Here is a 115,343-nt window from a genome sequence, read left to right as displayed (position 1 = left end):
ATCCACTCACCTTGCGGCAGGCTCATGGCTCGCGCTGGGTTGCTTCAACAATGGAGCCGTGGCGACCGGGGGAACCTCCATTTCGCTCGATGCGGTTGGTGTTGCCGCTGCGGTTCCCGAACCGGCGCAGGCCGTTGCCCTGTTCGGCGTCGGTGCGCTGGCGGCGGCGGGGATCGTGCTGCGCCGCATCCGCCGGATATGACTGGAGCAACGAAACACATTCCGGATCAACCTCCTCCGTATCCCCCCCCCAATACACACACCGTATTCTTTTCGCCTTTCGGATTCTGTCATGATTACTCCACTACATTCCATCCGGTGTCGTTCCCGTGCATTCACGCTGATCGAATTGCTGACGGTCATCGCCATCATCGGCATACTGGCGGCGATCATCATCCCCACCGTTGGCCGCGTGCGCCAAAGCGCGCGGGCGGCGCGCTCCACCTCCAACCTCAAACAAATCGCGCAGGCCGCGCTCTCCTACGTAAACGACAACAAACAACACTTCCCCTATCGTTCCAACAACTCCGGCAGTGGCGCCATCTGGTCGGACGCGCTCAACCTCCACATGGGCTGGCCGCTTTCGACGGAAGACAGCGCCTCCGGCCCCCACCAAGGTTCCAACAAAAAGTTTTTCACGCAGACGGAGATATTCCTGGACCCGCTCCTGTCTGAAGGCTGGCACCATCGCTTCGGTGACTACGGGTGCAACAGTCTGGTGCTCGTGACCGCGGCAGGCGGCTCCGAAGACGTGAACAAGGAAAACAACATCGAAAAACTGACCGGGCCGCGTCCCTCGATCACCGACATCGAAGCCCCCTCGCGCCGCATCATCGTGATGGCCTCCGAAGTCGGCACCTTCGCAGGCAGCGGCGGACGCCCGCCCTTCCCCGGAAGCTGGCGGGTAAATGCCAAGGCGATCATCGCCAACGGATTTTCCGCCATCGAAACCGTCCCCACCATTAAAGAACAACGCCCTGCGGAACGAATGCCCGGCAAATACCTGTCCGCCTTCGCCGACGGCCACGTGCAATGGCTCACCCGTGAAGACTTCGATTCAAGGGAAAAACTCGAATTGCTCTTCGGCACCCTGTGACCCCCGCCTTTTTTTCTTCCCCCCCCCGGAGCGCTGCACAACACACCAGCGCCCATTGCCATGACCATCATCAGAACCATCACCGCTCTGATCGCCCTGCTGCTTGCCAGCCGCCCCGACCTCACACATGCCTCGACAACGGCGGCAACAACCACAACGGCGGCAACGGACAGCGCCCTCCCCGCGTTTCCCAAGCCGACGCCGGAAACCTGGTGCGCCGAAACAAAACTCCTCCAGCCCGACGGCTCCGTTTTCCGCGCCGCCCGCGAAGACTGGACCGCCGCCCGCCGCCTCGCCACCGGCCCCGACGCCGACCCCGCATGGGCCGCGTGGCTCAAAAAACAACGCGCCGCCGCCGATGACTGGATGGCCCGCCATCGCGACCGCGTGGAGTGGGCCGGGGGTCGCGAACACGCTTTCGTCAGCCCACGCGACGGCTCCTTTCTCACCTGGACCGCCGCCATCCCCGGTGAAGAAACCGATCACCTCTCCAGCCCCTCCGATCCGCACGTTGCCATCACCCCGATAATCTTTGGCGCCTGGGTTGCCAAATTCCGGCAAACCCACATCCGCACCATGCGCGACGCCGCCCGTTTGTATCGGATTACCGGTGACACACGTTATGCCGACTGGGCCGCCGGGCAGCTCGACTTCTACGCCGCCAACCTTCACCGCTGGCCGACCGTCAACCTTTCCCGGGAACCAGCCGGACCCCGCCTCGCCTACGAAAGCCTCGGCGATGCCGTTCTACTTTCCGATTTCGTCGAGACCGCCCGGCTCCTCTTCGACATCACGCCGCCCGCCCGCCGCCAGGCATGGTTCGACGGCCTCTTCAAACCCGAAGTCGAACTCCTCGATAAAACCTGGCACAACCGGATCCAGAACCACGCCGTCTGGCACCGCGCCTCCGCCGCGCAAGTCGCCCTCCTCTACAACGACGACGCCATGTGGCGGCGCGAGATGGACGGCCCCTACGGCCTGCGCGCCCAACTCCAGCGCGGCGTCACCAGCGACTACTTCTGGCTCGAACAATCCATCGGCTACAACAACTACGTCATCATCGCCATCCAGCCCCTGCTCACCTTTGCCGGACTACTCGGCAAAGCGGACCTCCTGCGCGACGAAGCCGCCATCATCCAAAACCTGGCCATTGCCCCGCTCACCATTCGATTCCCCGACGGCACCTTTCCCAATCCCGCCGATTCCGGCGCACCCGCCCGCATCGCCAAAGTCATCGCAAAAACCCTCGCCGGCCTCTACCGCATCCTCCCCACTCGTTCCGGTCTCGCCGCCGCCACCCTCCCCGACAACCGCACATGGGACACGCTCCTCGACCCGCCTGCCGCTGTCCGTGGCGAATACGCCGGCCGCCTCCCTCCCGCCTCTTCCGCCATTCCCGCCCCGCTGGTCGTCTCGCGTTCGCTGGAGTCCACCCGTTTCGCCCTCCTCAAGGACGGACCCTGGCAGGTGTTTTTCCATTACGGACAGATCGACTCCCCGCATATGCAAGACGAGGCGCTCAACTGGTCAGCCTCCTTCGAAGGTGTCGATGTGACGCACGATCCCGGCACCGTCGGATACGGATCGAAACTTACCGGCGACTACTACCGGCGAGGCCTCAACCACAACGTACCCCTCATCAACGGCGAAGGACAAAAACCCTGGCATCCGGGAAAACTGCTCGCCTTCGATCCCGCGCCCGGACGCGCTGCTGTATCCGCCATTCAACCACAGTACCGTCCCGATGCCGCCGCCCGCCGCACCCTGCGCATCGAGGGCAACCGCCTGGTTGACGAGGCCACCATCACCCTCGCCAGCAAGGTTGATCCCGCCCGGCTCGGTCTCGCGCTCCACCTTCAAGGCACACCGCAACTCCCCGGAAATTTCGCGCCCGTTTCCAGCAAAAACTTCGCGTCCGGACGTCCCGCCGCCTTCGGTTACTGGCGCGACGTTCGCACCGCCACGTTTGAAAACGAAATGACATTCGACGTGACGCTGGCCAAAAACAAAACACTCCGTGTGCGATTCGCGCTCGCCGGCGGCGGACGTTTCACCGTTTACCAAGGTTCCTCTCCCGATTATCCGCCCGCCCGCCGCGCCGGCTTTTACATCGAAAAAGAACAACCCGCCAAAACCGCCACATTTGTGACCACCCTCTCGCCCGAATCGCCCGAAAACTGATCTCTCATCCGCTCTCCTCCTGTCCCTCCCCCTTCACGTTTTCCGTCCTCCCTGTTTTTTCCGTGTCAACGAACACCGCCAACCGCCACTCCATCAACTTCGCCTACCGCTTTGCTGCGCGCGAACCCGCCTTCGACGCCTATCCGTGGAAATCACGCAACGGCGGCGGGCTCCCGTGGGAAGGTTTCGAAAAAGCCGCCTGGCTCCACCACACCACCGGCACGCCGCTCACCTGGATGGTGGACACCGTCGCGCTCCAGCAGGCCGGACGCCGCCTGCGCCAGTTTGCCGATGTGTTTGGCGACGACGTTGTCCTCTGGCTCGATGTCTTCGCGCGACAGCCCTTTTACGAACAACTCGGCATCACCCAGCGCACCTTCGGCCTGCGCAACTACACCCGCGACGAACTCGTCACCCTCATCCGCGGCAGCCGCGACCTCGCCGCCGATGTGCTCGGCCGCGACGTGCGCATCGGCGCCGGGTTCTGGTGGAATGCCGATGTCCTGCACGCCGCCCGCGCCGCCGGCCTCGACGCGCTCTGGGGCCTGTGCTGGGACCAGAAAGGCATCGACGGCGCCACCCATCGCGGCTCGCCGTGGTTCCCCTACTACGCCTCGCCCGACGATTTCAAGGCGCCCGTCCGCTCGCGCGAAGACGGCCTGCTCCTGCTCCCCTGGTATCGGGCCGACCTCGGCAACGCATTTCTCTACGACGACCACCCGCCCTTCACCACACACACCGGCGAACTCACCCGCTGGAACAGCACCTGGCCCGCAAACTACGTGCGCGCCCTGCTCGGCCAGGGAGCCGACGAGGCGAAGAGGAGCCCCTTTGCCTTCACGGAATTTTTCACCGGTTGCGAATGCCTCGATACCTCGGGCATTTTCCACGACGAGGAGATGTGCCCCTCCTCCGAGATCTGGGCCAACCAGAAAGCGTGTATCCTCGGCGGCATGGCGGCGGAGTTCGGAAACGTCGTCCAGCTCCACGCGTTCACCGACTGGCATCTTGCCAACCGTCCGGAAACCACGCGCCACGAACTTCACTGGCGCGACCCGTTCGGCAAGCTGCCGGACCTCCGGTTCGCCGCCGGTACGGATGCGCTGACGGTGACTTGTCCCGGTCCCCGATCCGGCGACGCCGGTGCTCGCAACGATGTCCTGGTGGCGCGGCAATCTTACGCAAGCGGTTGCCTGGGCGAAGCCAGCCCCGGTTTTCTTGACCGGGCCTCCGCCCGCAACGCGCTCGCTCCGGATGCCTGTTTGCCGGCGGTATTGGCCAGGCGGCTGGCGATGAAGATGGGCCGCGAGGAGAACCTGCTCGTTGCCGGCGTCGCCTGCGAATGCTGACGCCTTGCCGGGACGGGCAGCCGCCGGTCCGGCGACATGTGCCAGGAACTTTCCTTGGAATTTGCCATTTCGGAACAACCTCCTACCTGTCGTCGTTTTTCAATGAGCACCGAAAACACTTCACGACCTCTGGTGGGTATTATCATGGGCAGCCAGTCCGACTGGCCTGTGCTGGAGAACGCGGCGAAAACCCTCACCGCCTTCGGAATCGCATGGGAAGCCCGCGTGATCAGCGCCCACCGCACCCCGCATGTCGCTTTCGATTACGCCACCACCGCCGAATCGCGCGGGCTCCGGTGCATCATCGCCGGCGCCGGCATGGCGGCCCATCTGGCGGGCGTCATGGCCGGTCTCACCGAACTTCCCGTGCTGGGCGTGCCGATGGAGTCGCCGCAGCTGAAGGGTCTCGACTCGCTGCTCTCCACCGTCCAGATGCCCGGCGGGGTGCCTGTGGCGACCTTTGCCATCGGCAAGGCTGGCGCCGTCAACGCCGCCATCTTTGCTGCGTCCATGCTCGCGCTCGGCGATGCGAAGGTGAAAAAGGCGCTGGGCGAGTTCCGCGCCGAACAGACGCGGAAGGTTTCCGAAATAAAGCTCGATACCGGCCTGTAATCGGGACGGGCGGGCTCTAGGGGGGGGTAACCCGAAGTGATGTCAACCGGCCGGGGGGGGCAGCCGTCATGGCTTGCCCCTTTCCGGTATTCGGGATTCGACTTCCGGTTTCGTCCGGCCGCTTCCCGGCAGCCGGGCCGCCACCTCCAACACCTGCTCATGAACCAGAAAATTCGCCTCCTCCTCGCCGCCGCCATCACCGGCTGCTGCCTTGCCGCTTCCGCCTCTGCCCTCGCCGCGGCTCCGGCGGCCCGCGCAGGGCATGTCTTCATCATCAGCTTCGACCAGGGATCCCCCGCCGGTATCGGGAAAGCCGATATGCCGGTCTTCAAAAAAATGGCCGCCGAAGGCGCGCATACCTGGGAAGCGTACACCATCGTCCCCAGCATCACGCTGCCCTCGCATACGTCCATGCTCACCGGTGTCGGCATCCAGAAACACCAGATCCAGTGGAACGACGTCTGGGCTCCCGGCAAACCCCAGCTCACGGTGCCGACCATCTTCAACCTCGCCAAAGCCGCCGATCCCTCGCTCGTCACCGCCGCGTATGTTTCCAAACAAAAATTCCGTCTTTTCGAATTTCGCGGTGACATCGACCGTTTCGTCCTTCCGGAAAACACCAGCTCCCTCGGCGTCGCCGCCGCCTTTGCCGGGGACGTGGCCAGACTGAAGCCCGGCCTCTGTTTCATCCACTTTGGCGAACCGGATGCCATGGGCCACAAATACGGCATCTGGTCGCCCGAAAAAATGAAGGCCTTTGCCGACAGCGACGCCGCGCTCGGGATCATCCGCGATGCCATCGACGCGGCCGGCCTCGGCGACAGCAGCACGATCATCCTCACCGCCGACCACGGCTGCCACGACACCGTCAACAAGGAAGGCAAAACCGTCGGCACGCACGGCTCGGCCGATCCCGACGACGTGATCATTCCGTGGATTGCCTGGGGCAAGCGCGTGAAACCCGGCTTTACCATCACCGCTCCCGTCGTGCAGTACGACACTGCCGCGACGGCGCTCTGGCTGCTCGGCATCGACGTCCCCGGCAGCTTCTGGGGCCGCCCCGTCACCAGCGCCTTCGAGTGATATTTGACCACAGATTGCACGGATTTCCGGAGATTACACGGACGGAAAGTTCCCTGTTTTTGGGCATCCCTGCCTTGATCCGGTTTTTTATCAGTGGGATCCGTGGTTAAAAAAGAACCCGGTTTTGGCTCCGGCAACACCGGCATTCCGTGGTCAAGGTCTGGACGAGCCGGGTTTGGACACTGCCAATCCGGGTTCTCCGGGGTGAATCGGCTGCCTGCCTACCCCTTCGCCACCCACCGCAGCGCCGCCCAGGCCGCCACCCCGCACGCCGCTTGCGTTGCGCACATCGGCAGGGCGCTGTTGGCCGCGAACATGCCCGCCAGCGCGCCGGCCAGCCCGCCCATGCCGAACTGCATCGTCCCCATCAGCGACGCCGCGCTTCCCGCTGCGCGGGCAAACGGTGCGAGCGCCAGGGCCGACGCATTCGGCCCGATCAGCCCGCCCGAGGCCAGCGTCACGAACAGCAACCCCGCCAGCAACGGAAACCCGCCCAGGCCGGTGAGCGCCTGCGCCGCCAGCAACGCGCCCGCGCCTGCCACCACCGCCAGCACGCCTCCCAGAATCTGCCGCGACGTGAACCGCCGCAACAGCCACCGGTTCAGTTGCGACCCTGCGATCATTCCGCCGGCGTTGATGCCGAAAAACACCGAGAACATCTGCGGCGACACCCCGTTCAGCTCGATGAACACATGCGCCGCGCACGTGATGTAGGTGAACATCGCCCCCGCGCTGAAGGCCATCACCAGCGCGTACCCGAGAAACCGCCGGTCCGCCAGCAGCCTTCCGTATCCGGCCACCGCGCCCGCCACGCTCAGCCGGTTTCGCCGTTCCGCCGGCAACGACTCCGGCAGCCAGCGCCACACCGCGACCCAGACCAGCGCGCCTGCCGCCACCAGGACCGAAAAAATCCCTCGCCAGCCCGTGAAGAGCAGCATTTGTCCGCCCAGCACCGGAGCGAGGATCGGCGCCGCGCCCATCACGAGCATGAGCAGCGAAAACATATCCGCCGCCTCGTGGACCTCGAACCGGTCGCGCACGACCGTCCGCGACAGCCCCATGCCCGCCGATCCGCCCAGTGCCATCAGCAACCGCCATCCGATCAGCGCCTCGACCGACCGCGCCAGCGCGCACCCGAGTGCCGCCACCACAAACAACCCCATCCCGAACAGCAACGGCCCGCGCCGTCCGATGCGGTCCGAAAGCGGACCGTAGACCAGTTGCCCGAGCGACACGCCGATGAGAAAAACCGACAACGTCAGCTGCACCGCTCCTTCCTCCGCCTTCAGGTCGCGGGCGATGGCGGGCAATGCCGGCAGGTACATGTCGATCGCCAGCGGACCGAATGCCGCCAGTGCGCCCAGAATGAGAATCAGCCGCCAGCGCCGCTGGCCAACGCCGGCAGGCGGCGGGATTTCCCGAAGAGAAGCATCGGAACGGGCATCGGCGGATGATTCTGACATATCCGTTCACCGTGAACCTTTCGCCCCGCCGAGGACAACCCTGCCGTTGCCCCGATCTGCCTTGCGGGTGCAACTCGGGCGGATGTCAGGGCAAAGGATTTCTCAAACCCAGGGCAGACAAACCGTAACCGCGAATGAACGCGTACCGAGCGAAGCGACAGCCTGCCATGGACGCGAATGAAGACAGAAATAGCGGAGCCATTGGTTTTATTCGCGTCTGGAGCGGTTCAAATAAAGCGCCGTTTTTTAACCACGGATTTCACGGATGATTTTGGATTCCACGGATGGTCAAGAAATAATCAAGATGCCATATACCAATGTATTATCTGTGTAATCCGATTTTTTATCCGTGATATCCGTGGTTCTGTTTTTAACTCGCGATCGCACGGCTGCCGTTGCCAGCTGCAAGTTTCTGTCCAAAAATACCGGCCGTATGAAACGACTCAGCTCCTTGGTACTCTGCGGTTCGTTGCTCCTCCCGGGCGTCGCCGCCTTTGCCGATACCGCTACCACGTCCGCGAATGCGATCGACGCCGTGAAGGCCGAGAGCGCGTCGCTTCTCGAACAGATCACGAAGTCCCTGACCGGGCTCGCCTCGCAAGCCGGGACGACCACCGGCGCTGCCGCTACGACCGGCGACTCGTTTGTCACCCAGCTCCAGTCGCTCGCCACCAGCATCCAGTCGGGTGACGACGCCGAGGCCTCCGGCACCCTGCAAAAGCTCATGGCCGCCAAACCCACGGATGGCCAGCTCGCCGTGCTCAACGATGTCCGCGACAACTTCGCCCTGCTCGCGCTCGGTCGTAATTTCGATACCGCGAACACCGCCACGCAGAGCGCCGTGGGCTCTGCCATCACTGCGATCAAGACCGGCAACACGACCGACATCGTGACGAGCCTGCAAGGCCTCTACGGCAATGCCCGGTTGACCGACACGCAGAAGGAACTCGTCACCGGGCTGGTGGGAAGCTGGAACCCCAAACTCGCCGACGTCGCGACCCAGGCCGGCAAGCTCCGCGACACCGCCAAACTGTTCGGCTTCTGAGCCGGCCCACGTGGCAACCGGTCCGGTTGCCTGGCAATCCGGGCTGCCATCGGCAGGTGGGCGTGCTGCCCCGCGGTTTGACTGGTCCTGGTCTGCCACCCGCGCCCTGCATCTGGACGCCCGGCAGGTATTCTGGCCTCCGGGCAGGGTATTTGCATTTGAAGACACACCCATCCTGCCAAGTTTGTGGTGGCATGCTTCCAGTCCCCCGATTCGCACCCGCCTTTTCGCGATTTTCTTCCCGCGCCTTCACGTTGATCGAGCTGCTCACCGTCATCGCCATCATCGGTATTCTCGCGGCGATCATCATTCCTGTCACCGGTCGCGTCCGCGACTCCGCCCGCACCGCGCAGTGTGTCTCCAATATTCGCCAGATCACCCAGGGATGCCTCCTCTATGCGGAGGATAACAAGGGCATGCTCCCGCCCACGCTCGGCACCCCCAAATCCGATGGCAGCACGTCAACCTCCGCATGGTGGTGGGAAATCTATCCGGCCTACATTACCGGCAGCGGCGTCTTCCGCTGCCCCGCCGATAACACCACCCAATCCTCCAGTTACAAGGCCACCTTTACCCGCAACGGAAAAACCTTGGCCAACGGAACGGTCTCCTACGGCTCTCCGGGCGAGAACGCCTTCAAGCCTCTTGGCAAGTCGCTCACCCGCCTTTCTGTGCCCTCGCGCACCGTCATGTTCATCGACTACATGTTCAATGACCGGAGACTCTCCGAGACATGGAACGCCGACAAGCCTCACTGGATCACCGACAATCTCGCCGTCAGGAGCCCCGCCAACAACGAGCATCCGGCCTTCCCTCACGCCGGGAACTCGAAGGCCAACATGGCCTTTGTTGACGGACACGTCGTGGCGATGACCCAGCCCGAGTTGAACGCCGCCCGCCTCGCCAGCCGCATCTTCATGGGCTCCGTCGCGCCGCCCTGATTGCCGCGACCACCGCCGTTGCCATTGTCCTCCGCTGTCTCTCGACATCCCCTGTGCATTTCCTGTCCACGCACGATCCTTGCGCGGATACCCTCGTTCCTTCATGTTCAAACAACTCCTTCTGTCCCTTCTCGTTACTTGCCCGCTCGCAGCCGCGACCCATCCTGACGCCCGTCCTCTGCTCAACGACCGGATGGGGGTCGCCACCCATTTTTGCCACAAAACCGGATGGATGCGCATCTGGGAAGCCGAGAAGCATATCCCGATGATCGCCGGGCTCGGCGTCGGCTGGATTCGCGACGAAATCACTTGGCGCGACACCGAACCTGAACGCGGCCAGTATCGCGTTTCGGAAAACACCCGCAAGTGGATCGACCTCGCCAATGCGCATGGCCTCAAGATCATCGCCATCCTCGCCGACCGGAACTCCCTCTACGAAGACGAATTCGATCCCGACGCCTATGCCCGCGCCGCCGCTTGGCTGGCAAAGGAGCTGGATGGAAAAATCCACGCCATCGAAATCCTCAACGAACCCTTCGGTTCCTCGCACTTCACCGGAGGCAAGCCCTGGAACGAATGGACGGGGCTCGACCCCGAGGGCAGGCCCGTCCCTTGGCTTGCCCGCTATGTGAAAATCCTCAACACGACCGCCGACGCCATCAAGGCCGCCAACCCGCGCATGACCGTCATCGGCCTGGGTAACGTTACGCCGCAAAATTATCGCCAGATTGCCATGGGCATCTCGCGTAACGTGGATGGCATTACCGATCACCCCTACAGTTTCCGTTCCCCGCCGGAAATCATCCCTCACCGCGACACGCCGGCCTACCGCAGGCAAGTCGGCTTCCCCGTGGCCGACGGCGGCGGCACCTTTGCCTCTTTCGTCAGCATGTACCGCGATCACCTGAAAAAGCACAACGGCCCCGGGCAAATCTGGCTCACCGAATCTGGCTGGAGCACTTTCCGGGAAGGCGACAGGAAGCGCACCTACATGTATTCCGGTTTTAGCGAGGCCGCTCAGGCGCGCTACGCGCAGCGCCGCTTCATGGAAGCCATCGCCCTCGATGTCACGGTCAACATCTGGTACGATTTCCTCGACGACTCCGGCCATGGCGGCGGCGAGTTCAACGCCGAGCGTTACTTTGGCCTCGTCCGCGAAGACGGCTCGCTCAAACCGGCCTGGCACGCCGTGCAAAATGTGACCCGCGCCACCATCGGATTTATCCCCGGCAGCAACGTTCGCGCCAAGGTGTTTCCCTTTTCCGACCGCACCGAGAGCCGTCCCCGCACGTGGGATGGTGAACCTCTTCCCGCGCTCGGTCGCATCATGAATTACGCCTTTACCGATCCCGAAGGACGCGCGGTGTTTGCGTTCTGGTCGGCGGAGCGTCCCAGTGACCTTAATGTTCGCAGCGCTGACATTGAGATACCCGTCGATCCTGAAAAATTCGTGGTCGAGGCGACCGATCTCATGACCGGCGAAGCCTTCCGGCCAAATGTCAAAACCAAGGGCGGCTACATCATGCTCGAACAGTTTCCGGTGCCCGACTACCCGGTTCTGGTCCGCCTTTTGCCCGTCACCGGAAAGTAAGTACGTATTCATTTTTAGATTTCATAATGAAACTGTTCACCGTCCCGCTCCTTCTGTCCGGTTTTGTGTTTGTCGGAACGATATCGTCCACCTTCGCGGCGGAAGAAGCTCCATCGGCTCGCGAAACGCCTGCGTGGTTTTCCTCTGCACACTGGAAGCCCGCTTCGGCCAAAGGTGTCGAAACAACGGTCGAGCCCGTGCGCATCGACGAACGCCGCGCACTTCGTATCCGTTACCATTTCAAGGAAACCGGCGGGTACTACGCCGCAGGCTACCTGCATGCCGGGATAACATCACCCGCCGCCGAGTTGCGTTTTTCCGTGCGCACCGACACGCCGGGCAAGGTCCTGGTGCGCCTTTTTGATTCGGACGGGGAAGTGATCCAGTATGCCTTCCCCGTCAATACAGCCGGAGAGTGGACGGATTTGCGCATCGAACTCGCCCGCGGCACCACTTCGTTTCCTAATAAAAAGGGGGCCATCCTGAACAAAAAACCTGATTTTCCAATCAACGGTATCGCCTTCGGGATTGAGGTTTCCCGCGGAACCATGGCTACCGGGAGCCTTCTCCTCTCGGACGTGGAGATAGTCCGTTAACGGCGCCATCCGCCTTTATTGACAGCCTCCGGCTTGCAGACTGGCCGCGTGTTCTGACTGAATGCGCATCATGCCCCTTGCGCGCTACGCATCACGTTCACACTCCCCTGTCCCCAAAATGAACACCCGGCATGTGCTGGCATGGCTCCAGTGGTCCACACACAAACTCGAATACGGCATCCGGGCCTATGCACGTGAAGCGGACTGGATACTGTCATTCATGCACAACACGCGTGACTTCACAGTCGGCTCCACGCAAATGGACGGTTTGCTTATCATGCCCGGGCAGGAACAGATCGACTACCGGGCACTTTATCCCAACGCCTGCATCGTCAATCTTCACGGCAAGCCGGGCCGCGCACTCGACGCGGCTTTCGACGCGGCTGTCAGCATCGACCATGAGCAGGTTTCCCGCCTCGCCGCCGAGTATTTGCTCAGTCTTGGATTCCGAAAGTTTCTTGGCTTCGGAGGCAAACCCAGGGAGCCCGTCACCACGCGCTTGCGCGGTTTCCGGAAGCACGTTGTGTCACGCGGTGCTGACTTTCGGAAATTCTACCTGAACACTTGGGCGGAACAGATCGTGTTTGATCCGCGCAATGTCAAAGACCGCATATCACTGGCCATCCGGAACACGGGACTTCCGCTGGCGGTGTTCGCGCCGGAAGACATTTACGCGGACATTTTCATTCAAGCCGCGCTTGATCTCGGCTACCGCATTCCCGACGACATCGCCGTGCTCGGAGTGAACAACAGCCGGGAGATTTGCGAGAGCTGCCGCGTCTCCATCTCCAGCATCGACGTGAATCTCTCCCGCCTGGGTTATGAAGGCGCGCGCCTTCTCGACGGACTCATGCGGGGCGACTACGAAACCCACCCGCTCGTCCTCATCCCTCCGCTCACGATCGAAAAACGCCGTTCGACGGATGACAATGCGGTCATCGACCGTGCCGTGTCATCCATTCGCCAATACATCCGCGAGCATTTCGCCGAGCGCATTTCGTTGCAGACGGTGCTGCAAGATTTGCGAGTTTCGCGCTCCACGGCCTTTGCCCATTTCACACGTGCGGTTGGCCATCCGATCGGCAAGGAGATCATGCTGGTGCGTATGGAGCATGCCCGGCACCTCCTCCTTCACTCCGACTACAAAATCGACGCGGTCGCCTGGATGAGCGGCTACGAAGACTCGTCCGCGTTTGGCCGGCTTTTCAAGAAACTTTACCACCTGACGCCCTCGGCTTTCCGGAAAAACGGCGGCAAGACGGACGACCACACCGGCAACCTCCCGGACACGGAAACGCCCTGAGCCTTCGCCCTCAGCCGAGGAAAGGCGAGGTGGCCGGGGTCACTTACCGGGATCGGATGCGACGCCACACCGCCAACCCGAGGAGCAAGCCCCCGGCGATGGCCGCCCAGGTTCCCGGCTCTGGCACTTGGGTCGGAGCCACATCGGCCCATTCCGTGCCGATACGGATATTATCGAAAGTCGTGCTGGCGATCCCGCTTCTCGATCCGTTGTCGTAGCGTTGCAGGGTGATCCGGGATACCGTCGCAGCGGTTGCCGTCCATGACACCTCGTGGATGAAACCGGATGTCCCGTCTTCCGGATTCAACCAAAGTGCCAGCGTCGCCTGGCCAGTACTCTCGCTGAAGGTATAATGCCCGACGATGGTATAGGTCATGCCGGTGCTCTGGATCGCCTGGCTGGCGGTGAGATTATAGTTTTGCCCGGCGATACTGGCCTGAATGCCATATCCCCACGTATTGAAGGCGACACCCGTGGAGAAGGTTCCGCCGCCGACGGAAATAATGACGACATCCCGAAAACTCCCGGTCACGCCGGTCAGTGTATCCACACCGAGCTCACAGGAAAAATAGAAACCGGTTTCACTGACCGGCGAAACATTCCGGATAGCCCAGGTGTCATTGTTGCCACTGATTTTTGCGGCGTTGTTTTCCACCGTCCATGCGCCGGTGCCATTGGAGCCACCCCACCAGTTTTGTGAAAAACCGCTGCCACCGCTTTTGCCGTAAAGACTACCAGCGGGATAGGTGAACGTTTCTTCGACCAGCAGGGCCGCGAAAGACGGGGCCGCGCAGGCGGCCATGCAGATGAACAGGGCGTATTTTTTGACGGGATTCATGCCGGCCAGCGTGCCGTTCACACCTGGTCGCAACAAAGCGATTTGCCCTGCCTGCGGTCCAATCTGCCTGCTGGCAGTCCGTCTGCATGAACCCGCCTGGGCGGATGATGCCGGTACATGCGTGATGCCCGGCGAGCTGGCTACTCGCGCTCGCGCGATGGCTCCGGTTCGTGGTCGAGCAAGGCCGCCTCGGCTTCCGCCTTGGCCAGCTCGCGCCGTCGCCGCCAGCGGCCCACTCCCTTGCCGATCGCTCCGCTGATGCCGAGGTAAAGCCCCAGCGCGATCAGGAGTCCGACGCCGGCATAGGCCAGACCTTCGGCCGTCGTCGGCACCGCCGGCTTGTACACGCGCCACGTCCCCTCGGCGATCTGCCAGTCGAGGTACCGCACGAATACAAACGGCCGTTCCCACAGCGACGCATCGCGCAGCGTCTGCTCGGCGATTGTCAAGACCTCCACCCGTTCGCGGGTTTCGACGATCACCTGCCCGAGCCCCGCCAGCGCCGGATCGGCGTGCGCGCCCGTCCGTTCCACGAGCTGATCGAGAGTGATGCCTGCGCTTTTGGCCGTGTCGACGAACTGCTGGAGGTGCCGGCGCGCCTCGTCGAGATGTCCGCCCAGCCGTTGCAGGTACTGCTGCATGAACTCCGGCCCTTGCGACAACCCCACCGCTCCGGCCACGCAGACGACACGATCCAGCATGCTCGCAACGAAGCGGCCAACCGGACGAAGAGGAGTGAGCAAAAGGCTGCCGGGACTCATTCCCTGCACGCTGCCCGCCTCGCGTTCTCCCGGCAATCGCGATCTGGTATTTTGGATTCTGGATGGGTGCATCTCAAAAAGTGGACAGAGCCCGGAGTGGCGCGGGCGTCTCGCCCGCCGACGGCGAAGCCGCCTGATCGGCGTGGCACGGGCATCCTTGCCCGTGGACGGCGCTCCGCGCCGCAAACGTTCCTCTCGCCTGCCCGGCAATCATGGGCAAGGATGCCCATGCCACGCCAAACTCACGGGCAAGGATGCCCGTGCCACGCCGCTTTTCCGGGCTCGAAACGGCATCGCGCTCCCGTTTCCCTGCCTGCATGTGCGCACGCCGTTCCTCCTTTGCCAAAATCACCCGTCGCCCGGGCCTTCCGGGCCGGTCGCGTTTTCGCAAGCTGAAGCTCGCCCTCTGGTTCCAGGCCATCCTCGCGGTGACCCTCGGCGTGTGGTTCGTTGTCCAGCCGCCCGCGCGCAAGGACGAGATCATCCGGCTCGCGCGCAACAAATTCGACAGCCAGAAGCAGATCGATCTGGTGCAGTTCGCCGGCGACCTCTGGCGGTTGTACTACGACGACAGCCTCGTGGCCGCCACCGCGCCCGGCGATCGCACTTTCGTTTACGGCGGCATCCCGCGCACGCCCGGCCTCGACCTCAGGATCCGCGTCCTCACCAACTCCTCCTATCTCGTTGGCTACGCCGACGCTCTCGGCAACCCCGTCTGGGCGGCCTACCGGATCTTCGACCTGCGCACGCGGCCGGATTCGCCCGAGCGGCCCGACCGGTTCGTCATCGACGCCCGCACGGCCGCCCGCGTTTCGCCCGGCGACTACACCGGCAGCGGCTACGACCGCGGCCACCTCGCTCCCAATCACGCCATCGCCACCCGCTACGGGCGCGACGCCCAGCTCGAGACGTTCCTGATGAGCAACATCATCCCGCAGCGCCACGCGCTCAACGCCGGTCTCTGGAAGCAGCTCGAGGCGAAAATCACCGACAACTATCCCGGCCGTTTCGGTGAAATCTGGGTGCTGGCCGGCCCCGTTTTCGGCCAACGGCCCGCCACCCTGCGCGGCGGCGTGGCGATCCCCGAGGCGTGTTACATGATTATCGTGGACGAGAGCGACGGACGCGTCCGTGCCCAGGCTTTTCTTTTTCCGCAGGATGCCGAAGGTTCGCTCGACCGTTACCTGACCACGATCGACGATATCGAGCAGCGCACCGGGCTCGATTTCCTGCACGAACTCCCGGACGAAGCCGAAAACCTCCTCGAATCCCGCCGGGCCTCCTCTGTCTGGTGACGGGCTGTGCGGTCTTCATTCGTCACCGGACGCGCCGGCGTCCGTGGCGACGGACGGGTCCGCATGCTTTGCAGGAGAGGCAGGCGTCTCCCTCTGGAAGGCGAACCCGCTCATGAACTGCACGATCTCCGGAACCGGCACCCTGAAGATGCCCTCGCGAACGGCATAACCGTTTTCCAGTCCGGTTTCTCCCGCGGGCTCAAAGGTCTGCCCGTGCGGATCGCGGACGGTCACGAGATCGGTCGCCGCATCGTAGCCGAGCACGGCGTACGCGTGCTTGCGGGCGAGGCCGGGAACCTTGCGGGTCGTGGCCGAGGTGCCCGCCGTCATGAGGCGCCTGTCCGCGGTGCCGCTCCGGAGCAACGACCGGAGTTCCCCGAGCCGGGCGGCCTGGGTGGCGCTGTCGGCCAGCGGTTCTCGCCAGGGAGCACAGGAGAAGCGCCGGATGGCGTTGCCGGTCAGCACACTGATCATGGTTCCGGCGGAGCCCCCGCGTGTCACGGTGGCCAGCGGCGTGGACGGGGTCGCGCCGGCCTTTCCCGCGGCGCGGAATTGCCCGACCGCTTTTTCGTAGAGGGCGATCCACACGCCGTTGCCGCCCGTGGACGAGGTGAGGGCGAGTTCGCCATCGGTCAGCGGAGCGATCGTCACCGGCGTGGCTCCGCCGCCGAGGAGGACGGTGATGGAGCCGTCCTCCTCCGCCCTGAAAAGCCGGACAACGGCCTGCGGATCGCGATTCACGAGCGCGGTCAGCGGAGCGAGCGAAAAACAGGAGCCGAGGCGACCCTGCCGGCAGCCTGCGAGCCTTGGCTGGCCGTCGATGAACAGATCGCGTGGCGTGGAAGTGATTTTTTCAAGAGCGTCCGCGTAACAGGTTTCGAGCGTCGCGGACCGGGCGCTGCCACTATCTTCCTGCCAGGCAGGTGAATCGTCGACGCGGGCCACGGTGGCGAGGGCGCGGATGCTCTCCCGGGTAAAGGAAGTGACGGGTTTCCGCCGGTTGCCGGCGACGCGGCGGAGGGCCACGGCGGCGGCGGCCTGCCCGGCGGTCACCTCGGGCGAAGCGATGGCGAGATCGATCTCCCGCAAGACGAGCGTGCCGTCATGGTCGGCGTCCCACCGGTCAAACCCCTGAAGCGCATCGCGCAGGAACGGCGTGGTGGCGTCCGCGGAGGTGCTGCCGGCGCCGGAAAGAGGCGGTCCTCCGGAAAAGGCGGCCAGCAGGAGGAGGCTCGCGAGCACCTGCCGGCAGGAATGGCGATGACGTGGACACATATCCCTGCCGACAGGCAGGACACGTGCCGGAACAGGTGGCGGGGATTGCGTAATCCTACGCCCGCCGTGCCCGTCCCGCTGCGCCGGGTGCCGGAAGAGTCCGGTCCTTTGCCCGGACCTAAAAATTGAACAGAAGGCAACGAAGATAACGAAGAACAACCAAGGGTGATTACCGTTCATTATTTTTTAACTTTATTAACGGATGTGACGCGGAGCGTCGTGGCGCGGGCGTCTCGCCCGCATCTGCTGGAGGTGCCTCTCAGCCTTGTTTCAGGGCGGCGCTCCGCGCCGTCTGCGGGCGAGACGCCCGCGCCACTTCCCCTCCGTCGCGTAACACCAGTTATTAAACAATGTATTCTGTCTGAAAAATCTTCTTTGTTTCATCTTCGTTCCCTTCGTTTCCTTCTGTTCAAAAATGAATTTCCGGAACCTCCCAGACGGTGTTTGGCAGGGGAGGGGGGGCCGGGCAGGATGGATGCATGGTGTCTGCCGCTATCGCCTCTTCCGCCGCCGATCCGGTGCGGCTGTCGCTGCATGAATGGTCCTGCCTGCGTCCGGAGCTGGTGTGGGCTTACGAAGGCGCGCCGCGCGAGCAGTCGCGGCATGCGACGTTTGACCATCGCGAGGGCAACTTCGCGTGGCTGATCCGGAAGGGCGAGGTGACCTTGCGGCTGGGCGAGCGGACGTGGCGGGCGCGGGCCGGGCAATGGCTGCTGCTGCCTCCTGCGATCACGAGGCAGGATTTTTCCGACGACGCCCGGCTGCTGTCGGTGCGGTTTCTCTGCCAGTGGCCGGATGGCGGCAATGTGTTCGCGCGCGCCGCCGGCGGCCGGGCGGCCGACGATGCCGCGGTGCTGGAGGCGTGCGACCACCCGCAACTGGGGCGGGCGGGCGGGCGGCTGGCGCGACTGGTGCGGCGGCATTTCGGGACGCCCCACAACCTCCATGTGTATCAGCAGGCAGACTACGCGCTTTTCCTGCAATTCCAGAGAGCGTTTCTGGAGTGGCTGGAGGCATGGTTCTGCGTGCGGCTGGCGACAGGCGCCGTGCCGGCCCGGACCGGCGGCGGCGGGAAGGCGGGCGACGAACGCGCCTTGCGCGCGGCCCGCCTGCTCAATGACACGCCGCTGGATGAGGGTTTCCCCGGGGCCGCGCTGCTCGCGGCGATGGGCCTGGGGGCGGTGCAGGCCAACCGGGTTTTCCGCCGGACCTTCGGCGTGACGCCGCGCCGGCAATGGGAGCGCCGGCGTTTCGAATCGGCCAAACTCTGGCTGGAGACGTCGGCGATGCCGCTGAAGGAAATGGGGGCGCGTCTCGGTTTCCGGTCCGGTGCACACTTCGTGGTCTGGTTCCGGGCGCGGGCGCGCACGACGCCGGGTCGCTGGCGGGCGCGGCGGCGGATTTGAGGTGCAAGCGACGAGCGGCCGGCCACGCCCTTCTGTTGTTCGTTTTTATACCAGCGTCCCGAATGTTTTTGATTTTACACAAAGGCCGCAAGGAGCGCAAAGGATTGCCAGTTAACTTCTTCGCGTCCTTTGCGGCCTTTGTGTAAAAATCCGAAGGCTTTGGTAGTGCAGAATACCCGGTTACGAGTGGCTACGCCTGGACCAAACCCTTTCACTGAAGACAAGAAGATCACGAAGATATCCCGGTTCCTTCCGCTCGGTCCTGCATCCGGGACCTTTGTTTTTCTGGAAAATGTCACGCTTGCGCAATCACCTGCCAGCTTCCAGGGACATCTTCGTTATCTTCTGTCCAATCTTCCGGGAAAAATGCCTTTTGTGAAAAAATCTTCCGCGAGAAAGACGATTCCCGATCATAACAACGCGGAGTCTTCACGGGCGTTGCCGTTGTCCGGGGAACTGGAAGCGATTCGCGCCCGGCTCGCGGCAGCCGGCGACAGCGGGCCGGACGGGACGCCGGAGGCGGTCACGCTCGCCGACGTGATCGCCACGCTGCGCGGGCGCGCCTATACGCTGCTGCTGATCCTGCTGGCGTTGCCGTTCATCACGCCGATCCCGTTGCCGGGGCTTTCGACGCCGTTCGGCGCGGCCATCGCCATCATCGCGTTCCGGCTCATGCTCGGGCAACGGCCATGGCTGCCGGAGTGGTTGCAAAAGAAGCGGCTGCCGCCCGGTTTTTTCGGGCGGGTGTTTTCGGTGACGGAAAAGGTGGTGCGATTTCTGGAAAAATTTCTGCGTCCGCGCCCGGGCCTGCTCACGGAGCAGGAATGGCTGCGGCGGGCGCATGCGTTGCTGATCTTCGTGAGCGCGCTGGTGTTGCTGTTGCCGTTGCCGGTGCCGTTTTCCAATTCGTTTCCGGCGTGGACGATCCTGCTCGCGGCCGGCGGATTGCTGGAGCGCGACAGCCGGGCTATCGCCTGCGCCTACGCGGTGGCGGCGGCGGGCGTGGTGTTTTTTGTGTTCCTCGGCGGCGCGGTGCAGGAGGGGTTTGAGGCGCTGCGCGCGTGGTGGGTGAACCGCTGAGCCGGCGGGTCATACCAACATCCCGAAACTTCCGGATTTTTACACAAAGGGCGCGAAGGGCACAAAGAATTGCCGAATCTCGTCTTCGCGTCCTTTGCGATCTTTGTGTAAAGCCAAAAACATCCGGGTCACCGGTGTCAGGACTCGGCCTTCAGGTTTTCAGCGTTTTCCTCCGCCGCCACCGGGTTTTTGATCGAGGTGATGATGGCGGTGGTCAGCGACACGGCGATGACGGCGAGCGAAATCCAGACGGGGATGTGAACGTAGCCGGAGATGAGCATCTTCACGCCGACGAAGGCCAGGATGAAGGCCAGCGCGTAGTGCAGGTGGTGGAACATTTTCATCACGCCGGAGAGCGCGAAGTAGAGCGCGCGCAGGCCGAGAATCGCGAAAATATTGGACGTATAGACGAGGAACGGGTCGCGCGTGACAGCGAGGATGGCCGGGATCGAGTCGAGCGCGAACACGACGTCGGTCGTCTCCACGAGCACGAGCACGAGAAACAGCGGCGTGCACCAGAGCGCCCCCTTGGCGTCGCGCCAGAAAAAGTGCTGCCCCTTCAGCTCGGGTGTGATGCGCCAGCATCTGTTGGCGAGGCGAAACACGAGTCCTTTGGACGGATCGGGATCCTCGTTTTTGCCGAAGGCCATCTTGAAGCCCGTGTACACGAGGAACGCGCCGAGGACATAGATGATCCACTGGAAGCGGTTGATGAGCGTGATCCCTGCGGTGATGAACGCCGCGCGCATGACCAGCGCGCCGAGAATGCCCCAGAACAGCACGCGGTGCTGCATGATCGTGGGAATGCGAAAATAGCCAAAGAGCAGCAGGAACACGAAGAGGTTGTCCACGCTGAGCGCCTTTTCCAGCAGGTAGCCGGTGAGAAATTCGAGCGCGGCGGTGTGGCCGTGCCACCACCAGATCAGGGCGTTGAACACCATCGCGAGGCCGATCCAGACGGCGCTCCAGCCGAGCGCCTCCTTGAGCGAGACTTCGTGCGCCTTGCGGTGGAACACGCCGAGATCCAGCGCGAGCATGAGGAGCACGAAAAGGTTGAATCCTATCCAGAAACTGATCGGCGTATGGGCCATGGTCGAAACGCGAGAGCAAGCAGGCGCATCCACCCTTGCGCAAGCAGAGGGAGATTACAAACGGGATGGCCGTTTCCATATCGCCATGCCGCCCGGGGTTTTTGTCGCGGTGGCGGCGCGGGGATTTGTTTACCTGCGCGGCCGGTAAACCGTCTGCTCGAGGTGCTGGCCGGAGAGGGCGCGGAATTCCGCGATGTTTTTCACCGCGCCGAGCGCCACGAGCTGGTTGGCGAGGTTGCCGACCGCCGTGCCTTCGAGGCTGAACGAGACCACCGGCACGCCCGCGGCATCGGCCGTGGCCTGGCAGAGGAGGCGGTTGCGCGAGCCGCCGCCGACGATGAGGATGCGCCCGAAACGCCGGCCGGTGAGCCGCTCGAACACGCGGATCGCGTCGGCATGGCCGCGGCCGAGCGAATCGCAGATGAGGCGCATGTAGCCGGTGATGGTCTTCGGGGGCGCGGCTTTTTTGCGACGTAGTTGTCCGTCAATGACCGCCTTCATCGAGGCGGGGTTGGCGAGCGCCGGGTCGGCGACGTCGATCAGGACTTTCGAGGCCGGGAGTTTTGCGGCGCCGGCGATGAGCTTGTCCCACGCTTCGGGCGTCTTCGGGCGGGCGGCAGGGCCGAGATCGTGCATGGTGCGTTCAAGGAGCCACATGCCGATGACATTGGTCAGCGGGCGGTAGCGGCCGTCGCCGATGCGTTCGTTGCAGATGCGGTTTTTCATGGCCTCGGCGCCGAGCACGGGCGTGTCGCTCTCGAAGCCGACGAGCGACCACGTGCCGGAGCTGAGGAACAGGTCGGTACCGTCGGGCGAGGCCGGCATGGCGTCGTAGGCGCAGGCGGTGTCATGACCGGGCACCACGACGACCTGCGTGCCGCTTTTGGCGAGAGGTTCCAGCCCGGGGGCATGGGTGGCGCGGACCTTGCCGAGCCGCGTGCCCGCGAGGACGGGTTTCGAAAACCAGCTGGCGGGGATGCGGAAATAGTCGAGCGCGGCGCGCGACCAGTCACACGAATGCACGTCGAGGAGCTGCGTGGTGCTGGCGATGGTGAGCTCGTTGGCCATGCGGCCGGAGAGCAGGTAGTTGAAATAGTCGGGCAGGAAGAGGCAGCGCGTGGCGAGGTCGGTGATGGCGGGGCAACTGGCAACGGTCTCCCCGAGCTGGAGCGAGGCGTTGTAAAACACGTTGGCGATGCCGGTGGCCTCGTAGATGCGGGCGAGCGCGGCGCGCGTGTTGGCGAGACGCTTGAGGCCGGCCTGGGTGCGGTTGTCGCGGTAGGCGTGCGCGGGGAAGACGAGGCGGCCGGCGTCGTTGAGCAGCACGTGATCCACACCCCACGTGTCCACGCCGACGGAGGCGAGCCGGGCGCCGCGCGGCAGGGCTTCGACAGCCTTCGCGAGACCGGTGCGGATTTCGGCCCAGAGGCCGGCGACGTCCCAGTAATCGTGTTCGCCGAGCGAGCGGAAGGTGTTGGGGAAACGGTGCACCTCCCGGAGCGCGAGGCGGCCTTTGGCCCAGGTGCCGAGGATCACACGCCCGCTGGTGGCGCCGAGATCGATGGCGGCGGCATGGACCGTCGCGCCGGTTTTTGCCGCCGCAGCGACCGCGGTGGCGACGGAGCGCGAACGGCCGGCGGCACGCCGACCGGAACCGGAGCGCGGGCGGGACGGAGAAGAGGAGGCGATTTTCTTGGCCATGGCAGGATAGGATATCGGGAGCGTGTGGATAAGGAGGACGGGGCGGAAACAGAGGGAAAGGAAAGAGGAAACCTTGTCCAGGTCGCCTTTCGAAATCTACCAAAAACTACCAGAAACTTCCAGAATCTGCCACAAACAGGTTTGCCATCACCGTTGCGGCCCGGGATGGTTCTTGCCTGCGCGCTCCGGCGCGCGCCGACTGACCATATCGACCCTTTACTGATTCGACCCGACCCATCCGACGTCCATCTCCCTTTCTGCCTGCTCCCTCAATGAGCTCCCACCACCACCGCTCCCCGCGCCCCAACGGCAAACGCCTCCAGCTCATGGCCACGTGCCTGTGCGACGCCATTTACGACGACGTTGCCATCGCCACCGTCGAGGTGCTGGAGCACCTCGGCTGCGACATCTCGTTTCCCGAGGCCCAGACCTGTTGCGGCCAGCCCGCTTTCAACGGCGGCGACTGGCCGGCCTCGCGCAAGGTCGTCCGGCATACGGTAAAAACATTTGCCGACGATGCCGGCGGACCGGACGCCGCGGCCGACGTCCCCGTGGTGGTTCCTTCCGGTTCGTGCGCTGCGATGATGTTTCACGGTGCGCTGCTGGAATTCGAGAACGAGCCCGACCTTCCCGACGTCGCCGCGCTCGGCCGCCGCACCTGGGAGCTGACCGACTATATCGTCAACGGCCTCGGCGTGAAAACGTGGCCGGGCAAGTTCGAGGGCAAGGTCGCGTTTCACCGTTCCTGTCACTCGCGCGGCACGCCGACGCCGGCGGCGGTGCAGACGCTGCTCGACACCATCGAGGGCCTCACCGTCCTGCCCTTCGGCGAGGCCGAGCAATGTTGTGGTTTTGGCGGCACGTTTTCGGTGACGTTCCCGCACATCTCGAAAGCGATGGGGGAACTGAAGCTCGACCACATCCTCTCCGAAAAACCCGACTACATCGTGTCGATCGACATGAGTTGCCTGATGAGCCTGAGCGGTCTCGCCGCGAAAGGCGGCCGGCCGGTGAAGATCATGCACATCTCGCAACTCCTCCGCGACTCGCTCCGCAATGCGGGGGTACTCAAGCCGCAAACCGTCTGATTTCCCCGTCCTCCCTACGCCGCCATGCGCCAACCCATCGACCAGTACGCCGCCCGCCTCGCCGCCGATAAACCCGACACGCGCGCGGCCGTTTACGACGGCTCCAAATCCGGTTACGACGCGCGTCTCCGCGCGCTCACGACCAGCTACACCACGCCCGACAAACTCCGCCACCTCGCCGGGCGCATCAAGCAGCACGTCGTCGAAAACCTCGACACCTACCTCCCGCAAGTCGAGGCCCGCCTCCAGGCCAACGGCGCCAAGGTCCACTGGGCGGCCGACGCCGACGAAGCCTGCGCCCACGTCCACCGCATCATGCAGGCGCGCGGAGCGACCAGGATGGTGAAGGCCAAGACCATGGTCAGCGAGGAGATCCACCTCGCCGACTACCTCCAGGAGCGCGGCATGGAATGCCTCGAGACCGACCTCGGCGAGTTCATCGTGCAGATCGACCACGACCACCCTTCGCACATCGTCAAACCCATCATCCACAAAAACCGTCGCGAGATCGCCGCCTCGTTCGAGAAAAACGGACTCGGCGCCTACAACGACGATCCCACCACCATCACCCGCCGCGCCCGCCAGCACCTCCGCCACAAATACCTCGCCGCCGACGTCGGCCTCAGCGGAGCCAACTTCGTATCCGCCGAAAGCGGACGCCTCGTCCTCGTCACCAACGAAGGCAACTCCCGCTTCTGCCTCGCCGCCACGCCCGTGCACATCGCGCTCGTCGGCATCGAAAAGATCCTCCCCCGCGACCGCGACCTCGGCCTCTTCCTCAACCTCCTCGCCCGCTCCGCGACCGGCCAGCAGCTCACTTCCTACACCGAGTTCATCAGCGGCCCGAAATCCGCCGCGCAACCCGACGGACCCGAGGAGATGCACGTCATCTTCGTGGACAACGGCCGCACCGATGTCCTGAAAAGCAACTGCCGGGAAATCCTCCGCTGCATCCGCTGCGCCGCCTGCCTCAACGTCTGCCCCGTTTACCGCCAGGCCAGCGGGCACGCCTACCGCGCCGTGTATCCGGGCCCCGTCGGCGCCGTCCTCTCGCCGCTCCTCGCCGGGAAAAAATTCCCCGAGATGGCCGACCTGCCCAAAGCCTCCAGCCTGTGTGGCGCGTGCCAGGAGGTGTGTCCCGTCAACATACCGATCCCCGACCTGCTCCTCCGCCTGCGCGACAAGGGCAAGCAGGAGAAAAGCAAGGTGGCCGCCGCCGACGTCCCGCCGATGGGCGGCTTCGCGCTGCTCGCAACGAGCCCCATGCTCTGGAAAACCGCGATGAGCACCGGAGGCGTGGCGAAATATGTGCCCACGCTCTTCATGCCCCGCGCCGGCAAGACGTGGGTCAACACCCGCGGCCTCCCCGAATGGCGCGGCGGCAAGTTCCGCAAATGGATGAAAAACCACAAGCGATCCGATCCATTGAACAGAGGATAACGAAGAGGTTACTGTACTTCGTCGCAAACGAACCTCTTTCTCTTTAAGAAAAAACGCCACGTCCGCAAGCCGGCTTCCGTCAACCCAAAACATCTTCGTTCTCTTCGTTAACTTCTGTTCAAAAAATCTCCCAGGGAAACTCCATGCCAACCACCTCCCGCGATACCATCCTCGCCCGCGTCCATGACGCCCTCGCTCCACTGGAAAAACGCGCCGCGTATCCGGAATTTACCGACGACGTCGCCGTATCGCCCGCGATCGCCCCGTCGCTCGCCGGCCCCGATGCCGACCTCTGGGCCGCGTTTTCCGCCCGCGCCAGACTCGTCCACGGTACTCCGCTCGCCGGCGGCCCTGCGGCGCTGGCCGTCTGGCTGCGCGAGAAAAAACTCACCCGCGGTTACTGCGATCCGGCGCTCCTCGCGCAATTCCGGCCGCATCTCACCGACGCCGACGGAAAACCGCTCGCGCTCGAAACCACCTTCGACCGCGCCCGCGTCGATGATTACGAGTTCGGCATCACCCGCGCCGCCGCCGCCGTGGCCGAGACCGGATCGCTCGTTCTTTCCGATGCGAGTACCAGCAGCCGCCTCGCCGCGCTCGCCCCGTGGGTTCACATCGCGACGCTGACCCGCGCGCAGCTTCACGCGACCGTGGCCGATGCCATCGCAGCCCTGCCCGACGACCCCAACATCGTCTGGTGCACCGGCCCCTCGCGCACGGCCGACGTCGAAGGCATCCTCATCGAAGGCGTCCACGGCCCCGGCGAGCAGATCGCGCTCCTCATGGACTGATTCCGCCGCCGCCTGTCGCGCCAGGTTATACCCATGCCTTGAAGCCTTCGGGTTTTTGCATAAAGATCGCGAAGGCCACAAGATGTTGGTTTCCTGCGACTTCGCTGTCTTTGCGATCTCTGTGTAATACCCATGTCCCTTTTGGCGCGGCTCCATGGATAATCTTGAGATTCCGAATACGGCATGGGTAACTACCGGGATTTTATGAATCTGCGGGATTCCCTGAAAACGGCGGGCAAGGCGGCCCGGGCCAATTTGCGGCCCGGCGTAGTGCTGTGGATAGTATTGCTCGTTTTCCTCCTGTCTTATCTGGCGAGTGGAGATTTCCGTGTCGTTTTACAGCATGTGGCCGACTTCAAGACTCGCGTCGGCTATCCCTTTTCATTCTGCATCTATGTGCTGTTCGCCGGATTTCTGCCCGAGTTGTTGCAAGTCGTCTTTTTCCAGCATGGCCGCGCCACCCGCCAGAACGTGCGGAATTTTCTGTTCGGTTCCCTCGTCTGGGGCTTGGCGGGGATAGGCTCGGACTGGTTTTACCGATGCCAGACAGTCTGGTTCGGCGCAGGCAACGAATGGCAAACGATGGCGAAAAAACTGGTGGTAGACCAACTTGGATACAGCCCGGTTGCCAATGGCTTGATCCTGATCATTTTTGCCTGGCGCGAGGCGGGTTTTTCCGCCTCCGTCTGGAGGAAGATTTTTTCCGGTGATTTTTTCCGGGAGAAGTATTTCCCGCTCATCGTTGCCGTCATGTCCGTCTGGATACCCGGTGTGCTGGTGGTTTATTTCATGCCTCCCGCGTTGCAACTGCCCGTGGCGGCGATCATCATCTGTTTCTGGGTGCTGATCTTCACTTTCATGTCCGGGAAAAAGACTGCATCCGGGGATAACCCATCCCGGTCCGTCAACTGAAGACAGGCCGCTACGGTGCGATGGCCTGTTTGTAAACACGCACGTAATCGATGAGCATGCGCCGGGGGAACACGGTGTCGTCGATCCCCTTCATCCCGCCCCATTGACCGCCGACGGCCACGTTCATGATCAGGTACAGCGGCTGTGAAAAGGGCCACTCCGCCAGCGTGTCCCCGCTGCGATCCATGCGCAGGACTTCGCGGCCATCAAACGAGAGGGCGACGCTTTGTGGCGTCCAGTCGAGTGTGTAGAGATGAAAATCATCATGGATGTTGCGGACTGAAAGATGGGCCTGCGTTTCGTTTTTTTTGGCGTGATTGTTCCGGAGTGTATGGAAAGTGAAATACAGGGATTCGGGTTCGCAGCCCACATGCTCCATCATGTCGATCTCGCCGATTTCCGGCCACCAGACTTTGTCGTTGTTGTACCCGAGCAACCACAAGGCCGGCCACAGGCCGCGTCCGCCGGGGATTTTGGCGCGAATCCCGATCCGTCCGTAGAGCAGGGGCGCGGTGTCGCGCGTGATCACGCTGGCCGACGTGTAGCGCGCTCCCTGCCAGTCTTCCTTGCGTGCCTCGATGACCAGGCAGCCGTTTTCCACACGCACGTTTTCCGGTCGTGTGGTGTAAAACTGGGCCTCGTCGTTGCGCAGCCTGGCGCCGGTTTCATAGCCCCATTTGACCGGATCGGGCGCGCCTGCGAGGTCAAACTCGTCGTTCCATACGAGTACGTAGCCATTTTCCGTCTTGTTGCGGTCTTCCGTCGCTCGCATCGGTGTCGGTATCGCCCAAAATGCATAGGCGAATACGAACACAGAGAACGGTGAGGTTATCGGAAAACCAGACAGGTTCACGATCAGGAAAATTTGGAATCGGTGGAGTCAGTAGCTGGTGGAAAAGTTGCGACTTTTGAGAGTACCTTTTTTGAAGGCACGAACGCTGGCATCGACCATGACAACTTGCGTGGTGTCGGTTCCATGGCGGTAAGAAATGCCTTCTTCAGGGTCAGGGCTAGGCGAGGCAATGGGCTGGTCGGGAGTGGTGTCGCTGATCCCCAGTATGGTATTTCTGAGCACTGCATGAGCCTGCAATGAATTGGCGCGGATAACGCCATCGGCCGCAAAAACGGTTTCTGAGGGACGTGTAATGACGCTGAGAGATGCAGGGGTGTAGCCGTCGGAGGTGAGGTATTGGTTGGCGCTGTATTGAGTGTTGTCCCAAGCGTTTACGGGTCGTTCAGCGGAGGGACAGGAAGTGATGGGGCTCCGATACTTGTCTTCATAGGTCGGGGCACCGCTGTTGAGATAAGGGATGAGGGCGTTGATCCAGACGAGGCGGGTCATGCCATCAGGTGGGTTTTTCCAGTCGTTACCGGGAGGGAATTTGTTGTTGTTTTCCTGGGCGTAAAGGGTGACAGCGACGCCAATCTGGTGGAGGTTGCTGCGGCACTGGGTGTCGCGGGCGGTTTTGCGGACTTTGCCCACGGTGGGAATGATGATCGCGGCAAGGATGCCGATGATGGCAATGACGGTAAGCAATTCAATCAGGGTAAACCCTGCTGAACGCGGCTGCACGGGAGCAATGATGCGGTGCATGTTCGGGTTGTCCATATAACGGGTGGTTCGGGTTCTCGTTTTCATAATAGCGAAAAAGGATGCAGGGGGATTTATACGTCCGGTTATTCTGTGTTCGTTTTCTGACTACAGGCCGGTCGCGTCGTTTACAGTGATGGCGCCGGCCGGATCGGGATCGACGGTGAGGAGCAGGCGGCGTCCGTCTGCAAACGTGATCCGGGTGGAGCCGGAGCTGGCGCCGGCTGGCTGTACGGAGGTCACGGGATTGGCCGCACCGGGTTTGATCGGGACGAGCAAGGTGAGGAAGGTTTGCACACCGGAACCGCGGCGGGTGTGGGTGACGGTGGTGGCCGGGACGTTCTGCGGAATCGTATCCTTGCGGATGTTCCAGCCGAGCAATTCGGGCTCGGTCTGGCCGGAAACGGCCGCGACTTCCAGACCTTCGGGATGAAGGGGAATCACGGCGAGATTGGGCTGTCCTTTGTCTTGCGTGGTTACGGCAAGGGTATGCGCGTCTTTCGTGGTTTTCGTCGGCAGGAGGTGCCAGCGAGCCTGATAAGTGTGAGGCTGACTGTCGCCGGGCGTGAGAGTGTCGGCGACGACAAACAGGTCGGGCTTCCGGAAAAACACGCGGCGGGTGTGGGTGGCGGGCCGGGAGGTTTCGGAGCCGTAGCCTTCGGTGTAGGTGCCGGCGGCAAAGTCTCTTTCTGCGGATGTTTGCCAGCGCGCGGCGGCGCGGGTGTCGGCGGCCGTGGTGGAGGGGCCCCGGGTGGGGCGGCGCTGGGGCTGGCCATCCACGAGCACGGTGTTGTGCGAATATGTATCGACTCCGTAATCACGCCACTTGCTGCGTTCGTAGGAGCCGCCGCCGCTGTCGAAAAGGAGCTCGCGCCCCCAGGCCCAGAGGACGAGGTTGAGCTTGTCTTGATGCACATGCCCTGCGCCGAGTGGACCGGCGTCGAGCACCAAATAGTTGGCGTCGCGTTCCCGGCCGGAGCGCATGACGTAGTAACCGGCGTCCGGAAACGCGTGTGACGTGCCGGCGGGCGGGCGTCCTTCGCGTCCGTCGGTGGCGGCCCAGCGGAAGTCGTCCCGCTTCGGAAAAAAGTCCAGCGCGCCGCGGAGTTGCCGCCGGATGTCGAGCGGCCAGGAGTCGTTGAACGGCGGCAGACTGCGGTCGGGGGTCATGAGGTTGAGATCGAAGTCGAGGGCGCGTTCGATCATGGCAATGTAGCCGGCGGGAATCTCGTCCGCGCGGCCGACGCGGCGCGCGAGGTCGGGGATGGCGAGGATGTTGCCCGTGGCGACTTCGTGGTAGCCGGGCGAGAGTTCGTATTGGGCGCCGTCGGCCAGAAACTGGCTGTTGAAGTTTTCGTGGATCTTGTTGATCGCAAAGAGCCGCCATGCGCGCGCTTCGCGAAACTCGGGGAAGAGCACGCCGCACATGTGCAGGCCGGACATTTCCATGGTCAGCCAGTTGCCGTTGGCAGACGGAAATTTTTGGAGGAAGCGCCCGTGCTGGAGATAGAGCCAGGCGAAGAAGACGAGGTCGTCGTCGGTGACGGCGGGCGAGAGCAGAAAACTGTGCCAGGCCGCGGGCCACGACCAGCGCGTGCGGATGCCGCACTCGATGGTGCGCCACGCGGTGCCCGGCCGGTGAGGACGGGTTTCGGGCGGCGGACACTGGGCGGCAAACGAGCGGAGCTGCGCAACCCAGGCGCGGGCATAACGTTCGTCCCCGGTGGACTCGTAGGCCTGGCCGAGGTCGGCCCAGAATGCCATGCGGCAGAGTTGCCATTGCCATTCCGGATTGGACGCCACCCCCCGGGCGACGCGTTCGGGGGCGCGGGTTTCGTCGTGGAGCCAGTCGATCCTGTTGTCGGGAAACGTATGCCAGAGCTTCACCAGACCGCCGACGACCCGTCCCTCGGCCGCGGCATCCGCAACCTCCCGGTTGAAGCGCCGGTTGCGATCCGGTTGGCGAGGGTCGACGTCCGAGGTGAGAAGCGTGCGCTGGCGGAGGTAGCTGGCGAAATTGAGCTGTGCGACCGAAAGATCCCCGCGTGCGGCTGTGTCCGATACGGACTTGAGCGCCGGCAGCGAGAGATCGAGGGCGGAGAACAACTCGCGCTGCATCCGGGAAGTCATCAGCAGCCCGGTGCCGGTTTCCTGTGATGACGCGGTGGCGGCGGGCAGGGCCTGAGCGGCCAGCGCGAGCGCGACAAGATGAAGGAAAATGGAAAGAATGCGGTTCATTGCGGAGCAGCGGATCGGGATGAAAAGTGAAAGTAATAGCGATGCAGGGATGCGATGCGGGGAGTTGACGGGGAGGGGAGAGAGGCGTGGGCCTGATACGAACCATGGCCGGGTGCGGGTGCCGCAAGCAATTCTTTGCAACTGTTGTAACACACTTGGCCAAGGTCGCGGCTTTCCCGGGTGGAGGATCGTCTGTAACCAGTGGACGTGCACCCGGCCCGCCCGCTTGCGCACTGTGCAGCATGTCCTTCTCCCCTGAAAAAGCTTGTTCTGAAAACACCTCGCCCGCCGCCGCGTTGCAGGATGGAATACCGGGTATGGCGGATGCGCCCCGGACCAATCTGCAACAGATCGCCCAGCAGCTCGGAGTCAGCCTGAGCACCGTCTCGCGCTGCCTGCGTGGCGATCCGCGTTTTGCTCCGGCGACCGTGGAGCGTATCAGGAAGGCGGCCCATGAACTCGGTTACCGGCCCGATCCCATGCTCAGCGCGCTGGCCGGTTATCGGGAACGGAAACGCAAAAAACTCCCGCATGCCGCGCTCGCCTGGCTGCATCCGTATCGCACGGAAAAAGACCTGCGCAAGCGTCACCGCCTCTGGGAGCTGTTCGTCGGTGCGCGGGAACGGGCGGACTCGCTCGGCTACCGGCTGGTGGCGTTTGGCATGCCCGATGCCTCGACGGTGCCTGCCGTGCAGCAGATCCTGGCGGCGCGCGGCATCGAGGGCGCCGCGCTTTGCGCGATGCACCTGGCCCCCGTATGCGAGACGCTGGATTTCAGCCAACTGGCGGTGGTTTCCATCGGTTACGTGCTGGAGCGGCCGCGTTTTCATGCCGTGGTGCCGCATCAGTTTCGCAGCGCCCTGCTCGCTCTCGAGGAACTCCTGCGCAGGGACAGCCGGCGTGTGGGGCTGGCGTTGTTCAACAATGCCGATTTGCGCGCCGATCACCTCGTGCGCGCCGCCTTCGGATATTGTCGCGAGATCGTGCCCCATGTCGCCTGGCTGCCGCCGCTCATTCTGAGTTCCGGGATCAACTCCGCCGACATCAACGCCGACGTCGCCGCCACCGGTTCGTTTTGCGACTGGTGCCAGCGTCACCAGCCCGACGCGATCCTCACCGACGAGTGGTTTGTCATTGAGGAGCTGTTACGCCTCGGTCTCCGCGTGCCCGATGACGTGAGCGTGTCGCTGACCGACACCGCGCACGCCACCGCGCTTGGCAGCGGCATTTTCGAAAACCCCGAGGTCATCGGCGCGCGCGCCATCGAGCAACTGGCCGGCCTCGTGCAGCGCCGTGAATACGGCGTGCCTTCGATCGTGCAACACACCTTTGTCGAAGGCAGCTGGGTGGAGGGCGTCACCGTGCGCCCGCTCTCTGATGCTACCCCCGAGGAACTCGCCCGCCGCGAGCAGGAGCAGCAGGCTCTCCGCAGGCTGCCGGCCCCGCCTCCCGACCTGTTTGAACTGGTGTTGCCGGATGTGGGTTACGGGCCCGGCGTGCCGGCGCCGCGCGGGCAGCGGAGTCAGGCGAAGTCGATTACAACAGTTGCAAAGATTTGATGGGCGTTTGCAGCACCGGGCAGGCTTTGGCGTGCCGGGCGCCGTCTCTGTTCACGACGTTCCCGGCAACTGTTAACCCATCCGCAAACCCGTCAAACTGTATGCACACCAAACTCAAAACACTGTCCGCGCTGGCTATCGCTCTCTGCCCGCTGGCGCTCACGCCGCTCGCCGCACAGACCACGCGCACTGTCATCGAATACGGTTTCGATGCGGGAGACCCCGCATGGACTGTTCCCAACTTCAGTGCGACAACCGCTGCATCGCCCTGGTCTACGACCGGTGGCAACCAGGTTGGCAGCAAAACGGGTACAGAAACCACGGCCAACTATATCTACAGCGCCGCTCTTCCCGAGACCATTGAGCTGAAGAACGTGGGTGATTGGGTGGAGATTTCCCTGGACGCTGTTTTCACCAGTCCCAACAACGAATTCAAACTTGGTTTCACTAACCGGGATCCGGCGGAAACCAACGGGGCAGGATCGGCCTTCCAGGGATATTTTCGGACTGCCAACACCCAGCAAATAGGTATGTATCTTCCGGATACGACCAAGGTTTATGATGATCGCCAATGGGGTGCGGGATCAAATTTCACTTTTTCGCAGAATGATACCGTCTATAAACTGGCGGTGCGTCTGGAAATGACCTCCAGCGGTCTGGTTTCCTCAATCTACATTGATGGCGGGAAAGTATCGACATCCGGTGATGCGGTCAGCGTCACAGGTTCCTGGTTCGTGAGTCAGGCGACATTTCAGGTTGGAGGTACCTCTCCCGTCGGCCTCCAGCTCGACAACATCAAGGTGACGACCAACGTCGCTGCATCGATCCCCGAACCCTCCACGGTTGCCTTGCTGGCCAGCGGTGTGGTCCTCCTGCTCGCCGGCCTCGCCCGTCGCCGGTTTTGCCGGGCGTAGTCGGAATCCTCATTTCACAGATAACATCCCCTTGTGTCCCGGCGGCAGCGATCATGATCGCTGCCGCCATTTTCTTGCTTTCCTGTGCCCTCTGTCTGCCTCTCGCCCTCCCCAGCGGCTTCTTCCCACCATGCTCCCGGCTGTGAATATCATAAAAGACCCCGCTTTTTCGCCTTTTTTCCTGTGCCGGCTGTTGCTGGCGTCAGCGTATCCATTTTTCGGATTGATCGTTTCCACAGCTGTCCGCGGCACCGCGTCGCTGCCTGTCCCGACGCAGACGCAGATTGACCAGATTGCAGCGTGGCTTCCCGAAAAACCGACCGGTGTTGGCGCGTCCATCAACGACCGCCGAGCCTGGGAAAACGCGGCCCGCCAGCCCGCCTTCCAATGGCAGGTCAAGGAAGCAGCCCGATTCGCCCGCGAACCTGTCCCGGAACTGAAGACAGACGAGTTGTTCGCCCAAGTGCTGAAGACCGGGCGCCGGGACATTTACGAGATACCGTTCCGCCAGCGAACCACGCGACTCGTCGCGTTTGCGGTGGCCGAGTGCGTGCGCGACGACGGCGCCTGGCTGCCGTTCATCGAGGCGGAAGTGCAGGCCATCCTCGCCGAGAAAACCTGGGGCGTGTCCACGCAGATCGACGAACATCCCTACGGCGGTTACGAAGGGATCGTCGATCTGGCCTCCTCGGCCCGCGCCTGGAACCTGGCCACCGTCGATTACTGGCTCGGCAACAAGCTCAGGCCTGAAACGCGGCAGGCGATCCGGGCCTCGTTGCAACGCCGGATTTTTGCCAACTACGCGGCCTCCGTCCGCTCGGGAAAACCGGTCTGGTGGTGGATGACGGGCAACACGAACTGGAACCCGGTGTGCACCTCGGGAGTGCTCGGCGCCGCCCTGGCGTCGCTCGACTCGCGGCAGGAACGCGCGTTTTTCGTCCAGGCTGCGCTCAATTCGCTCACGTTTTATTCCGACGCCTTTCCCGACGACGGCTATTGCGCGGAAGGCATCGATTACTGGGCCTACGGCTTCGGCTGTTACCTCACGGTTGCGGAGACGCTCTATCAGGCGACCCATGGAAACGTGAATCTGTATGCCGGGCCCAACACCCGCAAAATGGCCCTTTTCCTGCCGCGTCTGGAGATCATACCCGGCGTGTATCCGGCCTTTGGTGATGCCAGGCCCCGCACGAGCGGCATGCCACCTTCGCTGATGTTGTTGATCAACCGCCGCTGGTACATGGGCTGGACGCACCTCAATCCGCTCGGCGGAGACATGTTCAGAGGGCATCCGCTGGGCGACCGCCTGTTCGGGTTTGGTGTGTACGGTTTCCCCTGGCCGGATTACGTCGACCGTGCGCGGCCCGCTCGGAAAATGGCGGCGGGCTCGCCTGCCTCGCCGGAGGAAGCTCGTGTGGAGGACCAACGGTTTTTCTTCCGTGACGCCAGCGTGTTGATCACCCGCTCGCTTACGCCGGGACGGCCGGCATTCGGCCTCGCGATCAAGGGAGGGAAAAATGGCGGACCCCATTCCCACATCGACAATGGCAGCTACGTTGTGGCGATGAACGGCGTGCCGCTCATCGCCGATCCCGGCATGGAGCAATACACGACCAAAACCTTCGGTCCTGACCGCTTCAAAAGCATGATGATGAATTCCTGGGGGCATTCCGTTCCCTGGGTGGGCAAGACCCTGCAAAAGGGCGGTGCCGATTCGGAAGGCAAGATCATCGAGACCCGTTTCACCGACAGCCGGGACATACTGAAACTGGATCTGACCAGCGGTTACCCGATTCCCGGCATGGTTCGCCTGACGTGAACGTTTGTTTTCGACCGCGTCCGCCCCTCGGTGGAAGTGATCGACGAGGCTGATTTCCGGAAACCCGTCGATTACGGCTCGGCCGTGGTGACGCTTTCGGACTGGCGGGAAAATGGACCCGGCAAATTTTGCATTTATGAAAAGGATACGGCAGTTGATGTGACTGTTACCGTGGACAGTGCAGGCGCGGAAGCGGGTTTGCGGATCGAGAACAAGGTGGAGCCTGTCACGGGGATGCTCCTGTATCCGGACATCAAGCCGACCCGGCTCGGCATGAACCTCAATCTCCCGGCCACGCATGTCGTCATGCGCACGTTCATCGTTCCGGCTGCTGCCCCGAGGGAAAAACGCTGAGTCCTCTGCCGGTCCATGGGGTCTTGTCTGCTGAATCGAAACCGACATATCACGTGTCAGGCGATGGTACTTCGTCACACTGGCTCATAAGTATGAGCGCCGCCGTACTGGTGAGTTTTCGAAGGCTGAACGATATAAACCCGCGTCGTTGCTTCGCCCTGCGGGTTTCTCCGCGGACGACAGCACCCGCACACAAACCCGAAAACCCGTTCACCACCACACGCATCATGAACCTGAAAATGAAAAGCTCCCCCCGCGCGCTCATCCTTACGCTCGTCTCCCTCCTCGGTGCTGCATCCGCCTGCGCCACTGTCGTCTTCACCGACAACTTCGACGCCTACGCAACCGGTTCCCAGACCAGTAACGCCAACTGGAAGAACCCGACGGTCACCACCGGGCAGACCATCACCATCGAGAACGATTCATCCGACTATTTCGGCACCTCTACCACCAACAGATACCTCTCCCTCGTCAGCGGAATCGCTGGTTCCGCCCCCGCCGCGGCGACCACCATGTTTGGTGATAGAAAAGTAAATACAGGAACACTCTCCTTTGACTTCCGCCAACCCGCCGTGGCCAATGCCGCAGGCAATGGCTGGATGGTTCGCATCCTCAGCCAAAATGATGGCTACACAGGCAACGATCACACCTCCTTTGCCTTCTTCATCCAGAATGGTGCCCTCTACGCCGCTTCCAACGATGGTAATGTAAACGTCAGCACCAGGATTACTGATTTTTCCATCGATCAAACGCACAGCATATCAGTCGTTTTTAACTACACTGCGACGGGCATCACCTACGGCAACAACGACCAATACTCGCTTGCCGCGGGCAAGATGGACGTGTGGCTCGACGGCTCCCTCGTCGGCACCGCGCTTGCCGGTTCCGGTGGAAAACGGGCAGACGGCGGCAACAAACAAACCTACGTCAACATCGTCGATTTCACCGCCAAGCAGAACTTCATCGGCAGTCTCTATGTGGACAACCTTAATATCGACAACACCGCCATCGCTCCCGCTGCCGTTCCCGAACCTGCGGCCCTGGCGTTGTTCGCCGGCGCAATCGTCTTCGCTCTCGCAGTCCTCCGTCGTTGCAAATAAGAATTGGCCAGCGGAGACGCGTGCGACGAAATGGCGTTCTCCGGAGCGCCGGACGAGGCGCCCCCGTCACTCATCCACACTGCCGGTGCTGCGCTCCCGCTGGCGGTTTCGATGAAAAGATCGCCGCTCCGCGACACGCACCCTCCCCTTGAACTCACCTGTCATCCTCCCCGCCTCCCGCGAACCGAAAACCTGGCGCGCGGGTACCCTCGCCTACACGGGTGGTGGAGTGGTCATTCTCTTTTGCTGGCTCCTCTTTGGTGACTTCGCCTGGTCCATGCGCGACCGCTCCGTGGGACCGATGGCGCAATGGTATCTTAACAGCCTCAGCGTCCCCAACCTCGTTTTCGGACTCCTCATGAGTTCCCTTCCCGCGCTCATCTCGGTCGTCCTCGCGCCCGTCATCAGCGTGAAATCCGACCGCCACCGCGGACGCTTCGGACGTCGTATCCCGTTTCTCCTCATCACCACTCCCTTTGCCGCCGCCGGCATGATCGGCCTCGGTCTCACTCCCATCGTTGCCCGTTGGGTCCACGGACATTTTCCCGGACAAAGCGAGATGCTTGTCAGCGTCGTTTGCTTCGGGGTCTTCTGGAGCGCCTTCGAGTTTGCCACCATCGCCTCGCAAGCCGTCTTCGGCGGACTCATCAACGATGTAGTGCCAAAGCCACTGCTCGGACGCTTCTACGGGCTGTTCCGCGCCGTCAGCCTGATTGACGGCATTATCTTCAACTACTGGATCATGGGCAAGGTGCCCGGTCACTTCACGCTCATTCTCTGCATCATCGGCACCTTTTACGGAGCCTCCTTCATGCTCGTCTGCTTCAAGGTCAAGGAAGGCGACTATCCTCCCTCTCTCGCTCCCGCCGCGCTTGCCCGCCCGTCCGCGGCCATCGCCGGCGCCGGCCCCATCCGTTTTTTGAGCGAAGTGAAACGCTACTGCAAGGAGTGCTTCACCAACCCTTACTACATCGCCCTCTTTATCCTGATCAAAGTGGCCGTGATGACCTTTTCCCCCATCAACACTTTTTCGATCCCCTATGCACGCAGCCTCGGTGTCAGCATGGATACCTATGGCAAATGCCTCGCGCTTACTTTCACGATTTCCTTTTCCCTGTCGTTTTTTCTCGGCTGGCTGGCTGATGCCATTCATCCCCTCCGTATGGCCATCCTCACGCTTGCCGCCTATATTGTCGTGGCAATCTGGGGACGGTTTTATGTCAATACTGCCGGCACTTTTCTCATGGCCTGGGTGGCGCACGGAGTCATCTCCGGTTGTTATTTCACGAGTGCGGCCTCGCTCCAGGCGCGCCTCTTCCCGCAATCGCGCTACGGCCAGTTTGCCTCTGCGGTCGGCGTCTGCACGACCGCCGCCAACATGACTCTGATCCCCCTTGTCGGCCTCATGATCGACCGCACCGGTGGTGCCTACCGCCACGCGTTCACCGTCGCCATCATCCTTGGCGTGCTTGCTCTCATTGCCGGGCTTTATGTCCACACCCGGTTCATGAAACTCGGCGGCCCTGCCGGCTATGTCGCTCCCGAGTAGCCCCCGTTTTCTCTCCGTGATTTCTGAAGCTGAAATATCCGCCTCCCTGACGGTTCCGCCGCCTCACCCTGCCGGCCGCACCGCAACCGGTCCGCGTGTCCTTTTTTCGATAACGGAAGGGGAATGTGCGCTCTTCCTTCCCGATTTCGATGCTGCCGCCATCACCCTGCCCCTTGGCACATACCCGGCCAGTCCCGAACTTGTCTGGCTTTCTCCTGCCGACACCGCCGCCGCCAAGGCCAGTCCGGACAACTGGCTCGCCCTGCTCCGCGACACCCGTCCCGAAGTCATCGTCACCGCCTGGAGCTCGCCACCCCTGCCCGACGATGCCGCTCCCGGTTTCCCCGTCCGTTACATGTGTCACCTCGCCGGTTCCGTGCGGGCAAAAGTTTCCCGCGCCTTCATCGAACGCGGCGGACTTGTATCCAACTGGGGAGGGCAAGTCGCCGCCCAGGTCGCCGAACATGCCCTTTTCCTGGCCCTCGCCTCCCTGCGCCGGGCCCCCGAATGGATCGGCGTGGCCGGCATTGCCTCCGCCGGAAAAATCCGCCTCCCCACCGCCCGCACCCGCACCCTCTTCGGACGCCGCATCGGCCTGCACGGCTTTGGCGCCGTGGCCCGCCGGCTCGCCACCCTCCTCAGCCCCTTCACTACCGGCCGCGAAATCGACTGTCATGCCGATGGCGTGCCAGAAGACAGGATACGCGAAGCCGGATTGCGCCCCGTAAAAACCCTTGCCGCGCTTTTTTCGGAAAACGAAATCCTCTTCGAATGCGAAGCCCTCACTCCCGCCAACCGCGCCAGCGTTGACGCCGCAACCCTTGCGCGCCTCCCCGACGGCGCCCTCTTCGTCAACATTGCCCGCGGGCAACTTGTGGACGAAACCGCTCTTTACAACGAAGTCCGCTCCGGTCGTCTCCATGCCGCGCTTGACGTCATGCACAGCGAACCTGTCTCCGCCGATTCTCCCTGGCGCACCCTGCCCGGCGCGGTACTCTCCCCGCACATCGCCGGACCCACCAGCGACATGATGCCCCGCATCGGCGCCACTGCCTTGCAGAACCTCGTCCGCTATTTTTCCGGGAAACCACTGGAAAACCTCGTCACACTCCAACACTACGACCGCGCCACCTGACAGCTTCCGAAACTCCGCCCATCATGACAATCAGGCACCTTCCCCTCCTCTTCCTCCTGTTCCTTCTCCTCTTCGGCGAAAGCGCCCGGTCCACGCCACTCGCTTCCGTCTCCGCATCCGTGCTTCCCCCCTCCCCCCGGACCTTCGTCACCTCTGCGCAACGCGACGCCTTCCGCTCCTGGTGTACTACTGGCGATGGCGCCGCCTCCTTTGCCGCCATGCGCGCCGAGTTCGACGCCACGCTCCTCAATCTCCCCCTCCCGCCGGAACCTCAACCCTACGGCAAACCCTATCCCCAGGCCAAAACCAACGAAGCCGTCCGCGCCTGGCGCGCCGCGCAAATCGACGCTTCCCGCATCACCAGCACCGCCGAGGCAGCGACTCTCATCTGGCTCGTCACCGGCAGCGCCCCCCACCTCGAAAAAGCCAAGGCCGCTCTCCAGGCCGCCGCCCGCTGGTCGCCCGACGGAGCCGCCGGCATCGCCTACAACGATGAAGCCGCCTTCCGCCTTTGGCGCAAAATCCCTTTCGTTTACGACCAACTTCGCTCCACTCTCACGCCCGACGAACGCGCCACCCTCCTCCCTGCCCTCCGCGCCTGGGGTGCCGCCATCCATCACCACGTTTATACCAAAACCCAAAAGACCATTCGCAACTCCATCGCCGTCACCCCGAGCAGCCACCCCGTGCGCTTCGTATCCATGGACGGCATCGCCGGACTCGCGCTCCTGGACGACCTCCCCGAAGCCCGTCAATGGTTCGACTATGCGCTCAACTGGTATCGCACCCAGTTCCCCCCCTGGGGCGGCGACGACGGTGGCTGGTCCGAAGGTCCCCGCTATTGGGAAACCGGCGTCGTTTCCGAACCCGTCCGCTTTCAAGACGCCCTCCACCAGATCGGCCATCCCGATGCCTGGGATCGCAACAACCCCCGCTCCTTCTGGCGGCAAACCGGCTACTACGGCGCTTGCGTCCTTCAGCCCTACCCCGCCACTTCCTTTGGCGATATCTCCATGAACGGCAAAGTCCGCCTCGACTGGAAAAACGTCCGTTTCCTCCAAAAACTCGCCCGCATTTTCGACGATGGTCACCTTGCCGCTTTTGCCGCGCTCGGCCAGTCCCCGCCCGCCACGTTCCCTCTCGCCGCCGGCAGTTATCCCACCGGCATGGAGCATCTCCTTTCCGCCTTCGCCGACACCGCGCTCCCGCTTCCTCCTCCCGCTGATCTCTCCACGCTTCCCCCCGTCCGCTGGTTCCGCGACATCGGCTGGGTTGTCATGCACTCCTCCCCCGGTCGTCCCGACGATGACATCATGCTCACTTTTCTCTCCAGCCCCTACGGTTCCTTCAGCCACAGCCATGCCGCGCAAAACGCCTTCATCCTCTCCGCCTATGGCGAAGAACTCGCCGTCAACGCCGGCTACCGCGAATACCACGGTTCACCTCACCACGACCGCTACACCCGCAACACTCTTTCCAAAAACGCCCTTCTCATCGGCGGTCGCGGCCAGGCCCCGAAATCCAGAACCTCCACCGGCAAAATCCTCTGCCTCGACACCACTCAGCCCCGCCTCATCCGGACCACCGGTGACGCCACCGCCGCCTACAACGACCAGCGCCCCTCTGCCGATCCCCTCGTCGAAACCGTCCGGCGCGACATCGTCTTTGTTGACCGCCGTTATTTCATCATTCGCGACACCGTCCGCCTCGCGCCCCCGCACGCCGCCCTTCCCGTGCAATGGCTCCTCCATGCCGAACGCCCCATCACCTGGGACGAAGCCACCCAAGCCGCCACCCTCACCAATAACAAGGCCCGCCTTTTCGTCGCCCTCCGCTCCCCCGAAGGCTCTCTTGACGGCAAGGTGGAAAACACCTGGCCTACGCCCCCTTCCGCCGGCTTTTTGCATAGCCAGAAAATCGCTACGCAAAGCCATTTCACCGCCGCAACCACCGGCAACAGCGGCAGTGTCCGCACCATTGTCGCCATCCTCTGGCCCGATCGTATTTTGTCTGACGATACGCATCCCGGAGACCTGTCTTTCGATCTTTCACGTCCGGCCGCCGGCTCCGGCACCGCTCTCCGCATTACGCGTCCCGATGGATCAACGGACCGCGTCATCTTCACCGGTGACAATGTCCGCATAGAATAGAAATCAGCCTTCACTTCCCGTTTTTCACTGCCGGCAACGTCGCCCCCTCGCACCAGTCGCCTTCGACCAGGATGCGCTGCCGCGACGCCGGCACTCCGCGCTCGCCACGGTTGAGCATGCCCACCAGATAATCCATCGCCACCCGGCCGATGCGCAGACTGTTTTCGTAGACACCCGACACCGGTCCATCCGCCCGGTCCAGCGAGGGACACCCCAGTGCCAGCTCATCGGGAATCGCCAGCCCCAGGCGCCGGAACTTTGTCAGCCCCGCCATCGACCCCCGCAACTCCGTCGGGTCCGCCTCCGTCCCGTGTGCTCCCCATACGACGGCATCGAGACGGTGTTTTCCTATCCATGCCCGTACCTCCGGCACCGACTTCTTTTCGTCAAAGAGCGGCGGGATCTTGAGCCCCAGCACGGTCATTGTCGTCAGATAACCGGCAAGATACGAATGATCCACACGCTGATCATGCGCCGGCATCAGGCAAAAACCGATCCGCTTCCGTCCCCGCTCCGCCAGCCGGCGCACCACCGTGGCGCAGGCATGGGCATGCGCCGATGTCACCATGTGCAGCAATGGAGACATCATCGTGTATCCAAAAGCCACTGACGCAAATTCCTCCCATGGAAACACCAGCTCCGAACCATGCCAGAGCGGACAAACCAGAATTCCACCGATTCCCCGCGCCCGTAAGATCCCTGCCACCCGTGCGGCACTCATCCCCTTCTTCCCCAAGCAAAATTCTTCCAGCCGAAACCCATGCCGCTGGGCCTGTTCGCTCGCGCCTGTGAAATAGTCGCTGAAGTGCGGAATCCGCCGCCAGTCCGTCCAGTCCGCGAGCCACGCCAGCGTTCCGTGAAACTGTGCCGGACGTGACCGCGTGCGGTAGGAGGCCAGCGCACCCAGCATCGGATCCGGTTGGTAGCCCAGCGCCTCGACCGCGTCAGCGATCCGTTTTCGCGTCGCTTCCGGAATGCTCGGGTGATTGCGCAATGCCAGTGACACCGTGGACTGGTCCACGCCCGCCACTCTGGCGATGTCTTTTTGGGTGACACGTTTTCGGGCTTCGTTCATCGGCATGAAGGTATTTTTCTCATTTGTATGAGCGCGGGCGCCCTTGAGTACAAGGCGCGACACGGGTTTCCATCTGTTTCGCACCATTTCGCCATGCACCTTAACCCCTCCACCCGCCATTACCTCGCCGCCGGTTTCACGCTGATCGAGCTGCTCACCGTCATCGCGATCATCGGCATCCTTGCCGCCATCATCATCCCCACCGTTGGCAAAGTTCGAGAAACGGCGCGTGCCGCGACCTGCGCCTCCAATCTTCGTCAGATCGGCGCGGCGGTTGCCATGTATGCGGAGGACCATAAAGGCTGGTTGCCCGGCCATTTTCCGCTGCCGGGATCAACCAAGAAAGGTCTCTGGAACGGTCAGCGCACCTATTACCAGCACAGCGAAAACGAAGGTATGCTGGCGCATTACGTGGCGCCTTACCTTGGTATGCCCGCCTGGGATACACTTCCGGCAGGTGAGAACCGGGCAATCCCGGTGTTCGTATGCCCCTCCTGGCAAAGCATTCGAGGCAGGGATTTCGGGCGGGCCTGGGCTCTCAATTACGATCTCTACAACGACAGCACCAAAACAAAACCCTGGGGCGACCCGAGTGTGGCGCAGGTTGCCATGGGATTGTCCGAAATCGATTCTCCGTCCGCGCGCTGGGCGATGCGCGATCATTACAAGGTCGGCGACCCCGAATTCATCGACCGCCTCGCCCACCCCGACAAGCGCAATGTCCTGTATTTCGACTGGCACGTAAAGGCCGCCAGAAGTAACTGATCCGCATATTTCACCCATTTCCGGCCAGTCATCACGGAAACCGGACAACCACTTGAAAGTTAACACCCGATGAAAGTGATGGAGGGGGGTCTGTCCTGTTCAGGTGCTGGACGTTCTTTTCCATCACCCGGACAGTCCGCCTGAACCGCCGGGTCTCGAGATGAACTGTGCGGACTAACCTCGCCCCCCTGCGTTCCCGGCTAGACGTCGCGCAGGCGGTCGTCCAGTGTTCCCGGCCATTCCATGCTCCCGGCCCGGAACGCCACCAGTACCAAACGCACCGATGCCCGCTCCCGGGCGGTCGTCTTTTTCCTGCTCAACACCCTGCTCGTCCTGTGCAGCGTGGCGGCGCTGGCGTTGTTCGTGCTCGTCGCCGGCTGGCCGCTCGAACCCGAAACGCACCAGCTGGTGCGCATCGCCACCGGACTCGTCCTGAAGCTGTTCGTTTTCCAGGAGGCCTGCCGCATGTGGCTGCAACGCCACCGCATGACCTGGCTGAAAACCCGCCGGCTGGAAGCGGGGCTCTGCATGCTGATCGTACTCGAAATGATCCTCGGCCCGCGTCTGCATGGCTGGCTCAACCACCACTTTCCCGATATCGGCAGCGGCACCCTCACCCTGTTCATCCTCGCCGCCTCGCAACTCACGCTCCTCGCCCTCATCTGCCTGCGTGCGCTCCGTCGCAACCGCCTGCTCGCCACCCGGCGCCTGACGCCCGGCATGGCGCTGATCCTCAGTTTCGCCCTCCTCATCGTCATCGGCACGCTGATGCTCAAGACCCCGCGCGCCACCACCCAGGGCATCGGCTGGATCGACGCGCTGTTCACCGCCACCAGCTCGGTGTGCGTCACGGGATTCGGGACCGTGGACATCACCACGCAGCTCACCCGGTATGGTCAGTGGATTGTCCTCGGCCTCGTGCAGACGGGCGGGCTCGGCATCATGACGCTCACCTACTTTTTTGCGCACTTCCTCACGGGCGGCGTCTCGCTGCGCAATCGCATCGCCCTGCAAAATCTCCTCAGCGAGGACAACCTCGGCCAGATCGGCACCGTCCTCGGCATGATCGTCGGCTTTACGCTTACCGTCGAGCTGGCCGGCGCGGTGGCGATCTGGCTGCTGGCCGGGCAAGGCTCTGTTGCCGCGACCCCGATTGTGGCCGGCGACCGCGCATTTTTCGCGCTGTTTCACGCCGTGTCGGCCTTCTGCAACGCCGGCATTTCCACGCTGCCCGGCAACCTCACCGATCCGGCGCTCGCCGGGATTGGCATGAAAGGCGTGCTCGTCGTCATCATGCTGCTCGTGGTGGCGGGAGGCATCGGGTTTCCGGTGATCCGGAATCTCCATGAGGTCGTGATTGCACGGATACGCCAGCGGATCGGCTTGCGTCTCGCCACGCCGCCGCGCATCACGACCAACAGCCGCGTGGTACTGGTGACGACCGCCGTGCTGCTCGCCGGCGGCGCGGTGCTGATCTACATTACCGAGTTTGCCACGGGCAACGGCGACCCGGGCGCGCTCGGCCCGTGGATGGCGGCGATCTTCCACTCCGTCGCGGTGCGCTCGGCGGGTTTTAACGTCATCGACACCGCCAACCTCGCACCGGCTACGGTGATCCTGACGATGTTTTTGATGTTTGTCGGCGGCAGCCCGTCGAGCACGGCGGGCGGCATCAAGACCTCGACGCTGGCCGTGGCCGTGCTGGCGCTGCGGCGCGTGCTCCTGGGGCGCCCGGAAATCGAGGCGTTCGGACGGCGCATTTCCGACGACATCGCCAACCGCGCGCTGGCGGTGCTGCTTCTGGCCGGCGCCTTCGTGACGCTGGTCGCGACCACGCTCTGCGTGCTGCATCCGGAGTTGCCGGCGCTCGACCTGCTCTTCGAGGCGGTGGCGGCGGTGAGCACGGCGGGCCTCGCGCGCGGTGTCACGTCGCAGCTCGGCGATCCGGCCAAGCTCGTCATGATCGTGGCGATGTTCGTGGGCCGCATCGGTGTGCTGATGTTCCTGCTGTCCTTCATCCGGCGGCGCGACCACAAGGGATATCGTTATCCGGGAGCCACGATTGTGATTACGTGACCGGCTCGTGCCGGGGAAGTTGGGAGTTGGCAGTTGGAAATTTGTCTCCGGCACCGTTACCCTTTCCCTCCTTGCCACCAACCACCCACTTCAAACTGCCAATTTCAAACTTCAAACTCCCGACATGAAATGCTGCGTCATCGGTCTCGGTGTCTTCGGTAAAAATCTCGCGATCAACCTCGCGCAACTCGGCGCGGACGTGCTGGCGATCGACCGGCGCGAGGAAAATGTCTCGCTCATCAAGGACGAGGTGGGCGCGGCGGTGGTGATGGATTTCGACGATCCGACGGCGCTCGCCGGTTTTCCGATCGCCGAGATGGACGCCGTGGTGGTGGCGATCGGCGACAGTTTCGAGCAATCGATGTCGTTTGCGGTGAAAGCACAGGAACTCGGCGCGAAGCGCCTGGCCTGCCGGGTGCTGTCGCCGATGCACGAGCGGCTGCTGCGCCTGCTCAAGGTGGATCGCCTCGTGGTGCCCGAGGAGGTGGCGGCGCGCGGTCTGGCGCACTCGCTCCTCATGCGCGGCGTGGTCGGCGGGTTCGACATGGGCGACGGCCACTCGATCATCGAGGCCCGCGTGCCGGGCGCGCTGGTCGGCAAGACGCTCATCGACACGGGCGCGGTTTTCAAAAAAGACGGCGTGCGGATCGTCACCATCAAGCGCCTGATCGAGCCGGGCCTGCTCGCCGGACTGCTGAAAACGGACAACGCTCCCGAAAGACGCCGCACGATGGGCGTGGTGGCGCTGGACGAGCCGTTTCAGGCCGAGGATATTTTCGTGCTCTTCGGCGAGGAGAAAAACCTGCGGGCGTTTCTCGAGGACCACGCCTGACATGTCGCCACCCGGGGAGGTGGCGCGGGCGCACCGTCCATGACGTGGTTGCTGGTTCTTGGCCTGTGACCGGATGGAGCCGGTCAGGAGGTTTGCCCTGATGCGTTGTGCGGACTGCCGATGCGGACGCGGCTTTTCCTTCGGCCCGCTTTCCGGTCAGACGCAGGCGGGCACGATGGCGAGCATGCGTTCGCGGATGTCGCCACCGTTGATGTCTTCAAAGGCGCAGCCGTTTTCGCGCGCCATGGCGGCGGCGGTGCCGGCGGCCTGGCCGAGCGACATGCAGGTGGGCATCACGCGGAAACTGCCCGCCGCCTCGTGCGTGGCGCTGATGCAACGGCCGGCCGCCGCGATGCCGGAGAGGCCGCGCGGCAGCAGGCAGGCATAGGGGATGCCATAAAGGTAGTCGGCGGTGGAACTTTCCAGGTGCGTGCCGTTGCCGTTGGGCTGGTGGAGATCGATCGGATACGCGCAGCGGGCGACGGTGTCGGCGGGCATGCTGCTGGACCACACGTCGTGCTCGGTGAGCGTGGCACGGCCGACGATGCGGCGGCTCTCGCGCACGCCGATTTGCGGGCCGGTCGAGAGGAGGAAGGCGTTGGCGAAACCGGCGACGTATTTTTTGAAAAACGCGGTCATCTGCACGGCCTGCCTGCGGCCTTCGATTTCGGCGAGGGTGAACTCCTCCGGGTTGCAGGAACTGAAGCCCTGGACGCGGGTGCCGTTGACGAGGATGCGCGTGGGGTCGCCGGGCATGGCCCACACAATGGAAATGTGGATACGCGGGATGTCCCATTCGCCGGCGGCGCGGGCGATTTCGATTTCTTCGGCGAAGCAGTCGCCCTTGCCGGCGTAAAGGCCATGGACGAGTTGGTGCCCGGCGCGCTGCCAGGCCGCGGGGTCGAAGCCGCCGATCTGCACGACCATGGTCATGGGCTGTGTCTTGCCGTCGGCGCGGCGGCCGTGGGTCATTTCGGCCCCGGCGAGGGCGCAGGCATCGGCGTCGCCGGTGGCGTCGATCACCTGACGCGCGCGGATGGTGACGGTGGCTCCCTTGGCGGAGAAATCGGCGCGCCAGAAGCCGTCGGATTCGCGGCGGAGGGAACGGAGGAGGGTGTGATAGAGGAGGCGGCCGCCGCGACGGAGTATGTTTTTTTCCATGACATGCTTGAGCGCCTCGGGATCGAACATGTCCACGTGGTCGCCGTCGCCATGGTAACAGGTGCCGTCGGCCATCATCTGGCGGATGAGCGCGTGGTAGACGGAATCGGCGAGGTCTTCGCCACGAAAGTGATAGTTGATAAAACAGCCGAGCCCGGCGGCGCTGCCCATGCCGCCAAGAAAACCGTGACGTTCGGCGACGATCACCGGACAGCCGCCGTCGAGTGCCGCCATGGCCGCGCCGTATCCGGCCGGGCCGCCGCCAACGATCAGGCATTCGGTGGTGTATTCGCAGGGCGTGGTACTCATGGAGGAGAGGGTGTTGCGGAAACACGGAGCGGCGCCATGGCGGATGCGCGGAAGGGGCGGATCCGATTCAATGGAATGAACGGCACGGGTACGGCGTTTTGCATCTTGTCGGCAGGTTCAGGGGAGGGCATGACGGAGGGCGCCATGCCTCGCCCTGAAACCGAAAATCGCAAGACGCTGCTCTCCCAGGGGATCGACCTGGTGCGTTTCCTCGCCCACAGCCGCCATGCGCTCGGGGTGACGGAAATCGCCGAAAAAATGGAGCTGCCCAAGTCATCCGCATTCCGGCTGCTGGGCGTGTTGATGGAGTTGCGGTTCGTGCAGAAAAATCCGGCGACGCAACGCTACACGATCAGTCCGGAGATTTTTCGTTTTGTATATGAGGTGGCGCATGAATTCGCTCCCAACCGGAAGCTGGAGGATGTCATGATCCGGTGGGCGCAGAAGCTGGACTGTGCGGTTTATCTCAGCATGTTGAGCGAGCGATGCACGTACGTGGTGTCGGCGGAGGGACCGCTGGGGGGAACGTTTGCGCTGGGGTCGGCGGGGCCGGTTTATGCGAGTTCGGCGGGCAAGGTCATCGTGGCGAACTTGCCGGAGGAAGAGTGGGTGTTTTACGAGCCAACGGAAAAGGATGAAAGGCTGACATCCTACACGAATCTGGACCCGGCGCGCTTTCGCAAGGAGTTGCTGGCGGCGCGGGAATCGGGCGTGGCGTGGAACATGCGTGAGACGACACCGGAGGTGGCGTCGGTGGCGGCGCTGGTCCGCGAGCCGTTGTATCCGCCGCGCATGGCGGTGGCGCTGCTGGTGAGCTACGAGGAGGTGGCGGTGCACGATCGCGTAAGCCTCGAACGCCACGTCCGGGAACTGGCGGCGGAGTTGAGCAAAGGGTTCAGGCCGGGGGCATAAAAACGCCACTCGCAAGGAGTGGCGTGGGAGAAAAACCGCGTTGTGTCGCCCCCGTTGATTTCAGGCGCGGGTGCGTCGGAAAACGACAACCGCAGCCAGCAATGCGGCGCCTGTCAGCACGGCGGCGGTGGCGGGTTCGGGGATCGGAGTGGCGGAGGTGACCACGAGGTTGTCGTAGGAGACGGCATAGGCAGCCGTGGCGCGGACGCCGACGCTGCCACCGGAAAGAGCGGTATCGGTGGCGGAGATCGATTTCAGGAGCGCGCCCTCCGTCCCGCTCTCGTAGAGCGACAGGGTGAGCGTGCCTTCATTGACGGTAAATTCCAGGCGGCCGGTAAAAATTCCGCCGGTTTGTTCGAAGGTGAAATTTTCCAGTTTCAGTTGGGCATTATTGGCTCCGCCGCCGTTGAACTTGTAGATTTCCAGCGAAAATCCTGTTCCGCTGCCGCTGCCGTTGAGGCGTCCGAGGTAGTAATGGCTGGCGTCGGTATGGTAGGCGGCCAGTCCGACGTAGCCGCCGTTGCCACCGAGGTTGAAAGTGGAACTGACCGTGTAGTTGGCGGAACTGCCACTCAGGGCGGCGCCAGTGTAAACGGAGAGCTGGTTCTGGCTGCCATTGGAAGGGAGTCCCGGCGCCAGGCGATACAGGTTGCCGTTATCATTGATGGCGAAGTTGGATGCAGTGAAGTCTGTCGGGATGGAGCCGGGAGTGCCGGTGAAGTCGGTGCTGAAGAGCGGGTCGGCGGCGTTTGCATTGGCCGCGAGCGCGAGGCTGGCGGCGAGAGTTGTGAGGAGGGCAAGTTTTTTCATGGTTTTCATGACCGGCAGATTTCTGGATGAGGTTTGGCTGGCGTAGTGAGGATGAGGTTACAGATGGGGTCTCCAAGGGGAGAGTTGGCAAAGGGGCGTATTCGATTCAACCGGATGAACGAGCGTGGCTGCGGCGGCGAAGGATGACTACGGCCGCAAGGGTGGCGACGCCGGCGAGGAGCGCGAGCGCCGCGGGTTCCGGAACGAGGGATGCGGCGATGGCATCGAAGTAAACCTGCGCAAGGTGCGCTTCGCCGATCTCGTTGGGGTGGATGAGGTCATAGAGGGCATTGTCGGGGAGACCGCTTTTGATGTCGGCCAGGACGATGCCGGAAGTCGGGGTGCTGTTGGCGGGATTGGCAGCGAAGTCGGCAATGGCTGCATTGTAGGTGGCAAAGGCGGCAGCGTACTCCGGTTTGTCGATGCCCGCCAGGTTGGAGAGGATGAGGGTGACGTCGGGGTTCACGGCGCGGAGGGCGGCGACGATGCCTTGCAGGTTGGCGGTGAAGGTGGCGACGGCGACCCCGCCCGCCGCGTCGTTCGTGCCGATGTTGATGATGGCGATGTCGGGCGCCTGGTCGGCGGACACGGTGTTCAGCCAGTTGACGACGGGAGTCTTGATGTTGGCGGAGGTTTGTCCCCAGTAACCGGCGTGGTCGTGGTCGAAGGTCGTCGCGTAGAGCGGATAGAGAGCGGTGTTGATCGGCCAATAGGAGGTCGGCGTGCGGGTTTCGTTCTGCGGGCCGACGAAATCGACGTCGTAACCGGCGCCGGTCAGCTGAAAAAACAGGGGATAACGGTAAGAGGCGTAGGCGAGTTTTGTGCCATTGGTGACGCCGGAGCTGTTGCCGCCCTGCGTGATGGAGTCGCCGATGGCGATGATGTTGATCGCTGGTGCCGTCGCGGCGGTGACGGCGAGAAGGAGCAGCGCGGAAACGGCGTTGAGGTGAATCCGGGCGCAGGTGATCGGGGAGGTCATGGCGGAGAGGAGTCCAGCGGCGCGCGCAGCGGGACGGCAAGACGAGGGGCGGAAACCGGCCCGGGCGGATTCAACCGGATGAACAGGGCAGTGCGGTTTGTTTGCGAAGGGATCGCCAGCCGATGTTTTTTCCGCTGCGCTTGCGTGCTGTGCCACGCCTCCTCTCTTCCCCCCGCATCCTGCCCATGACCCTTCTTGCCGGCCTCGCCGAAGGTCAGGTGCTCCAGCGTTTGGGGAGACAGCGCGGGGGGCGCGTGCGGATCACCGGCGAGACGGAAGCAGTGGGTGAGATTATGGTCACATTGCACGGGGAGGCGGGGGTCCTGCGCGGCTGGAAGCGGCGGCGCGCCGGGCGGGCGGCGAAGGGAAGGTTCACGGCGGAGTTGCGCGGCATCCCGGCGGGTGGGCCGTGGCGACTCACGCTCGCCTGTATCCGGGGGAAAAAGACGGCGGCGCGTGGAGAGGTCCGGGCGTTTTATGTGGGCGACGTGTGGTTGCTGGCGGGGCAGAGCAACATGGAGGGGTGCGGGTTGCTGGCAGCGAGCTCGGCGAGGCCGCATCCGTTGATCCGGGTGTTTTCGCTGGCACGGGAGTGGCGGCTGGCGGCGGACCCCCTGCATGTGCCGTGGGAGTCGCCGGAGCCGGCGCTCAACGACGGCAAGCCGTTCACCCGGGAGCAGGCGGAGGCGTATCGGAAGACGTCGCGGGTGGGAGCGGGCGTGGGTGTGCATTTCGCGCGCGAGATGCTGGCGCGTTCCGGTGTGCCGCAGGGTCTGATCTGCGCGGCGCGCGGAGCCACGCGCATGGAGCAGTGGCTGCCAACGCGGGCGCGTGATGGCGGCAGCGGACTTTACGGGGCGATGTTGCGGTCGGTACGGGCAACGGGACAGCCGGTGGCGGGGGTGCTGTGGCATCAGGGCGAGGGCGACACGCCGGGGGAACGGGCGGCGTTTTATTCACGGCGGATGCGGAGGCTGGTCGCGGCCGTGCGTCGTGATCTGGAATTGCCGAGGCTGCCGTGGATTTTTGCGCAGATCGCACGGGTTTACGGGGAGCGTCCGGATTGCGCGTGGAATTTTGTCCAGGAACAGCAACGCGTGCTGGCAGAGCGGATACCGGATGCGGCGCTGGTGGCGACGGTGGATTTGCCGCTGGACGATTTTATTCATCTGTCGGCGGAGGCGCACCCGCGTTTCGGAGCGCGGCTGGCGCGGGCGGCGGACCAGCTGGTCTACGGAAACCGCAAGGAAGTGCCGCCGCCGGCGTTGCGGCACGTGTCGGCGCTGCGTATGGACGAGGTAACGGGCGCGGGGCGCATCGATGTGGAATTCGCCAACGTGCCGGGCGGTCTGCGTGCGCCGGGAGAGCCGCGGGGATTTGTGCTGCTCGATGCGAATGGGCCGGACGGCGCGGGACGGATGCTGCCGGCGATCTACCGGGTGACGCTGGCGGGGAACATGGCGCGCGTGTATATTATTCCTGAATACGTAAAGGTGGGAGCAAGGTATTTGCTGACCTACGGTCACGGTAACGCGCCGGAGTGCAACATCACGGATGGCCGCGATTGCGCGCTGCCGGTGTTCGGAGTGCAGCGGGTGCGTGTAGTGTAGAGGGAACGGGGGGCGCGAGGTAACGCAGCTAGCGACGCAATGGGCCGGGATTATTTATCGTATTTCACAAAGCGGTCCTGGTTGTCTGCCGTGGTGAATTTGTGGCGGGCAACGTGACCGTCGGCGAAGGCGTAATTGAGCTCGCGGGGGGTTGTTTGGTCGGTCGTGGGGTATTTGGAGCCTTTGTCGTCCCAAATCAGGTCGCCTTGCACGCCGGTGATGGCGGCGGCTTGGTTTTGTTTGCCACGGTGTCGGAGCATGACGATTTGCGTGGGTTTGGTGATGGCGGAAACAGGTCGGCTGATGAGAAATATGTTGAAGGCAAAGGTGATAGTGCCATCGGCGTCCGCCGGCGGGTTGGCGAGGGGACAACTGAGGATGTCGCGGGGTTGTCTGTGGATGGCGTTCACGTAGGGGGCGATGGCTTTGACCCAGTTGTCGTCGGCGGTGTAGTTGCCGGATTCATCTTTTACCAGGGGGTTGGAAATGACGCTGGGAGGTGGATTGGCATTGGCGGGGTCAACGCCTTGCTGACTCGGAAATCGATCTTTGTTTTCGGCAGCGGCCAGGAGAACGGCGGTGGCGATCTGGCGCATGTTGGAGGCGCATTGGGAGGCTTTCGCGGTTGTTCGCACTTTGCCGACGGTGGGAATGATGATCGCCGCGAGGATGCCGATGATCGCGATGACCGTCAGAAGTTCGATCAGCGTGAAACCGTGGCGGAAACGAGGGCGGATGGTGTTCGGGGTGTGTGTGGTTTTCATGAAATGGATCCTTGTAGTTGTCGGGTTGTGACTACTCCACCTCGCCGGCGGAGAGGAATACGTATTCGCGGTAGCGTTGCCACACGTCCGGGTCGCGGAGCGTGGGACCGACGGGTTCGGTGGTGGCGGCGGGAGGCGGATGAACGGGCGTGAGCGTGGCGTCGGAGCCGACGGCGAAAAAGGCGGTGTCGTGCGCGGGGATGGTCACGGTGCGGGTGATGTTTGTCGTGAGAGAAATAGTCACCGTGCGGGGTTCGGCGGCGTGGTTGACGGCGACGAGTACCTGGTCGCCGGGCTTGCCGATAAGGCCGGTCTCCACGTCGAGCGCAGCGGCTCCGAGCGTGGGCCGGGTGCCGAGGAAGTCGGCGAGGGTCTGGCCGAAGTCGGCGGCGTCGAGCTTGGCGAGGGTCCAGGCAGTGTGGGCGATGCCGGCGCGGGTGAGTTTTTCGCGGATTGCGCCGGGAGCGGGAGCGTCGGGGATTTCGATGAACGCGAGCCGTCCGCCGCGTTTCACGAAGCGGGCGAGGGCGGCGGTTTCGTCATCCTCGAGGGAGAGCGGATCGGGAAGGACGAGGGCGGTGATTTCAGGATGGGTATCCAGTTCCTCGATGCGAAGGAGCCAGCGGGGAGAGAGGTTGCGGCGGAGGAGTTCCCGGTGAGGGGTGACGATGGCGGCATTCCAGTCTTCGCGGTCGTCGCCGATGGTGTAGAGGGCGCGGGGGAGGTGGATGGCGAGGGGCGAGGCGGCGGGGGGCGTGGCCTGGGCGCGGTCGAAAAGGGCGTTCCAGGCGGCGTTGGCGCTGCGGATATCGGGCAAAACTTCGGGCCACATCGTGCGGCCGGCGGTCCGGTTGTCGGGGCGCTCGAACCAGGCGAAGCCGGCAAAGTCATCACGTTCGTTGTATCCGTACTGTACGGGCAAGGCGCGGCGAAGGAGCATGCTGCCGACGAGCTCGCGCTTGGTCCAGGGATAGCGGGCGGGGAGGTTGTTCTGGCGGCCGACGAGGTAATGGATAAAAATGGGGCGGCGGGTGGTGCTGGGCATGTCGCGGGCGAGGTCGAGGTCGGCGAGGACGCTGTAGATGCCGAAACGGTGGGTTTCGGTGGCGACGAGGTCGGCCCAGTCGTAATTGCGCGGATCGAGCCCGCGGCGGCCGACGCTGACGTAGGATTTGCCGACGGACTGGACGAAGTTGTGCTGTTTGAGCAGGACGGCGATCCAGGCGTCGGGGACGGTCTCGCGGATGATGCGGGCGACTTCTTTTGTGCCGTTGGCGACGTATTCGCCGCGGAAATCCTGCCAGGCGGCCCAGTCGGGGTCGGCGTTGGTTTTGTTTTTGCGTGGAGGTTCGGGCCAGCGGACGGAGCCGAGATTGCGTTGCTGCCAGTCGGTCCAGGCGGCGCGGGCCCACGCGTCGTAGCTGGCGACGTGGCCTTCGAAGAGGTCGAAGAAGAAGGGCGACCAGAGGAGGAAGACGGGATGGAGTTTGCCGTCCTCGCCGCGGACGCGGAGGTAGGCGGGGGTTTCGACAAAGTGGCGGGCGAGGTCGCGCCAGATTTCGCGGAAACGGTCCTGGGTTTGCGGAGCGAAGAGGACGGGGCTGGACATCCATTTCGGGTAGCGGGGCGCGCCGATGGGTTGCCCGGAGGAATCTTCCATCAACGGGAGGTCGCTGTAAAAATCTTCACCGGTGAAGAGCTGGAGGCGATAGACGTTGAAAGCAGCCTGGAGGCCGTGATTGCGGAAGAGGTCGAATTGCCAGGTCTGGGCGGTGTTGAACTGGGCGTTGTCGCGGAGGCCGAGGCGGAGGGAGTTGAGGTTGATGGAAGAGTCGAGGTCCTGGAAGGTGGCGGTGAAGCCGAGTTCCTGGAGAAGGCGGGCGTCGGCGCGGATGGTGTCGGGGAGGTCGCGGACGCGGCGCGAGTAGTAGATGATGCCATTCCAGGGGGCGCCGGTGGCGAGACGGTAGGGAGCGATGGTCGCGGGATCGGGCGCGGGAGGCGGCGGCGGGAGCGCGGGGAGTTGCTGGCTGTCTTTCCAGTCGGCGATGGCGGAAGTGTCGCCGAGAGCGAGCTGGACGAGGTTGATGCGGTCGCCTCCGGAGCGGTGCGCACCGCGGAGTTCAATGTCGAGGGCGGCGGCGGAGCGGATGAGGTCGGCGGGAAGGGACGCGGTGGTCAGGGTGTGGAATTGCTTGAAGGTGGTCCGGTCGCGGAGGCCGGGGAACGTGGCGACAGTGCGGCCGTTGACGTCGAGAGTGAGGTCGAGCGCGCCTCCGTTTTCGTTGACGACGATGAGGCCGAGCTGGAGAGGGACGGCGGTCGCGGATGAGGCGGAGAGGGTGGCGCGCGTCGGGGGAAGGGGAATGCGCAGGCGGAGGGTTTGCGCGGCATCGGAGGTGGGGGCGGTGCGGAGGACTTCCTGTTGTCCGTAATACCAGTTGCCGAGCCGCCAGACTTGCGCGGGGGCGGTGAGGGCCGGGCGGGCGGCGGAGCCGGCACGGAGGAGGGTGAGGCCGGGGTGTTGTTCGAGGCCTCCGGACGGTGGCTGGAGTGACATGGTGGCGGTTGATGCGGAGGTGGCGGGCGCGGAGGGCACGGGGGCGGGTTGTTGTTGGCCGGTCAGGGGATTGCGGGGGCCGAACTGGTCGGGGGTGAGGGCCTGGCCGGTGAGACGGATTTGCGCGATCATGCCGGTGAACCCGCGCGTGACGGGTGTGGCGGGAGTGACAGGGTCCTGTTTCATGCCTCCGATCCAGAGAGGGCGGTCGCTGGGGCCGATGGAGGTGTAACCGCCGCCGGCGAAGGTTTTACTGCCCATCCCCTGGTCAACGGAACGCCCGTCGATGAAGAGCTCGATGGTTCCCTGGCGGAGGACGCCGGCGAGGTGGTGCCACTTGCCGTCGTCGAGAGTGCCGCGGGCGAGGGTGGAAACCTGCTGGAGGCGGCCTTCCTGCCAGATGCTGAAGCGGAGGCGAACGCCGTCGGCTTCAGGGAAAAAATCGAGGGAGAACTGGCCCTGTTTGCGGACAACGATGTCGCGCAGCGGAGCGGGGTTGGCGGAGGAAGAGGAGGGGAGGTTGATCCAGGCTTCGACGGTGAGGTTTTCGCGCATGGCTCCGTGGAGGCGGGCATGGGGCGCGGTGGCCGCCTGTTTTCCGTCGAGTCGCCAGGCCGGGACTCCGAAAAAGGCGTCGGGGGCGAGCGCAGGGGCGCCGGTCCAGGAGAGAGGAGCGATACCGCCGAGATCGGGGACGGTTTGCGGAGAGGTGGACGCATCGCCGCCGGCCTGCCACTGGCTGACGGCCGGCACCACGGGAGTTGCGGGATGGGTACTGGCCATGACGAAAACCGGGAGCGCGGTCACGAGGGCGGGCAGGAGTATGGCGGGCGGGAGTCGCATGGGAATGGAGGTGCCGGGAGGCGCAGGCCGGGCGGGCGGCGGCTGACCGTTCGGTGGAATGCGTCGGTTATCCTGCTGCGATCTCTGGCAGGCAAGCAGGGGTATGCGACCAGGCGGCCCTGGATTCAGCCTGTTGAACGACAACGGCGCGAAACGGCGGCTGGCGCCGCGTAAGCGTCCAGCCACGGAGCGGCGGCATTTTTCTGCCAATCCCGCTGCTGACGACGCGACGCGACGCCGGTTCGGAGGGCGAGGCACCGGGCGAGGCGCTGACGCGCCTCGTCGCAGCGGCAAGAATGACGCCGCTCCTCATGAATACGCTTCCATGCCGACGCAGGAGCAGACGAGATGGCGGTCGCCGTGGACGTTGTCCACGCGGCCGACGGCGGGCCAGAACTTGGCCTCGCGCGCGAAGGCGCCGGGGAAGGCGGCCTGCTCGCGCGTGTAGGCGTGCGTCCACTCGTCGGCGCAGACGACAGCGGCGGTGTGCGGGGCGTTCTTCAACGGGTTGTCGAGCTTGTCGGCCTCGCCGTTGGCCACGGCCTGCATTTCGCCGTGGATGGAAATGAGTGCATCGCAGAAACGGTCGAGCTCGGCCTGCGTCTCGCTCTCCGTCGGCTCGATCATGAGCGTGCCGGGCACCGGGAAGGAGAGCGTGGGCGCATGATAGCCATAATCCATCAGGCGCTTGGCAACGTCCTCGGCTTCGACGCCGTGTTTTTTCCAGCCGCGCAGGTCGATGATACATTCGTGGGCGACGCGGCCATTGTCGCTGCGGTAGAGCACGGGGAAATACGGATCGAGGCGGTGCGCGATGTAGTTGGCATTGAGGATTGCCACTTTCGTCGCGTCGGTGAGGCCGGCGCCGCCCATCATGCGGATGAACATCCACGGGATGACGAGCACGCTGGCGGAGCCCCAGGGCGCGGCGGAGACGGCTCCCGTGATTTCCGGGGTGAGAGCAGGGCTGCCGCCGAGAATGGCGGAAAAGGCGGTGGTGGCGTGCGGCGGGGGGAAGGCGGACGGAAGCGGATGCGCGGGGGAGGGGGGGGGAGGGGCAGACGGAGTATCGACCGATCCGATACCATGCAGGCCGTGGCGCGGGGCGACGAGCGGGTGGCCGGGGAGGAAGGGCGCGAGGTGGCGCGCCACGCAGACGGGTCCGACGCCGGGGCCGCCGCCGCCGTGCGGGATGGCGAAGGTCTTGTGGAGGTTGAGATGGCAGACATCGGCGCCGATCAGCGCGGGCGAGGTGAGGCCGACCTGGGCGTTGAGGTTGGCGCCGTCCATGTAAACCTGGCCGCCGTGCGCATGGATGACGTCGCAGATCTCGCGTATCGAGCTTTCGAACACGCCGTGCGTGGAAGGGTAGGTGACCATGAGCGCGGCGAGGCGGTCGGCGTGGGCGGCGGCCTTGGCGCGCAGGTCGGCGACGTCGATATTGCCGCGGGCGTCGCAGGCGACGGCCACGACCTTGAGGCCGGCCATGACGGCGCTGGCAGGGTTGGTGCCGTGGGCGCTGGTCGGGATGAGGCAGATGTCACGCACCGCGGCGGGGGCCGCGGTGCGTGGTAGTTCGGAGTTTGGAGTTTCGGGTTTGGCGTTTTCGCTGTGGTTGCCGGTTGCCTGTCCGGTGGTCCGGGCGGCGTTGGCGGCGTGCCAGGCGCGGATGGCGAGGAGGCCGGCGTATTCGCCCTGCGAGCCGGCGTTGGGCTGAAGCGAGACGGCGGCGAAGCCGGTGATCTCGCAGAGCCAGGCTTCGAGTTCGCGGATGACGCGGGCATAGCCGCGGGCCTGCTCGGCGGGGGCGAAGGGGTGGATGCGGGCAAATTCGGGCCAGGAGACGGGGAGCATCTCGCTGGCGGCGTTGAGCTTCATCGTGCACGAGCCGAGCGAGATCATGGAGTGGTTGAGCGCGAGGTCTTTCGCTTCGAGGCGGCGCAGGTAACGGAGCATTTCGTGCTCGGTGTGGCACCGGTTGAACACGGGGGCGGCGAGAAAGCCGGAGGCGCGGGCATGGGGCGCGGGAAAGGCGGCGGCGGCCTCGATGGCGGCGGTTGCAGAGGGGCCGGAGGGGAGGGCGGCGGATTCGCTGAAGAGAGCCAGCAGCGTGCGCACGTCGGCGAGCGTGGTGGTTTCGTCGAGCGTGATGCCGACGGTGTGCGCATCGACGGGGCGGAGGTTGATCTTGCGGGCCTCGGCGGCGGCGTGTACCCGGGCGGCGGATACATTGCCAACGGTGAGCGTGTCGAAAACAGGGGAGGCCGCGGTGGCATTGAGCGTGACGCCGAGCGGACGCAGGCCGGCGGCGAGGGTTTCGGTCAAAAGTTTGACGCGGCAGGCGATGCGGCGGAGTCCGTCGGGGCCGTGATAGACGGCGTACATCGCGGCCATGACGGCGAGGAGGACCTGGGCGGTGCAGATGTTGGAGGTGGCCTTGTCGCGGCGGATGTGCTGCTCGCGGGTGCCGAGGGCGAGGCGGAGGGCGGGGCGGCCCTGGGCATCGCGCGAGACGCCGACGAGGCGGCCGGGCATCTGGCGCTTGAGGGCATCGCGCGTGGCGAAGTAGCCGGCGTGCGGGCCGCCGAAGCCGGGGGGCACGCCGAAGCGCTGGGCGGAGCCGACGGCGACATCGGCTCCGAATTCGCCGGGCGGACGCAGGAGCGTGAGGGCGAGCAGGTCGGCGGCGACAACGCAGAGGGCGCCGGCGGCGCGGGCTTTTTCGAAGAACGGGGCGAAATCGTGGAGGTTGCCCGCGGTGTCGGGATACTGCACGAGGACGCCGAAGAGGCCGGGTGCGCTTGTGGGATCGAAAGCACGGTGGTCGCCGGTCACGACGGTGATGCCGAGCGGAAGGGCGCGGGTGCGGACGATGTCGAGGGTCTGCGGGTGGCAGCGGTCGGAGACGAAGAAGGCGGGGGCGGCGTGCGCGGCGGGGGAAGCGCGGAGGCAGAGCGTCATGGCCTCGGCGGCGGCGGTGCCCTCGTCGAGGAGGGAGGCGTTGGCGATGTCGAGACCGGTGAGGTCGGTGATCATCGTCTGGAAATTGAGGAGCGCTTCGAGGCGGCCTTGCGAGATCTCGGCTTGGTAGGGGGTGTAGGCGGTGTACCAGCCGGGGTTTTCAAAAAGGCTGCGGAGGATGACGGGCGGGGTGTGCGTGTCGTGGTAGCCGGCTCCGATGAAGTTTTTGAAAACCTTGTTTTGCGAGGCGATGCCGCGCAGTTCGTCGAGGGCGGCGGCTTCGCCGGCGGGGGAGGGGAGGGCGAGGGGCGCGCGGCGGCGGATATCGGCCGGGACGGTGGCGTCGATGAGGGCATCGAGCGTGGGGAAGCCGAGGGCGGCGAGCATGGCGGCGCGTTCGGCGGCGTCGGGGCCGGTGTGGCGGCGGGCAAAGGTGTCGGTCGGGGCGACGAGGTCCTCGAGCGAGGCGGGAGGAGCGGTGCGGCCGGCAGTGGCCGCGGACGCGGAGACGGTGTGACCGGTGATGGCGGGCATGGAGGTGGCAGAAGTCGCGGGAGAAGCGGCGGACATGGGGCGAAGGGAAAAGCTGAAACCTGAAAACTGAAAGCTGAAAACGGACGGAGCGCGACAGCGCGGAGATGGCATCGCCGCAGGCGATGGCCCGCCAGGGCCGACCGAAGCCGGGCGCCCCTTGGGCGGCTGAGGGAGCAAAGCTGAAAACGGACGGAGCGCGAGGAGGAGGTGGTTGCGGCGAGGTTGCCGCTCCATTTTTCCCACACACGCCATTGCATCGGCCGCGGCTTTGGGGTTAAGCGTTCCGGATTCGCTATGAACATCCTCGTTACCGGCGGCAGCGGCAAGATTGGCAAGGTAATTGTCCGGCATCTCCTTGAGACTGGACACGCGGTGCGGTCGCTGGACCGCAGCTATGTGCCGGTGGCGGGAGCGCAGGTGCTGGTCGTGGACATGCGGCAGCCGGAGGCGATCTATGCGGCGATGGAGGGCGTCGATGCGGTGGTGCATTTCGGCAACCACAGCAATCTGGGCCGCGCCCTGCCTCAGGTGGTGCTCGGGGAAAACCTGACGATCAACGCCAATGTGTGCCAGGCGGCGGTGGAGATCGGGATCGAGCGGATGATTTTTGCGAGTTCGGTGCAGGCGATGGCGGGCTGGCCGGGGCCGGAGTTCGGGGACTTGCCGATGCCGCCGCATGCGCTGCCGGTCGACGGCGACACGCCGGCGTATCCGGGAAACTGTTACGGGCTGAGCAAGGCGCTGACCGAGGACATGCTGCGTTATTACACCCGCGTGCATGATTTGTCGGCGGTGGCGCTGCGCCTGCCGATCGTCATTCACGGGCGGCCGAAGAGGTGGCGCGAGTTTCTCACGATGGAGGACGGGGGACGCCGCAAGGAATGGGGCGGCTGGATCTGGACGGAGGACGTGGCCCGGCTGGTGTCGGCGATTCTGGCGAGCGACTTGCCGGGTTTCCGCGTGTATCACCCGAGTGGTCCGTTGCCGGCGGGAACGGCCGGGGCGGAGGAGATCGCGAGCACGTATTATCCGGACGCGCCGCGCCGCGAGCCGGGCAAGCCGCTTTCGTGCCTGATCGACGTTAGCCGGATCACGGATGAAACCGGCTGGAAACCGACGCCGCTGGAAGACCTGCCGGAGCGGGACTGGACGATGTTCGGCAAGAATCAGGGTCCGGGGTCGTCCCGGCCGTCTCGCAGGGTGGGGTGACTGTGAAACGAAGAGGACGGCGCGCAGGAAAAAGGAGGATGGCCGTGCGCCGTGCTTTTTGCGCTTCCGGCTTGCGCAGAATGCGGCACTTTACGTGGTGAATGAGCATCAGCACGCGTGTTTCGTTACGGCAGGTTGCGGCGAAGGCGGGGGTATCGCACTCGACGGTATCGCTGGCGTTGCGGGCGCATCCGAGCATCCCGCCGGAGACGCGCGACCGGCTCCGGGCGCTGGCGGAGGAGATGGGCTACCGGCCGGACCCGATGCTGACGGCGCTCAACGTTTACCGGCAATCGCGCCGCGGGGCGGCGTTTCAGGCCGGGCTGGCGTGGCTGAACGCATTTGCCGAACGCGAGATGCTTCTGGATAACCCGGATTGCGTGCTTTATCGCAAGGGCGCGGAGACTCGTGCTCGCGAGTCGGGTTTTTCGCTGGAGGAATTCTGGCTGCGCGAGCCGGGCATGACGCCACAGAGATTGGCGCAAATCCTGACGAGCCGGCAGACCCAGGGCATCCTGCTGCCGCCGATGCCGGTTTCGGACACGTCGCTTGGCATGCCCTGGGAACGGTTTTCCGTCGTGGCGCTGGGTTATTCGCACAAGCCGCTCTTCCACCTCGTGGCCAATGCCCAGTATCGCGCCACCCGGCTTGCGGTGCGCAACCTGCATCGTCTGGGTTACCGACGGATCGCGCTGTTTACCTGGGCGGAGTATGAGGAACGTTCGGACTGCAATTTTCTTTCCGGCTACACCTGCGAATGTTCGCGGCTGGGTTTGTCGCCGGTGCTGTGCACGGTGGACAGCCAGCTCGACCGGCGGGAGCGCGATGCGGTTTTTTACGAAAACTGGAAACGGCAGACCTGGGCCTGGGTGGAGGAGGAAAAACCGGAGGTGTTGCTGTTGCCCGATCCGACGGTGGCAATCCGTCTGGGCTTCGGGCCGGAATCGGCAGCCGGCTCCGGAAGACGGCGGCAATCCGAAAGATTGCCGGCAGGACCGTGCGGGGGACGTCCGGCCGTGGCGGTGCTGGCGCACTACGCGCAACATCCGTGGTTTGCCGGCATCGACCAGAACGCGCAGCGCACGGGGGCGGCCGCGGTGGACCATCTCATCCACATGATCCAGCGCAACGAGCGTGGCTGCCCCGACCTGCCGTTACGGATACTGGTGGAGGGCGAATGGCGCGACGGGGAGTCGGCGCCGGGCGTGGCGTGAAATCATATTTTTATGATGTCCGTGATGCGTACTTCCCGGCTCGCATGATCTACCCAATAGCTGAACAGGTAGCCATCACAGAGCAGGTTTTCCACCATGCGCCCGGCTGCATCGGTCTCCCGGTAATCGCTTACCTGAAAAGGATGCGCCGCCAACTGGTCGGCAAGATCAAGAACAAGCCTCTGCTTGCGACGGGGCAGGCCAATGACGAAAGCCGCAGCCGCCGAAGACAGGTGGCTTTCGTAATGCCGACGGCGGTCACTCATGACCGAGCTGTTTACGAAGGTCCGCCACGCTTACTTTCTTGCCAGCTGCCATCTCGTTCAGACGGCGGGCGGTTTCTTTTTTCCACGCAGGCGATTCCTGCCCCATCCGAATCAGAAAGGACGACACCTCACGACGCTCCGTCTCGGACAGTCTTACGAGGCGTTGACGCAAATCGAGCATGGCGGAAGCGGTCATGGGGTCACGTTGTCGCTTCACCGCCTGACGGTCAAGCGGGGCTTGCTGCGCAATAATCCGCTTCCAAAGGCCAAAAGGTTCAGCCCGGCAGTTTTTCACGTGGCAGGTAACGGGTACGCCCGGCCCTGGCATCGCGGAGTGCCTTCATGGCTTTGGGATTGGCGAGCAGTTCCATCGTTTCGGCCAAGGCTCCGGAGCGATCGGCGTCTGATCGGTGCACCTGCGGGTTTCCGCTGTCGTGTGGTGCCGGGCATCACGGAGAACGTCTATCGGCTTTACACATTACTCACCACGGAAAGTAACGGGGAATTTGATTTCACCCCGAAACAGGCGCGAGTCTGTAGGTGTGCCGCAAGGCGCATCTGCACCTCAAACACCCGTTGCCACCCGAAACTCCAATCATTCCATGAAAATGAAACCTGCTCATTTGTTCGTCGGTCTCGGCCGATTCCTGCCTGTCGCCGCGATCCTCCTGACTTCGGCAGCGAGTCTTCCGGCGGCAACATTTACATGGAAAGGCTCCGGCACAGCCGATGAGCCGGGTGATGGCAACTGGAGCGTTGCCTCGAATTGGGAGGAAGGCGTGGCACCTGGCGTTGGGACGACGGGTGGGCAGAAGACATTCATCTTTGGCGGCAGCGGCAATATTTCCTACACGTCCAATGACAATGTCCCCTCCAACATCGTCGCCGATACGTCGCGGATGATCGTTAACAAGCTCTATCTGCAGAGCAGTTCGACTGGCACATCAACGATCAGCGGACAGGTGTTATCATTCAGTTACGGAAGCCCCTCCATCTACATGGACGGCAGTGGTGATTTCATCATCAGCAACGGTTATCAATTTGCGCAAACCACCCTGTTTGCCGGAAGTGGCACGGGGACGCTTACTTTCACCGGCATTGCTGGCACCAACGGTACAACCAACGGCGGTAATCTCACCATCAATACCACGAACGCCGCCGCCACGCTGCGTCTGGCCAACAACAGCAACAAATTCGGAACCATTACCCTTACCAGCGGCACGCTCGACTTTACCGAGGCTGGCGCGCTCGATATTGATGACGCCCTGAACATCAATGGCGGGACGTTTCTTTCCTCCAACGGCACGACGCTTGGCGAAGGGAAGGCCAACTTCACGAAGACCATGAACGTCAACGGTGCCTTCACGCTTGGCGGTTCGCAAAACTGGAGCACCGGAACGATGGCCGTTTCGCTCAACGCGGATGTCGCCATCACCGCCAATACCGGTGGCACAACGGGTGCTACCATCGGCGGCGTCATCGCCGACGGCACCAGCGGCAACACCCTGACGATTGCCTCCGGCAGCACCGGCACGCTCACCCTCACCGGAAGCAACACCTACACGGGCGGGACGGTCGTCGAAGGCGGCACGCTCCTCGTCAACAATACCGCAGGCAGCGGAACGGGAACGGGGGACGTGACCGTAAGTGCCGATGCCCGTCTTGGCGGCACGGGAACGATCAGCGGCAATGTGGTTGTCGAGGCCGGCGGCTTGTTCGACGGGACGAACGGGGCTCTCTCCTCGGGCGGGGACCTCACGCTGAATTCCAACGACGTCGATGCGGTCTTCAGCTATAGCCTGGACGCTTCTTACACCGCTTCCATCGGTGGAGACCTTCTCAAGGGTGATGGCAGCACGTTTATTGTGGATTTCTCCGGCACCGGGGCCATCGGTGACACCTACACGTTGCTGACCTTTGTCGGCACCACCGACTTCACCGCATCCGACTTCACCGCGCTCGGGTCCCAGGGTTATTTTTCTGTCGAAAACGGAAACCTCACCTTTACGGTCACTGCTGTTCCCGAACCTGCGCACATCGGCCTGATTCTGGGCCTTGGTGTACTTGCTTCCCTCGTGCTGCGTCGGCAGCATCGACGCGACTGATTTTCAGAATATCCGGAATTTTCCCGTTTTCACCCCGTATTACCCATGCAATTACAATACTTTCGCCGTCGCGGTTTCACCCTGATCGAACTGCTCACCGTTATCGCCATCATCGGTATTCTTGCCGCAATTACCATTCCCGTTGTGAGCAAAGTCCGGAACAGTGCGCGTCGGGTGGAGTGTGTGTCCAACCTCCGCCAGATCATGGCTGCAGCCCATCTCTTCGCCAACGAAAACAAGGGTGATTTCCCGACAACATTCGATGCGGCAGGAGGCATCCGTAACTGGACTAAATATCCTGAACTTACGACTGGTAATGCAGGTGGCCTTATGGACCACCTGCTTCCCTATGTACCCAATAGTTTCAAGATGTTCTACTGTCCGGGAAAAATCGAAGGAACCTATTGCTATGCTACCCAGAATGCCCGGACCGACTCAACCCGATTTCGACAAACGGGATATTATTGGGTATGTACCATCGGTACGAGCCTGGGCCTGACGCCTTCCCTCCCGCAAAATATCAATGGCGAAAGCAAGCGGGTGATGATCAGTTGCCTCAGCAATCTCGGCACACCGGCGTTTCCGCACGATGAACGGATAAACATCGCTTTCGCCGACGGGCACGTCGGCCGATTGCCGGCCAAGAAACAGATCACGGCCGCCAGTGGAGTCATCGACAAGACCACTCTTGTTCTGAAATAGAAAAGAGTACCACTGTCATCATGATATCCTGCGCAAACCGCCGCATGGCGGCAGTTCTGGCTGCGGTCCTTGTTTTCTGTGTCCCGACCACTCACGCCAGCCTCACCCCGGTCGATACCGAAACCTTTTTCGTCACGCCCGGTGAACCCGCCACGCTGCGCTGGAAACTCGACAGGGACGGCATCCCCGCCTCCGCTACCTTCACCCTGAGCAACTACCACGGCACGCCGGTCAACCTCCCCGGCATTCCCGAAACGCTGTCCGTCAAGGACGACCGGGCGGAACTTACGCTGACGTTGCCCGAAGGGTATTTCGAGATCAGCGTGCCGCTCGCCGACAACACCCCTGACTCGCCCCGCCAGACCTTCGGCGTCATGTCGATCGCCGCCTTCGACCGCTCGCAGACCGATCCTTATTTTTGCCTCGACTCCGTGCTCACCTGGCTGGAGCGATCCGCGAAGCAGCGCGTCAGCCTCATCCGCATGATGCGCCGTGCCGGTGTTGCGCTGTCCCGCGAACGCTTCAGTTGGGGCGCCGTCAGTCCCGCCCGCGGGGAATGGAACTGGTCCGAACCCAAGGCCCGTGTCAAGGGCGGCACGGAAGGGCTCCGGAAGATTTACGAAAGGGAGCAGATGCCCGTTCTCGAATGTTTCCACGGGACGCCCAAATGGATGGGGCTCAACAACAGTTATCCCGTCGATCTCCCCGGAGCGACCGACGACATGCTCACCATCGCCCGCCGCTGGCGCCCCTCCTGGGGAGGTTTCGAGGTCTGGAACGAGCCTAACGCCGGGCTCTTTGCCAAAAACCGGGCCATGGACCAATACACCGCCTTCGTCCATGCCCTCGCCTGGGCTTTCGATAACGACGGGCAGGTATTCGGACAAAAAATACCACTGGTGGGCGGATCTTTCGCAGGATACCACAAGAACGCGACGGCCAATGCCTTTCGCAACGATCTGCTCCAGAGTGTCGATGCCCTCAGCTACCACACCTACACGACTCCGCAAAAACTGGAGGCCGGCGTGCGTGAGTTTCGCGACGCCGCCCGGCACACCGCGCGCCCCGGCATCCCGATCTGGATCACCGAAACCGGCAGCCCCTGGACGGGCGGCGTGGATCGCCCCGTTATCGATGAGGATCTGGTCAGCGCATTGAGTATCACGGGAAAAGCGTTTGAAGGACGCGCGACCGGCATTGAACGCATTTTCCCCTTTGTCACGCCGTGGTATGCCGAGGGCAAACGCAACTTCGGCATGGTCGGCAAGGAAGGCACACCGCTGCGTTCCATCGCCACCTACGCCGCCGCCATCCGCATCCTCGCCCATCACGACTACATCGGCGATTTTCGCTTCCCCGAAAAATCCCCGGTCCAGCTTTCCCGTGTATTCACTCTCGCGAATACGCCCGGCGAAGCCCTGCTCGTTCTCTACACCGGCGTTCCGAAAACCGGCGCGACCGTTTCGTTCGATCTGCCCGTGCGGCAACTGCGCGGCATCGACGGACGTCCGCTTGTCCGGGCCGATGAAAAAACCCTGCCCGCCGACGACGGTCTGACCTATGTCTGGCTCGACCGCGCCGTGCTCGACCGCTCCGGACGTCTCGCTACCGAAACCTCCGCCATGGCGCTTTACCGCGAAGCCCGCCAGCCCGACACCGGGCGCCCGCCCGCCTCGCCCGTCATCCTTCAATTCATTCCCGACGAAAAGCGGATAAAATTTGGCACCGAAATCAATGCCATCACCCCCGGCTCTCTCGACGCCATCCCCTTCCGCATCCGGGCCGTGAACCTCGATACCAGGGCGGCGCGCACCGTCACGGTTTCGTTGGCCGCCGGACCGCGCGGCAAGGCCGCCACGCCGATCCCGGGCGTCCCTTCCGAAACCATCACGCTGCCTCCGCGTTCCGGACACGACTTCACCTGGCAAATCGATCTGAAAAAGTTTTTTGACCAGTCGCCACAGGTGACGATCCGCATCAACGGAATCCTGGCCGGCGACGGCCAGCCCGCCATTCGCACATTGTCCGTGGATCTGGCCGCCGAACTTCCGCTCGAAACACTGCGCAAGTTTTACACCAAACGCCTCGAAATCCCCGTCCGCGATGCCGCGAAGTGGAACACCCGATACGTGAGCCGGAAAACCGGCGGCGAGATGCAGGCTGTGCAAAACAAGGATTCCGTCGCCTTCAACATCTCCTTCCAGAAAGACGGGGACTCGACCAGCTACTGGGCCTATCCACGCATCGCCGTGCCGCGCACCGGAAGCGGCGACGATCTTGACGGCGCCGAGGGCATACTGGTCCGCGCCCGGGTGACCTTTCCCGGCACGATTCGCGCCTTCCTCTGGAAGCGAAACGAGATCGGTTATCTTACCTCGCAATCCCTCATGCCTGCCGATGGTGAATGGCACACGGTCTTCTTTCCGATCGAGCGTTTGGGGCGTGATCGCAGCACCAGCAACGCCTCCGATCCGGTTGCTAAAACCGATCTCGGAAACCTGGTCTCCGTCGCCTTTGGAGTGAACAGCGACCAGCACAGAAACACCGTTGAAATCAGCGATTTTTACATCGTCTGGCCCCCGCAGTAATTATGGTGCCCGGAAAAACACCAAGCCCCTCGCAAATTGCTGCGGGCAGCCCCGGATTCGATCGCTGACATCCATCATGCAACCCGCCACGTCCTCCACTCTTCCCTCCACTCCTTTCCGCTCCGTTTTTGAGCAACCCTTCGACGTCGTTGTCTGCGGTGCCGGCTTCATCGGCTACACCGCGGCGCGCAAACTCGCTGCCGCCGGGCGCAGCGTGCTCCTGGTCGAAACCTCCGGTGATCTCCTCCGGGAAACCACCCGCGCTTTCGAGGATGCCGGAACCGCCGCCGGCGACTCCAGGCTGCCCGGTGCCGCCGGTCTCGAAATCAGCGCCGCCACCGCCCTCGTCCAAAACGAACTTTCCACTCTCCGCCCCCTGCTCTACTCCGCTCCCCTGGCCGTGGGGCTTGCCAGGGATGGACGCATTGCCGCCCTCACGCTCGCCACCAAGAGCGGCCAGCGCACCGTTCGCGCCGTTCACTGGGTCGATGCCACTGAAAACGGTGCGCTCACACGCCTTGCAATTCCCTCCTCCCCCGCCGGACGCTCGCCATCGCGCCGCTACCGCAATCTTTTCCTCCAATCCAGCGACGCCGCACGACTCGATGAAACGGCCGCCGATTTCCGCCAGCGCCATCCCGAAATTGCCTGGAGCCCCACCTGTCTTGCCACCGAGCGCCGACTCCGCTGGTCCGTCGCCAACGACACCCCTGCTTACAAGGACAACATCTCCATCCTCCGCGACCTGCGTGCCAGCATTCCCGACAATACGCTCTTCACCTTCAGCCACGCCTCGCTCGTTGACCATCCCGTTTACGATGAAGCTCCGGCCACCAGGTTCACCTCTCCCCTTCCGGCCAATCTCACCATTCTCAGTCCCGCCTTCCGGCACGACGCCATTGCCACGCCTGCTGACCGCGTCGCCATCGGTCAAAGCATCACCGTGCCGGAAGCCGGTCAGCCTCTCCCCATTTCTTCCGGCCCGGCCACCATTTCCTCCGCCACCAGCCATGCCGGTTACGATGTGGTCGTGGTGGGCGCGGGAACCGCGGGCGCGCATGCCGCCATCGCTGCGGCGCGCGCCGGCGCGCGTGTGCTCGCCATCGATCACACAACCTATCCCGGCGGCGTGGGAACCGGGGGCTGCATTTGCGGTTACTTCCACGGGCACCCCGGTGGACTCCAGGAGGAAATCAACCGCAGGGCAAAAGAAATGAGTTTGCTGCTCACGGGCGTATCCTTCGGAAAAATACCCAGGTGGAATTACGAGGCGAAGAAATATGTGCTCCTCGAAATGTTTGCCGAGGCCGGCGTCACCTTCATCGGCGATGCGCTCCTTTGGTCCGCCGAAACCCGGCCCGTCCAGGGCGACGGGGCTGGCTCCGGCAATAAAACCGTCACCGCCGCCCTCGCCGTCATCGACGGTCGCTCCGAGCGTATTCCCGCCGCCGCCTTCATCGATGGCACGGGCGATGCCGACCTCGCCATTCAGGCAGGGTCCGACTTCATCGAAGGACGCCCCGGCGACGGGCGGACGCTCGCCTACAGCCAATCCATTCTCAGCGTCAACCGGCACGCCGACGGACGCGCCCAGGTCGTCTCATGCAATTTTGATGCGGGCTGGTGCGACCCCGTGAACCCGGAAGACCTCACCCGCGCACGCATCCACGCCATCTCCCAACACTTCGCACCCGTTCTGGCCGGCAAGGTCACCCCCGTCGCTTTCGCGCCGCTCATCGGGCTGCGCCAGTCGCGCCACATCGTCGCCGACCGCCAGTTGACCCAGGCGGACATGGTCCGTGGCGCGCGCTTCGACGACTCCATCGGAGAAACAGATACCGTGGGCGATACGCACTCCGCCAACTTCGAATTCGAAAGCGACGACTGTGTATTGTATTACTGGGTTTCCCGTCTCTTCCGCACCCAACAACGCTGCGAACTTCCCTACGGTATGCTTCTCCCCCGCAGACTGGGCAACGTCTGGGTTCCCGGCCGCGCCACCGGTGTCACCGTCGAGGCAGCCTACGGCATGCGCATGCAACGCGACCTGCAACGCCTCGCCGAAGCCGCCGGCCTTGCCGCTGCCCAGGCGGTCCGGCAACAAAACACGCATTCCTCCGGCCAGCCTGCCGACGCCCGCGTCATCGATATCCGCGCCCTGCAAGCTGCTCTCGAAACAAGCGGCGCCAGGACAGGCACTCCCGCTCCCGAGCCGCTCGATGCCGCCGCGCTCCTCGCCGCACTCGACACCGGACTTCCGGGCAAACACCTGTGGCATCTCGCCCAAAACAACAAATACTGCCAGGCTGTGGCCGAACGTCTTCACTCCGCCAACGCACGTGTTTCCTTCTACGCCGCCGCCATCCTTGCCTCGGCCAATCCGGCTGACACGGAATTTGCCGAAGCGATCGAAACCCGCCTGATTCACGCCCTCGCCGACCGCGAAACCGGCCCCACTCCCGATGAACACAAAGTGCCCGGTGCCTTTGGACAAGTCATAGATCTTCCCTTCTGGGCGCTCGCCATTGTCCTCTTGCGCCGCGGTGGCACGGCGCGCTGCCTGCCCGCCTTGCGCGACGCCGCCGACCGCCCGGGAGTGCTGCTTGCCCTGCGCACCATCATCGCCTGCACCCTGGAGCGACTCGCCCGGCGACTCGGCGACTCACCCGAACTCCGCCAAGCGCTCAACGCCCTCGTCACACACGAAATCACCGATGGCATTCAACCTATGTGGCGTTCCAACTGGCCCGCTGTCCACGGCGAACCGCAACAGACACCCGGCAACGACCTCGGTGCGGATACCCGCCAAGACCACACCTGGCAACTCCACCTCGTCGTTGCCCGTGCACTACATGCCATCGGCCAGCCGGCGCATCCCGCCGCCGGGATATTCCGCCATGACTCCCGCGCCATCGTCCGCCGCGCCTTCGCCCAAGTGTGATTGATTTTCCGGGAAAGCTGAAATCTGAAAATTTTTTAACGCCTCACCTATTATGACTCTGTGGTCGTTTCCCGCCCTTTCCCGCCCGTTTTGGCGCCTCTGCGCAGTCCCGGCATGTATCCTTTTGGCCCTCGTTTCATGTCCGGGAATTGTCCGTGCGGATTCCCCTTCCATGGCGGATGGCGACCAGCGTCTCGCCGAGTGCCTTGCCCCCTTCTGGCAACCCGGAATACAGCACAACGAATCCGTCCTGATGTGGGCGCGCGACGGTGAACGCCCGTCCGCTCCGCTCCTTTTTCACGCCGACAAGATTTTGTCCGTCCGCGATTCCTCCCTGCAAATCACCTGGGAGGAGGGGCGCGACTGGATTTACCGGGATGACAAACTCGTGCTTCCCGAGGGTTCCCGCATTCCCTGGATGACCGCCGCCGAGCTTTATCCTGCCGAACCCGGCCCGGACAAACCGCGGACAACCATGCCCCGCCTCTCCGGCGGTTATCTTCTCTTCAGGGAAGGCAACTTCTTCCATCAGCACCAGCTTGCCATCACCTACACCCACCATGCCATACCCCGCTGGGAAGGCCCCGTGCCGCAACTCGCCGCCACCCGTCTCCCGCGCACGCTCGAAAAACTCCGGACCCGGACTCCGCTCACGATCATTGCGTATGGAGACAGCATTACAGTCGGCGCCAACGCCTCCGGCTTCGGAAAAACACCTGCCGCCCCCTTCCAGCCCGTCTGGACCGAACTTTTCCGGCGCTGGCTTTCGCACGTCTACGGATATCGGTCCATTACGCTTCGCAACAAGGCTGTCGGTGGCAAAGGCACCGCGTGGGGGGTGCAAAATGCCGCCAGGGCTCTGGCCCAGGACCCTGCCGATCTCGTCATCATCGCCTTCGGGATGAACGACCGCAGCCTGGCTCCGGAGAAATTCCGCGAGCACACGGTTCGCATGATGGAGGCTGCCCGCAAGGCCAATCCCGAGGTCGAGTTCATCCTCGTGCAATCCATGCTCAACAATCCCGACTGGCAATCGCACGGCAACCTGCCGGCATTCGGCAAGGTTCTGCAAAACCTCTCCGGCCCTGGCGTCGCCTTTTGCGACATGATGGCCGTCCACTCCGCACTCCTCCGGCGCAAGCGTTACGAGGACATGACCGGCAACCACGTCAACCACCCCAACGATTTTCTGATTCGCGCCTACGCCCAGATCGTCGCCGGACAACTCGCTCCGCTTCCCGAGACCACGGACCACTCTGCCAGCCGGTTCGCCGCGCAGTGAGGCCCATCCATTGCCCTGTATTTTCATGAAAGCCACAGTTCCACACATTCCACTTTGCATGACGCGGGTAATGCGTCGCCTGATCATTCCGGCCTCGGCCCTTTTTCTGTGCATGTCGGCGATTTCCGCACCCGCCGCCACGCCCGTTTACGAGGATGATTTTGCGACGCCTTCCGCCGCTGGCACCATCGACCCCGCCAAAGGCAACGGCACCTGGGGACCGGTGACGCTTTTCGGACAAGGCTCCAATCGTGCCGAGTCCGCCGACCGTTTTGCCATTGAGCAAAACGCGCTGACCATCACCGATGCCCGCATGTCGGCCAAAGGTCCGGCCTCGCTCGCCCTCCTCCGGGAGTTTTCCGACGGTGCCGGCCCCTTCCTCATCTCCGTCACCGTCCGTCCCGGCAACACCGCCTGGACCGGCATCAAGTGGGGCCCCCGCCGCCTCGGCAACTGGCCCGATCTCTCCCACGGCGTGGCCGTCAGCATCACCTCCGGAGGACGCTGGACGGTCTGGGCCAACGACAAAAAAATGAAGAACGTCATCGGCGGCGGCCAGATCGTTCCCGCCGACAGCTATCGTATCCATATTGGCATCACGGAACCCGACGCGGAAGGCAAAGGCACGCGCCGCCTCACCCTCTCCGTCAACGACACCCTTGTTCTGTCCGACAAAATCATCGACTACCCCTGGAACCGACATCACCTCGTCCTCCAGGCTCTCGGAAAAGCCGGCACACCCGGCACCGCAACCATCGACGACCTGAGCATCGAGAAGCTCGACGAAAACAACGCACCGGCGACCACCGCAAAAGCCACCGCCGCCAACCTCAACGCCACCGGCATCTGGATCGAAGCCGAGGACGCCATCGCCACCAATTTCCACAGCGGCAAGGTCATCGATGCCCACCCCAACGGCCCATCCGGAGCCCTGTTTCTCCGGGTGCAGACACGCAAGGACCAGCCCAACGTCCCCGGTCCGCCTTATTACGCCAGATACAAGTTTACCATCCCCCCTGCATCCGCCACCGCCAGGTCCTCACCGCCGGCCGCCTGGCACCTCTGGCTCGCCTCCACCCCGCAAAACGCGGGGTGGGCGAGCCCCCTTGCCTGGCGTGTTGAGGGTGGAGAAACGCATGCACTCAAAGGCAGCCGCTGGGCCGGGGCCACTTACGGGAATCCACGCTCCAAAGATTTCGGCTGGGTGTTCGGCTGGGTCCATGCCGGCACGCTCGACAACCTCACGCCTGGCGAACACGAACTCGAAATCCTCGTCACCGATCCCCGCGGAGACGGCTCACAATACGTGGCCTGTCTTGACTCCCTTCTCCTGACCAACGACCCGTCCTTCGTCCCCTCCGGCCCCCGCCCCAAATACTCCACGCAATCCACTTTTGCAGAACTCGTCGCCGCCGCGGGCGGCACCGAGCGCGACCTCGTCGAAAAACTCAATCACCGCATGTATTACGAGCTCATCGGCAACACCCGCGAACAGGTCAGCCAGGAAACGGCCGATTACGTCCTCGCCAAAATCGCCAACCGCCCCTTGCCCGGTCCCGAAGACCGTGCGCCCGATGTCACCGAATTTGGACTGCACGGCATGGAAAAGCCGTTTGTCGTCGTCGGTCGCAATGCCGAAACACCCGAAGTGACTCGCGCCTATGAACTCCTCGCCCGTGCCGGCGTGGACAGCTTCCGCTCCGCCGAGGCCTGCTGGCATCGCATCCATGACCGGTCCACCGACAACGGCAACAAGGCAGACACCCACGCGCTCCATCTCGATTTCACCGATCTCGATTTCCAGGTCGCCAGTGCGCAGCGCTACGGCATGACGCATCTCTTCACGGTCGGTTATCCGCCCGACTCCCTGACCCTTGCCCGCAACAACAAGCTCGCGGCGTGCGATCCACGACACTACGGCCTTTACCGCGAATACCTCGATGTCCTGCTCCGCCGCTACAAAGGCAAGGGCGTCCGTTACGTCGAGCTCGCCAACGAAGTCGATGCCCCTTCGGTCTGGTGGCGCGGCCCGTCAACCCCTGCCCACTACGTGGCGGAGATGAAAATCCTGCGCGAAGCCGTCGATGCCGTCAAACCGGTGCCGGACGAGATGAAAACCGTGGCCTTTGCCGCCACCTATTCCCGCGACAACGAACTCGGCGGCCCCAAGGGCGGACGCCGGTTCGTTACGGAGGCCTTCAACCTGGGGATCGACAAGTACACCGATGCCTATGCGGTCCACTATCTCTCCCGGTTGAAGGAAAAAGACTACCACGACTACTTCCGCAGCGAGATCGCCCGTGCCGGTTCTCCCGATAAACCTCTTCTCAACACCGAGCAGGACGGTCAGCTGTATCCTTACGACGGCGCCAAATCCTTCGCCCGCGTCTTCTTTCTCTACGCCATGCCGCGTATGGATTTTTTCCTCGCCCGCGATTTTTACGAAGGCGGTTACCTGAAACCCCGCGGGCTTTTCGACATCGACTGGCGTCCCAAGCTGCGCCTGCTGACCTACGCCTTCTCCGTGGACGCGATGCGCGGCCGCGAACTCGTCGGCATTGCCCAGCCCGAACCCGGCGTCGAGGCCTACGTCCTGAAACGTCCCGCCGGCTACAAGGGCAAACCGGCCACACCCGGCACCGACACCCTGTATTCGATTGTTCTCTGGAAGAACGATCGCGAGGTCCGGGAACTTCCCGCCGATGCCGAAATTCAGCCAGCCGACGTCACCGGAATGCGCTCCGTGCGGGCGGCGATGAATTGGAATCTTGATCCGATTGCCTGCGACTCAGCCGCCCCTGTTTTTTCCATCGGCGATGCTCCGGTTGCAATCTACACGGACGAACTCCCTTCGTGGAAGTTGCTTTCCCGGGAGCAATACCTGGCCTCATTTGAGGCCGGCAAAACCTCCGCGCCGCTGCCTGGCTCGGTGGAGTAGTCCGTTATCCCTTCAGCAGGATTGGCAATGTGCCGGGATTTGGTTGTAGTCTGCCTGCAGCCGAATTCCATCCCGTCCATTCATGCCTGCCGCGCCGTATCAGCCTCCGCATACCCTTACCCCTGCCATTCTCCGGCTCGTGGCGGAAATCAGCGAGGACATCGGACGTTATTCGGCCACTTCCCAAAACGCCCCGCCTCCGCATCTGCGGCGCGACAACCGCATCCGCACCATCCACGCCTCCCTCGCCATTGAAAACAACACCCTCACGCTGGAACAGGTCACCGCTCTCGTTGCCGGAAAACGCGTCCTGGGTCCGCCACGCGAGATCCAGGAAGTTCACAACGCGATCGACGCCTATGAACACCTCGACCGCTGGAGTGACCCGCATGGCAATGGGCATGGCAATGGGGCCGGTTGACTTTTTTTTTGGGGGGAAGCATAAAGGTATCTTCATATGAGAACGACACTGGACCTGCCTTCTGATGTAACCGCGGCATTGCGCCGTGAATCCGCGCAGCGTGGCGGACGCGGCAAGGCTCCGATGAATCTGCTGGTTGCCGAGGCCGTGCGTCTGGCCTACAATCCGGAAAAAACAAGGCTGCGGGCACGGATTGTCACTCGAAGGGGACGCGGGCTGGTCGTCATGCCAAAAGGAATACGCATCACCTCCGGCGACGTGAATGCCGCGCTGGAGGACATGTAATGAAGTGGCTGCTCGACAACGATGTGTTCTTTGCGGCGGTGAACACTGCCCATGAGCACCACGAAACATCGCGCGCCTGGCTCGATGGCATCAAAGCCGAGGGTTGGGGCGTTTCTGTCGAGACCTTTCTCGCCGCAGTGCGATTGCTGATGAACCCCAAAGTCATGCAAAATTGTGAACTTCCTGCTGCCGAGGCACTGCGGGTGATCCGGGCGGAATTCACCGGCAAGCAAGCCGGTCGGATCGTAAGCGGCGGGGAACCGGAGGATGCTTTTCTCAAAAAGGCGACAGGTCACAAACAGGTCATGGATTTTTATCTCGTGCAAACAGCAATGAACCACGGCGCCCGCCTGGCGACACGTGACAGGGGGACACTGTCTGCCTGGAACAAGGTAGCGTTCAGGGTCGCCTGAAAAAGGTCGTCAACCCGGTCGCGGCCTGCAAAGCGCCCTGTCCGGATTCGGTTGTATCTGTTTGCAACGCGGACGCGCCCCGGCGGCCCCCCGAATGCCCCCCTTCCGGCGTTCCATTCTCTCCCCGGACTTGCCCAACCCCTGCCGCCGCATAGCGTCTGGACCCATGAAGACATTTTTCGCGTCCCTTCTCGGCACGCTCGTGGCCCTCGCCGTGTTTACCTGCGGGACGCTGGTCCTTGCCGTCGTCATGATCGTGGGGCTCAGCATGATCGGGAAAGAGACCATCCGGATCGAACGCGGCTCGTGGCTCGTGCTCAACCTCTCCGGCACCAACCTCACCGACGCTCCTCCCGTCTTCGACAGCTCCTCGCTCGGCCGCCTCCTCACCAGCAACGATCCCGAAGCCATCTCCCTGCGCCTCCTCACCAAGGCCATCCGCACCGCCTCCCGCGACTCCCGGATCAGCGGCATCTACCTCACCGGCGAGTTCACGCCCGCCGGCTATGGCACGGGCTTCGCTTCCCTGCGCGAGGTGCGCCAGGCCCTTGCCGATTTTCGCGATGCGGGCAAACCCGTCCGCGCCTGGTTCGCCGGGCCCGGCACGCTCGAATATTACCTCGGTTCCGTCGCCACCGAACTTTCCGTCGATCCTTTCGGCATCATCCAGATGCCCGGCCTTGCATCGCGCCCCATGTTTTTCGCCGGCGCGCTCGAGCGTTTCGGCATCGGCGTGCAGGTCACCCGTTCCGGCAAATACAAGTCTGCGGTCGAGCCCTTCATCCGCACCGACCTCAGCCCGGAAAGCCGCGAGCAGTTGCAAAAACTCCTCGACGATCTCTGGAGCACGGTGGTCAGCGACGTGGCCGGCGCGCGCGAAATCACCCCTCGCGCCATCCAGGGCGCCATCGACCGGGAGGGGTTGATCACACCCGCGAGCGCGCTCGAAGCCGGTCTCATCCATCGCGTGGCCTACCGGGACGAAATCCTTTCCGAGCTCCAGTCCGCCACCGGCGAGAGCGGCACCACGCCGTTCAGGCAGATCAATATCCGCGACTACACCCGCACCCTGTCCGACCCGAAACTCCACCGGCAGAAAAAATCGCACGGCGCCCGCATCGCCATCGTTTATGCCGAAGGCGAGATCGTGGACGGGGAAGGCGAGCCCGGCGCTGTCGGCGGCGATGCGTATTCGCGCGAGATCCGGTCGCTCCGGCTTGATGACGACGTCGCCGCCATCGTCCTGCGCGTCAACAGCCCCGGCGGCTCTGCCAGCGCGTCCGAGCACATCCTGCGCGAGCTCAGGCTGGCGCGCGAGGTGAAGCCGGTCATCGTATCCATGGGCAACTACGCCGCGTCCGGCGGCTACTGGATTTCGCTCGCGGGCAGCCGCATCTTTGCCGAGCCCTCGACGGTGACCGGCTCGATCGGCGTCTTCGGCATGCAGTTCGATGTGCAGAAACTGGCCAACAACTACGGCATCACCTGGGATGGCGTGAAGACGGCCCGCCACGCCGACGCATTTACCGTCACACGACCCAAGACTCCGGCCGAGATGGCGATTTTCCAGCGGCTGGTGGACTGGACTTACGACGAGTTCCTGCAACGTGTTTCCGCCGCGCGTTCGCTTGAAAAGCCGCGCGTCCACGAGATCGCCCAGGGCCGGGTCTGGTCCGGGCTCGATGCGCTCCGCGTCGGCCTTGTGGACGAGATCGGGGGCCTCTCCGACGCCATCGGCTACGCCGCGAAGGAAGCCGGTCTGGGTGACCGCTACGCGATCGAGGAGGTGCCGTCCACCGTGCCGCTGGCCGAGGCGCTGGCCAACCTGTTTGGCAACTACCGCTCGCCCGAGAGCCGGATTCGCGGTCCTTTCGGCCGCCTTCTTGCCGAGACGCAGACCAGGATAAAATCCCTGGATCGCTACAACGATCCGCGTGGTGTTTACGCCCGCCTCGAGCTCGAGATCGCTCCGCGGTAACACCAAAGCCCCAAAGCCTTCAGATTTTCACACAAAGCTCGCAAAGAGCGCAAAGGATTGCCAGTTACCTTCTTCGCGTCCTTTGCGGCCTTTGTGTAAAATCAAAAACATTCGGGACGCTGGTATAACACCCCGAGGCGGCGGGGCGGCCTGACGTCCGTTCCCCTTGGCCGGCCGGGGGGGGGCGGGGACCGGCTCCATCGCCGCCTTCGGATTCAGTTCGGATTCAGGGTCGCGGTGGAGGCGTCGTCTCCCCCCTCGCGTGCCGGCGGAACGGTTTTGCCATCCGTCGCGCGGACGACGCCCAGAGCGGCCGGTATCAGCCGCTCGCGGCCATCCGAGGGGCGGTTGAGCACCTGCGGCCGGCCCTCGCTCCGGGTCACCAGCGCCGACGAGCCTCCGCCGTCGAAGTTGAGCGCGTCGTGCGCGCCCAGATGCACGAGGTAATCGGTCAGGGTGGTCAGGTTCATCCCGGCGCTCCGTTGCGAACGCCCGTCGGCGACGACCAGCACCACGCGCCGGCCGGTCGCATCCACGCCCGCGGCGCTGCGCGGATGCCGCGTTTCCCAAAAACTGCCGGAGCCGGCCGTACGCCGGCCTGCCGCGATCAGGATCGTGCTGCCCGACACGGCGTCGCGCACGTCCTCCGCGCGGACGCCGTCGGGCAGGCCGGTCAACGTCCAGAAGATTTCGATGCGCTCGCCGGGCCGGGCATCGCGAAAAAACGGCGCGGCCTCGCGGCCGGCGATCAGTGACATTTCATCCGACGCCAGCAATTGCGGCACATGATCGGTGCCGGCGCGCACGGCCGCGATGGCGGCCTCCATGCCGGTCTGCGCTTCCGGCGCCGCGTCTTTCACCCTGCTCCGGCGCAGCATGATTTCCAGCGTGCCGTCCGCTTTCGAAAAAACAGCCGCCGGCTCCGGAGCGCGTTCCCAGGGCGGCCGGTAAAGCACGATATCCGTGTTTCCGGCGGTCGGAAGATTGATGCCGGCCAGCGGCCTTTCCTGTCCGCGAAAAACCACGCGCGCCCGCCAGTCGGGACGCGCGATGAGCACGCGCCCGTCGGCGAGGGCCAGCACGCTCGGGTACAGTTGCGGCATCGGCTCGCGCAGCAACTGCCCGCCGCGCACCACGAGGCCCAGCGGCACCTGGGTCGAGCGAATGTCGAAAAAAGAGGCGTTGATCGCGGCGAGCGTGCCCGGGTTGTCTTCCAGCAACTGCCGCGGCGTGGAGCGCGGGAAGTAATGGCCGGCTTCCCGGCTGGCGCGACGCTGGCCGGTCAGGGTTTCCAGCCGCCATGCCGCCGCCCCCTCGCCCTCGCGCGGGTGCAGATCCACGGCGAGCACCTGTGTTTCCACCCGCAGGCCGTCGCGGTTGCCCTGCGCCTCGATCCGGACGAGCCCCGGGGCGATCGGCGTGGTGGTGATCTTTTCGTCATCGAAAAACCCGCGCGGGTCCGCCCACTCCGCCGCGAAACCCGCGACCGCGACGGCCAGCGAAAACCACAGGGTAACCAATCGGACAGGGCGTAGCGATGACATCACCCCGATAAGAACGCGGTTTCCTTGCGAGGAAAACCGGAAACTCCATCAGACCATTCCGAAAAACTATGTACCCAAGAGCATGATTTCCATATAGCGGTGGCTTGTTTTGAATGGCCGCAAAAAGGCACGAAAAAGCGCAAAAAATCAGACGAACAAACAAAAACGCTCCTTCCGTTTTTTTGCGCCTTTTGTGCTGCCTCTTTGCGGCTATTCCCTTCCGGAAAACTTCGATTGCGGCGCAGCCGCTCCAGGAACATCCGCCGTCCATCATCGTGCAGGTCCCCCCTCCCCCCCCCCGCCGCCTGATCTGTTGGATATCGGGGCCAGTATGTTGGACATCCGGACCGCTCCAGGCTCGACACTCTGCCGCGATGCTTCCGAGACTGCCTCTCATGAGCACACGCCTTCTCAAGGAAACCCCGGCCACCGCGATTCCCGCTGGCGACGCCGCCGCCCTCCCGGCTGGCACCGCGGTCGATGTGGTCCAGACCCTCGGCGGCAACGTCACCCTCCGCACCGATCGCGGCCTTTTTCTCGTGTCGCGGGAAAATGCCGACGCCATCGCCGGTTTTGAGCTCTCCACGCTCGGTCCGGTGTCCGCCGCCGCCCCGGCCTCCGGCGGCGTTTTCAGCGAGCAGGCGGTCTGGGATGTCCTCAAGACCTGCTTCGATCCCGAGATTCCCGTCAACATCGTGGACCTCGGCCTCATCTACGATCTCTCCATCGAAAAATCCCCGGCCAATCCCGATCTCCACACCGTCGAGGTGAAGATGACGCTGACCGCCCCCGGCTGCGGCATGGGGCCGGTGATCGCCGAGGATGCGCGCCAGAAGATCGCCGCCCTTCCGGCTGTCGAGTCCGCCAAGGTTCACATCGTCTGGGATCCGGTCTGGAACCCGCAGATGATCTCCGAAGCCGGCCGCCAGAAACTCGGCCTCGAATAAGCCATGCCGACAAAATGAGGTTTTGGCCCGTGCAACACACGAAAGGACCCGAAAATCCGGATCATAAAGTTATGGTATTCTTTTCGTGTCCTTTTGTGTCTTTCGTGGGCTTTTCCTGATCGTCTCCCCTGACTTTCGCTTTTCATGCCCAAATCATCCAAGGCCAAGGTCACCAAGGCCCGGTCCGGCCAGTCCTCCTCCGGCGGCAACAAGCATCCGGCGTTCAACGTTTATTTCGGCGGCGAGCTGTTCAGCCTCAAGCACCTCATCGGCAACGCGTGGCTGGCCGAGGAAATCTACGAGCGCTCGCATGGCCGCTTCCTCTGCCGGCTGCCGCAGGACATCGAGTTTCGCAACAGGCGCGCCAAGACGATCCGCGACAAGGATCTCCTCGCCCTCGTCGAGAGCGACCTCGCCCTCTTCAGCTTCGACGGCGCCGAACTCGACAGCGGCACGCTGGTGGAATTCATGTTCGCCAAGTTTGCCGACATCCCGGCGGTGATCCTGCGCAGCGACATCCGCGCCTCCGGCGACCAGCCCGGCGGCGCACCCTGGAACCTGATGGCGAGCTTCTGGCCGCGCACCGTGTCGGTCGTCGCCCCCAGCCTCATTCTCTACAAGATCGTGCAGAAACAGCGCCCGCGCGGCGACGGCCTCGCCGCGGCCCTGCGCCCGCCGCCGCCGGCCGGGGACGTGGTCACGCGCCTGGCGGGTCTCCACAGCTCCGCGACCGCGCAGCGCATGTGCGAGGTGGTGGCGGACAAGGTGGTGGCGGCGCTCGAAAAAGCCGCCCGCCTGCCGCCCGCGATGCCGAAGCACCTGCGCGAGGAAGTGTACCAGTGGCTCGCCCGCATGCCCGGCCTCGACGGCAAGGAGAAAACATTGCGCAAGCACTTCGAGGACATCCTCGCCCGCAAGGTCCGCCGCGACCTGCTCTGAGGCGCGCCCGGTCAGCACGCAACCGACATCAGCACGGCGATTTGCCCTCATAAAACTTGCTTGCCGGGCATCTGTGCGTACCAGTTCCCCTTCCGACCAATCGACTCACTCATGTCTGCCGCCGACGCTCACCGCCATCCGTTCCTGCAAGGTCTCAGCAAGCACCGGGGCGCTCCGCCCACCGTCATCGTCATTTTTGGCGCATCCGGCGACCTCACCGCCCGCAAGCTCATCCCCGCCATCTACAACCTCGGCTTCGACAACCTCCTCCCCGCCGATTTCCATCTCGTCGGCTACGGACGCAAGCCCATCCCCGACGACGAATTCCGGAAGATCGCCACCGACGCCGTGAAAGAGTTTTCCCGCCGCGAGCTCAATGCCGACGTCTGGGACCGCGTCGCCTCCCGCACCACCTACGTCGCCGGCGGCTACGATGATCCCGAAGCCTTCAAACGCCTCGCCGCCCACATCACCGGACTCGAAAAGAAGCACGGCCGCGAACTGCAAACGCTTTTCTACATCTCCACGCCGCCTTCCGTATTCGAACCCATCCTGGAAAACCTCGGCGCCTCCGGTCTCGCCTCGAAATACCTCGGCCAGCCGCATCACGCCAAGGTCATCATCGAAAAACCCTTCGGCAGGGACCTCGCCTCCGCCCTCGAACTCAACGGCACCATCCGCCGTGTCTTCGAGGAGCACCAGGTGTATCGGATCGATCACTACCTCGGCAAGGAGACCGTGCAGGACATGCTCGTGCAGCGTTTCTCCAACGCCATCTTTGAACCGCTCTGGAACCGCAACTACATCAACTCCGTGCAGATCACCGTGGCCGAGGAAGTCGGCGTGGGCACGCGCGGCGGTTATTACGAGCAGAGCGGCTGCCTGCGCGACATGATCCAGAACCACACCATGCAGCTCGTCGCGCTCACCGCGATGGAGCCGCCTGTGTCGCTCGCCGCCGAAGCCGTCCGTGACGAGAAGGTCAAGCTCCTGAAAGCCATCCAGCCTCTCCGGCTCGGCTCCGGACCCGAATCCGACGTGGCCCGCGCCCAGTACGCCGCCGGCATGACGGGCGGCAAGCAGGTGAAAGGTTATCTGGAAGAGGAGGGCATCTCCGAAAAATCCGCGACCGAGACCTACGCGGCGATCCGCCTCTCGATCAACAACTGGCGCTGGCAGGGCGTGCCGTTTTACCTGCGCTCCGGCAAACGCATGGCGCGCCGCGTCACCGAAATCGCCATCGAGTTCAAGCGCCCGCCCGGCACGCTCTTTGCCGGCGGCGGTTTCGACCTCGCTCCCAACACGCTCTCGTTCCAGATCCAGCCCGACGAAGGGCTCAACCTCATCCTCAACGGCAAGGTGCCTGGCCTCGAAACCCGCACCCAGCCGGTGAAGATGAACTTCCGCTACAGCGCCACCTTCGGTTCCAACACGCCCGAAGCCTACGAGCGCCTCGTGCTCGATGCGATGATCGGCGACGGCACGCTCTTCATCCGTGGCGACGAGGCCGAGACCTCCTGGAAACTCTACACGCCCCTCCTCGAAGCCTGGGCCGCCGCCGGCCGCGAGGGCATCGACACCTACGCCGCCGGCTCCTGGGGCCCGGCCGCCGCCGACGCCCTCCTCGCCCGCGAAGGCCACACCTGGAGAAAACCGTGAGGGAATTTTCGATTTTCGATTCCTGATTTTCGATTCCCGATCAGGAGCTGCCTCTCCATCCTCGAGGTTCCAAAAACTCATTTTTGAACAGAAGGAAACCAAGGTAACGAAGGGAAAACAAAGAAGGCAATGAATGATAATTTATTTATTCCAATTGAGTTAAACAAGAATGAGGCATCTGCTTCCTTGGTTGTTCTTCGTTCTCTTCGTTGCCTTCTGTTCAATTTCTAGAACCTCCTGTCTGATAAATCCGGCGCGGCAGCGCCCAATCGAGAATCGAAAATCCAGAATCGAAAATTCCACCATGCCTGCCATTTTCAACGCCCTGCCCGGAATCGAGGTTCCCGTTGACGCCATTTCCAAAAGCCTCGCCAGCCTCTGGTCCAACCCCGAGATCACCGGCCTCGATCCCGACGATCCGGCTTCCGCGGGCATCGAGGACCCCAAGGCCACGCAGGTGAACTTCGTGCTCCACCTCGGTTTCCAGACCACCGAGGAGGATGCGCTTGTCCAGTTTCGCATCGCCGTCGAATTTTCCCGCCGTTATCCGTGCCGCGTCGTCGTGCTTTGCCCCATGCGTTACGACGAAGTCGGCGACGAGATGCGCGCCAAGATTTATGGCGAATGCCATCCGGGAAAAACCCGCGGCGATCTCCGCTGCTGCGAGTTCGTGCTTCTCAGTTACCCGATGAGCGCGCGCCAGTATCTGGAAGACCAGGTTTCCATCTGCCTCTCCACCGACCTGCCGCTCTATTACTGGGTCCACCGCTTCACCTCCAGCACCCGGCTCAGCGACTACCGTTACCTGCTCGGCCGCTCCAAGCGGGTGATTTTCGACAGCGCCATCGCGCCGGCCGACGTGCTCACCTTCAACTGGCCCAACCCCGCCGCCGTGCGCGATCTCGCCCACGCCCGCCTGCTGCCCGTGCGCCAGTCCATCGGCCAGTTCCTTGCGAATTACGAACCCGCCGCGCTCGCCGACGGCCTCCAGGGCATCCGCGCCCACGCCGGCGCGGGCGTCGTGGCCGAGGCGCGCTCGCTTCTCCACTGGGCGCATGAACGCCTCGCCGATTGCGGCGCGCCTGCCGGGCTGCCGCTCCACTTCAGCGCGTCGCCCAAACTCGCGACCGACGAGACCGAGCTGATTTTCGAATACGGCAACGCGCACCACTTCCGCTGGGCCGGCAAACTCCACCACGGTTGTGCGCAACTCGAGGCCGACTACGGCGAGGGCCGCGAGGAGATCAAGACCGCCATCAACCTCCTCGCCCCCGAAGCCGCGCTCTCCGAGGCGATGTTTTTCTGAAAAGCTGAAATGCTGAAAACTGAAAAGCTGAAATGGAGCAAATCTCCTGCTCGCTTCCATCTGTCACACCGCATTCCGGTTTCAGCATTTCAGTTTTCAGCGTTTCAGCTTTTCCCATGACCACCACACCTTACGGCCGCCTCCTTGTTGCGGAAAAATCCGCGTTCTTTCAAACCGCGCTCGATCTCGCGCTCGAACAGCGCAGCCGCACGCCCGAGGGGGAACGTTTTCTCTGGGCGCTGACCGGCGGCGGCACGCCGAAGGAGTGGTATCGCTGGGCCGTCACGACCGGCGCACTCCCGGCCGCCGTTGCCGCGGCGATCGACTGGACGGTGAGCGACGAACGCCACGTGCCGCCCGAAAGCCCCGAGAGCAATTTCGGCAACGCGGTCCGCGACCTGCTTGATCCGCTCGGCGTTCCCGCGGGCCGCCGTCATCCGTGGCCCGTCCACCTCGCGCCCGCCGAAGCTGCGCACGCCTACGCCCCGGCCCTTGCTGCGCTCCGCGATCCGGCCAGCGGCGCCCATGCCCGCGCCTACAATGTCTGCTTCCTCGGCATGGGCGACGACTGCCACACCGCCTCGCTCTTTCCGGGCACGCCGCTCCTGGCCGGGGACGGTGGCGCCCTTTTCGGCGCGCAGGAAGTCCCCGGCAAGGGCTGGCGCCTGACGATCACGCCCACTGGCCTTGCCGCCTGTGACCTGATCGTGGTCATGACGCTCGGCGCCGGCAAGGCCGACGCGCTGCACCGTGTCATGAAGGGACACTACGCGCCGAACGAAACGCCTTCGCAGATCCTCAAAACCGTCGCCGACAAAACCGTGTGGCTGGTGGACGAAGCGGCCGCGGCGAAGCTGTGACGGCGGCGGTTCGCCCTTCTTTCGCGCATCAGCGTTCTTGCTTCCTCACGCTTGGCCCGGCGAACCAGTCGCCAGTGATGAACATGGAACGCGGATGCTCCGGAATGCCGCAGACATTGCGGTTGATCTGGTCGATCACCAGATGCACGGCGGCGCGACCTGCCTCGAAGTTGTTTTGCCTGACTCCGGCCAGGTGCTGCCACGAATCATCCAGATCCAGATGAGCGATCCCGACATCCTCCGGAATGCGGATCCCTGCTACTTTCAGATAGTCGATCGGCTCCCCTGACGACACCACGATGGCGTCCGGCCGTCCCTGCCCGAACCAGCGCAGAAACGCCTCGCGGTCCCAGTGGTCCACCACCAGCGGCGCGGGAGCCTCGTATCCGTTGATCCTGGCCCAGCCCATATAGGCGGACAGCGCCCGGTAATTGACCCATAATGACCGCTCCAGGACGAATCCCGGGCGCCGGTATCCCAGCGCGGCCAGCCTGTCCATCACCAGCCACGCGTTGCCGTAGTGATCGGCCATGCTGAGATGCGCGTTGAAATTCCTGAGCGGAGAGCCGAGGGCGGCGAACGCGTAGTTGTCCCAGCCCGACTCGCACCATTTCGGCACGCTGCCGCCGCGAAACACCACGCCGGGCACCCGACGCGCGCGCAGCCGGGCGAACACACGCCGGGCCGATTCCTCGAATTCCCCCCACAACATGCCTTCGAGAATGAAACCGGTCTCCTCGCACGCTGTCCGTTCCCCGTCCCGGAAGCGGGAGAGGGTCGAATGCCCGCCGGCCGCCTCCGGCATCCAGCCCGGAGAAAACGATACGATGATCGCCCGCATCTGCTGCCGTGCCGACCGCCGCCGGTGTTGCGACATCAGCGCCGTCACCATCGGATTGGGCCGGTAACCGCACTCCGCGGCGATGGCCTTGATCCGTCGTCGCGTTTCTTCCGATACCTTGGACCGGTTGCGCAACGCGAAACTTACGGTCGCAATGCTCACTCCCGCCCGTTGCGCAATATCACGATAAGTCGGCGATTTTGAAATCATTGCGTATTTAAATGAGGTAAACGTGTTAACCCTAAAACACCTTGTTTTGCCCGCCACGCAATCCATTTTTATGAGCGATCAGGCCCCCGCCCGGTTCATCACCCGTCAACCGACCCGCAAAACACCATGCAAAACACAACGAAACCGTTCACCCGCCTTGCTTCTCTCGCCTCTGCCGCACTCCTGCTTTCCGCGTCCCAACTGCATGCGGTCGTGATCACCGATCCCGTGCTCACGACCGGCCCCGGTTCCATGGACAAGGATACCGGAAAAATCGGTATCACGAAAACAGTGACCGGGAGCACCGAAAAATCCGTGCTCGAAACGACCGACGGTTTTGCCGTCATTAAAGAGGGGTTTGCGGGATTCGAGAGATACGGGACATCGACCAACACGTTTTCGTTTACCGAGGCCAACCGTCCCGATGTCCGTTTCTCCATTTCCGGGACCAGCGTGAACACCGAGGCGGGCCGCGAACTCACCAATCCCGACTACCTGGCGACGGATACCGGCATGCGTCTCGTCAACGGAGGCGCCGCCGGCTACGTCAAGGCGACCATCGAGTTTGGTTCGCTGGACGGTGGAAGCTTCACGACAGGCGAAGGCGTCGCCGCGGTCGGATTCCTTCTCACGGGGCCCAGCGGCCAGTTCTCCCGGGTGACATCCATCACGGCCACCTTCTTCTCCGTGGCCGGCACGGCTCTTTCCACCCAGACCATGGACGAATCGCTTGCCGGAGCCCAGGGTCTGTATTTCGGCTACAAGGCGTCCGGCGTCGATCTGATCGGTTCGGTGGAAATCACGGTCAACGTCACCGCCCAGTCAGGACAGACGGTCACTCTCGGTCTCAACAACTTCGGCTTTGCCCCTGCGGGCACCATCCCCGAACCTGCCGGTATCGCCCTGACCGCCGGCCTTGGCGTGGGTGCCCTGATTCTCGTTCGTCGCATCCGCCGGCAGGCCCGCTGATATCTTCTGCCTCCCAGTCTCCAGACACACGCTTCCTTTTGTGACCCATCGGGCCGGTTGCCCCGACAATGACCACCATGAAATCCCGCCGACATCTCCTCGCCATGCTCCCGGCGATGGCATTCGCCTTCTCTGCCGCCACCGCCGGTCCTGCGGAGACCCGCCCGCCTGCTCTCGTCAATATCGACCACGCCGATCTCCTCGCCATTCGCGCCGAGATCCGGGCCGGCAAACCCGAACGGCAACCCGCCTTCGAAACTCTCCTTCGGGAAGCCACCTCGTATCTCGCCGTCACACCCGACTCCGTCGTCAACAAAACCCGTATCCCGCCCTCCGGGGACAAGCACGATTTCTTCGCCATCGGCAGCTACTCCTGGCCCAACCCCGACACGCCCGACAGCATGCCCTGGATTCGCCGGGATGGCCATGTGAATCCCGACACAAACGGTCCCGACTACGACAAACGCCGTTACGTGGTCATGCGCATCCGCGTCAACGCGCTGGCCCTCGCCTGGTTCTGCACGGAGGACGAACGCCATGCTGCCAAGGCCGCCGACATCCTGCGTGCCTGGTTCATCGCGCCTGCCACACGGATGAATCCGAATTTCAACTACTCGTCATCGCTGCCCGGCGTCCATGACGGCATGGCGATCGGCATCATCGAGGGCGCCGAGCTGATCGGCCTGCTCGATTCCGTAAAACTTCTCGCAACCTCCCGAAGCTGGACCCGGGCCGACGACGATGCGCTCCGCCGCTGGTTTTACGACTACACGACCTGGCTGCTCGAAAGTCCCCTTGGCAAGGAGGAGCTCCGTTCCGACAGCAACCATGGCGTCTGGTACGATGCACAGATCGCCGCCTTTTCGATCTACAGCGGACACACCGCCCGAGCCCGCGAGGCCGTCCTCCGCGGACGCGACCGGATTGCGCAGCAGATGGTGGCCGACGGCAGCTTGCCGCAGGAACTCAAGCGCAACCGTTCGTTCAACTACTCCGTCTATGCCCTGCGGGCCTTCACCGCGCTCGCCCGCTGCGGCGATATTATCGGAGAGGATCTCTGGCACTACCGCACGCCCGACGGACGCGGCCTCGAAAAAGGCTTTGCATTCATCGCTCCCTATCTCGCCAACGAAAAACCCTGGACCTGGCGCAGCCTCGACAAGGAGCCCAACAACCTCGCCATCCAGATCACGCGTCTGGCCGCCAGGGCTTACGCGGCGAACGCCGACCTTGTCCAGGCTCTCGACCGTGCCACCCGCCACCTCGCCACCCTGCGTCCTGTTGACGACCGCATCGTCCGGTTGTCGGGCCTGACCCCGCCATCGCCATGAAATCTTTCCGCCAACACCCTCCCCTGTGCCGCGCCTTCACGCTGGTCGAGCTGCTCACCGTGATCGCCATCATCGGCATCCTCGCCGGCATCCTGATTCCTGTTACAGCGAAAGTCCGCGACAAGGCCCGCGACGCCCAGTGCAAGACCGCGCTCCGCTCGTGGGGAGTTGCCATCCATCTCTACGTAAACGACAATCGCGACCGCCTTCCCGGTCCGTTGGATCAGGATGTCGTCGAGCAGGTAGTGGACGGTTCAAAATACGTAAACAAGGACGGCAAGCCTCTCATGCTTTATCTGGCCCCCTACATCGGGTTGCCCAACACCGATGAATTTCAGCTCCCTGCTTCGTATATTTGCAGCGGTTTTGTCGCAAAGTCTCCGACTGCGGGAGGGCCACCTTACTTCTGTCCACCTGCGGCAAGCAAGGAAACGCCGCAGGTCCTGGATGTGTATCCATTCGGGAAGGGCAGCACACTGAAACCGATGCTGTATACCGAACTGGATTCGGTGCTCCTGCGTGTTCGCGAAGGCATCGCCCTGCAGGACATGGATTATGGCCGTCTCGGCTCGGCTACTGCCAAAACGACATGGGGAGACAAGGTGCCGCGCAAGCTCACGCACGGCGGCCACCGCAACACACTTTTCTGGGACTGGCGCGTGGCCAGCCGTCCCTACAGCGAGATTCCCTGAACGGAGGGAAGCCCGTCCCGATGAATGGAACTGCCGCCCCGCAGGGCAGCGGCAGCAGACCGTTCACGCGGAGCGTCGTCGTGCACGCTGGCGCATGAGCGCACATATCAGAAGCATGCCACCTGCAATCAACGCATACGTGCCGGGTTCGGGGATCGGACTGGCTGTCGTCGTGAGCGTGAGACTGTCGAAGTAGCCGGCGCTGTTTCCCGAAATGTAGATGTTGGAAAACGACGAGAACGACGTGTCCCTGATCGATGCCGCAGCCACCGAACTGCCGCCGAGATACAGATCAAGTGAGCCATCGACGGCATTCCAGGTGAGGCGGATCGAGCCAAACTGGCTGGCCGACGTCGGGTCGGCCCCGATGGAGAGCGTGATGCCGGATGCCACCGGCGTGGTGAGGTTGGAGCCGAGGGGATCGTTTGCCTTGAGGTCCGCGGCGATCACGCCGTCGAGTTTGCGAATGGAAACGCATCCCTGGCCGCCGTAGTTGTTTTCCAGTGCTGTGTTGAGCACCAGGCCGTAGCCGGAGATTTTCCCTTCCGCATCGGGCGCGCTGGTCACGAGAATATAGACCGAACGCTGGTAGGCGCTGGCCGTGATGCTGGCGGTAAGTTCGAAATCTTTGGCGAGCGTGAGCGTGGACGAAAAATCCTTCGCGATGCCGACATTGTTGAACTTCGCTGCGCTTCCCGTTCCGCCGTCGAGTGCGATCAGGGAGGGGGCGCCGGTCGTATTGTAGGCCATGCGCGTCCAGCCGGATGCGGACAGGCCGCTCCAGCCGGAGCTGAAGTCTTCGTTGATGACATCGAACGCGAATGCGCTGATGGCGAGGGTTGCGGAAGCCACGAGGGACGCCGCGAGTTTGGGAACCAGGGAGGATGATGGTATGTTCATATGCATGGAGGTCGGGAGCAGGTGGGAGAGGATCAGGCAGGGGCGGGGCACGGGTGTGGCTGTCTCCGTTACCCTGGCGGTGATCCGGGTGGCGTTGATGTGGGGCGTTGCGCTTCGCGTTCGCTGCCGCCGCACCGTTTACCAGGCCCGGAAATGATTGAACGCGCTCGTATTGATATTTTTCGGGTTGGTGGACTCGATGTGACCGTCGGCGAAGGCGAAATTGATGGAGTTGCCGTGGTAGAATCCGCCATTGATGCGTCCGGTGACCTTGTCACCCGTGTCAGCGTGCCACCCGGTCGAGATGCAGAAGGCGCCGGCGTATTGGTAATTGTCCACGATCGCGCCGGATGAACTGGTAAACAGTTCGGTGAACATCACCGACTTGGAGGGAAATGCCAGTTCCGACAGATTGCGGCTGTACTGGACTCCGCCGACCGAGCCGAAAACACCGATGCCCTGGGCCCACTGGTTCTCGCTGTCGTTGGCGCGCAACAGCGTATAGGAGCGCGCCCATTTCGCCGGCGATTCCGAGACCACGAGCGGACGCGGATCCTCCGGACATTTGTAGATGAGTGACGGACTGGCCGCGCCGCCTCCCGCGACGGGGACGATGCCCAGGTAGGTGCGCAGCATGGAATCCCACCGTTCGCTTCCGTCGACCGCCACCGGCAGGTTGCCGCGATGGTCGTTGGCATACAGCAGCATTGCAGTGGCGATCTGGCGCATGTTGTTTGCGCATTGAATCTTGCGGGCCGTCTTCCGGACACGGGAAACCGTCGGCAGGATGATCGCCGCGAGGATGCCGATGATGGCGATGACCGTGAGCAGCTCGATGAGGGTGAAGCCCGCGGGAGGGCGGTGGGGGGCGACGGGATGGCGACGGGATTTTTCGGGGAGTGACATGACGGAGACGGGTGTCGGGGGGATTGATGATTGGCGGTGAATCGGAGGATCGTGCCGCCCATATCAACTTGCGGTCCGAAATGCTAAAGCCCAATTTCAGGCATCACGATGCCTAACAGAAACCCCACGACCCGCGAGATCGCCGCTGCCTGCGGATGCAATCAGTCCACCGTTTCCCATGCCCTGCGCGGCCACTCCAAGATCCCGTCCGAAACGCGCAAGCGCATCCGTGCTGCCGCCGAGAAACTCGGCTGGCGGCCCAATCCGCTCGCTGCTGCTTATATGGCTCACCTGCGCACGACGCGCACACCGGCGTTTCAGGCGAGTCTCGGGTTTCTGAATACGCATCCCGAAAGCGGTCACATCAACAACCTGCCGCTCTATATGGGCCGCCATTATCGCGGAGCCCAGGAACGTGCCCGCGAACTCGGTTATGCGCTGGAACCGATCTGGCTCCACGAGCCGCACCTTACCGCCCGCCGGCTCGCCTCGATCCTGCGCAATCGCAATATCACGGGACTCATCGTGGCGGGCATCCTGCGACCGTCGGAGATACTGGAAAGACTCGACTGGAAACACTACGCCGCCGTCGCGCTCGGATTCTCGTTCACCAGGCCGCAACTGCACCGGGTGGCTGTGCATACCTCGCACGGCTTTCACCTTATGCTCACCAAGGCCGTGGAGTTCGGGTACCGGCGCATCGCCGTTGTCGTATCCAGATCCTATGACAATCGCGTCGATCACGGCGTGCTTTATCCCACCTGGTTCCTGCAAAAGCACCTGCCCCGCACGCACCGGATCCTCACGCATATATTTCCCGAACCGACCGAAGACGCTGTGCCGGGCATCCAGGCGTGGATCGCGCAAAACCGCCCCGAAATCATCCTCGGCGAGGAAATCGTGTGGCAGTCCCTGCGCCGGATGAAGTGGCGTGTGCCGCAGGATGTCGCTTTCATCAACAACGACTGGTCGCCGGAGTATCCCAAAACGGCCGGGTTTAACCAGCACCACGAACTGCACGGCTCCGTGGCAGTGGACATGGTCGTTGCCGCGCTCATGCAAAACGAACGCGGCCTGCCTGCCGTGCCGCGCCTGACACTCATCGAAGGCGAGTTTGCCGATGGTCTCGCCGCTCCGCCCAAAACTGAAATCCCGACGATCAGCCAACCCGTCAATCTCCTGTAGCAGCCGCTGCCGGCCGGGCATCGTGATGCCTGCCAAAGGCGTTTTCCGGCAATCCGTTTTCCGGCAACCCGGCAAGCCACCATGAAACATCTCCGACGCCTCGCCCCGATCGCCATTGTCATCGGCTCCGCCGCCGCCTTCGCCCTTCCGGTCCGTTCCGTTGCGGATGTGCCTGCCGTCGCCGATGTCGGCGCGCGGCTTCCTTTCGTCACCCGTGAAGCCGAATCACCCGAAAACAGTCTGGTTGGCTCCGGCGCGCGCATCGTGCGCATGACGGCGCCGCCCGCACGCATTCCGACGCCCGGGCAGGAGGCGTCCGGTCGCGCCTTCGTCGAACTTGCTGCCACGGGCGATACGCTCGAGATTCCCGTCGCCGCCGAGGCCGACTCCATCGTTATCCGGCATTGCATTCCGGATGCGCCTGACGGTGGTGGTATCGACGCCACGATTACACTCCTTGTCAACGGTCAGACCCGGCAGTCGCTTGCCCTTTCCTCCCGGCACAACTGGCTGTACGGCGCTCCCGGGCAAAACGGACAGGACAGTACCCCTTCTCCGGAGGGCGCGCATGTCTTCTGGGAGGAAACCCGCGCCTTCGTCACCGGTCCGGCGCTGCAGCCCGGCGACAGGCTCCAGCTCCGCAAGACGCCGGACGATACCGCGGCGTATTACCGGATCGACCTCGTGGACCTGGAACTTGCCGGGCCTCCTCTCCCTCCGCCTCCGGAAGGCACGTATCTGGATGTCCGCGACAACGGGGCGAAAGGCGATGGCGTGACCGACGACACCGGGGCCATCGCCGCCACGATCGCCGCCGCGCGCCTGCAAAACAAGATAGTCTGGATTCCCGCCGGCACCTGGATCCAGACGCAGCGTTTGACTCTCGACGGCCCGGTCATCGTGCGGGGAGCGGGCATGTGGCATACCCGTATCGTCGGTACGGTCGCGGGCACGACCTGGGCGGGCAACATGGGCTTCCATCTCACCGGCGACGGACCTGCGCTGGCCGATCTTTTTATGGAAAGCGCGGTCCATACCAACCGTGCGTCCGGCGCCAAACCCGTGACGGGGGATGCCCGCAACTGGCGGGTGGAGCGTCTCTGGATCACGCACACGAATGTGGGCCTCTGGATGAGCGGAGCCTCGCACGGCGTTGTCCGGGACTGCCGCATCCGCTTCACCTATGCCGACGGCATCAACCTCAATCGCGGGGCCAGCCACAACCTTGTTGAAAACAACCACATCCGCGGCTGTGGTGACGACGGCATCGCCTTCCTTTCCGAGACCGGGCGCAACGATCCGCCGTCAACACAGAACACCGCCCGCCACAACACCGTCACCTGCATCTGGTGGGGGCACAACATGGACCTTGCCGGCGGCTCCGGCCATGTCATGGAAAACAACTACCTGGCTGACAATGCGCTCATGGGAGCCTTCACGGTGAATATGACCGGCTCCTATCCCAATCATCCTGTTTCCCGCAGTGTTTTCCGCCGCAATGTTCTCGAGCGCGGCGGCGGCGATTATTCGGGACAGAAGCGCGGGGCCATCTGGATTTATGCTGGCGACAACACGATCACCGACATCGAGGTTTCCGGGAACCGCATTGTTTCCCCGTACTTCCGTGCCTTTGACGTCACCGGGAAAAAGGAGCAGCGCGTCACCTTTGACGGGAACCGTGTCGAACTCGCACCGGAATCCGCGGCGACGACCGATGTCGTGCATGTTGGCGCTGGCGTCACAGGAAGCGGAGTTTTCAGCAACAACACCGCCATCGGCCTTCCGGCGGGGCGCCCGGCGATCGTCAATCGTTCACCCGCGACCTGGACGGTCGAGGAGTCCGGCAACCAGTGGTAAGCGACATGCGTTTCCCGTCCCATTGGTTGAATATGAAAAAACAGTCCCGATATATCGCGACAGCCGGTGCGTTTTGTGTCTTCGCGCTCGTGTTGTCCGCCCGTCCGCAGCCCGCTCCGCTTTTTGGCGACCATGCGGTGCTTCAGCGCGGCAAGCCGGTGCCGGTTTGGGGAACTGCCGGACCGGGCGAGCGCGTCACCGTGCGCTATGGCCCGCTGACGGCACAGGCGCAGGCCGACGACGCCGGGCGCTGGCAGGCGACGCTGCCGCCGTTGCCAGACACTGGGCCGGCGCAAGACCTGTTGTTCGAAAGCGCCGACGGCCGGACAGTCAGCCGTGATGTCCTCGTTGGTGACGTATGGTTGTGTGCCGGGCAGTCCAACATGGCATGGTCGCTCGGACAGTCGCTGGGGCGATCCGTCGGTGCGGAGGAAGCGGTCGATGCGCCGCTGGAGCCGGCCATCCGGCAGTTTGTGCGGCGCCCGGTGCATGTGCCGTTTGCCGGTACGCCGCAGACAGAGTTTCGAGGTCAGTGGGTGGTGAGCGCTCCCGACGCGCGCAAGGAGTTCTCCGCCGTCGGTTACCTGTTCGCACGCGAACTCCACGCACATCTCGATGTTCCCCAGGGGATCATCGTGAGTGCGGTTGCCGGCACGTTTATCGAATCCTGGATGAGCGCCGAGGCCCTGCGTGCCGCCGGGATCGACCACGAGATGACCGACAAATGGAGCAAAACGCTCGCGATGTTCCCGGAAAGAAACGCAGACTACGAGCGGCAGGTGGCCGAATGGGAACGCGAAAAACAGGATGCCGCCACTGCCGGAAGATCCTTTACCCGGCGCCGTCCTTCCGTGCCTCCCGGTCCGGGTCATCGCGACACGCCATCCGGTTGTTTCAATACGCTGTTAAATCCCGTAATCCCGTATGCCCTGTGCGGCATGGTCTGGTATCAGGGCGAGCAAAACATCGGGCGGGGCGCGAAATATGCCGACCTGCTGCGCGCCTTCCTGGCCGACTTGCGCGGGCGCTGGTCCGACGATGCCTTGCCCGCGCTTCTCGTGCAGTTGCCCAATTTCGCTTCGGATGGTGCGGATCGCCCCGAGTGGGCGATTTTCCGCGAGGCGCAGGCGTCGCTGACCAGGGAGCCGGACAACTTCATGGCGGTGTCGATCGATCTCGGAACGCCCAACGACGTGCATCCGCCCGATAAACGTGAACTGGCTCGCCGGTTGTCGCTCGTCGCCTTGCGACGCGTTTATGGCCGCTCCGTGAACGACGAGGGACCGCGCCTGGCTGGCGTGCGACGCGAGGGCGCAGGATTGTTGCTCACGTTCACCGCCGGGACCGGCGCGCTGCCGCTGGGCTTGATCACGCCGGATCAACGTCCTCCCGGAAAAACTTTCGAGGTGGCGGGCGCCGACGGACGCTTTCAAGCGGCCTCGACAAGTATCGAGTCGACCGATACGATCCGTGTCGGCAATCCGGACATTCGCGAACCTGTCGCCGTGCGTTACCTGTGGTCCAATGCACCGGCAGCGATCCTGTATGGCGCCGATCGGCTGCCGGTTGCGCCCTTTCATGCAGAATTACCCCGGTAGACGAGCTGCGAAAACTATACGGCCTGAACCCCATCCGCCTGCCTCCCGCGTCCTCATCGGCGCGGAGCTTTTTCGGCATCAGTATGGACGGCCCTGTTAAAAATATCACAATATATTTAATGAAAACAGGTTGGGCGTTGACCCATACTTTATTCTTGCGATATGGGTCAAGGCCCATACCGTGAGCGACAATTCCACTCCACCAATGAAAATGACCGTTGAAATACCCGAAGATGTGCTCGCCGAAGTCATGCTGCTCACTGGCAGGCAAACGAAACGCGAAGCGGTGGAATTCGCCCTGCGTGAAGCCGCGCGCCGCGCCAGGCAGCGCCGCCTTTTCAGCGAAGGGCTCGGCCTCACGCCCGAACAGATCGAAGCCGAGGCCGCTCCCAAACCCTCCGATTTGCTCGACGCTCCCGACATCGATCGCGATGCGGTGCGGCGTTTCTCGGAAAACTCCGAAAAACGCCGTCTGCGGCAGGAGCGCCTGAGGCAAGGCGGCGGCATGTTGAACGAGGATCCGGGCGATTCTGGCACGCCTCCCTCCCCGGGAACTTCCACGTAAGCGGCTTCCTCGCACACGCACACGCCTTGATCCCATGAGCAACCTCGTTCTGGTCGATAGCAGCTTCTTCATCGCACGACTCGGCGAGCGGGTGGACCCGCTCGCCGAACTGCAACGTTTCGAGATCGAATACGAATTCGCCATCAACGGCATCGTGTGGGCCGAAGTGCTGCGCGGGCGCACCGATCCGCATGTGCGCGACCGCTTCGATGCGGCTTTTTGCACGATGCTGTTCCTGGGTCTCACTCCCGCCGCCCAGCGCCGCGCCGCCCGGCTCGCCTGGGAAATGGACCGGCGCGGCGACGTCATCCCTCTCCCCGACATCGTCATCGGCGCCACGGCGCTCGAACACGGCGCGGCGGTGCTGACCTTTGACCGCCATTACCAAAAAATCCCCGGCCTGACCGCGCTGTCTGATCTGGAGTAACGCCCCGGGAAAACCGGATACATGCCGGGGGACGGGGGGGGAGGGGAGCCGAGCCGATCAGGGCAGCGGATGCCTGTTGCGCAGGGCGGCGAGGCGGGCGAGGAAGGCGGGGATATCAATGAACGGCGGATCGATGCGGGTTTCCAGCGCAAGCGCGGCAGCCAGGCCGGCTGCCTCTCCGGTGGCGATGGCGTCGCCCGTCACCCGGTAGCTGGAGTGGGCGATGTGATCGCCCGAAATGCAGCGGCCGGCCATCATCAGGTTGTCGATGTCGCGCGGCAGCAGGCAGCGATACGGAATGTCGTAAGGCTGCATCGGCAGATGATAGAGATTTTTTCCCTCCTCCGGATCGGGATGGTGAATGTCCACGTTGAAGCGCACATGGCAGATGCCGTCGTCGAAGCGACGTCCGGCCTGGAGGTCGTCATGCGTGAGGTAATACCGGCCGAGGATGCGGCGCGCCTCGCGCACGCCGAGGAAAGGTCCGGTGTCGATCAGGTAAATGTCCTTCCAGTCGTCGCCGCCCTGCGTCTTGAGGATGTGGACGAGCTGGCGGATTTCGCGGCGGCCTTGAAGCTCGGCGCGGGTGAGATTGCGCACGTCGATGCCGCTGCCCCACAGGTGCGTGGCCATGAGCATGAAGACACCGGGCTGGTCGGGCTGGGGAAAGAGCGTTACGCCCTCGTAACTGATGGGGAAGCCCGCCTTGCGGGCGATGTCGAGCATCGGGTGATGGCGGGCGGCGCCCGTGCCGCGATAGCCGCCGATGCGTCCGTAGAGCGTCATGGGCTGCGTCTTTCCATCGCCGGGGCGGCCGTGCTCGAAGGGACAGCCGGCGCGGGCGCACACGTCGCCGTCGCCTGTCGTGTCGATCACGGTACGGGCGCGGACGAACTCGCGGCCGGACTTGCTTTCGGTGAACACGCCGGTCACGCGCGAGCCTTCGCGGGCGACGGCAGTCACCTGCGTGCAGAGTTGCACGCCGATCCCGGTTTCCTCCGCCATCTCGTCGAGCAGACCCTTCATGGCCTCGATGCCGTAAACGGTCCACTCGGGCCACTGCTTGCAGTAAGTGGCGGCGTCGCGCGCTTCGAGACGCTGGCGGAGTTCGCGGTTGAGGCCGGGTTTTTTCTCGGTGTCGATCAGAATGGTCAGCGCGCCGGCGGTCCATACGCCGCCGAGGAAGGGGTGGCGTTCGAGGAGGAGGACGCGCGCGCCGGCGCGTGCCGCGGTGAAGGCGGCGGCGATGCCGGCCGGGCCGCCGCCGCAAACGAGGATGTCGGTCTCGCGCGCCACGGGAATGTCGCGCGCGGGTTCATGAATCGTGGATCGGGTCATGGCGTGGTTGAGATTTTGTAACAATCTGTTCTTCGTCATGACTTGCCTGTTCCTCATAAACGAGCTGACAAATGCACCTTTTTATGGAGGATTGTAACAATGCGTGCTTCTGACGTAACCGGACGCTTTCGGACGCTGATCGATGGGGTGTTGCGCAAAGGGTATCCGGCGAAGGTGCATCTTGCGAAAGGGGAGGCTGTAAATCCGCGTCGATTTTGGAAAAATTCAGCAATGGTTTGAGAAAATAACCTTAAAACCGCGTTTTCCGGCCATCGTTTCCCCGCCCCCTTGCCCCTTCCTCGCCGGCCGTGAAAGGCCCTTGCAGGCGCTGCGCAGGCCGCCTGCACGCGGTGCTAGCTCCCTGGCATGTCTTGGACCAACAGAGAGCGAGCCCTGGCATAAAACGCACCGGTCGGACTTTCGCCCCGGATGACGAGCACATACTGCGTCAGGTCCGCCGGGGGATCATAGAGCATCGTCCCGGAGAAGGTATGCTCCTCCGTATAGGTCCGCCGCAGCCTGACCTTCCCTAGGTCCATCGACGACGATTCCCCCGGCGGCCAGCCACCCGCGCGGGCGACCGCCAGTTCAAGAACCACCCGCACCTCGCTCTCCGCGTTGATGAACAGCCCCAACGTCACACACCAACTAATCAGATGCCTCCGACCATGCGACTGCACCGGCAACACGGTCAGGTGCAGATTACCCGCTCCGTTGAGCGTCAAAGTCTCCGGCTCCAGTATCTGCGCCGCGATCGTCGGGACTTGCTTCTCGGGCTCTTCCGGCACCACCGCCGCCCCCACGACCACCACGCCGCTTGTCGCCTTGGTCGTCGCGCCCGCAGCGTTGACGGCGCGTATCTCGGCACGGTAGCGGCCGGGAGCCATCATCACGGCCATCGTCGCCACGGGGCAGACACTCTTTTGCGCGCCGGAGCACACCACCATCGAGAGCGTCTGCTCGCCGGCCGGCGCATCGCCCTCGCCGAGCCGCATCCAGACCGCCGCGACGGTCGCCAGGTTGCCGCTCGGGGCCGTCGCCTCGCCCGACACAGTGAGCATGTCGCCCACCGCCGCCGCCGCCGGCACCGGCTCCAGCGTCACCGCCACCGGCGCGGCGGCCGTGGCGGGTTTGAAATGGTAAACGAACACGGGAGCCTGCGAGAGCTCCAGCACATCGCTGGCCGTGCGCGGCTGGAGTTTGAAGCGCCGGTCCGTGTCCGGCGTCCATTGCTTGTGCGAGAGCGGCGTCACGTCATCGGCATAGACCAGCCATGCCACCTTGCCCGCCGCGTGCGCCTCGGCGGCGCTGTCCAGGCGGGCGCGCAGACAGCCGGGCAAAGTCCAGTTGAGTCCGGCCGCGTTGATCGCGCCCACGCTCATGACCTCCTCGCCGATGATGAGCAGGAGCGTGTCATTGGCCTGCGCGGCGGCGCTCTGTTCCGTGATGCGGTCCTGGTCGATGTTGTCGGGATCGATCGCGATCTGCACCGCCGCGTCCGTGTCATCGCCGGGCAGGGCGGCAGAGAGCGTGGCGCGGACAGCCCATCCCCGTTGCGACTCGCCGAGCGGATCATAGCTCGCGCCCGTGGCGCTGTCCCACACGTCGAAGGCGATCACGTCCAGCCCCGTCATGGCCGGCATGTCCTCGTAATACGACCGCGGCCGCATGGCGAGAAACGCCACGGCGATGCCGGACAGGGAACCTTCCGCGTTGGCGAGCAACCCCTCGGGCAGTTCATAGACGCGGGCCTTTGTAATCGGATACGGGATACGATCGCCGGGTTGCGGGCGGGGCTCCACCTTGGCGGGCGGGAGGGCGGCGAACAGCCCGTGTTCGGCCTCGAAGTCGATCGAGGCGGGACCGCGCCACGGGTCCGACCGGCCCGTGATGCGCACGATGCGATCGATGGCGAAGGGCGAGTAAACGAAGCGCACGATGTCGCCCGGCTTCAGCGGATCGCCGTTGCCGGCCGTGGCGCGGCGCAAATCGACGCTGCCGGTAAATGTGCCTTCGGAGGCGACCGCCGCCGCCCGCGCCGCATAGCTGGCGGCCTGCGCCCCGTCGATGATGCCCGGCATGTCCACGCGCCGCGGCTCGTGCGCACGCCGCGCCTGCACGCTGTCCGCCGCGCTGGCGTTGGCGACCCGCGTCTTCAGCCTGTCGTCACTGTCCCGATACGAGACCTGGACTTCGTTCACTGCCCGCGACGGCGCGGTCGATGTCGTGGACGGCTTGCTCTCGTAGTCGTGCTCGGTGAGTTCCGCGGCCAGGCCCGGAACCTGCCCGTCGTGCGGGAACATGCCGGGGCGCAACACGCCGTTATCGATCCGGATGTAGCCGTCAAAATAAGAGAGGTAATCCTTGACCGCATCGCGGACCTTGCGCGTCCGGTCGATGAATGGCGAGTGCAGGCCGGCCTTTTGCGCGACGGCCGCCGACAGCGCCTCCCACTCGGCCGCGACGAAGTGCCTGGCGGGGAGCCCCGCGCCGAAGACACCGTCGGTCAGCAGTTCCAGGATGGCGGCGACGATGGATTCGCCCTGTTTCGCGGCCTTGTCGCGGGTGGCCTGGTCGGATGCCGCGATCATGGGGGGGAAGTTGCCGACTGCCGGGCGCGGGGCCCGGTGCAGCCGGATGCGCGTGTTGGGGACGGTGGTCGAGTCCAGCCCGAAGTAGTACCGCTTCACTACGACCAGCGCTTGCCGGCGGTAGGCCGGATGCGCCAGCGCCGGGTCCTTCGCGCCCAGCGAGGCGAGCACGATGTCGTCCACCGGCTGGTCAGGACGCCCCCAGTAAACGTAAAAGGTGCCGATATCGGTCGCGATCGCGGCGCGCCAGTAGTTGCGATGCCCCGGCACGTCGCTGCGCGCCTCGTCTCCCTCCCATATCACCTTGTCGCCACTCTCGATCATCGTCACGCGGTCGATGAGGCCGAGGCAGGCGATGCCCGCCACGTCCCCGTAATAGTTGATGCCCACCGTCACCTTCTTTTTGGAGACCTTCTTGCGTTCCTTGACCGTGACCAGGTTGTAAACCTCCGGCACTACCCAGGTGAGCGGGAAGATTCCCTCGCCGCTGCACCACGGCACGGGCACGGCCTGCTCGTTGCTGGACAGGTTGCTGTTGTCCAGCCCCCCGATCTTGGGCGCTGCGCTCGCCGTGTTGTTGCCGCCGCCGAAGAGGAAGCTCATTGCCCGCCCCCCGCGTCGATCACGGTATCCGGCTCGAAGATACGCAGCACGTAAAGGATGCGCTCCTGAAACTTGCGGTCGCTGGCTCCGTGGATGAGGACGCCCCGGCCGGCCACGGCATGGACGATCTGCCCGTCGCGCAGCGCGATCGCCAGGTGGTGGTCGACGCGGCCGCTGCGCAGCCCGTAGAGGTCGCCCGGCAGGATGCGCCCTTGCGGCGGGATCATCGCCACGCGGCCCGCCAGTTGCGGGCAGTCGAGTATCCAGCGCAGCAGCATGGTCGAGGTGCTGTGGTGCGCGTGGTCCAGCGAGTAGTCGGGCGGCAGGGTGGCGCGCTCCATCGCGCCCGCGCCGGCCATGAGCTCGTGCGCCAGGTGCACGCAGTCCACGCCGCCTTGCGGGCCTCGGGTGGCAGAGTGGGCGACGAAGGGCGTCCCCGCCCAGGCATCGGCGGCGGCTTCGAGCGCATCCTGCCGTTCTTTTTTCTGGAACCACGGTGTCATGATATTCGGGATACTATTTTTTTCCGCCCTCGCTGCTGGTGGAGCGCTGGGGCACGGACAGGTTTTTGTAGCTCATGTGGGGATGTCCGAAAAAATTGGGGTAGTTGCCGTAGGCCTTGCAGGCTTCCGGCGTGCCCGGACAGGTGGGGGCCAGCGAGCACGCGGCCCCGTTGACGGCGGCGCGCAGGGCGCGCTTGAGCGTGAGCCTCTGGCGGTTGCCGCTCACCGGCGCGCTCCGCACGATCATCCGGAGCTGGAGGGACGCGCCCTCCCCCGTCCTGATCCAGCCGCCCGCGAAAAAATCCGCCGCCAGGGCCTTGCCGGTCGGGTTGTTCGTTACGGTGACGGTGAGCTCGGCGGCGGCGGCGTTGTAGCTGTAGAGAGTGGCGGTCACGGTCCAGTTGGCGAGGGCGAGGCTGCAAGCGGCGTCGCAAAACTCGTTCGCGCACATCGGCGCAAACGCCGGCGACGGCGCTTTCAGGTCCAGCCGCCCGCCAAAAATGCTCGTGCTGGCCGTCATCTTGCGGCCCTGCTGCCTCACGTCCTCGATCTCGCCGGCATAGATGAGGCGGGCGGTGTCGGGCGCGTCGGGCGTGCCGGTGCGGATTTCCACCAGGAGCGGCACGTCTATCTCCCGCCCGATGACGAGCAGGAAGGGGTGGCCCTCGCCCGGGGCCGCCGTGATTTTTACCGGGTCGTCATCCAGCATGTGACCCTGCGAGACCTGGTTATGCTCGATCTTCGACGGATAGTAGGCGACGGCCTGCTGTCCTGTCGTCTCCACTACGTGGAGCGGGCGCGCAAAATCCGTGTAGCGCCATTCCACGGGCGCGCCGGGCGCATCCAGCGTGAAGCGGTAAAAATACGCCACCGCCGGCTGCGCCGCGGGGGCGTCCTGCGCCACCCCGGGCATCTCCCAGGGCAGTTGCCAGAAGCCGAGGGTGAGCTTGACGATGTGGCCGGCCAGCGCGCCCGTCTCGATCTTGTCGGAGGCGAGGCGCACGGTGGCGTTGTGCGGCGTCTCCGGCGTGTTCGGGCCGGGGCGAAACCACCACGGCATGGAGAACGACGAGAGCCGCCCGCGCACGGCCAGAAAAAACGCCAGGAACTCGCGGATTTGCTCGCGGGTGTGCAGCAGGAAATCCGCCTCCTGCCCCCACCGCGGGGCGCGCTCCTGCCCGTCCACGGCCTGTTCGCGCCCCGCGCCGATCGAGGAAAAGGAAAGCCCGTCCTCGCTCCGGTCGATGACCCGCGTCCACGCCGGGGCGATCGCCGCGGGCCAGGCCGCCGTGGAGGCCTCCTGCGCGTTGATCCGCACGCGCAGCGCCTCCGGGGAATCCTCGCGTATCGTGATTTCGGCTACGCTGCCGGCCTCGTAGCCGATCGCGTCGATCTCGGGCCGCTGCGCGATGCGCCCGACCAGCAGCGGGGCGCAGGGGGTGAGCGGGGGGAGCCCGGCGACGGCCCCGGCCGGGATCACGGCTCCGGTATCCAGGCGGATGACGTTGGCCGTGTCGTGGATGCGGTCGGCCCAGTCGCGGGTGGGCAGGTTGTCCTGCCAGAGCGGCACGCCGACGAGGCCGTCGCCGATCGTGGCCAGGCAGGCCCGCAAGGCCGCCGCATCGTCCTTGCCGGGCAGATACGAGAGCACCTGCTCCAGGCGCATCTCTTCCCAGCGCGGCCGGCGCGTTTCCCTGCCCGTCTCCCCCGTCTCGATGTCCGTCGTGAAGGCATACCGCATGCGCAGCGATTCGGCTTCGGCCACATTGGGCACGATGGGCAGGAGCGTGACCTGACGGTCGGCAAGGAGGAGGGTGGGAAAAGGCATGACGGAAAAATCAGGAGTTGATGCCGAAGGCCCCGGGATCGCCGGTGATGATGTCCTGGACAACGCTCTTGAAGTCCGGGTCGTCGCGCAGCCGCTCGGCGAGGCGGCGCTCGTCCACGACGATCGTGCGGGAGGGTTTTTGCGGGCGGTTGCTGGCGGCCATTTGCCGGGCGATCGCCGCCAGGCCGCCGGCCTCGCCGCCGGCCACGGCGACATTTCCCGCCAGCGCGGAGGGCTGGTCGCCGGCCGGCAGTGACAAGCCTTCCAGCGCGTCCACGCTCGGCAGGATCGTGCCGCTCTGGTTCGGGACAAACACCTCGGGGCGTTTTTCGCCGACGACGTAGGCGCGGCCCGCCGTCACCGGCCCGCCCTGTTCGCGCATGCCGGAGAAGACCGCCAGCACGGCCAGCAAGGCCGCCAGGCCGAGCGCCGCCGCCACGCCGAAACTGCCCACCGAGGCGAGGCCGGCGTTGGTGGCGAGGAGCGGCGTCTTCGCGCCTTCCGTGGCGACCGTTTCCGCCGCGTCCTTTTTGCGGAACAGCGACATGATGCCGCTGATGGACAAAATGCCGCCCTCGATCACCGCCTGCTGCACCAGCCACTGCACGCCCATCTGCACGATGGTCTGGATGAGCGATTTCGCAAAAATATCGCCGAGGTTGATCAGGGCGTCGCCAAAGGAGGACGTGCCTTCCAGCCAGCCCCATATGCCGTCAGAGATTTCGGATACGGCCGAGCCGAGCGTGCCGCGCATCGTGTCCGCAAGCTGTTCGCCGCGGGAGCCGAGGCCTTCCGCCCACTCCATCATGCCCGTGCCCAGGCCGTCGCCGGTCTCCACGTAGTTTTTGTTGACGAGCGGGTCTTCCGTGCCGAGCGCCCGCTCGCCGAGCCCGCGCTGGCGCGTATCGTAAGCGGCATTACCTTTCTGCGCGGCAAGCTGGTTTCGGAGCGTATTGATTTCGGCCGTCAGCGCATCGACTGTTTTGTCACGCGCTGCCTGCGCCCCATCTACATTTTCCAGCGGTTTGTTTCTGGTATGCAGGAGGATTTCCGCCCGCAATTCCAACTCCCGCTCCAATGACTTGATGAGCGCCGCCCGCTTTTCCTCGGCAGTCAAGTCCGGCGCGGATTCGATTTCCTTTCGTTGCGCGATCACTCGCGCAAGATCGACCTCCGCGTCGCGCTGTTTTTCCAGGCGGGAGAAATCTGCCGCCGCATCCTGAAGGGCTTTTTGCTGGTTCCTCGCCGCGGCGGCCTGCGCTTCGAGTTGAGCGATGGCGAGGGCTCGCACCTGTGGCGGCTTTCCGTCGTCCGGAGCCGCTTTCGTCAATTCGATCAGGCGATCGCGCAGGGCGATTTCTTCTTGCAGCGATTTGAGAAGGGCCGGCCGTTTTTGTTCCGGGCTCTGGTTGGGGTCATTCTGGAGCGTCGCACGATCCAGCAACACCTTGTTGATCTCCGTCTCGGCAGAGAGGGTGTCCTCGATTTGCTTCGCCTTTTCCGCGGCGGATTCGGCATCGCGCTTGCGTTGTGCCTCGGCGGCGGCTTCGGCGTCCTTGCGCTGTTGCTCGCGGGCGGTCGCATCCTTCCATGCCTGGAGGCGCGCTTCTTCCGGCGCGTTCCAGGCGAGCCGGGTATTTGTCAGCGACTGGTCGAGCGAGCCGGGCGTCGTAAACCCCTTCCAGAGTTCGCTCGCAGCGGCCATCGTTTTCCCGATAAACTCGGCATCGTTGCGGGCGCTGGCCACGACCCATTGCCAGGCCTTGCCCGCGCCGCTGACGATGTCTTTCGCGCCCGAAGGGTCGCTGTCGCCCATGACATCGCCGATAGCCTCGCCGACCGCGATCGTCGCCTGCTGCTTGAGCTTTTCGATCGCCTTCTGCGCCTTGTCCAGGCGGGCGATTGTATCGTCGCTCATGATACGCCCGGCGTCTCCGATCTGCCCGGCGAGGTTGTCGTAGCCCTCGCCGCCAAGCTGCTTGAGCATGTTGAGCAGCACGGGCAGTTGCCGCGTGCCGACCAGATGACCGGCCGCGCCAAAGGCTTTTGTCTGGTCGGAGGCGTTGAGCACGGCCTTGCCGATGGCCTCGAACCGACGCTCCACTGTCAGCCCTTCCAGTTCCGAGGCGCTCAGCCCGAGTTCGCGGTAGGCTTGCGCGGCGTTGCCCGCGCCGGTCCGCGCCTCGATCAGGCTGCGGTTGTTCGTGGCAACCATTTCCACCAGCTTCGCCTGGTCACCGCCCACATCGCGGATCACTTCGCCGAGCACCTGGTAGGCTTCGGTGGAGAGGCCCAGCGCTTCGGACTGATCCTTGACCTGCCCGGCCATCTGGAAGGAGCCGGCGACGAATTGCCGGAGGGAGCCGGTGAGCAGGTCCATGCCGCGGCGGGCCACGTCGATCGCCAGGCCTTGCTTGAAGAGCGCGGCCAGCCCCTGCGCTTCATCCTTCGCGTTCTTCGTCTGGTCGCGCAGGTTGCCCATCGACCGGACGGTCTTGTCGAGTTCTTCGAGCCGGGATTTTACGTCCAGGAGGATGGAGACTGTGTCTTGTTCGGGCATTCAGGTTACGCCGACGGGCGGCGCTTGGGTGTTTTGGTTTTGGATACGCTCCAGCGGCGGGCGGGCTTGTCGTCGCCGGTGGCGGCGAGGCCGTTGCAGCGGGCGAGCAGCTTTTTTTCGCGCTTCGTGTAGTTGCCCTTCACGCCGCTGCTGTTGTCGAGCGCGGCCGGGATCGCCACGATGAGGTTTTGCAGGTTGGCGAGCGCGGCGCGGGCCTCGGCGCGGTCGGTCTCGCGCTGGAGGAGGATCAACTGGCCGAGGTTCCAGGTGTCGAGGATGACATCCCAGGGCTGGCCTGTAACCCGGATCGCGCCAGTGACGAGAGCAGCAAGTCCGCCATGCGCTGCACCAGCGGCATCAGTTGTTCGTCCGCCCTCAGGATCAGCGGCGTCTGGAACTGTTTGGCGGCGATCTGCCTCTCGGCCCACTTCGCCGCCCTCGTAAAATTTAGCCGCTTCGCGGCCTCGTAAAGCTCTTCGTGGCTTTCGTCCGTGAGGTTGTCGGCCCAGCCGGGCGGCACGGGCTGCCATCCGGGGAAGGGCCGGTTTTGGCCCTCCGCGTCGTCGGTGTCGGGCACCTGGCAGACGAACTCCAGGAGCGCGGTCTCGTCGGTGCAGAGCTTGAGGACGGCCGGCATGTAGCGGACGGGCATGGCGCGCACGCGGGCCGTCACCTGGTTGCCGTCGATGAAGCGGGCGGTGATTTCCTCGCCGCCGAAGATGAGGTGGAGGGGCTTGGCTTTGGCAATAGTCATGTGAAAAGGGAGTGTTGTAGTGTGTTTTCGGTTACGACCGGAGGGACCGGTAAAAGCCGATCCAGTCGGCCTCGGTGGTCAGCGGGGACGCCGAGAGTTGCCGCCAGCGGACCCAGGCGGGCGTGCCGCTGGCATACGTGGGCAACTCCGTGATGTCGGCGGCGCGGGCGATGCGCAGCCAGGACTCAAGCGATTTCAGCGGGTCGCCGAGCACGGGAGGGCAAAGGACGACCAGCCCGGTGGACGTGAGCACGGTCTGGCGCGACAGGGCGACCGTCAACGCCGTGCGCATCTGGTCGAATTGCAGCGCCGTGAAGCCGGGAGGCAGGGGCAGGTCCTGCAATGCCGGCGCAATGGCCGGGCCGAGCGCGGGCGGCAGCACGTAGGGAGGCGGCGGCGTCCAGGGGACATCGAGGTCATCTTCCGCGTAGGAGAGGACAGCCGGGTCCGGTCCGAGAATATCGTCAAACTCGTCGGCACGAAGCGCGGCGGAGACAAGCAAGGCAGCGACGACCAGGACGGCGACGCCGAGGATGTGTGTCAAGGTGTTCATGCGGTGTATCGGGTTTTGTCTCACACGGAGGCGCGGGGGCGCGGACCGCGGCGCTGGCCGGGATCATCCCGCGCCTGCGCGCCTCCGTGTGAGGTGATTATCAGCCGCGGGCGATGATCTCGGCGAAGCGGGCGGAGAGCTCGCGCAGCTGGTCAATGCGGGCCTTGGTGGCGGGCGTCTGGTTGGACACCGTACCGATGCCGGCCTGTTCTTCTTCCAGGAGTTTCAGGGCCGCGGCGCGGTCGGTCGCCCAGGTGGCACGAACGCGCTTGTTGAACCAGGCATCGTAGCCTTTGTGAACCAGCCCGAGACCGAGGCAGCGCTTGTAATAGTCCGGAACAATTTCGTCCAGGAGGCCGAGGTCACGGGCGCGCTTGCCGACAGCGGAGGCAATGCCGCTGCTCGGCGAACCGGCCAGAGCGCGGAGTTCGTCGGCGGAGGCATAGTACTGGTGGTAGAAATACGCCTGGCTGCCATTGCTGATCGTGAGGAGTTTTGCCGCCAGGGCACGGTCCCCGGCATCGTCGGCGAACACCCTGGCGACTACGCCGTCAACGGTGTTTTTGTCGGAGAGGTGGCGCTTGATGAGCCAGGTGGCCGCCCCCGGGTTATCCAGGACGATCTCGTCAATGCTGTCGTTGATGAGGGCGGCAACTGCCTCCGCATGGAGGGCGTTATATTCCGCGATTGCGGCCTTGCGCTGCGCGGTGAGCGTGACGACGGCAGCGCTATCTTTTACGGCCTTGGCGGCGGCGATCTTGGTATTCCAGTCAGTGCTGATGACGCTGGCTCCGGTCTGGAGGGAGACGGCATCGCTGGTGGGCGAGGCGACGGCGAGGCCCGCGCCGAAAGCGAGAGCCGAGAGGATGAGGATGGATTTTCTCATGATGATTTACGGTTGGTGTTTGGTGTGAAATCCCGACGTATCGGGAAAGGTGTCACGGGGTAGGCGAGACGGTGCTCCAGGTGGGGACGATGGGATACCAGACCTGTTCGTAATCCGTGGCGGTGATGCGCTGATACGACCAGATGAGGCCGGCGTTGGTCGGCCTGATCGTGGCATCGACCGGCACGACGACGACGACGGCGGGAATGACCGCGCCGCTATTGGAGCGCATCGCCCAAATGCTTTGGTCCGTGCTCTGCTTGCGCCAGCGCCGCTTGTCCGTCCAGCCCGTGTCAGTAAAGTAAACGGTCGGGACGGGACCGGTCTGGCTTGTGATGATCGTCCGCGACGGGTCGGGCGAGTGATAATACAGATACAGGTCGGTAAACGGCGCGTGTTCGCCAAAATTCGAAAGGCTCGCTTTTAGTTCGAAGTCGAAAAATCCGGGACCGATCGGGATGATGAAAATGGCGTACTGCGGCCGGTCATCGATGGCGGCGCGGGTCGAGGCCGGCGTCATGGCCCGGTTGGTGACTGTGCCGGCCGTCGCCTCGGCGGTCGAGGCAGCGGGGACTGTGATGGTCCGGTTTGCCGTCAGGTTGCCGCCGCCGGTGGCGAGACCGCTCGCGCTAATCGTGCGAGATGTCGGCACATAGCCGGACAGGTCCGAGAGGAAGGCCAGCGTGCCGGATTCGGCGCGCATCATCACGACGGGAGGAGCGGACGGCGGCACAGTCGGCATTGCCTGCTCTGAGGACAGGAAAACGCCGCCCTCGAAACGGATGGCATTTTCCGCGCCCACGATCAGGCCGCCGGAGGCGATCGTGAGCGTGCGCCCGGGGCCGAACGTGAGGTCTTCGCGGATTTCATCCGTGTTCGGATTTTTGGTCACCGGGCCGCTCTGGCCGAAGACAGAGACCGGAGGCCAAAGAGCCAGGAGGCCGGAGAGGATGAGTAGTGATTTTTTCATGACGTGATCAGATCATCACAAAGACGACGGGGTTTTCGTCCGCGTCGAAGTTGGCGGGATGGACGATGCCGGGATGGGCTTCCTCGTCCGTGCCGGAGCGCACGCGGTAGCTTTTGAGTTCGTCATTGACGACGCCTTGCAGGACGGTGCCGGCATCGGCAATGGTCGCCTGGATGGTGGAGAGGGAGCCGATGCCGGAGAGGCCGACGAAGGCGGGCTTGAAGGTGGAGGACATGAGCGGGATGGCGGGCGGTTCGGTGGGTTGCCCGCCGATGGGAAGGGCGGGCTGGTTGGTGGGCGGGCCGAAAGGCGAAGCGGCGATCGGCTGCGCGGGCTGGTCGGTGGGCGGGCCGAAGGGCGATGCGCCAATCGGCAGCGCCGGTTCTTCGGTGAAATCGTCGGTGAAAATCATCGGGTGTATTGGTTTTCCGGTTACTGGCCTCCGGACGCCGGAGGCCGGTTTTTATTCCAGTTTTCCCGTGTTGAGCGGGGAATAGAGCACGTCGGCCTCCACATCCACGTCCACGGGGTTTTCCCCGAAGGCCACATCACCGGGGATGTTCATGGCGACAAACACGTCCAGGACATTGATGCGCTGGTTGCGCTGGTTGTATTGCTCCAGCTTCATCCAGGTGCGGACGATGGCCTCGCCGGAGAGCGGGTTGTACTGGCCTCCCTCCTCCGGGCTGGCCGGCAGGGTCTGTGTGCTGAGGAGCATCTGCCAGACGATGTTGCTCAACTCCATGAGCTTCCCCTTGAACTTGATGCCGGTCTTCGTGGTGATCTTGTCGTAGAGTACGCGCATGCCGGGGGCCGGGGCGTTGAAATCGACGGTTGTGCCGGTGTTGGTGATGGTCCAGTCGGCCACGCCGGTATCGAACCAGGCGGCGGGATCGTCGGGGCCGGGCTTCCGGATGCGGGATGCCTGGCCGCCGGGCGCGGGGAGCGTGAAGGGCGTGCCGACCGGCACGATATAACTATGGGCTCCGATGATGGTGCGTTCTGTCTGCATAGGTGTATTGGTTTATGTGTTACGGATGACGGGTGAGACTGTCAGTGGATGGGGCTCGGGGCGACGTAGGGACGGGGGGAAGGGGCGGACCAAGGCACGGTGGGGGTGAGGATGGCGGAGCCGGCCGGGGACTCGTAATTGATGACATAGCACTCGCGGCCGGGGCTGTCTTTCACGTCGTCGGCCGGCACGTCGATCGGGCGCATGGCCGTGGGCACGATGCAGACGTAAGGCATGCCGAGTTGCGGCGTCTCCAGGAAGTGTTCGACCACGCGGTCGGCCATGCGGAGGATGCCGATGTTTTCCGGCCCGCCGAAGGTGGCGTCGTGGCCTTTCTCCGCCCAGTCGCGGTCGGCGATGAGCAAGTCGAACGTAATATCTTTTTCGCTACGGATCGTCCGACCTTCCTTGATGTTCTCGTAATTCTCGCCGCCGGGCACGATCAGGCACACGCGCTGGTCAAGGATGAGCAGGTTTTTCAGCGCCTCCTTGAGCTTTTTGTTGATGTGCATGTCGATCGTCTCGAACAGCGGGGCGCTCTCGGGATCGGCGGGATCGATGCGCAGCGTGGCAAGGGAAGCCTTGACGGCCTGCATGATGTCGAGTGTGGCGATGTAGGGCATGGTTACGGGTTGTCTGGTGTGGCTTTGGCGGCGCGCTCGGCGCGGATTTCGGCGACGCGGCGCAGGGCGGCCTGCACGGCGGTTTCGGTGACCATCGGGCCGGGCGGCAGGATGGAAGGATCGGGCCGGTGGCGGGTCTGGCGCACCAGCCAGAACATGACTTCGCCGTCGCGCAGTTCCTTCGCCTTGACCGTCGTCTTGATGGAGCCGTCCTTTTGCTTGCGGCGGACAAACCGGATGGCGGTCGATGCGCGGCGGACGAGGGCCGGGCGGAGCGCGCCGTTTTTGTCCATGACGATGGAAAATTTCAGGTCATTGAACTCGCGGGCGCGCAGGCCGTGCGCTTCCGGCTGGTCTTCGTCGGGGAGCGTCAGGTATTTTTTTCCGGGCCGGGGCTTGACGACGCCGCCGGGCAGGCCGCCCGAGCCGAACCGGCGCAGGCGTATCCCCGTTTGTGTGGCAGAGATGGCCGCGCCGAAATCCGTCTTGTTGACGGTGACGCTGCGCGCCGCCTGCTGGTAGTAAGGCACGCGGCCGTGCCGGTGCCGCTCGTTGTTGAGGTCGAAGAGCCACTGGCGGGTAAGGTTGCCGACGCCGCGGCCCATGACCATCGACAGGTTGTTGGCGCGGATGTCGTCGCCGAGGGCGGCGAGCAGGGGCGACACTTCGTCGCGGTCAAAGGCGATCGCCATGCCGGTACTCATGCTGCCGCCTCCTTTCCGGAAAAATGCAGGACGCTGACCGCATCGAACGAGGCGAGGCCGCTGTCCTCGATCGCCTCGTGCAGCCATTGTTCGCGGACGGCCGGCTTGGCCTTGAGGTCTTGCGCGAAGCCGTTGCGCAGCGGCGTTACCGGCGTATCGATTTTCATGAGACCGAGGGCGATGGCTTCCGTGCGGTCGCTGTCGCGCAGGTCCATGTTGGAGTGGATGGCGAAGGGTGCCCAGCGGTTGCCGAGGCCATCGGGAAACAGTTCGGGGTTGCCGAGGTTTTCCCACACGGGGTCGGTCTTGAGCGCGATCATGCGGCCGCCCTTCGCGGGCGGGCCGCCGGCCTTGATCCAGCGGGCGCCCCAGTCGCGCTCGGCCTCCGGCCCGCCCTTGGGCGTGGCGCTCCGGAAGAGCTCCTGCGCCGGGTAGGCCTCCAATACTTCGGGCTCCATGCCCTGTTCGTGCCAGCCCGCGCCGCGGGCCATGTTGACTTGCGTCTCGATGATCGTCTGGCGGCGGATGATGCTGGTGAGGTCCAGCATGGTGCCCTGCTTGCCTTCCGGGGCCTTGTAGCCTTCGGCTTCGAGGCTCTGTTTGACGGCGAGCATTTCGGTGGCGATGTCGCTCTCGCCGCGCAGGATCGCGTCCACGCCGGCCCCGATCTGCTGGAGTGTGTTGATGCTGGTGAGCGTGGCCGACCAGAGCGCATGCTGCTTGATGCCGCTGTCGAACTGGCGCATGTCGGCCGTCCGGCCCGTGGTGGGCAGGAGCGAGCGGACGGCGAGAGCGTCGATCGCTTCATCAAAGGTCATGGGCTCGTGTATCAGCATGATGGATACTATTTTGGCGTTTCAGCTTTTCGAGAGGTGCCGGGCGATCCACTCGGCGACATGCGGGCAGACGGCGTTTCCGGCACCGAAAATTTCCGCAAGGTTGGCCGCATCCAGTCCCTGGCAAAGCCCTGCGTCATCAGACATTCGCCCCCGCTCAACCATCGAATGCCATCCGTTTTCCTCAGCGACGAGAAGCTGGCCGCCCAGAGTAATACGGGCCGGCGTGTTGCAGGCCTGTAGAGTATACCCAGGCCATGCATCCGCGAGCCGTGAGCCTTCGACCGGCGCAATCGCGCTAGGTACTGCCTCCACTGGTGCGGCATCAGCCAGCAACTCGATTGAGGGGTAGCGTCCAAGACCTGCGACCAGGAAGATGCGACGACGGCGCGAGGCGCTTCCGAAATATTGAGCGTCAAGCACGCGCCAGAATCCCACATACCCGCACTCGGCAAGGTTCCGGATGACTTCCTGAATGTCTGCGCAATCGTTGGAATGGAGCAGCGCAGCGACGTTTTCCAGGACCACCCAAGCGGGTTGAATTTCCCGGAGGATACGAACCACTTCGAAGAAGAGCCCGGAGCGTTTACCGGCAAGGCCGACAGCGGATTTGTCTTTCCGGTTATAACCGCAAGTGGAGATGTCCTGGCAGGGGAAGCCGGCCGTGATGCAATCGACCTTGCAAAGTTCCTGCGCGCCGACTGCACGCACATCCTCAAAGCGGGCGGCATGGGGAAATCGGTGAGCAAGCACAGCCCGGTTGAGCGGGTTGATTTCGACCTGCCAGGCCGTGCGCCAGCCGGCGCGCTCGAAGCCGAGATCGAAGCCGCCGATGCCCGCGAAGAGCGAGCCGATTGTGAGACTTTTATCTTGACTGTCATGTTTTTGCGGATACGATTGGCTCGTGGCTCGTGGCTCGTGGCTCGTGGCTCGTGGCTCGTGGCTCGTGGCTCGTGGCTCGTGGCTCGTGGTTTTGCGTTTGGCATCAGGCATCAAAGAGGAATTTTTTCGTCGGAGCCCCAGAATCCGGGGGCGCTTTCGGGCTGCACATCGGGCTCGACGGGATCGTCGGGCATGGAGACGAGGAGCTTTTTATCGCGCAGGCCGATGAGGGTGCTGTAGGCGCGGGCGACTGCCTCGCTTTGGTCTTTGGTCAGATCGATACCGAGGCGGCCCAGCATGGGCGCGATGATCAGATAGCAGGTGTCGATCTTGAGTTCGGGAGGGATGGCCAGCGGCGTGGCTGACACGCGGTTGGCCGTGTTGCTGGCGATGTAGGAGCGCACCTTGTTGACTACGTCCACCGCCACCGGCCCGAACGGGTCTGCCTGCCCCGCGGCAAGGGCCTTGGTGCGCAAGGCCTCCATTTGCTTGGCGAGCAGGTAGTCGTTCAGGTCGGCGGCGGTGAGCGTGATCCACTGCATGATGCGAGGCGGTCGGGTTGCGATCAGGCCTCGGCGGTCTGTGTGAGGCGGCGGCCGGTGGCGGGATTGCCGACTGCGCCGCCGAACATCAGGGCGATGCGGGCGGTGGCCGTGGCAAGGTCGTGGTTCACGTACTGCACGAGCTGCACGGCGATATTGGTATCGGGATTGATGACCGTGGAAACCACGCCGTTGCTCGCGCCGGGCAGGGCCTTCGTGTAATCGCTCGGCACGCGGGTGGCGAGGGCGAGCGATTCGGAGGTGCCGGCGAATCCGGCCAGGCTGGCCGCGACCGGCAGGCTGACCGCCTCGTAAGGCGTGAAGCCGGCCACGGGCGGCAGGCGGTATTCCGTGATGTATTCGGGCTTCTGGTACGCGGCAAGCTGCACCAGCGTGGCGTCGCCGCCCAGTTGCTCGAAAAAATCGGGGTTAAGCAGGAGGAAGCGCCCGGCGGGGTGCACCTTGTCCTTGTTCATTTCCTTCGCCATGCCGGAGACGGCGCGGCGGGTGAACAGGGAGAGTTTGGACGCGGTGGACTTGGCGAAGTTGGCCGCCGTGATCAGCGAGAACAGATGATTGATCACTGCGGTGCCGATCGCGTAGTGGGCGCTCTCGGACTGCTCGCCGAACAAGTCTCGGGCCGTGCTCGCCAGTTCGTTGACGTTGAAAGTCAGCGGCACGCCGATGTGCTGGTCGATGGTGATGTCGACATCCTGCGTGTTGGCATTGTTGTTCCCGTAGCCGTTTGCCGTAGTGTAGCTATTGGCGACGAGCGGGCCGCGAAGGCGCGTCTTGATCGTCTGCTCGAAGGCGGCGTTCTCGCTCGAAAAGTTCGTCGTGATAGCGCCGAGAAACGGATAGGAGAGCTTGAGGAACGAGAGGCTGCGCTGCGTCACGAGTTCGGGCGCAAGGGTGCCGAGGTCATGCGCGGCGAGGATCGGGCCGAGCGAGAAGCCGGGCTTGAACAGCGGCGCGATGTCTTTCGCGTAGATCGCGGAGCGATCCAGCGCAGCCTTCGCGGCATGGTAGCCCTTGAGCACTTCGACGGGGCCGGCCTTGGCGGTGATGTGACCGCCGGCATCCGTGACCAGGCGGGTCATGTCGTTGCCCGGAAGACCGTCCAGCAAGGCGGCGTTGGCGGGATCGGCCTCGATCAGCGCGACCCACTTGGCCTTGATGGCTTCATCCTTGGCGGGGAGCGCGCCGCGTGCGACGGCGGCGTCGACCTTGGCGGCGGCGTCGGCTTTCACGCGGGCGGTTTCCTTGGCTTCGAGGGTTTGCAGGCGTTTCTGCAACTCGGCGTTTTGTTCCTTGGCCAGGATGGCTTCGGACTCTTTTTCCTTCGCCTCTTCGGCGGCTTTGGCGGCGGCTTCGTCAGCGGCCTTTTTCTTTTCTTCTTCGGTCATGGTGGTGTCGGATTCGGGTTGGCGGTCTTTTGCCCAGAGCGGAGCCTGGGCGTGAAAGGCGGGGGCGTTGACGAGGCCGCCCATGTTGAGCGGCGCGCCGATGACGCGGGCGGGCGTGGAGTCGTCCACGTGGAAG

At 63.8% G+C, this 115,343-nt stretch carries 98 protein-coding genes (2 of these 98 running past the window's edge); 57 read left to right on the top strand and 41 right to left on the bottom strand.

Going from position 1 to position 115,343, the window contains the following annotated elements; genetic code table 11:
- The 6 genes from OPIT5_08795 to OPIT5_08770 all read left to right on the top strand — a co-directional run.
- On the top strand, positions 1 to 202 hold the end of the coding sequence (locus tag OPIT5_08795) for an anchor protein (protein AHF90290.1). It extends 719 nt beyond the left edge of the window; 202 of the gene's 921 nt are visible here — the last part of the coding sequence; its start codon lies off the left edge, out of view; it ends in the stop codon at positions 200 to 202.
- A gap of 90 nt (positions 203 to 292) precedes the next feature.
- Positions 293 to 1,096, top strand: coding sequence for an N-terminal cleavage protein (locus OPIT5_08790; protein AHF90289.1), 804 nt, complete (start codon positions 293 to 295; stop codon positions 1,094 to 1,096).
- A 60-nt stretch (positions 1,097 to 1,156) separates the two neighbouring features.
- Positions 1,157 to 3,277, top strand: a complete 2,121-nt coding sequence (locus OPIT5_08785) for a heparinase (protein ID AHF90288.1) — start codon at positions 1,157 to 1,159, stop codon at positions 3,275 to 3,277.
- 62 nt (positions 3,278 to 3,339) lie between these two features.
- Positions 3,340 to 4,626 (top strand): hypothetical protein, encoded by a 1,287-nt coding sequence (locus OPIT5_08780; GenBank protein AHF90287.1) that lies wholly within the window; start codon positions 3,340 to 3,342, stop codon positions 4,624 to 4,626.
- 102 nt (positions 4,627 to 4,728) lie between these two features.
- On the top strand, positions 4,729 to 5,238 hold the full coding sequence (locus OPIT5_08775; GenBank protein ID AHF90286.1) for a N5-carboxyaminoimidazole ribonucleotide mutase: 510 nt from the start codon (positions 4,729 to 4,731) through the stop codon (positions 5,236 to 5,238).
- 159 nt (positions 5,239 to 5,397) lie between these two features.
- Positions 5,398 to 6,321: a phosphodiesterase gene (locus OPIT5_08770; GenBank protein AHF90285.1), complete on the top strand. Its 924-nt coding sequence runs from the start codon at positions 5,398 to 5,400 to the stop codon at positions 6,319 to 6,321.
- A gap of 221 nt (positions 6,322 to 6,542) precedes the next feature.
- On the opposite strand, the gene OPIT5_08765 is transcribed toward OPIT5_08770, so the two are convergent.
- Complete coding sequence (locus tag OPIT5_08765) at positions 6,543 to 7,784, bottom strand: multidrug transporter CflA (protein ID AHF90284.1); 1,242 nt, start codon at positions 7,782 to 7,784, stop codon at positions 6,543 to 6,545.
- Between the two features lie 433 nt (positions 7,785 to 8,217).
- Here OPIT5_08765 and OPIT5_08760 point away from each other — a divergent pair, with 433 nt between their 5' ends.
- The 5 genes from OPIT5_08760 to OPIT5_08740 all read left to right on the top strand — a co-directional run bounded on the left by OPIT5_08760 (position 8,218) and on the right by OPIT5_08740 (position 13,260).
- Positions 8,218 to 8,829, top strand: coding sequence for a hypothetical protein (locus OPIT5_08760; protein AHF90283.1), 612 nt, complete (start codon positions 8,218 to 8,220; stop codon positions 8,827 to 8,829).
- Positions 8,830 to 9,023: 194 nt separating this feature from the next.
- Positions 9,024 to 9,770, top strand: coding sequence for an N-terminal cleavage protein (locus OPIT5_08755; GenBank protein ID AHF90282.1), 747 nt, complete (start codon positions 9,024 to 9,026; stop codon positions 9,768 to 9,770).
- A gap of 103 nt (positions 9,771 to 9,873) precedes the next feature.
- Positions 9,874 to 11,361 carry a hypothetical protein gene (locus tag OPIT5_08750; GenBank protein ID AHF90281.1) on the top strand — a complete coding sequence of 496 codons (1,488 nt, stop codon included), beginning with the start codon at positions 9,874 to 9,876 and terminating at the stop codon, positions 11,359 to 11,361.
- Between the two features lie 26 nt (positions 11,362 to 11,387).
- Positions 11,388 to 11,957: a hypothetical protein gene (locus OPIT5_08745; GenBank protein ID AHF94228.1), complete on the top strand. Its 570-nt coding sequence runs from the start codon at positions 11,388 to 11,390 to the stop codon at positions 11,955 to 11,957.
- Between the two features lie 136 nt (positions 11,958 to 12,093).
- Positions 12,094 to 13,260 carry a transcriptional regulator gene (locus tag OPIT5_08740; GenBank protein ID AHF90280.1) on the top strand — a complete coding sequence of 389 codons (1,167 nt, stop codon included), beginning with the start codon at positions 12,094 to 12,096 and terminating at the stop codon, positions 13,258 to 13,260.
- A gap of 43 nt (positions 13,261 to 13,303) precedes the next feature.
- Here the strand turns inward: OPIT5_08740 and OPIT5_08735 are convergent, their stop codons facing one another.
- From OPIT5_08735 to OPIT5_08725, 3 genes are all read right to left on the bottom strand, one after another.
- The gene (locus OPIT5_08735) at positions 13,304 to 14,119 is read right to left on the bottom strand and encodes a hypothetical protein (GenBank protein ID AHF94227.1); all 816 of its coding nucleotides are present in this window, start codon (positions 14,117 to 14,119) and stop codon (positions 13,304 to 13,306) included.
- A 119-nt stretch (positions 14,120 to 14,238) separates the two neighbouring features.
- Positions 14,239 to 14,799 (bottom strand): hypothetical protein, encoded by a 561-nt coding sequence (locus OPIT5_08730; protein ID AHF90279.1) that lies wholly within the window; start codon positions 14,797 to 14,799, stop codon positions 14,239 to 14,241.
- Positions 14,800 to 14,932: 133 nt separating this feature from the next.
- Positions 14,933 to 15,178 (bottom strand): hypothetical protein, encoded by a 246-nt coding sequence (locus OPIT5_08725; protein AHF94226.1) that lies wholly within the window; start codon positions 15,176 to 15,178, stop codon positions 14,933 to 14,935.
- Between OPIT5_08725 and OPIT5_08720 the strand changes: the two genes are divergently transcribed.
- Complete coding sequence (locus tag OPIT5_08720; protein AHF90278.1) at positions 15,177 to 16,154, top strand: endonuclease; 978 nt, start codon at positions 15,177 to 15,179, stop codon at positions 16,152 to 16,154. The two genes, OPIT5_08725 and OPIT5_08720, sit on opposite strands and share 2 nt — an antisense overlap.
- Positions 16,155 to 16,169: 15 nt before the next feature.
- Here the strand turns inward: OPIT5_08720 and OPIT5_08715 are convergent, their stop codons facing one another.
- Complete coding sequence (locus OPIT5_08715) at positions 16,170 to 17,429, bottom strand: peptidase C2 (protein ID AHF90277.1); 1,260 nt, start codon at positions 17,427 to 17,429, stop codon at positions 16,170 to 16,172.
- Between the two features lie 479 nt (positions 17,430 to 17,908).
- Here OPIT5_08715 and OPIT5_08710 point away from each other — a divergent pair, with 479 nt between their 5' ends.
- The gene (locus tag OPIT5_08710) at positions 17,909 to 18,835 is read left to right on the top strand and encodes an AraC family transcriptional regulator (protein AHF90276.1); all 927 of its coding nucleotides are present in this window, start codon (positions 17,909 to 17,911) and stop codon (positions 18,833 to 18,835) included.
- Positions 18,836 to 19,279: 444 nt separating this feature from the next.
- Complete coding sequence (locus tag OPIT5_08705; GenBank protein ID AHF90275.1) at positions 19,280 to 19,915, top strand: exopolysaccharide biosynthesis protein ExoD; 636 nt, start codon at positions 19,280 to 19,282, stop codon at positions 19,913 to 19,915.
- Positions 19,916 to 20,052: 137 nt separating this feature from the next.
- Here the strand turns inward: OPIT5_08705 and OPIT5_08700 are convergent, their stop codons facing one another.
- Positions 20,053 to 21,006, bottom strand: coding sequence for a membrane protein (locus OPIT5_08700; GenBank protein ID AHF90274.1), 954 nt, complete (start codon positions 21,004 to 21,006; stop codon positions 20,053 to 20,055).
- On the opposite strand from OPIT5_08700, the gene OPIT5_08695 reads away from it, so the two are divergent.
- Complete coding sequence (locus tag OPIT5_08695; GenBank protein ID AHF94225.1) at positions 21,005 to 21,154, top strand: hypothetical protein; 150 nt, start codon at positions 21,005 to 21,007, stop codon at positions 21,152 to 21,154. The genes OPIT5_08700 and OPIT5_08695 overlap by 2 nt on opposite strands.
- On the opposite strand, the gene OPIT5_08690 is transcribed toward OPIT5_08695, so the two are convergent.
- Entirely contained in the window at positions 21,136 to 22,707 is a 1,572-nt protein-coding gene (locus tag OPIT5_08690; GenBank protein ID AHF90273.1) for a carbohydrate kinase, read from the bottom strand. The genes OPIT5_08695 and OPIT5_08690 overlap by 19 nt on opposite strands.
- Before the next feature lie 272 nt (positions 22,708 to 22,979).
- Here OPIT5_08690 and OPIT5_08685 point away from each other — a divergent pair, with 272 nt between their 5' ends.
- The 4 genes from OPIT5_08685 (at position 22,980) to OPIT5_08670 (ending at position 26,938) form a co-directional block, all read left to right on the top strand.
- The gene (locus OPIT5_08685) at positions 22,980 to 23,795 is read left to right on the top strand and encodes a hypothetical protein (protein AHF90272.1); all 816 of its coding nucleotides are present in this window, start codon (positions 22,980 to 22,982) and stop codon (positions 23,793 to 23,795) included.
- A gap of 24 nt (positions 23,796 to 23,819) precedes the next feature.
- Positions 23,820 to 25,235 carry a (4Fe-4S) cluster-containing protein gene (locus OPIT5_08680; GenBank protein AHF90271.1) on the top strand — a complete coding sequence of 472 codons (1,416 nt, stop codon included), beginning with the start codon at positions 23,820 to 23,822 and terminating at the stop codon, positions 25,233 to 25,235.
- A 143-nt stretch (positions 25,236 to 25,378) separates the two neighbouring features.
- The gene (locus OPIT5_08675) at positions 25,379 to 26,026 is read left to right on the top strand and encodes a lactate utilization protein C (protein AHF90270.1); all 648 of its coding nucleotides are present in this window, start codon (positions 25,379 to 25,381) and stop codon (positions 26,024 to 26,026) included.
- Positions 26,027 to 26,209: 183 nt separating this feature from the next.
- Positions 26,210 to 26,938, top strand: a complete 729-nt coding sequence (locus OPIT5_08670) for a hypothetical protein (protein ID AHF90269.1) — start codon at positions 26,210 to 26,212, stop codon at positions 26,936 to 26,938.
- Between the two features lie 10 nt (positions 26,939 to 26,948).
- Here OPIT5_08670 and OPIT5_08665 read toward each other — a convergent pair whose 3' ends face one another.
- The 3 genes from OPIT5_08665 to OPIT5_08655 form a co-directional block, all read right to left on the bottom strand.
- Positions 26,949 to 27,791 (bottom strand): glycoside hydrolase, encoded by an 843-nt coding sequence (locus OPIT5_08665; protein AHF90268.1) that lies wholly within the window; start codon positions 27,789 to 27,791, stop codon positions 26,949 to 26,951.
- Between the two features lie 27 nt (positions 27,792 to 27,818).
- Positions 27,819 to 28,547, bottom strand: a complete 729-nt coding sequence (locus tag OPIT5_08660; protein ID AHF90267.1) for an N-terminal cleavage protein — start codon at positions 28,545 to 28,547, stop codon at positions 27,819 to 27,821.
- A gap of 90 nt (positions 28,548 to 28,637) precedes the next feature.
- A complete protein-coding gene (locus OPIT5_08655; protein ID AHF90266.1) occupies positions 28,638 to 30,767 on the bottom strand; it encodes a heparinase in 2,130 nt (709 codons plus the stop codon).
- Between the two features lie 317 nt (positions 30,768 to 31,084).
- Here OPIT5_08655 and OPIT5_08650 point away from each other — a divergent pair, with 317 nt between their 5' ends.
- The 8 genes from OPIT5_08650 to OPIT5_08615 all read left to right on the top strand — a co-directional run bounded on the left by OPIT5_08650 (position 31,085) and on the right by OPIT5_08615 (position 41,347).
- Complete coding sequence (locus OPIT5_08650; protein AHF90265.1) at positions 31,085 to 32,326, top strand: LacI family transcriptional regulator; 1,242 nt, start codon at positions 31,085 to 31,087, stop codon at positions 32,324 to 32,326.
- A gap of 101 nt (positions 32,327 to 32,427) precedes the next feature.
- Entirely contained in the window at positions 32,428 to 33,240 is an 813-nt protein-coding gene (locus OPIT5_08645) for a glycosyltransferase family 1 (protein AHF90264.1), read from the top strand.
- Positions 33,241 to 33,370: 130 nt separating this feature from the next.
- Entirely contained in the window at positions 33,371 to 35,059 is a 1,689-nt protein-coding gene (locus OPIT5_08640) for a heparinase (GenBank protein AHF90263.1), read from the top strand.
- Between the two features lie 30 nt (positions 35,060 to 35,089).
- Positions 35,090 to 35,413: a hypothetical protein gene (locus OPIT5_08635; GenBank protein ID AHF94224.1), complete on the top strand. Its 324-nt coding sequence runs from the start codon at positions 35,090 to 35,092 to the stop codon at positions 35,411 to 35,413.
- Between the two features lie 227 nt (positions 35,414 to 35,640).
- Positions 35,641 to 36,513, top strand: coding sequence for an anchor protein (locus OPIT5_08630; GenBank protein AHF90262.1), 873 nt, complete (start codon positions 35,641 to 35,643; stop codon positions 36,511 to 36,513).
- Between the two features lie 148 nt (positions 36,514 to 36,661).
- A complete protein-coding gene (locus OPIT5_08625; protein ID AHF90261.1) occupies positions 36,662 to 38,062 on the top strand; it encodes an MFS transporter in 1,401 nt (466 codons plus the stop codon).
- 16 nt (positions 38,063 to 38,078) lie between these two features.
- Positions 38,079 to 39,197 (top strand): phosphoglycerate dehydrogenase, encoded by a 1,119-nt coding sequence (locus OPIT5_08620; protein AHF90260.1) that lies wholly within the window; start codon positions 38,079 to 38,081, stop codon positions 39,195 to 39,197.
- A 23-nt stretch (positions 39,198 to 39,220) separates the two neighbouring features.
- Entirely contained in the window at positions 39,221 to 41,347 is a 2,127-nt protein-coding gene (locus OPIT5_08615; GenBank protein ID AHF90259.1) for a heparinase, read from the top strand.
- Positions 41,348 to 41,357: 10 nt separating this feature from the next.
- On the opposite strand, the gene OPIT5_08610 is transcribed toward OPIT5_08615, so the two are convergent.
- A complete protein-coding gene (locus tag OPIT5_08610) occupies positions 41,358 to 42,422 on the bottom strand; it encodes a LacI family transcriptional regulator (protein AHF90258.1) in 1,065 nt (354 codons plus the stop codon).
- 93 nt (positions 42,423 to 42,515) lie between these two features.
- Between OPIT5_08610 and OPIT5_08605 the strand changes: the two genes are divergently transcribed.
- The 3 genes from OPIT5_08605 (at position 42,516) to OPIT5_08595 (ending at position 46,095) form a co-directional block, all read left to right on the top strand.
- On the top strand, positions 42,516 to 43,187 hold the full coding sequence (locus OPIT5_08605; GenBank protein AHF90257.1) for an N-terminal cleavage protein: 672 nt from the start codon (positions 42,516 to 42,518) through the stop codon (positions 43,185 to 43,187).
- Between the two features lie 243 nt (positions 43,188 to 43,430).
- Complete coding sequence (locus OPIT5_08600) at positions 43,431 to 45,263, top strand: ATPase (protein AHF90256.1); 1,833 nt, start codon at positions 43,431 to 43,433, stop codon at positions 45,261 to 45,263.
- A 124-nt stretch (positions 45,264 to 45,387) separates the two neighbouring features.
- Positions 45,388 to 46,095 (top strand): potassium transporter TrkA, encoded by a 708-nt coding sequence (locus OPIT5_08595; protein AHF90255.1) that lies wholly within the window; start codon positions 45,388 to 45,390, stop codon positions 46,093 to 46,095.
- A 156-nt stretch (positions 46,096 to 46,251) separates the two neighbouring features.
- Here OPIT5_08595 and OPIT5_08590 read toward each other — a convergent pair whose 3' ends face one another.
- Positions 46,252 to 47,565, bottom strand: a complete 1,314-nt coding sequence (locus tag OPIT5_08590; protein ID AHF90254.1) for an FAD-dependent pyridine nucleotide-disulfide oxidoreductase — start codon at positions 47,563 to 47,565, stop codon at positions 46,252 to 46,254.
- Positions 47,566 to 47,694: 129 nt separating this feature from the next.
- Here OPIT5_08590 and OPIT5_08585 point away from each other — a divergent pair, with 129 nt between their 5' ends.
- On the top strand, positions 47,695 to 48,477 hold the full coding sequence (locus OPIT5_08585) for a transcriptional regulator (GenBank protein ID AHF90253.1): 783 nt from the start codon (positions 47,695 to 47,697) through the stop codon (positions 48,475 to 48,477).
- 60 nt (positions 48,478 to 48,537) lie between these two features.
- On the opposite strand, the gene OPIT5_08580 is transcribed toward OPIT5_08585, so the two are convergent.
- Together OPIT5_08580 and OPIT5_08575 are read right to left on the bottom strand one after the other, a co-directional pair.
- A complete protein-coding gene (locus tag OPIT5_08580) occupies positions 48,538 to 49,296 on the bottom strand; it encodes an anchor protein (GenBank protein AHF90252.1) in 759 nt (252 codons plus the stop codon).
- A 97-nt stretch (positions 49,297 to 49,393) separates the two neighbouring features.
- Positions 49,394 to 50,266 (bottom strand): glycosyltransferase family 1, encoded by an 873-nt coding sequence (locus OPIT5_08575; GenBank protein AHF90251.1) that lies wholly within the window; start codon positions 50,264 to 50,266, stop codon positions 49,394 to 49,396.
- Positions 50,267 to 50,451: 185 nt separating this feature from the next.
- Here OPIT5_08575 and OPIT5_08570 point away from each other — a divergent pair, with 185 nt between their 5' ends.
- On the top strand, positions 50,452 to 51,876 hold the full coding sequence (locus OPIT5_08570; protein ID AHF90250.1) for a hypothetical protein: 1,425 nt from the start codon (positions 50,452 to 50,454) through the stop codon (positions 51,874 to 51,876).
- 50 nt (positions 51,877 to 51,926) lie between these two features.
- On the opposite strand, the gene OPIT5_08565 is transcribed toward OPIT5_08570, so the two are convergent.
- The 3 genes from OPIT5_08565 to OPIT5_08555 all read right to left on the bottom strand — a co-directional run bounded on the left by OPIT5_08565 (position 51,927) and on the right by OPIT5_08555 (position 59,574).
- Complete coding sequence (locus OPIT5_08565; protein AHF90249.1) at positions 51,927 to 52,640, bottom strand: N-terminal cleavage protein; 714 nt, start codon at positions 52,638 to 52,640, stop codon at positions 51,927 to 51,929.
- A gap of 31 nt (positions 52,641 to 52,671) precedes the next feature.
- Complete coding sequence (locus OPIT5_08560; protein ID AHF90248.1) at positions 52,672 to 56,043, bottom strand: laminin; 3,372 nt, start codon at positions 56,041 to 56,043, stop codon at positions 52,672 to 52,674.
- A 309-nt stretch (positions 56,044 to 56,352) separates the two neighbouring features.
- A complete protein-coding gene (locus OPIT5_08555) occupies positions 56,353 to 59,574 on the bottom strand; it encodes a glycine dehydrogenase (protein ID AHF90247.1) in 3,222 nt (1,073 codons plus the stop codon).
- Between the two features lie 258 nt (positions 59,575 to 59,832).
- Between OPIT5_08555 and OPIT5_08550 the strand changes: the two genes are divergently transcribed.
- Both OPIT5_08550 and OPIT5_08545 read left to right on the top strand, forming a co-directional pair.
- The gene (locus OPIT5_08550; GenBank protein ID AHF90246.1) at positions 59,833 to 60,747 is read left to right on the top strand and encodes a nucleoside-diphosphate sugar epimerase; all 915 of its coding nucleotides are present in this window, start codon (positions 59,833 to 59,835) and stop codon (positions 60,745 to 60,747) included.
- Between the two features lie 101 nt (positions 60,748 to 60,848).
- Positions 60,849 to 61,961, top strand: coding sequence for a LacI family transcriptional regulator (locus OPIT5_08545; GenBank protein AHF90245.1), 1,113 nt, complete (start codon positions 60,849 to 60,851; stop codon positions 61,959 to 61,961).
- Between the two features lie 2 nt (positions 61,962 to 61,963).
- On the opposite strand, the gene OPIT5_08540 is transcribed toward OPIT5_08545, so the two are convergent.
- Together OPIT5_08540 and OPIT5_08535 are read right to left on the bottom strand one after the other, a co-directional pair.
- The gene (locus OPIT5_08540; protein ID AHF90244.1) at positions 61,964 to 62,227 is read right to left on the bottom strand and encodes a hypothetical protein; all 264 of its coding nucleotides are present in this window, start codon (positions 62,225 to 62,227) and stop codon (positions 61,964 to 61,966) included.
- The gene (locus tag OPIT5_08535; GenBank protein AHF90243.1) at positions 62,220 to 62,423 is read right to left on the bottom strand and encodes a hypothetical protein; all 204 of its coding nucleotides are present in this window, start codon (positions 62,421 to 62,423) and stop codon (positions 62,220 to 62,222) included. Before OPIT5_08535 ends, OPIT5_08540 begins: the two co-directional genes overlap by 8 nt.
- Positions 62,424 to 62,829: 406 nt before the next feature.
- Between OPIT5_08535 and OPIT5_08530 the strand changes: the two genes are divergently transcribed.
- From OPIT5_08530 to OPIT5_08485, 10 genes are all read left to right on the top strand, one after another.
- Complete coding sequence (locus tag OPIT5_08530; protein ID AHF90242.1) at positions 62,830 to 64,332, top strand: autotransporter; 1,503 nt, start codon at positions 62,830 to 62,832, stop codon at positions 64,330 to 64,332.
- 45 nt (positions 64,333 to 64,377) lie between these two features.
- Positions 64,378 to 65,034, top strand: coding sequence for an N-terminal cleavage protein (locus tag OPIT5_08525; protein AHF90241.1), 657 nt, complete (start codon positions 64,378 to 64,380; stop codon positions 65,032 to 65,034).
- Between the two features lie 20 nt (positions 65,035 to 65,054).
- The gene (locus OPIT5_08520) at positions 65,055 to 67,622 is read left to right on the top strand and encodes a hypothetical protein (GenBank protein ID AHF90240.1); all 2,568 of its coding nucleotides are present in this window, start codon (positions 65,055 to 65,057) and stop codon (positions 67,620 to 67,622) included.
- A gap of 76 nt (positions 67,623 to 67,698) precedes the next feature.
- Entirely contained in the window at positions 67,699 to 70,563 is a 2,865-nt protein-coding gene (locus OPIT5_08515; protein AHF90239.1) for an FAD dependent oxidoreductase, read from the top strand.
- A gap of 172 nt (positions 70,564 to 70,735) precedes the next feature.
- Entirely contained in the window at positions 70,736 to 71,845 is a 1,110-nt protein-coding gene (locus OPIT5_08510) for a hydrolase GDSL (protein AHF90238.1), read from the top strand.
- A 70-nt stretch (positions 71,846 to 71,915) separates the two neighbouring features.
- Entirely contained in the window at positions 71,916 to 74,783 is a 2,868-nt protein-coding gene (locus OPIT5_08505) for a hypothetical protein (GenBank protein ID AHF90237.1), read from the top strand.
- Between the two features lie 82 nt (positions 74,784 to 74,865).
- The gene (locus OPIT5_08500) at positions 74,866 to 75,204 is read left to right on the top strand and encodes a hypothetical protein (protein AHF90236.1); all 339 of its coding nucleotides are present in this window, start codon (positions 74,866 to 74,868) and stop codon (positions 75,202 to 75,204) included.
- Positions 75,205 to 75,240: 36 nt separating this feature from the next.
- The gene (locus tag OPIT5_08495) at positions 75,241 to 75,489 is read left to right on the top strand and encodes a hypothetical protein (GenBank protein ID AHF90235.1); all 249 of its coding nucleotides are present in this window, start codon (positions 75,241 to 75,243) and stop codon (positions 75,487 to 75,489) included.
- Complete coding sequence (locus tag OPIT5_08490) at positions 75,489 to 75,902, top strand: DNA-binding protein (GenBank protein ID AHF90234.1); 414 nt, start codon at positions 75,489 to 75,491, stop codon at positions 75,900 to 75,902. The genes OPIT5_08495 and OPIT5_08490 overlap by 1 nt, the downstream gene beginning before the upstream one ends.
- A gap of 166 nt (positions 75,903 to 76,068) precedes the next feature.
- Complete coding sequence (locus OPIT5_08485; protein ID AHF90233.1) at positions 76,069 to 77,880, top strand: signal peptidase; 1,812 nt, start codon at positions 76,069 to 76,071, stop codon at positions 77,878 to 77,880.
- Positions 77,881 to 78,095: 215 nt separating this feature from the next.
- On the opposite strand, the gene OPIT5_08480 is transcribed toward OPIT5_08485, so the two are convergent.
- Complete coding sequence (locus OPIT5_08480; protein ID AHF90232.1) at positions 78,096 to 79,424, bottom strand: hypothetical protein; 1,329 nt, start codon at positions 79,422 to 79,424, stop codon at positions 78,096 to 78,098.
- A gap of 395 nt (positions 79,425 to 79,819) precedes the next feature.
- On the opposite strand from OPIT5_08480, the gene OPIT5_08475 reads away from it, so the two are divergent.
- The 5 genes from OPIT5_08475 to OPIT5_08455 all read left to right on the top strand — a co-directional run bounded on the left by OPIT5_08475 (position 79,820) and on the right by OPIT5_08455 (position 85,135).
- On the top strand, positions 79,820 to 80,371 hold the full coding sequence (locus tag OPIT5_08475; GenBank protein ID AHF90231.1) for a FeS assembly SUF system protein SufT: 552 nt from the start codon (positions 79,820 to 79,822) through the stop codon (positions 80,369 to 80,371).
- 144 nt (positions 80,372 to 80,515) lie between these two features.
- Positions 80,516 to 81,310 (top strand): nucleoside 2-deoxyribosyltransferase, encoded by a 795-nt coding sequence (locus OPIT5_08470; protein AHF90230.1) that lies wholly within the window; start codon positions 80,516 to 80,518, stop codon positions 81,308 to 81,310.
- Between the two features lie 111 nt (positions 81,311 to 81,421).
- The gene (locus OPIT5_08465; protein AHF90229.1) at positions 81,422 to 82,969 is read left to right on the top strand and encodes a glucose-6-phosphate 1-dehydrogenase; all 1,548 of its coding nucleotides are present in this window, start codon (positions 81,422 to 81,424) and stop codon (positions 82,967 to 82,969) included.
- Positions 82,970 to 83,273: 304 nt separating this feature from the next.
- Entirely contained in the window at positions 83,274 to 84,275 is a 1,002-nt protein-coding gene (locus tag OPIT5_08460) for a glucose-6-phosphate dehydrogenase (GenBank protein ID AHF90228.1), read from the top strand.
- Between the two features lie 116 nt (positions 84,276 to 84,391).
- Positions 84,392 to 85,135, top strand: a complete 744-nt coding sequence (locus tag OPIT5_08455; protein ID AHF90227.1) for a 6-phosphogluconolactonase — start codon at positions 84,392 to 84,394, stop codon at positions 85,133 to 85,135.
- A gap of 28 nt (positions 85,136 to 85,163) precedes the next feature.
- On the opposite strand, the gene OPIT5_08450 is transcribed toward OPIT5_08455, so the two are convergent.
- Positions 85,164 to 86,186, bottom strand: coding sequence for a LacI family transcriptional regulator (locus OPIT5_08450; GenBank protein ID AHF90226.1), 1,023 nt, complete (start codon positions 86,184 to 86,186; stop codon positions 85,164 to 85,166).
- Positions 86,187 to 86,312: 126 nt separating this feature from the next.
- Between OPIT5_08450 and OPIT5_08445 the strand changes: the two genes are divergently transcribed.
- From OPIT5_08445 to OPIT5_08435, 3 genes are all read left to right on the top strand, one after another.
- Positions 86,313 to 87,155, top strand: coding sequence for an anchor protein (locus OPIT5_08445; protein ID AHF90225.1), 843 nt, complete (start codon positions 86,313 to 86,315; stop codon positions 87,153 to 87,155).
- 68 nt (positions 87,156 to 87,223) lie between these two features.
- A complete protein-coding gene (locus OPIT5_08440) occupies positions 87,224 to 88,486 on the top strand; it encodes an Alginate lyase (GenBank protein AHF90224.1) in 1,263 nt (420 codons plus the stop codon).
- Positions 88,483 to 89,178, top strand: a complete 696-nt coding sequence (locus OPIT5_08435) for a hypothetical protein (GenBank protein ID AHF90223.1) — start codon at positions 88,483 to 88,485, stop codon at positions 89,176 to 89,178. The genes OPIT5_08440 and OPIT5_08435 overlap by 4 nt, the downstream gene beginning before the upstream one ends.
- Positions 89,179 to 89,241: 63 nt before the next feature.
- Here the strand turns inward: OPIT5_08435 and OPIT5_08430 are convergent, their stop codons facing one another.
- Both OPIT5_08430 and OPIT5_08425 read right to left on the bottom strand, forming a co-directional pair.
- Positions 89,242 to 90,084, bottom strand: a complete 843-nt coding sequence (locus OPIT5_08430; GenBank protein AHF90222.1) for an anchor protein — start codon at positions 90,082 to 90,084, stop codon at positions 89,242 to 89,244.
- Between the two features lie 132 nt (positions 90,085 to 90,216).
- The gene (locus tag OPIT5_08425) at positions 90,217 to 90,984 is read right to left on the bottom strand and encodes an N-terminal cleavage protein (GenBank protein ID AHF90221.1); all 768 of its coding nucleotides are present in this window, start codon (positions 90,982 to 90,984) and stop codon (positions 90,217 to 90,219) included.
- A 108-nt stretch (positions 90,985 to 91,092) separates the two neighbouring features.
- Here OPIT5_08425 and OPIT5_08420 point away from each other — a divergent pair, with 108 nt between their 5' ends.
- The 5 genes from OPIT5_08420 to OPIT5_08400 all read left to right on the top strand — a co-directional run bounded on the left by OPIT5_08420 (position 91,093) and on the right by OPIT5_08400 (position 96,616).
- Positions 91,093 to 92,169: a LacI family transcriptional regulator gene (locus OPIT5_08420; GenBank protein AHF90220.1), complete on the top strand. Its 1,077-nt coding sequence runs from the start codon at positions 91,093 to 91,095 to the stop codon at positions 92,167 to 92,169.
- Positions 92,170 to 92,250: 81 nt separating this feature from the next.
- Complete coding sequence (locus OPIT5_08415; protein ID AHF90219.1) at positions 92,251 to 94,026, top strand: hypothetical protein; 1,776 nt, start codon at positions 92,251 to 92,253, stop codon at positions 94,024 to 94,026.
- Between the two features lie 32 nt (positions 94,027 to 94,058).
- Positions 94,059 to 95,624, top strand: a complete 1,566-nt coding sequence (locus OPIT5_08410) for a sialate O-acetylesterase (protein AHF90218.1) — start codon at positions 94,059 to 94,061, stop codon at positions 95,622 to 95,624.
- 205 nt (positions 95,625 to 95,829) lie between these two features.
- A complete protein-coding gene (locus OPIT5_08405) occupies positions 95,830 to 96,189 on the top strand; it encodes a hypothetical protein (GenBank protein AHF90217.1) in 360 nt (119 codons plus the stop codon).
- Positions 96,190 to 96,424: 235 nt separating this feature from the next.
- Positions 96,425 to 96,616: a twitching motility protein PilT gene (locus OPIT5_08400; GenBank protein ID AHF90216.1), complete on the top strand. Its 192-nt coding sequence runs from the start codon at positions 96,425 to 96,427 to the stop codon at positions 96,614 to 96,616.
- Between the two features lie 57 nt (positions 96,617 to 96,673).
- On the opposite strand, the gene OPIT5_08395 is transcribed toward OPIT5_08400, so the two are convergent.
- The 18 genes from OPIT5_08395 to OPIT5_08310 form a co-directional block, all read right to left on the bottom strand.
- Positions 96,674 to 97,978 (bottom strand): FAD binding protein, encoded by a 1,305-nt coding sequence (locus OPIT5_08395; GenBank protein AHF90215.1) that lies wholly within the window; start codon positions 97,976 to 97,978, stop codon positions 96,674 to 96,676.
- A 329-nt stretch (positions 97,979 to 98,307) separates the two neighbouring features.
- The gene (locus OPIT5_08390; GenBank protein AHF94223.1) at positions 98,308 to 101,148 is read right to left on the bottom strand and encodes a hypothetical protein; all 2,841 of its coding nucleotides are present in this window, start codon (positions 101,146 to 101,148) and stop codon (positions 98,308 to 98,310) included.
- Positions 101,145 to 101,651 carry a hypothetical protein gene (locus OPIT5_08385; GenBank protein AHF90214.1) on the bottom strand — a complete coding sequence of 169 codons (507 nt, stop codon included), beginning with the start codon at positions 101,649 to 101,651 and terminating at the stop codon, positions 101,145 to 101,147. Before OPIT5_08385 ends, OPIT5_08390 begins: the two co-directional genes overlap by 4 nt.
- A gap of 13 nt (positions 101,652 to 101,664) precedes the next feature.
- Entirely contained in the window at positions 101,665 to 103,479 is a 1,815-nt protein-coding gene (locus OPIT5_08380) for a hypothetical protein (GenBank protein AHF94222.1), read from the bottom strand.
- Positions 103,480 to 103,489: 10 nt separating this feature from the next.
- Positions 103,490 to 106,039 (bottom strand): hypothetical protein, encoded by a 2,550-nt coding sequence (locus tag OPIT5_08375; protein AHF94221.1) that lies wholly within the window; start codon positions 106,037 to 106,039, stop codon positions 103,490 to 103,492.
- A gap of 5 nt (positions 106,040 to 106,044) precedes the next feature.
- Positions 106,045 to 106,290: a hypothetical protein gene (locus OPIT5_08370; protein AHF94220.1), complete on the bottom strand. Its 246-nt coding sequence runs from the start codon at positions 106,288 to 106,290 to the stop codon at positions 106,045 to 106,047.
- Positions 106,287 to 106,793: a hypothetical protein gene (locus tag OPIT5_08365; GenBank protein ID AHF94219.1), complete on the bottom strand. Its 507-nt coding sequence runs from the start codon at positions 106,791 to 106,793 to the stop codon at positions 106,287 to 106,289. The genes OPIT5_08370 and OPIT5_08365 overlap by 4 nt, the downstream gene beginning before the upstream one ends.
- A gap of 31 nt (positions 106,794 to 106,824) precedes the next feature.
- Complete coding sequence (locus OPIT5_08360) at positions 106,825 to 107,346, bottom strand: hypothetical protein (protein AHF90213.1); 522 nt, start codon at positions 107,344 to 107,346, stop codon at positions 106,825 to 106,827.
- Positions 107,347 to 107,446: 100 nt separating this feature from the next.
- Positions 107,447 to 108,232 carry a hypothetical protein gene (locus OPIT5_08355; protein ID AHF90212.1) on the bottom strand — a complete coding sequence of 262 codons (786 nt, stop codon included), beginning with the start codon at positions 108,230 to 108,232 and terminating at the stop codon, positions 107,447 to 107,449.
- A 52-nt stretch (positions 108,233 to 108,284) separates the two neighbouring features.
- Positions 108,285 to 109,202, bottom strand: coding sequence for a hypothetical protein (locus OPIT5_08350; protein AHF90211.1), 918 nt, complete (start codon positions 109,200 to 109,202; stop codon positions 108,285 to 108,287).
- A 7-nt stretch (positions 109,203 to 109,209) separates the two neighbouring features.
- Positions 109,210 to 109,614 carry a hypothetical protein gene (locus OPIT5_08345; GenBank protein ID AHF94218.1) on the bottom strand — a complete coding sequence of 135 codons (405 nt, stop codon included), beginning with the start codon at positions 109,612 to 109,614 and terminating at the stop codon, positions 109,210 to 109,212.
- 51 nt (positions 109,615 to 109,665) lie between these two features.
- Entirely contained in the window at positions 109,666 to 110,214 is a 549-nt protein-coding gene (locus OPIT5_08340) for a hypothetical protein (protein ID AHF94217.1), read from the bottom strand.
- A 41-nt stretch (positions 110,215 to 110,255) separates the two neighbouring features.
- A complete protein-coding gene (locus tag OPIT5_08335; protein AHF94216.1) occupies positions 110,256 to 110,837 on the bottom strand; it encodes a hypothetical protein in 582 nt (193 codons plus the stop codon).
- A gap of 2 nt (positions 110,838 to 110,839) precedes the next feature.
- Positions 110,840 to 111,541 carry a hypothetical protein gene (locus OPIT5_08330; protein AHF94215.1) on the bottom strand — a complete coding sequence of 234 codons (702 nt, stop codon included), beginning with the start codon at positions 111,539 to 111,541 and terminating at the stop codon, positions 110,840 to 110,842.
- The gene (locus tag OPIT5_08325) at positions 111,538 to 112,359 is read right to left on the bottom strand and encodes a hypothetical protein (protein AHF90210.1); all 822 of its coding nucleotides are present in this window, start codon (positions 112,357 to 112,359) and stop codon (positions 111,538 to 111,540) included. Before OPIT5_08325 ends, OPIT5_08330 begins: the two co-directional genes overlap by 4 nt.
- 39 nt (positions 112,360 to 112,398) lie before the next feature.
- On the bottom strand, positions 112,399 to 113,130 hold the full coding sequence (locus OPIT5_08320) for a DNA methyltransferase (protein ID AHF90209.1): 732 nt from the start codon (positions 113,128 to 113,130) through the stop codon (positions 112,399 to 112,401).
- Between the two features lie 239 nt (positions 113,131 to 113,369).
- The gene (locus OPIT5_08315; GenBank protein ID AHF94214.1) at positions 113,370 to 113,801 is read right to left on the bottom strand and encodes a hypothetical protein; all 432 of its coding nucleotides are present in this window, start codon (positions 113,799 to 113,801) and stop codon (positions 113,370 to 113,372) included.
- A gap of 23 nt (positions 113,802 to 113,824) precedes the next feature.
- Positions 113,825 to 115,343 carry the 3' portion of a hypothetical protein gene (locus tag OPIT5_08310; protein ID AHF94213.1) on the bottom strand. It continues 413 nt past the right edge of the window, so 1,519 of the gene's 1,932 nt are visible here — the last part of the coding sequence; the start codon falls outside the window, past its right edge — the gene reads right to left on this strand; it ends in the stop codon at positions 113,825 to 113,827.

The organism is Opitutaceae bacterium TAV5 (assembly GCA_000242935.3).
Lineage (GTDB): Bacteria > Verrucomicrobiota > Verrucomicrobiia > Opitutales > Opitutaceae > Geminisphaera.
The sequence above is the reverse complement of the archived record's forward strand: the minus strand, read 5'-3'. Positions and strand labels throughout refer to the sequence as shown.

Bases quoted from the DNA above. Each gene is read 5' to 3' on its own strand.
- OPIT5_08790 (AHF90289.1), top strand. From the start codon at position 293: ATGATTACTCCACTACATTCCATCCGGTGTCGTTCCCGTGCATTCACG.
- OPIT5_08785 (AHF90288.1), top strand. From the start codon at position 1,157: ATGACCATCATCAGAACCATCACCGCTCTGATCGCCCTGCTGCTTGCC.
- OPIT5_08775 (AHF90286.1), top strand. From the start codon at position 4,729: ATGAGCACCGAAAACACTTCACGACCTCTGGTGGGTATTATCATGGGC.
- OPIT5_08770 (AHF90285.1), top strand. From the start codon at position 5,398: ATGAACCAGAAAATTCGCCTCCTCCTCGCCGCCGCCATCACCGGCTGC.
- OPIT5_08765 (AHF90284.1), bottom strand. From the start codon at position 7,784: ATGTCAGAATCATCCGCCGATGCCCGTTCCGATGCTTCTCTTCGGGAA.
- OPIT5_08760 (AHF90283.1), top strand. From the start codon at position 8,218: ATGAAACGACTCAGCTCCTTGGTACTCTGCGGTTCGTTGCTCCTCCCG.
- OPIT5_08755 (AHF90282.1), top strand. From the start codon at position 9,024: ATGCTTCCAGTCCCCCGATTCGCACCCGCCTTTTCGCGATTTTCTTCC.
- OPIT5_08750 (AHF90281.1), top strand. From the start codon at position 9,874: ATGTTCAAACAACTCCTTCTGTCCCTTCTCGTTACTTGCCCGCTCGCA.
- OPIT5_08745 (AHF94228.1), top strand. From the start codon at position 11,388: ATGAAACTGTTCACCGTCCCGCTCCTTCTGTCCGGTTTTGTGTTTGTC.
- OPIT5_08730 (AHF90279.1), bottom strand. From the start codon at position 14,799: ATGCTGGATCGTGTCGTCTGCGTGGCCGGAGCGGTGGGGTTGTCGCAA.
- OPIT5_08720 (AHF90278.1), top strand. From the start codon at position 15,177: ATGTGCGCACGCCGTTCCTCCTTTGCCAAAATCACCCGTCGCCCGGGC.
- OPIT5_08725 (AHF94226.1), bottom strand. From the start codon at position 15,178: ATGCAGGCAGGGAAACGGGAGCGCGATGCCGTTTCGAGCCCGGAAAAG.
- OPIT5_08715 (AHF90277.1), bottom strand. From the start codon at position 17,429: ATGTGTCCACGTCATCGCCATTCCTGCCGGCAGGTGCTCGCGAGCCTC.
- OPIT5_08710 (AHF90276.1), top strand. From the start codon at position 17,909: ATGGTGTCTGCCGCTATCGCCTCTTCCGCCGCCGATCCGGTGCGGCTG.
- OPIT5_08695 (AHF94225.1), top strand. From the start codon at position 21,005: ATGGTCGAAACGCGAGAGCAAGCAGGCGCATCCACCCTTGCGCAAGCA.
- OPIT5_08700 (AHF90274.1), bottom strand. From the start codon at position 21,006: ATGGCCCATACGCCGATCAGTTTCTGGATAGGATTCAACCTTTTCGTG.
- OPIT5_08690 (AHF90273.1), bottom strand. From the start codon at position 22,707: ATGGCCAAGAAAATCGCCTCCTCTTCTCCGTCCCGCCCGCGCTCCGGT.
- OPIT5_08685 (AHF90272.1), top strand. From the start codon at position 22,980: ATGAGCTCCCACCACCACCGCTCCCCGCGCCCCAACGGCAAACGCCTC.
- OPIT5_08680 (AHF90271.1), top strand. From the start codon at position 23,820: ATGCGCCAACCCATCGACCAGTACGCCGCCCGCCTCGCCGCCGATAAA.
- OPIT5_08675 (AHF90270.1), top strand. From the start codon at position 25,379: ATGCCAACCACCTCCCGCGATACCATCCTCGCCCGCGTCCATGACGCC.
- OPIT5_08670 (AHF90269.1), top strand. From the start codon at position 26,210: ATGGGTAACTACCGGGATTTTATGAATCTGCGGGATTCCCTGAAAACG.
- OPIT5_08660 (AHF90267.1), bottom strand. From the start codon at position 28,547: ATGGACAACCCGAACATGCACCGCATCATTGCTCCCGTGCAGCCGCGT.
- OPIT5_08655 (AHF90266.1), bottom strand. From the start codon at position 30,767: ATGAACCGCATTCTTTCCATTTTCCTTCATCTTGTCGCGCTCGCGCTG.
- OPIT5_08650 (AHF90265.1), top strand. From the start codon at position 31,085: ATGGCGGATGCGCCCCGGACCAATCTGCAACAGATCGCCCAGCAGCTC.
- OPIT5_08645 (AHF90264.1), top strand. From the start codon at position 32,428: ATGCACACCAAACTCAAAACACTGTCCGCGCTGGCTATCGCTCTCTGC.
- OPIT5_08640 (AHF90263.1), top strand. From the start codon at position 33,371: ATGCTCCCGGCTGTGAATATCATAAAAGACCCCGCTTTTTCGCCTTTT.
- OPIT5_08630 (AHF90262.1), top strand. From the start codon at position 35,641: ATGAACCTGAAAATGAAAAGCTCCCCCCGCGCGCTCATCCTTACGCTC.
- OPIT5_08615 (AHF90259.1), top strand. From the start codon at position 39,221: ATGACAATCAGGCACCTTCCCCTCCTCTTCCTCCTGTTCCTTCTCCTC.
- OPIT5_08610 (AHF90258.1), bottom strand. From the start codon at position 42,422: ATGAACGAAGCCCGAAAACGTGTCACCCAAAAAGACATCGCCAGAGTG.
- OPIT5_08605 (AHF90257.1), top strand. From the start codon at position 42,516: ATGCACCTTAACCCCTCCACCCGCCATTACCTCGCCGCCGGTTTCACG.
- OPIT5_08600 (AHF90256.1), top strand. From the start codon at position 43,431: ATGCTCCCGGCCCGGAACGCCACCAGTACCAAACGCACCGATGCCCGC.
- OPIT5_08595 (AHF90255.1), top strand. From the start codon at position 45,388: ATGAAATGCTGCGTCATCGGTCTCGGTGTCTTCGGTAAAAATCTCGCG.
- OPIT5_08590 (AHF90254.1), bottom strand. From the start codon at position 47,565: ATGAGTACCACGCCCTGCGAATACACCACCGAATGCCTGATCGTTGGC.
- OPIT5_08585 (AHF90253.1), top strand. From the start codon at position 47,695: ATGACGGAGGGCGCCATGCCTCGCCCTGAAACCGAAAATCGCAAGACG.
- OPIT5_08580 (AHF90252.1), bottom strand. From the start codon at position 49,296: ATGAAAACCATGAAAAAACTTGCCCTCCTCACAACTCTCGCCGCCAGC.
- OPIT5_08575 (AHF90251.1), bottom strand. From the start codon at position 50,266: ATGACCTCCCCGATCACCTGCGCCCGGATTCACCTCAACGCCGTTTCC.
- OPIT5_08570 (AHF90250.1), top strand. From the start codon at position 50,452: ATGACCCTTCTTGCCGGCCTCGCCGAAGGTCAGGTGCTCCAGCGTTTG.
- OPIT5_08565 (AHF90249.1), bottom strand. From the start codon at position 52,640: ATGAAAACCACACACACCCCGAACACCATCCGCCCTCGTTTCCGCCAC.
- OPIT5_08560 (AHF90248.1), bottom strand. From the start codon at position 56,043: ATGCGACTCCCGCCCGCCATACTCCTGCCCGCCCTCGTGACCGCGCTC.
- OPIT5_08555 (AHF90247.1), bottom strand. From the start codon at position 59,574: ATGTCCGCCGCTTCTCCCGCGACTTCTGCCACCTCCATGCCCGCCATC.
- OPIT5_08550 (AHF90246.1), top strand. From the start codon at position 59,833: ATGAACATCCTCGTTACCGGCGGCAGCGGCAAGATTGGCAAGGTAATT.
- OPIT5_08545 (AHF90245.1), top strand. From the start codon at position 60,849: ATGAGCATCAGCACGCGTGTTTCGTTACGGCAGGTTGCGGCGAAGGCG.
- OPIT5_08540 (AHF90244.1), bottom strand. From the start codon at position 62,227: ATGAGTGACCGCCGTCGGCATTACGAAAGCCACCTGTCTTCGGCGGCT.
- OPIT5_08535 (AHF90243.1), bottom strand. From the start codon at position 62,423: ATGACCGCTTCCGCCATGCTCGATTTGCGTCAACGCCTCGTAAGACTG.
- OPIT5_08530 (AHF90242.1), top strand. From the start codon at position 62,830: ATGAAAATGAAACCTGCTCATTTGTTCGTCGGTCTCGGCCGATTCCTG.
- OPIT5_08525 (AHF90241.1), top strand. From the start codon at position 64,378: ATGCAATTACAATACTTTCGCCGTCGCGGTTTCACCCTGATCGAACTG.
- OPIT5_08520 (AHF90240.1), top strand. From the start codon at position 65,055: ATGATATCCTGCGCAAACCGCCGCATGGCGGCAGTTCTGGCTGCGGTC.
- OPIT5_08515 (AHF90239.1), top strand. From the start codon at position 67,699: ATGCAACCCGCCACGTCCTCCACTCTTCCCTCCACTCCTTTCCGCTCC.
- OPIT5_08510 (AHF90238.1), top strand. From the start codon at position 70,736: ATGGCGGATGGCGACCAGCGTCTCGCCGAGTGCCTTGCCCCCTTCTGG.
- OPIT5_08505 (AHF90237.1), top strand. From the start codon at position 71,916: ATGCGTCGCCTGATCATTCCGGCCTCGGCCCTTTTTCTGTGCATGTCG.
- OPIT5_08500 (AHF90236.1), top strand. From the start codon at position 74,866: ATGCCTGCCGCGCCGTATCAGCCTCCGCATACCCTTACCCCTGCCATT.
- OPIT5_08495 (AHF90235.1), top strand. From the start codon at position 75,241: ATGAGAACGACACTGGACCTGCCTTCTGATGTAACCGCGGCATTGCGC.
- OPIT5_08490 (AHF90234.1), top strand. From the start codon at position 75,489: ATGAAGTGGCTGCTCGACAACGATGTGTTCTTTGCGGCGGTGAACACT.
- OPIT5_08485 (AHF90233.1), top strand. From the start codon at position 76,069: ATGAAGACATTTTTCGCGTCCCTTCTCGGCACGCTCGTGGCCCTCGCC.
- OPIT5_08480 (AHF90232.1), bottom strand. From the start codon at position 79,424: ATGTCATCGCTACGCCCTGTCCGATTGGTTACCCTGTGGTTTTCGCTG.
- OPIT5_08475 (AHF90231.1), top strand. From the start codon at position 79,820: ATGAGCACACGCCTTCTCAAGGAAACCCCGGCCACCGCGATTCCCGCT.
- OPIT5_08470 (AHF90230.1), top strand. From the start codon at position 80,516: ATGCCCAAATCATCCAAGGCCAAGGTCACCAAGGCCCGGTCCGGCCAG.
- OPIT5_08465 (AHF90229.1), top strand. From the start codon at position 81,422: ATGTCTGCCGCCGACGCTCACCGCCATCCGTTCCTGCAAGGTCTCAGC.
- OPIT5_08460 (AHF90228.1), top strand. From the start codon at position 83,274: ATGCCTGCCATTTTCAACGCCCTGCCCGGAATCGAGGTTCCCGTTGAC.
- OPIT5_08455 (AHF90227.1), top strand. From the start codon at position 84,392: ATGACCACCACACCTTACGGCCGCCTCCTTGTTGCGGAAAAATCCGCG.
- OPIT5_08450 (AHF90226.1), bottom strand. From the start codon at position 86,186: ATGATTTCAAAATCGCCGACTTATCGTGATATTGCGCAACGGGCGGGA.
- OPIT5_08445 (AHF90225.1), top strand. From the start codon at position 86,313: ATGCAAAACACAACGAAACCGTTCACCCGCCTTGCTTCTCTCGCCTCT.
- OPIT5_08440 (AHF90224.1), top strand. From the start codon at position 87,224: ATGACCACCATGAAATCCCGCCGACATCTCCTCGCCATGCTCCCGGCG.
- OPIT5_08435 (AHF90223.1), top strand. From the start codon at position 88,483: ATGAAATCTTTCCGCCAACACCCTCCCCTGTGCCGCGCCTTCACGCTG.
- OPIT5_08430 (AHF90222.1), bottom strand. From the start codon at position 90,084: ATGCATATGAACATACCATCATCCTCCCTGGTTCCCAAACTCGCGGCG.
- OPIT5_08425 (AHF90221.1), bottom strand. From the start codon at position 90,984: ATGTCACTCCCCGAAAAATCCCGTCGCCATCCCGTCGCCCCCCACCGC.
- OPIT5_08420 (AHF90220.1), top strand. From the start codon at position 91,093: ATGCCTAACAGAAACCCCACGACCCGCGAGATCGCCGCTGCCTGCGGA.
- OPIT5_08415 (AHF90219.1), top strand. From the start codon at position 92,251: ATGAAACATCTCCGACGCCTCGCCCCGATCGCCATTGTCATCGGCTCC.
- OPIT5_08410 (AHF90218.1), top strand. From the start codon at position 94,059: ATGAAAAAACAGTCCCGATATATCGCGACAGCCGGTGCGTTTTGTGTC.
- OPIT5_08405 (AHF90217.1), top strand. From the start codon at position 95,830: ATGAAAATGACCGTTGAAATACCCGAAGATGTGCTCGCCGAAGTCATG.
- OPIT5_08390 (AHF94223.1), bottom strand. From the start codon at position 101,148: ATGAGCTTCCTCTTCGGCGGCGGCAACAACACGGCGAGCGCAGCGCCC.
- OPIT5_08385 (AHF90214.1), bottom strand. From the start codon at position 101,651: ATGACACCGTGGTTCCAGAAAAAAGAACGGCAGGATGCGCTCGAAGCC.
- OPIT5_08380 (AHF94222.1), bottom strand. From the start codon at position 103,479: ATGCCTTTTCCCACCCTCCTCCTTGCCGACCGTCAGGTCACGCTCCTG.
- OPIT5_08375 (AHF94221.1), bottom strand. From the start codon at position 106,039: ATGCCCGAACAAGACACAGTCTCCATCCTCCTGGACGTAAAATCCCGG.
- OPIT5_08365 (AHF94219.1), bottom strand. From the start codon at position 106,793: ATGACTATTGCCAAAGCCAAGCCCCTCCACCTCATCTTCGGCGGCGAG.
- OPIT5_08360 (AHF90213.1), bottom strand. From the start codon at position 107,346: ATGAACACCTTGACACACATCCTCGGCGTCGCCGTCCTGGTCGTCGCT.
- OPIT5_08355 (AHF90212.1), bottom strand. From the start codon at position 108,232: ATGAGAAAATCCATCCTCATCCTCTCGGCTCTCGCTTTCGGCGCGGGC.
- OPIT5_08350 (AHF90211.1), bottom strand. From the start codon at position 109,202: ATGAAAAAATCACTACTCATCCTCTCCGGCCTCCTGGCTCTTTGGCCT.
- OPIT5_08345 (AHF94218.1), bottom strand. From the start codon at position 109,614: ATGATTTTCACCGACGATTTCACCGAAGAACCGGCGCTGCCGATTGGC.
- OPIT5_08340 (AHF94217.1), bottom strand. From the start codon at position 110,214: ATGCAGACAGAACGCACCATCATCGGAGCCCATAGTTATATCGTGCCG.
- OPIT5_08335 (AHF94216.1), bottom strand. From the start codon at position 110,837: ATGCCCTACATCGCCACACTCGACATCATGCAGGCCGTCAAGGCTTCC.
- OPIT5_08330 (AHF94215.1), bottom strand. From the start codon at position 111,541: ATGAGTACCGGCATGGCGATCGCCTTTGACCGCGACGAAGTGTCGCCC.
- OPIT5_08325 (AHF90210.1), bottom strand. From the start codon at position 112,359: ATGACCTTTGATGAAGCGATCGACGCTCTCGCCGTCCGCTCGCTCCTG.
- OPIT5_08315 (AHF94214.1), bottom strand. From the start codon at position 113,801: ATGCAGTGGATCACGCTCACCGCCGCCGACCTGAACGACTACCTGCTC.